80 protein-coding genes, 2 tRNA genes, 1 other RNA gene and 1 pseudogene (2 of these 84 running past the window's edge) are annotated in these 86,250 nt (G+C 59.8%); 34 read left to right on the top strand and 50 right to left on the bottom strand.

Annotation, left to right across the window (positions count from 1 at the left end; genetic code table 11):
- Together KZ772_RS15925 and KZ772_RS15920 are read left to right on the top strand one after the other, a co-directional pair.
- On the top strand, positions 1-1,254 hold the 3' portion of the coding sequence (locus KZ772_RS15925) for a peptidoglycan DD-metalloendopeptidase family protein (protein WP_290537476.1). The gene continues 63 nt to the left of window position 1, outside the view; only the last 1,254 of its 1,317 coding nucleotides appear in the window; its start codon lies off the left edge, out of view; the stop codon is at positions 1,252-1,254.
- The gene (locus KZ772_RS15920) at positions 1,244-2,344 is read left to right on the top strand and encodes an anhydro-N-acetylmuramic acid kinase (RefSeq protein ID WP_290537475.1); all 1,101 of its coding nucleotides are present in this window, start codon (positions 1,244-1,246) and stop codon (positions 2,342-2,344) included. Before KZ772_RS15925 ends, KZ772_RS15920 begins: the two co-directional genes overlap by 11 nt.
- A gap of 174 nt (positions 2,345-2,518) precedes the next feature.
- Here KZ772_RS15920 and KZ772_RS15915 read toward each other — a convergent pair whose 3' ends face one another.
- From KZ772_RS15915 to KZ772_RS15890, 6 genes are all read right to left on the bottom strand, one after another.
- On the bottom strand, positions 2,519-3,052 hold the full coding sequence (locus KZ772_RS15915) for a phosphatase PAP2 family protein (RefSeq protein WP_290537474.1): 534 nt from the start codon (positions 3,050-3,052) through the stop codon (positions 2,519-2,521).
- 163 nt (positions 3,053-3,215) lie between these two features.
- Positions 3,216-3,554, bottom strand: coding sequence for an iron-sulfur cluster insertion protein ErpA (erpA, locus tag KZ772_RS15910; protein WP_062817040.1), 339 nt, complete (start codon positions 3,552-3,554; stop codon positions 3,216-3,218).
- Between the two features lie 91 nt (positions 3,555-3,645).
- On the bottom strand, positions 3,646-4,110 hold the full coding sequence (locus KZ772_RS15905) for a polymer-forming cytoskeletal protein (protein WP_290537473.1): 465 nt from the start codon (positions 4,108-4,110) through the stop codon (positions 3,646-3,648).
- A gap of 9 nt (positions 4,111-4,119) precedes the next feature.
- On the bottom strand, positions 4,120-4,845 hold the full coding sequence (locus KZ772_RS15900) for a DUF6776 family protein (RefSeq protein ID WP_290537472.1): 726 nt from the start codon (positions 4,843-4,845) through the stop codon (positions 4,120-4,122).
- Position 4,846: 1 nt separating this feature from the next.
- On the bottom strand, positions 4,847-5,896 hold the full coding sequence (argC, locus tag KZ772_RS15895; RefSeq protein WP_290537471.1) for an N-acetyl-gamma-glutamyl-phosphate reductase: 1,050 nt from the start codon (positions 5,894-5,896) through the stop codon (positions 4,847-4,849).
- A 260-nt stretch (positions 5,897-6,156) separates the two neighbouring features.
- Complete coding sequence (locus KZ772_RS15890) at positions 6,157-7,575, bottom strand: chloride channel protein (RefSeq protein WP_290537470.1); 1,419 nt, start codon at positions 7,573-7,575, stop codon at positions 6,157-6,159.
- A gap of 115 nt (positions 7,576-7,690) precedes the next feature.
- Here KZ772_RS15890 and hemJ point away from each other — a divergent pair, with 115 nt between their 5' ends.
- The 6 genes from hemJ to hemL all read left to right on the top strand — a co-directional run bounded on the left by hemJ (position 7,691) and on the right by hemL (position 14,483).
- Positions 7,691-8,134 (top strand): protoporphyrinogen oxidase HemJ, encoded by a 444-nt coding sequence (gene hemJ, locus KZ772_RS15885; RefSeq protein ID WP_290539493.1) that lies wholly within the window; start codon positions 7,691-7,693, stop codon positions 8,132-8,134.
- Between the two features lie 72 nt (positions 8,135-8,206).
- Entirely contained in the window at positions 8,207-8,965 is a 759-nt protein-coding gene (locus KZ772_RS15880; RefSeq protein WP_290537469.1) for a hydroxymethylpyrimidine/phosphomethylpyrimidine kinase, read from the top strand.
- Positions 8,962-9,603 carry a thiamine phosphate synthase gene (gene thiE / locus KZ772_RS15875; protein WP_290537468.1) on the top strand — a complete coding sequence of 214 codons (642 nt, stop codon included), beginning with the start codon at positions 8,962-8,964 and terminating at the stop codon, positions 9,601-9,603. Before KZ772_RS15880 ends, thiE begins: the two co-directional genes overlap by 4 nt.
- Before the next feature lie 152 nt (positions 9,604-9,755).
- Positions 9,756-12,548, top strand: coding sequence for a M12 family metallo-peptidase (locus KZ772_RS15870; RefSeq protein WP_290537467.1), 2,793 nt, complete (start codon positions 9,756-9,758; stop codon positions 12,546-12,548).
- Positions 12,542-12,991: a DUF6174 domain-containing protein gene (locus KZ772_RS15865; RefSeq protein WP_290537466.1), complete on the top strand. Its 450-nt coding sequence runs from the start codon at positions 12,542-12,544 to the stop codon at positions 12,989-12,991. The genes KZ772_RS15870 and KZ772_RS15865 overlap by 7 nt, the downstream gene beginning before the upstream one ends.
- Positions 12,992-13,202: 211 nt before the next feature.
- Positions 13,203-14,483: a glutamate-1-semialdehyde 2,1-aminomutase gene (gene hemL / locus KZ772_RS15860; RefSeq protein ID WP_290537465.1), complete on the top strand. Its 1,281-nt coding sequence runs from the start codon at positions 13,203-13,205 to the stop codon at positions 14,481-14,483.
- Positions 14,484-14,687: 204 nt separating this feature from the next.
- On the opposite strand, the gene ybaK is transcribed toward hemL, so the two are convergent.
- The 4 genes and pseudogenes from ybaK to KZ772_RS15840 all read right to left on the bottom strand — a co-directional run bounded on the left by ybaK (position 14,688) and on the right by KZ772_RS15840 (position 18,153).
- A complete protein-coding gene (ybaK, locus tag KZ772_RS15855; RefSeq protein ID WP_290537464.1) occupies positions 14,688-15,155 on the bottom strand; it encodes a Cys-tRNA(Pro) deacylase in 468 nt (155 codons plus the stop codon).
- Complete coding sequence (locus KZ772_RS15850; protein WP_290537463.1) at positions 15,152-15,613, bottom strand: tetratricopeptide repeat protein; 462 nt, start codon at positions 15,611-15,613, stop codon at positions 15,152-15,154. Before KZ772_RS15850 ends, ybaK begins: the two co-directional genes overlap by 4 nt.
- A gap of 92 nt (positions 15,614-15,705) precedes the next feature.
- A pseudogene (mrcB, locus tag KZ772_RS15845) lies at positions 15,706-17,724 on the bottom strand (penicillin-binding protein 1B); the annotation flags it as partial.
- 81 nt (positions 17,725-17,805) lie between these two features.
- Entirely contained in the window at positions 17,806-18,153 is a 348-nt protein-coding gene (locus KZ772_RS15840) for a hypothetical protein (RefSeq protein WP_290537462.1), read from the bottom strand.
- 44 nt (positions 18,154-18,197) lie between these two features.
- Between KZ772_RS15840 and KZ772_RS15835 the strand changes: the two genes are divergently transcribed.
- Genes KZ772_RS15835 through KZ772_RS15825 form a run of 3 tightly spaced genes read left to right on the top strand, consistent with a single transcriptional unit; the run spans position 18,198 to position 20,506 of the window.
- On the top strand, positions 18,198-19,202 hold the full coding sequence (locus tag KZ772_RS15835) for an adenosine kinase (RefSeq protein WP_290537461.1): 1,005 nt from the start codon (positions 18,198-18,200) through the stop codon (positions 19,200-19,202).
- A 4-nt stretch (positions 19,203-19,206) separates the two neighbouring features.
- Positions 19,207-19,539: a Rieske 2Fe-2S domain-containing protein gene (locus tag KZ772_RS15830; protein WP_290537460.1), complete on the top strand. Its 333-nt coding sequence runs from the start codon at positions 19,207-19,209 to the stop codon at positions 19,537-19,539.
- Between the two features lie 7 nt (positions 19,540-19,546).
- The gene (locus KZ772_RS15825; protein ID WP_290537459.1) at positions 19,547-20,506 is read left to right on the top strand and encodes a serine/threonine protein kinase; all 960 of its coding nucleotides are present in this window, start codon (positions 19,547-19,549) and stop codon (positions 20,504-20,506) included.
- Positions 20,507-20,742: 236 nt separating this feature from the next.
- Here the strand turns inward: KZ772_RS15825 and sfsA are convergent, their stop codons facing one another.
- From sfsA to KZ772_RS15810, 3 genes are all read right to left on the bottom strand, one after another.
- Positions 20,743-21,462 (bottom strand): DNA/RNA nuclease SfsA, encoded by a 720-nt coding sequence (gene sfsA / locus KZ772_RS15820; protein ID WP_290537458.1) that lies wholly within the window; start codon positions 21,460-21,462, stop codon positions 20,743-20,745.
- Positions 21,459-22,625: an aminotransferase class I/II-fold pyridoxal phosphate-dependent enzyme gene (locus tag KZ772_RS15815; protein WP_290537457.1), complete on the bottom strand. Its 1,167-nt coding sequence runs from the start codon at positions 22,623-22,625 to the stop codon at positions 21,459-21,461. The genes sfsA and KZ772_RS15815 overlap by 4 nt, the downstream gene beginning before the upstream one ends.
- A 121-nt stretch (positions 22,626-22,746) precedes the next feature.
- Positions 22,747-23,523, bottom strand: a complete 777-nt coding sequence (locus KZ772_RS15810) for a hypothetical protein (RefSeq protein ID WP_290537456.1) — start codon at positions 23,521-23,523, stop codon at positions 22,747-22,749.
- Positions 23,524-23,587: 64 nt separating this feature from the next.
- On the opposite strand from KZ772_RS15810, the gene dksA reads away from it, so the two are divergent.
- From dksA to KZ772_RS15740, 15 genes are all read left to right on the top strand, one after another.
- Complete coding sequence (gene dksA / locus KZ772_RS15805) at positions 23,588-23,995, top strand: RNA polymerase-binding protein DksA (RefSeq protein WP_052042879.1); 408 nt, start codon at positions 23,588-23,590, stop codon at positions 23,993-23,995.
- A gap of 156 nt (positions 23,996-24,151) precedes the next feature.
- Complete coding sequence (gene gluQRS / locus KZ772_RS15800) at positions 24,152-25,039, top strand: tRNA glutamyl-Q(34) synthetase GluQRS (protein ID WP_290537455.1); 888 nt, start codon at positions 24,152-24,154, stop codon at positions 25,037-25,039.
- 199 nt (positions 25,040-25,238) lie between these two features.
- Positions 25,239-25,415, top strand: a complete 177-nt coding sequence (locus tag KZ772_RS15795; protein ID WP_007149317.1) for a hypothetical protein — start codon at positions 25,239-25,241, stop codon at positions 25,413-25,415.
- Complete coding sequence (locus KZ772_RS18645) at positions 25,399-25,956, top strand: hypothetical protein (RefSeq protein WP_365870422.1); 558 nt, start codon at positions 25,399-25,401, stop codon at positions 25,954-25,956. Before KZ772_RS15795 ends, KZ772_RS18645 begins: the two co-directional genes overlap by 17 nt.
- A complete protein-coding gene (locus KZ772_RS15790) occupies positions 25,956-28,361 on the top strand; it encodes an ATP-binding protein (RefSeq protein ID WP_365870420.1) in 2,406 nt (801 codons plus the stop codon). Before KZ772_RS18645 ends, KZ772_RS15790 begins: the two co-directional genes overlap by 1 nt.
- Positions 28,362-28,399: 38 nt before the next feature.
- On the top strand, positions 28,400-29,728 hold the full coding sequence (locus KZ772_RS15785; RefSeq protein WP_290537454.1) for a sigma-54 dependent transcriptional regulator: 1,329 nt from the start codon (positions 28,400-28,402) through the stop codon (positions 29,726-29,728).
- A gap of 360 nt (positions 29,729-30,088) precedes the next feature.
- On the top strand, positions 30,089-30,283 hold the full coding sequence (locus KZ772_RS15780; RefSeq protein WP_290537453.1) for a hypothetical protein: 195 nt from the start codon (positions 30,089-30,091) through the stop codon (positions 30,281-30,283).
- A 39-nt stretch (positions 30,284-30,322) separates the two neighbouring features.
- Positions 30,323-31,678 (top strand): polynucleotide adenylyltransferase PcnB, encoded by a 1,356-nt coding sequence (gene pcnB / locus KZ772_RS15775; RefSeq protein ID WP_290537452.1) that lies wholly within the window; start codon positions 30,323-30,325, stop codon positions 31,676-31,678.
- A gap of 101 nt (positions 31,679-31,779) precedes the next feature.
- Positions 31,780-32,283, top strand: a complete 504-nt coding sequence (gene folK / locus KZ772_RS15770) for a 2-amino-4-hydroxy-6-hydroxymethyldihydropteridine diphosphokinase (RefSeq protein ID WP_290537451.1) — start codon at positions 31,780-31,782, stop codon at positions 32,281-32,283.
- On the top strand, positions 32,267-32,968 hold the full coding sequence (locus KZ772_RS15765; RefSeq protein WP_290537450.1) for a deoxynucleoside kinase: 702 nt from the start codon (positions 32,267-32,269) through the stop codon (positions 32,966-32,968). Before folK ends, KZ772_RS15765 begins: the two co-directional genes overlap by 17 nt.
- A 193-nt stretch (positions 32,969-33,161) precedes the next feature.
- A complete protein-coding gene (gene panB, locus KZ772_RS15760) occupies positions 33,162-33,950 on the top strand; it encodes a 3-methyl-2-oxobutanoate hydroxymethyltransferase (RefSeq protein ID WP_290537449.1) in 789 nt (262 codons plus the stop codon).
- Between the two features lie 194 nt (positions 33,951-34,144).
- Positions 34,145-35,002, top strand: coding sequence for a pantoate--beta-alanine ligase (gene panC, locus KZ772_RS15755; RefSeq protein WP_290537448.1), 858 nt, complete (start codon positions 34,145-34,147; stop codon positions 35,000-35,002).
- An 88-nt stretch (positions 35,003-35,090) separates the two neighbouring features.
- Positions 35,091-35,471 (top strand): aspartate 1-decarboxylase, encoded by a 381-nt coding sequence (gene panD / locus KZ772_RS15750; RefSeq protein ID WP_035248421.1) that lies wholly within the window; start codon positions 35,091-35,093, stop codon positions 35,469-35,471.
- A 362-nt stretch (positions 35,472-35,833) separates the two neighbouring features.
- A complete protein-coding gene (gene acs / locus KZ772_RS15745) occupies positions 35,834-37,771 on the top strand; it encodes an acetate--CoA ligase (protein WP_290537447.1) in 1,938 nt (645 codons plus the stop codon).
- 231 nt (positions 37,772-38,002) lie between these two features.
- On the top strand, positions 38,003-38,314 hold the full coding sequence (locus KZ772_RS15740) for a TRL-like family protein (protein WP_290537446.1): 312 nt from the start codon (positions 38,003-38,005) through the stop codon (positions 38,312-38,314).
- An 84-nt stretch (positions 38,315-38,398) separates the two neighbouring features.
- On the opposite strand, the gene pnp is transcribed toward KZ772_RS15740, so the two are convergent.
- The 15 genes from pnp to rlmE form a co-directional block, all read right to left on the bottom strand.
- Positions 38,399-40,492, bottom strand: a complete 2,094-nt coding sequence (pnp, locus tag KZ772_RS15735) for a polyribonucleotide nucleotidyltransferase (protein WP_290537445.1) — start codon at positions 40,490-40,492, stop codon at positions 38,399-38,401.
- Between the two features lie 245 nt (positions 40,493-40,737).
- The gene (gene rpsO, locus KZ772_RS15730; protein ID WP_062817070.1) at positions 40,738-41,007 is read right to left on the bottom strand and encodes a 30S ribosomal protein S15; all 270 of its coding nucleotides are present in this window, start codon (positions 41,005-41,007) and stop codon (positions 40,738-40,740) included.
- A 71-nt stretch (positions 41,008-41,078) separates the two neighbouring features.
- Positions 41,079-41,996, bottom strand: coding sequence for a tRNA pseudouridine(55) synthase TruB (gene truB, locus KZ772_RS15725; RefSeq protein WP_290537444.1), 918 nt, complete (start codon positions 41,994-41,996; stop codon positions 41,079-41,081).
- A gap of 17 nt (positions 41,997-42,013) precedes the next feature.
- Positions 42,014-42,424, bottom strand: coding sequence for a 30S ribosome-binding factor RbfA (rbfA, locus tag KZ772_RS15720; protein WP_290509610.1), 411 nt, complete (start codon positions 42,422-42,424; stop codon positions 42,014-42,016).
- Positions 42,425-42,443: 19 nt separating this feature from the next.
- Positions 42,444-45,134, bottom strand: coding sequence for a translation initiation factor IF-2 (gene infB / locus KZ772_RS15715; RefSeq protein ID WP_290537443.1), 2,691 nt, complete (start codon positions 45,132-45,134; stop codon positions 42,444-42,446).
- Between the two features lie 218 nt (positions 45,135-45,352).
- Positions 45,353-46,861, bottom strand: a complete 1,509-nt coding sequence (nusA, locus tag KZ772_RS15710) for a transcription termination factor NusA (protein WP_290537442.1) — start codon at positions 46,859-46,861, stop codon at positions 45,353-45,355.
- A 39-nt stretch (positions 46,862-46,900) separates the two neighbouring features.
- The gene (rimP, locus tag KZ772_RS15705; RefSeq protein WP_290509607.1) at positions 46,901-47,356 is read right to left on the bottom strand and encodes a ribosome maturation factor RimP; all 456 of its coding nucleotides are present in this window, start codon (positions 47,354-47,356) and stop codon (positions 46,901-46,903) included.
- A gap of 173 nt (positions 47,357-47,529) precedes the next feature.
- Positions 47,530-47,606 (bottom strand) — tRNA-Met (locus KZ772_RS15700).
- 427 nt (positions 47,607-48,033) lie between these two features.
- Positions 48,034-48,119: transfer RNA gene (locus tag KZ772_RS15695), tRNA-Leu, on the bottom strand.
- 14 nt (positions 48,120-48,133) lie between these two features.
- A complete protein-coding gene (gene secG / locus KZ772_RS15690) occupies positions 48,134-48,580 on the bottom strand; it encodes a preprotein translocase subunit SecG (RefSeq protein ID WP_290537441.1) in 447 nt (148 codons plus the stop codon).
- A gap of 10 nt (positions 48,581-48,590) precedes the next feature.
- The gene (tpiA, locus tag KZ772_RS15685; protein ID WP_290537440.1) at positions 48,591-49,337 is read right to left on the bottom strand and encodes a triose-phosphate isomerase; all 747 of its coding nucleotides are present in this window, start codon (positions 49,335-49,337) and stop codon (positions 48,591-48,593) included.
- Between the two features lie 42 nt (positions 49,338-49,379).
- Positions 49,380-50,714, bottom strand: a complete 1,335-nt coding sequence (gene glmM, locus KZ772_RS15680) for a phosphoglucosamine mutase (RefSeq protein ID WP_290537439.1) — start codon at positions 50,712-50,714, stop codon at positions 49,380-49,382.
- A gap of 17 nt (positions 50,715-50,731) precedes the next feature.
- A complete protein-coding gene (folP, locus tag KZ772_RS15675) occupies positions 50,732-51,586 on the bottom strand; it encodes a dihydropteroate synthase (RefSeq protein WP_290537438.1) in 855 nt (284 codons plus the stop codon).
- A gap of 12 nt (positions 51,587-51,598) precedes the next feature.
- The gene (gene ftsH / locus KZ772_RS15670; RefSeq protein WP_290537437.1) at positions 51,599-53,506 is read right to left on the bottom strand and encodes an ATP-dependent zinc metalloprotease FtsH; all 1,908 of its coding nucleotides are present in this window, start codon (positions 53,504-53,506) and stop codon (positions 51,599-51,601) included.
- A gap of 136 nt (positions 53,507-53,642) precedes the next feature.
- Positions 53,643-54,269 carry a 23S rRNA (uridine(2552)-2'-O)-methyltransferase RlmE gene (gene rlmE / locus KZ772_RS15665; RefSeq protein ID WP_290537436.1) on the bottom strand — a complete coding sequence of 209 codons (627 nt, stop codon included), beginning with the start codon at positions 54,267-54,269 and terminating at the stop codon, positions 53,643-53,645.
- Between the two features lie 159 nt (positions 54,270-54,428).
- On the opposite strand from rlmE, the gene KZ772_RS15660 reads away from it, so the two are divergent.
- Entirely contained in the window at positions 54,429-54,743 is a 315-nt protein-coding gene (locus tag KZ772_RS15660; protein ID WP_290539492.1) for a YhbY family RNA-binding protein, read from the top strand.
- A 91-nt stretch (positions 54,744-54,834) separates the two neighbouring features.
- On the opposite strand, the gene greA is transcribed toward KZ772_RS15660, so the two are convergent.
- The 18 genes from greA to hrcA form a co-directional block, all read right to left on the bottom strand.
- On the bottom strand, positions 54,835-55,311 hold the full coding sequence (greA, locus tag KZ772_RS15655; protein WP_082810870.1) for a transcription elongation factor GreA: 477 nt from the start codon (positions 55,309-55,311) through the stop codon (positions 54,835-54,837).
- Between the two features lie 65 nt (positions 55,312-55,376).
- Positions 55,377-58,595, bottom strand: coding sequence for a carbamoyl-phosphate synthase large subunit (carB, locus tag KZ772_RS15650; RefSeq protein ID WP_290537435.1), 3,219 nt, complete (start codon positions 58,593-58,595; stop codon positions 55,377-55,379).
- 66 nt (positions 58,596-58,661) lie between these two features.
- Positions 58,662-59,795: a glutamine-hydrolyzing carbamoyl-phosphate synthase small subunit gene (gene carA / locus KZ772_RS15645; RefSeq protein ID WP_290537434.1), complete on the bottom strand. Its 1,134-nt coding sequence runs from the start codon at positions 59,793-59,795 to the stop codon at positions 58,662-58,664.
- Positions 59,796-60,036: 241 nt separating this feature from the next.
- On the bottom strand, positions 60,037-60,864 hold the full coding sequence (gene dapB, locus KZ772_RS15640) for a 4-hydroxy-tetrahydrodipicolinate reductase (RefSeq protein WP_290537433.1): 828 nt from the start codon (positions 60,862-60,864) through the stop codon (positions 60,037-60,039).
- 71 nt (positions 60,865-60,935) lie between these two features.
- Positions 60,936-62,096, bottom strand: a complete 1,161-nt coding sequence (locus tag KZ772_RS15635; RefSeq protein WP_290537432.1) for a hypothetical protein — start codon at positions 62,094-62,096, stop codon at positions 60,936-60,938.
- A gap of 136 nt (positions 62,097-62,232) precedes the next feature.
- On the bottom strand, positions 62,233-63,246 hold the full coding sequence (locus KZ772_RS15630; RefSeq protein WP_290537431.1) for a hypothetical protein: 1,014 nt from the start codon (positions 63,244-63,246) through the stop codon (positions 62,233-62,235).
- Positions 63,246-63,683: a hypothetical protein gene (locus tag KZ772_RS15625; RefSeq protein WP_290537430.1), complete on the bottom strand. Its 438-nt coding sequence runs from the start codon at positions 63,681-63,683 to the stop codon at positions 63,246-63,248. The genes KZ772_RS15630 and KZ772_RS15625 overlap by 1 nt, the downstream gene beginning before the upstream one ends.
- Before the next feature lie 55 nt (positions 63,684-63,738).
- Positions 63,739-64,725, bottom strand: a complete 987-nt coding sequence (locus KZ772_RS15620) for a hypothetical protein (RefSeq protein WP_290537429.1) — start codon at positions 64,723-64,725, stop codon at positions 63,739-63,741.
- Positions 64,725-67,766, bottom strand: a complete 3,042-nt coding sequence (locus tag KZ772_RS15615) for a toxin VasX (protein ID WP_290537428.1) — start codon at positions 67,764-67,766, stop codon at positions 64,725-64,727. The genes KZ772_RS15620 and KZ772_RS15615 overlap by 1 nt, the downstream gene beginning before the upstream one ends.
- A complete protein-coding gene (locus tag KZ772_RS15610; RefSeq protein ID WP_290537427.1) occupies positions 67,763-68,287 on the bottom strand; it encodes a DUF4150 domain-containing protein in 525 nt (174 codons plus the stop codon). The genes KZ772_RS15615 and KZ772_RS15610 overlap by 4 nt, the downstream gene beginning before the upstream one ends.
- Positions 68,280-69,365: a hypothetical protein gene (locus KZ772_RS15605; protein WP_290537426.1), complete on the bottom strand. Its 1,086-nt coding sequence runs from the start codon at positions 69,363-69,365 to the stop codon at positions 68,280-68,282. The genes KZ772_RS15610 and KZ772_RS15605 overlap by 8 nt, the downstream gene beginning before the upstream one ends.
- Positions 69,362-70,399: a DUF2169 domain-containing protein gene (locus KZ772_RS15600; protein ID WP_290537425.1), complete on the bottom strand. Its 1,038-nt coding sequence runs from the start codon at positions 70,397-70,399 to the stop codon at positions 69,362-69,364. The genes KZ772_RS15605 and KZ772_RS15600 overlap by 4 nt, the downstream gene beginning before the upstream one ends.
- Positions 70,392-71,462: a hypothetical protein gene (locus tag KZ772_RS15595; RefSeq protein ID WP_290537424.1), complete on the bottom strand. Its 1,071-nt coding sequence runs from the start codon at positions 71,460-71,462 to the stop codon at positions 70,392-70,394. The genes KZ772_RS15600 and KZ772_RS15595 overlap by 8 nt, the downstream gene beginning before the upstream one ends.
- Positions 71,462-71,890, bottom strand: a complete 429-nt coding sequence (locus KZ772_RS15590; protein ID WP_290537423.1) for a hypothetical protein — start codon at positions 71,888-71,890, stop codon at positions 71,462-71,464. Before KZ772_RS15590 ends, KZ772_RS15595 begins: the two co-directional genes overlap by 1 nt.
- A 207-nt stretch (positions 71,891-72,097) precedes the next feature.
- Positions 72,098-73,225 carry a molecular chaperone DnaJ gene (gene dnaJ / locus KZ772_RS15585; RefSeq protein ID WP_290537422.1) on the bottom strand — a complete coding sequence of 376 codons (1,128 nt, stop codon included), beginning with the start codon at positions 73,223-73,225 and terminating at the stop codon, positions 72,098-72,100.
- Positions 73,226-73,344: 119 nt separating this feature from the next.
- The gene (gene dnaK / locus KZ772_RS15580; protein WP_290537421.1) at positions 73,345-75,276 is read right to left on the bottom strand and encodes a molecular chaperone DnaK; all 1,932 of its coding nucleotides are present in this window, start codon (positions 75,274-75,276) and stop codon (positions 73,345-73,347) included.
- Positions 75,277-75,401: 125 nt separating this feature from the next.
- A complete protein-coding gene (gene grpE / locus KZ772_RS15575; protein WP_290537420.1) occupies positions 75,402-76,004 on the bottom strand; it encodes a nucleotide exchange factor GrpE in 603 nt (200 codons plus the stop codon).
- Positions 76,005-76,263: 259 nt separating this feature from the next.
- Positions 76,264-77,313, bottom strand: coding sequence for a heat-inducible transcriptional repressor HrcA (gene hrcA, locus KZ772_RS15570; RefSeq protein ID WP_290510596.1), 1,050 nt, complete (start codon positions 77,311-77,313; stop codon positions 76,264-76,266).
- Between the two features lie 142 nt (positions 77,314-77,455).
- Between hrcA and KZ772_RS15565 the strand changes: the two genes are divergently transcribed.
- Together KZ772_RS15565 and recN are read left to right on the top strand one after the other, a co-directional pair.
- Positions 77,456-77,974, top strand: a complete 519-nt coding sequence (locus KZ772_RS15565) for an RDD family protein (protein ID WP_290537419.1) — start codon at positions 77,456-77,458, stop codon at positions 77,972-77,974.
- Positions 77,975-78,008: 34 nt separating this feature from the next.
- A complete protein-coding gene (gene recN / locus KZ772_RS15560; RefSeq protein ID WP_290537418.1) occupies positions 78,009-79,676 on the top strand; it encodes a DNA repair protein RecN in 1,668 nt (555 codons plus the stop codon).
- A 284-nt stretch (positions 79,677-79,960) separates the two neighbouring features.
- Here recN and fur read toward each other — a convergent pair whose 3' ends face one another.
- Entirely contained in the window at positions 79,961-80,362 is a 402-nt protein-coding gene (fur, locus tag KZ772_RS15555) for a ferric iron uptake transcriptional regulator (protein WP_062817094.1), read from the bottom strand.
- A 176-nt stretch (positions 80,363-80,538) separates the two neighbouring features.
- Here fur and bamE point away from each other — a divergent pair, with 176 nt between their 5' ends.
- Positions 80,539-81,036 (top strand): outer membrane protein assembly factor BamE, encoded by a 498-nt coding sequence (bamE, locus tag KZ772_RS15550; RefSeq protein ID WP_290537417.1) that lies wholly within the window; start codon positions 80,539-80,541, stop codon positions 81,034-81,036.
- A gap of 9 nt (positions 81,037-81,045) precedes the next feature.
- Here bamE and KZ772_RS15545 read toward each other — a convergent pair whose 3' ends face one another.
- Together KZ772_RS15545 and KZ772_RS15540 are read right to left on the bottom strand one after the other, a co-directional pair.
- On the bottom strand, positions 81,046-81,345 hold the full coding sequence (locus KZ772_RS15545; protein WP_290537416.1) for an RnfH family protein: 300 nt from the start codon (positions 81,343-81,345) through the stop codon (positions 81,046-81,048).
- On the bottom strand, positions 81,345-82,883 hold the full coding sequence (locus KZ772_RS15540; protein WP_290537415.1) for a sodium-dependent transporter: 1,539 nt from the start codon (positions 82,881-82,883) through the stop codon (positions 81,345-81,347). The genes KZ772_RS15545 and KZ772_RS15540 overlap by 1 nt, the downstream gene beginning before the upstream one ends.
- Positions 82,884-83,024: 141 nt before the next feature.
- Here KZ772_RS15540 and smpB point away from each other — a divergent pair, with 141 nt between their 5' ends.
- On the top strand, positions 83,025-83,507 hold the full coding sequence (gene smpB / locus KZ772_RS15535; RefSeq protein ID WP_290539491.1) for an SsrA-binding protein SmpB: 483 nt from the start codon (positions 83,025-83,027) through the stop codon (positions 83,505-83,507).
- A gap of 61 nt (positions 83,508-83,568) precedes the next feature.
- On the opposite strand, the gene KZ772_RS15530 is transcribed toward smpB, so the two are convergent.
- Positions 83,569-83,850: a hypothetical protein gene (locus tag KZ772_RS15530; RefSeq protein ID WP_290537414.1), complete on the bottom strand. Its 282-nt coding sequence runs from the start codon at positions 83,848-83,850 to the stop codon at positions 83,569-83,571.
- Positions 83,851-84,251: 401 nt separating this feature from the next.
- Between KZ772_RS15530 and ssrA the strand changes: the two genes are divergently transcribed.
- The 3 genes from ssrA to KZ772_RS15515 form a co-directional block, all read left to right on the top strand.
- Positions 84,252-84,608, top strand: a transfer-messenger RNA (tmRNA) gene (gene ssrA, locus KZ772_RS15525).
- A 233-nt stretch (positions 84,609-84,841) separates the two neighbouring features.
- A complete protein-coding gene (locus tag KZ772_RS15520) occupies positions 84,842-85,810 on the top strand; it encodes a calcium/sodium antiporter (RefSeq protein WP_290537413.1) in 969 nt (322 codons plus the stop codon).
- Positions 85,811-85,980: 170 nt separating this feature from the next.
- Positions 85,981-86,250, top strand: the 5' portion of a protein-coding gene (locus tag KZ772_RS15515) for a roadblock/LC7 domain-containing protein (RefSeq protein WP_290537412.1). Its footprint extends 87 nt past the window's final position; the window shows 270 of its 357 coding nt (coding positions 1-270); it begins with the start codon at positions 85,981-85,983; its stop codon lies off the right edge, out of view.

Below are 86,250 nucleotides of genomic sequence, written 5' to 3'. Positions count from 1 at the left end.
CTGAGCATGGCCTTGCTGGGCGGCGTCATCCTTATCGCTCTTCGTCCAGACAGCCCCACGGAACAGCCCCGCCAACAGGCCAAAACCATTAACCTGCCCGCCAAGCCAGCGCGCAAACCCGAACCGCAACCGCAAGCCCCTGAAGCTCCCCAATGGCAAACCCTCACCGTAGAATCCGGTGACAGCCTGTCGTCGCTTCTACAGCCGCTGGGAGTGGGAGCAGGCCAGGTATTTGCCTTGATCAACAGCGATGACAAGCTCAAACGGCTGACCAAGATCCGCCCCGGCGAAACCCTGGAAGTCATTGTGGAAGACGACAGACTGACCCAGGTGCAATACCACCCCTCAAAGGTGGAAACCCTCACCGCCCGACTGAGGGGCGGTGGCTGGGAAACCCGCCTTAGCCAGCGGGAATACCAGAAACAGACACGCTTCGCCGAAGCCGACATCACCGACTCCCTGTTCCTGGCCGGCGCCGCGGCGGGAATCAGCGACAAACTCACCATGCAACTGGCCAATCTGTTCGCCTGGGACGTGGACTTCGTACTCGATATCCGCCGCGGCGACCGTTTCCGCATTATCTATGAAGAGCTCTACCTGGACGGCGAGAAAGTGGGTGAGGGAGACATCCTGATGGCCGAGTTCTGGAATCAGGACCGCCACCTGACCGCCTTTCGCTACGAAACCCGCTCCGGCGATGTGGAATACCTGGATATCAAGGGGGACTCCATGCGCAAGGAATTCATCCGCACCCCGGTGGCCTTCTCCCGAATCAGCTCACGCTTCAACTTGAGCCGCAAACACCCTGTTCTCAACCGTATTCGTGCCCACAAAGGCATCGACTATGCAGCCCCGTCCGGCACCCCAATCAAGGCCGCCGGTGACGGCAAGGTGATTTTTGCCGGGGTAAAGGGCGGCTACGGCAATGTGATCATTCTCAAACACGGCCAGATCTACACCACCCTCTACGCACACATGCGCGGCTTCGCCAAGGGCATCCGCGTAGGCAAACGGGTCAAACAGAGCCAGACCATTGGCTATGTGGGCGCCTCCGGACTCGCCACCGGGCCGCATCTCCATTACGAATTCCGCATCAATGGCGCTCACCGCAATCCTTTGACCGTGCCACTGCCCAAGGCGCGGGGCATCAACGACAATGAGCGCTCGGAGTTCCTGATTGCCGCCAATCGCCTCAAGGCTCAGATGACCCTGTTCGCCGAGGCCTCAACCCTGGCCAGCAGCGATGTCCTCTGACATCCACAGCGATTACCTGATTGGTCTGATGACCGGCACCAGCGTGGATGGCATCGACGCGGTGTTGACCCGGATCGGTGACGGGCATTTCTCCCTGCAGGCCACTCTCAATGAGCCCCTGCCCGGGACTCTGCAGCAATCTGTGCTGGATCTGTGCCAGCCCGGCGACAACGAGATAGACCGGGCCGGGACCGTCAGTCGGCAACTGGCCCTTTGCTATGCACAGACCTGCCAGACACTGCTGCAGCAAACTGGGCTGGCACCCCGGCAGATACGCGCCATTGGCTGCCACGGACAGACCGTGCGCCACCGGCCCGGTGAAAGCGGCTTCAGCCTGCAACTGGGCTGCCCGGACACCCTGGCCGTGGAAACCGGCATCCCTGTGGTCAGCAACTTCCGCAACAAGGATATGGCACTGGGTGGCCAAGGCGCGCCCCTGGTGCCACCTTTCCACCAGCAACTGTTTGCCCGCCCCGGCCAGCGCCGCGCCATTGCCAACATCGGCGGCATGGCCAACGTGACCCTGCTGGACGGCGACAAACTGCAGGGCGGTTTCGATACCGGCCCGGGCAATGTGTTGATGGACCTGTGGATCCGGCAGTACCGCCAGCAACCCTTCGATCGCAATGGTGACTGGGCCGCCGGTGGCACGCCGGATAGCACACTGCTGGAGCAACTGCTGGATGATCCCTACTTCCGGCTGCCGCCCCCCAAGAGCACCGGTCGCGAACTTTTCCACGGGGACTGGCTGAACCAACGGCTGCCCGATCACTATGACGCCCAGCAGGTTCAGGCCACTCTGGCCGAACTGACCGCTCGAAGCATCAGCGACGCGCTGGCGGATTTCGCCCCGCAACAACTGCTGGTCTGCGGCGGCGGCGCTCATAATCGACACCTGCTGGCACGGCTGCAGCATCATCTAGGCGTCCCGGTAACCAGCACGGAAAGCGAAGGCCTGCACCCGGATTGGGTGGAAGCCGCCGCCTTCGCCTGGCTGGCATGGGCACGGCTGGAAGGACAGTGCGGGAATGCACCGGCGGTCACCGGGGCGTCCAGAGAAGCGATTCTGGGCCAGGTCACCTTGCCCTGAAAGGCGACGAGCAACCTCTTCATTACCTCGCTACCCCCGTAGGAGTGGCGCTTGAGCCGCGAACCATTCGCCCTTTATCGCAAGTAAATTCGCGGCTCAAGCGCCGCTCCTACGGGGGTTTAGAAAAAGTGCGGCCGTATGGCCAGGGCGGGAGAGGATCGTCGAGGAGGAGGGCTAAACCAGCCAGAGCGCCAGCATGGCACAGCTGACGCCCAGCGTGGCGCCAGCGAGGATATCGCTGGGGTAGTGCACACCCAGCAGCACCCGGGACAGCCCCACCATTACCGCCAGCCCCAGGGCCAGCAACATCACCGGCGGGTAAAACACGCAGAGCAGGGATGCCATGACAAAGGCAGCGGCAGTGTGGCCGGAGGGAAAACTGAAACGGTCCGCCGGCTGGATAAAGGCGGACAGGCTTTCCAAGGCATCCGCCGGCCGTGGCCGCTTGATCATATGCTTAAGCAGCACAAACAGCGGCACCTCCAGAGCATAAGCCGCCATGGCGGTGAGTGCGAATTCACTGCCCCCCTGGCGATCCATCCACCAGATCAGCAGCGTCAGGGCCACATAGAAGGGGCCATCACCGAGCCGCGATACCATGCGGGCCATACGGGCACGACGGGCAGCCTGGGGCTGTTGAAGCAACCAGCACATGGCCCGGGTATCCGCGGCAGTCATTCGTTGAAATGTAGGTTTTGTCGTCATCATGGGGCTAGTGTCACCCGCAAAAACGACGATAAGTTGATCAAACGGTGAAGGTTTTGTGACAGTCAGGAGCTCTTGCCATATGAACACCCACCCCACCACACCTGTGCGGAGGGAGTTTCGCGGGCATCATGTCCACAGGATAGAAACGTTGACGCGAGCAGGTTCAGACTGAGAAAGAAGAACCACAACCACAGGTGGTGGCAGCGTTAGGGTTGCTGACCACAAAGCGTGAGCCCATCAACCCCTTTTCGTAATCCACCTGGGAACCGTCCAGATACTGGATGCTCATGGCATCGACCAGCAGGGTCACACCATCCTTTTCAACAATGGTGTCGTCATCGTTGACCGCTTCGTCAAAGGTGAAGCCGTAGGAAAACCCGGCACAGCCACCGCCCGTGATATACACGCGTAGTTTGAGTTGCGGATTGCCTTCGTCGTCACGCAGTTCCTTGACCTTGGCGGCGGCGGCATCGGTGAATGAGATCGGGGCGTTTTCGGTCATACTCTCGCTTGCAACGGGTGACGGATTGGCCCGTGGCCGGGAAGGCCAACGGGCTGATTATGTTCCAGTACCCGACTAAAACAGTCAAGAATTATTCGGCCACCGCTTCCTTGCCAGAAGCCTTGCCGGCGTTCTTGCCGGAGGCATCCGGTGCCGGCAGGTTACGGCGTTCATCGTCCAGGCGGACCAGCTTGCCATTGACCCGCGCGCCCATGACCATCTCGATCATCAGGTAATAGACATTGCCTTCCACGGAGGCCTTTTCGGCCAACTCCAGATTCTCAGTGGCGTGCACATCCCCTTCCACACGGCCATTGATGATGACTTGGGGTACCTGAATTTCCCCTTTGACCACACCGCTTTCGCCGATGATCAGACGGCCACCATCCTTGCCCACATTGATATTGCCTTCCACGGTACCCTGAACATGCAACCCGCCGGTGAATTCAATATCACCTCGGACCGTGGCACTGGGCGCAATCAGGGTGTGGTTACGGTAATCCTGGGACGAACCGGATGTACTGCTTGTTGCGGATTTCTTGTCTCGGCCAAGCACGGGTCTCTCCTACTGCCATTTTACGGTTTTTTGTGTCTGGTAACGGTTTCTGCCGCCGCTCTCAGCTTCTACATCTATGGCGTCCAGCTCCACCCCTTCCGGCACCTGAAAGCGGCCATTCAGCTCCTGGAAGTAACGAAACCGGAAGCGCGTCTCACTGCCATCTTCCAGCCAATCGGTTCCACTCAGGGAAAAGGGCTCCCCATCGCGGCTGCCACGCAGGGTCAAACTGATGTCCCCGGACAGATAATTGCGGTTATCCCCTGCCTGCACCAGTACCAACCGGTAGCGGTAAACGCCGCTTTCATCCTCGGGCTGGAGCACCATTTTTTCAATCTGCAGCCCCTCGCTGGCACCCGGCGCCATCACGCTCTTGTAAAACACCACCGCTTCTTCCAGCTCAGCAGCCTGATCGCGCAGGGACTTGATCTCCTGGCGCAGGGTCTCCCGGGCCTCCCGGGTCACTTCGGTATCGGTGCGATACAGGGCAAGCTCGTTACGGGCCGCTTCCAGCTCTCGCTTGGCGGTCTTCAGGTCGCTGCGCAGGCGTTGATTGGCCGCGGACGTATCCAGGGCACCACTGCTGCCGGTCCAGAAACCGCCGGCAAACAGCAGCACGGCGAATATCAGCAAGCTCACTATCCAAAGCCGGCGGCGCTTTTTCTGCCGGGAAGGACTCACCGGCATCAGCATCACATCATCAATGCCCGCCCGGCTTTTCGGTTTGCGTGCCATATCAGGGCATCAACGGAACGACTGCCAGCCCCGCCCCTTCGTCCAGCCCAAACATGATATTCATCGCCTGCACCGCCTGCCCGGAGGCCCCCTTGACCAGGTTATCGATCACCGACAGTACCACAATTACGTTCTCACCCCGTGGTTGGTGCAAGGCAATCCGGCAGGTGTTGGCGCCTTTTACGAAACGGGTCTCTGGGTGGCTGCCCAGGGGCATCACGTCCACGAAGGGCTCGTTGGCATAACGGGCTTCATAGGCTGCCTGGATCTCTTCCAGGGACGGAGATTGCGGGGTCAGCTGACCATAGAGGGTAGCGTGAATACCGCGAATCATGGGAATCAGATGCGGCACAAAGGTGGCCTTTACCGGCCCACCGGCAATATCCCCCAGGCCCTGCTCGATTTCCGGCAGGTGGCGATGGCCGCTGGCGCCATAGGCCTTGTAGCTCTCGCCGGCCTCCGCCAACAGCATGGGCACCTTGGCCCCCTTGCCGGCACCGCTGGCACCACTGGCCGCGTTGGCAATCAGCTGGTCCGGATGGATCCAGCCGTTTTCCAGCAATGGCAGGTACCCCAGCTGGATGGCCGTGGGATAACAGCCGGCACAGGCTACCAGCCGCGCATCACGCAGCTTTTCCCGGTTCACTTCCGGCAACCCGTAGACGGCGTCCGCCAGCAACTCCGGGCAGGCATGGGGCTCACCGTACCAGTCGCTCCACAACTCATGGTCACGGAGCCGGAAATCCGCAGACAGATCCACCACCCGCACACCAGCATCCATCAGCTCGGGCATCATGCGCATAGCCACATTGTGGGGAGTAGCAAAAAACACCACATCACAGGCGGCCAGCCGTTTCACGTCCGGCTCGCTGAAGACCAGATCGGTACGCCCGCGCAGGGAAGGAAACAGGTCTGCCACAGCAATACCCGCCTCGCCCCGGGAGGTAATCACATCCAAAGCCACATGGGGGTGGTTGACCAGCAGGCGCAACAATTCCACCCCGGTGTATCCGGTGCCACCAACTACGCCAACCTTCAGGGGCTCTGCCATATCATTCTCCACCCTGCTAACCAGGGAACTGCATTAACCTAAATGCCACGACTTCATCGCGGCGCCTGACACAGGCTTTGCCGCCACAGGGACTGTTGTTTCCCAAAGAAAGTCTTCAGTCGATCAGATTCCCTGATACGACACCTCTTCAGAAACTCCCCTGTGCCAACAAATTCTTGCGCCATGCATCCACCCTGAAGCCGTAGCTCCAGGTTCACAAATGACCCCGCATGATAGGGGCGCCACCATGGGCCGGCAACTTATCCGGGCAATTGCCGTTCGGATTCCTTGCCTGCAGCCGGCTCCGTGCCCCCCTCATCACCCTTTTCCCGGGGTTTCTCCAGGGCCATGCCGCGCCCGTCCGCCAGCCGCTCGGCCAGGGAATCATAAAGCGGGCGGGTCCAGACGAGCTTGGCCACCGCCGTTGCCAGGAAAGCCCCGGCCATCAGCGGCAGCAGGATGTCGTGGCGGTTACCGGTCAGTTCCATGACGATCACGAAAGAGGTAATGGGGCGCTGGATTACGCCAGCCAGGAAAGCAGCCATGGCCACCAGGGTAATCCCGACCAGTGAAGACTCCGGGAAAAAGCCACCGATCACATTACCGAATCCGGCCCCCGCCGCCAGGCTAGGCGAGAACAAGCCTCCGGGGATGCCGGTGAAATACGAGACCAGCGTGGCGGACATCTTGGCCAGGGCAAAACTCCAGTTCCCGGGATGCTCCCCGTCCAGCAGGGTGCTGGCCTGTTCATAGCCACTGCCATAGGTGGCGCCCCCGGTAAGCAGCCCCAGCAACACCAGCACCAGCGCACACATCAGCACCACCCGATAGGGATGCGCCCGGGCATGGGGGGAAAGAAACTGGCTACCCTTGATCAGCAGGCGACTGAACAAGCCACCGAACAGACCACACACCAGACCAGTGACACCAATGGCCGCCCAGTCCCGGGTAATATCCAGCCCCCCCACCGGGTGACCGAAAAAACTGTAGTGCCCCATGATCATCAGCACCACTACCCCGGACAGGATAATCGCCAGAATAAGGGTCCCGCTGGTGCGCTGCTCGAAGGAGCCCGACAGCTCTTCAATGGCGAATACAATCCCGGCCAGCGGCGCATTGAACGCCGCCGACACCCCGGCAGCCCCTCCGGCCACGATCAGGGAATTATCCACATATTTCTGATTCAGACGCCCCAGACGGCCCACTGAATACATCATCGCCGCGCCCATATGCACACTGGGCCCCTCTCGGCCGATACTGGCACCGCACAGCAACCCCAGGCAGGTCAGGATGAACTTGCCGAAGATGACTCGCAAAGAAAGAAAGGTGGGCCGCAGCCAGTGGTAACGTTGCTTGAGTACTACCAGCACCTGGGGAATACCACTGCCCTGGGACTCGGTGCCCAGCTGCCGCATCAGCCAGACAATGATCAGCATACCCAGCGGCGTGATCAGCACCGGCAACAGCGGTGATTGCTCGTGTATCTGAATGAAGGTGTGCGACGCCAACTCCGCCACCCAGGCGAACGCCACCACCAACAGCCCCACCAGCACAGCGCCGATCCAGAACACCGCGCGCAGCTTCCAGTCCTCCCAGGACCCCAGCTGACGACGACTCACGCGGCGAGTGCGAAACAGGTAGTAACGCATCAGACGACGGTGACGTGGCCGCTTATTCACGGGACTCCTTGGCAATCAGTGCAGGTTGACGAAACAATGGCAGGAAGTCGGTATAGTCTACGCCCTGACTTCCAATCCCTCCACTCACAACACCCCGGAGACTTGCCACATCATGATGCAGTTCGCCCTTGACCACCTGCTCTGGATCAAAGCGTTCCACCTGATCGCCATGATCTGCTGGTTTGCCGCCATTTTTTACCTGCCGCGCCTGTTCGTTTATCACGCCATGGCGGAAGACACGGTCAGCCGGGAACGCTTCAAGGTCATGGAGCGCAAACTGTATCGGGGCATCATGAACCCCAGCATGATTGTCACCGTGCTGCTGGGCCTGTGGATGCTGACGGCCAACTGGGACGCCTACAAAGGCTTCGGCTGGATGCATGCAAAACTGACTCTGGTGTTCCTGCTTATCGGCTATCACCACGTCTGCCTGGCCTACCTGAAAAAATTCGCCGCCGACGCCAACACCAAGAGCGACAAGTTTTACCGTATCTTCAACGAGATCCCCGTGTTTCTGCTGGTGGCCATTGTTATATTGGCGGTAGTGAGACCATTCTGAAAAACGCTTAAGCCCTGACGCCGGACGGAAAGGCCGTCCGCACGTCAGGAGTACAGCGGCAGGCATTCTTTTATGAAACCCAATATTCTCGTCATCGCTGGCCATGATCCTTCCGGGGGCGCCGGCATCCATGCGGACATTGAAGCCATTCGCGCCCTGGGCGGCTTTGCCTCCACCCTGATCACCGGGTTGACCGTGCAGAACAGCCAGAACGTGCGCGGCTTCCGCCTCACCGACGTGAATCTGCTACGCCAACAGGCCACCGCCCTGTTGGAGGATTACCAGTTCCAGGCGGTGAAAATCGGCATGACCGGTTCCGTGGCCATCATCGACTTTATCGCCGAGCTGTTGCCGCAATTGTCCGGCGTGCCTGTGATACTGGACCCGGTGTTGGCCGCCGAAGCCGGCGGCAGCCTGGCCAGCGAATCCCTGGCGGACGCCATGCTGGAAAAGCTGGCGCCCTTTTGCGACGTGATGACCCCCAACCTGCCCGAAGCCCAGGCACTCACCGGCCGCCAATCCGTGGCCGACTGCGGTACCGAGCTGGTTGAACGCACCGGCCGCGCCGCCCTGATCACCGGCACCCACGACGACACCGACCAGGTCACCAACCATCTGTTCAGCGCCGACGGCGAGCAACAGTGGAGCTGGGAGCGTCTGCCTCACAGCTATCATGGCTCCGGCTGCACCCTGGCGTCGTCCATTGCCTGCCTGCGCGGCCACGGGGAATCCCTTGCCAATGCGGTGGCAGACGGCCAGGCCCATGTGGATCGCTTCCTGCGTAACGCCTTCCGCCCGGGCCAGGGCCAGCACGTCCCCGACCGGCGATGACAGACCCTCGCATTCACGGCTTGTACGCCATCACCGATCCGACCCTGATCCCCGACCGGCGGCTACTGCCGGCGGCGGAGGCCGCCCTGCGCGGTGGCGCCCACCTGCTGCAATATCGGGACAAAACCGCCAGCTCCGCACAACGCCGTCAGCGCGCCAGCCAGCTTCAGGCCCTGTGTCGAAAACACGGCGCCCTCTTCCTGGTCAACGATGACCCAACCCTGGCCGCAGACATTGATGCCGACGGCGTCCACATCGGCCAGAGCGACGGCGGCATCGCCCGGGCCCGGCAGCTACTTGGCCCCGACAAAATCATCGGGGTTACCTGTCACAGCAACCTGATCCTGGCAGAACAGGCCGCAGACGCTGGCGCTGACTATGTGGCCTTCGGCCGCTTCTTCCCTTCCCGTACCAAGCCACAGGCACCGCCTGCTGATCCGCTCATCCTCGACCAGGCCCGTCAACGGCTGACGATTCCTCTGGTCGCCATCGGCGGGGTTGATGCCGACAATGGTTGCCAGCTACTGGCGCAGGGGGCCGACGCCCTGGCCGTGATCCACGCCCTTTTTTCCCACCAGTCACCCGAGCAGATAGAACAGGCGGCGCGCCGACTGGCTGCCCTGTTCAGCCCCGCCTGAGGCCAAATAACGCGGCACGCTCGTTCAGATAGCCAGGAATGGGATCCGTCGCACAACATACCGGCCCGCAGGTACGCAAAATCCCCCGCAACGCCTACACCGAAATAGCCAGATCAAAAATACGAAAAACCCAGTAAGGGGGAGAACCACCCATGGCAATGCGTTTCCGTCGGCCACTGGCATCCTGGCGCGGCCTGCTGCTGGCTGCCCTGCTTTTCCCTGGCAACCAGGTAATCGCTGAAGCCTCTCAAGCCAGCACCGAACTGTTTATTGATGGCAGCCGTTACCGGGCCGTTCTGGAACCGAGCACCGCCCGGATCGGCATGTCCGACGCGGACCGACAACTGATCAGGGGCAATCACTACAGCGGCACACTGGAACAGGTTCCGCAAAGCTGGGTACGCCTGTCCCGGCTTGACGACAACTGGTCCGGTGTAGTGTCACTGAATGGCGAAATGCACATTATCGATAGCAACGCGTTCAGCCAGCACAACAATCTCCCCGTTGCCCGTTCCCTGCAAAGCCTGCAGGAACCTGGCACCTGCGGTGTGGGCGATGGCACCCACAGCTCTCTGGAACTGCCGACCCGGGAAGGCGCCAGCCCCCGTTCAGGCGGCTACGAAATCGCCGCCGCCACCCTGGAAGACATGTGTACCGAGCAAGTGGACGGCGTCTGCCTGCTGCCGGAGAAATACCTGATCGTCGACCACCTGTTCCAGCAGAAGCATCCGGATACCTACCAGGACAAGGTAGTGGAACTGCTCAATATCATCGACGGTTTCTACCGCAACGACCTGAACATAGTGTTCGACAACCTGCACGTTGAATTTCCCAGCGAAGAACTGTTGCTGGCATCCACCAGCGCCAATGAACTACTGGTAGATCTGCGCGAGAAGTACCACGGCTTTGCCTTCGCCGACACCAGCACCGCCAGCCCACTAATGGAACTGCTCTCCGGCCGTGAATTCGACGGCTCCACCGTGGGCCTTGCCTATGTGGGGACCCTTTGCAATACCAATGGCTATGCCACCGGCGTCACCCAGGAGTACATCAACATTCCCCTGACGGCCATCGTCATGGCCCATGAAATCGGCCACAACTTCGGCGCCAACCACGACAATGTGGAATCCGACCAGGTCGACCACCCGGAGCGTTACTGCGGCAACGGCTACATCATGTCCAGCTGGGCCGACGGCAGTGCCACCGGCTTTTCCAGCTGCTCGGTGAACCAGATGACCGCCAAGATCGACAGCCTCGTCAACCACGATGCCTGCTTCAACTACCCGGTGGATGCGGGACTGAGCGCCGACAGTGGCAACCCGGACACCTTCAATAACAGCACAGGCACCACCCTGACGCTGGCCTATAGCGTGGACTACCAGCAAGCCTCCCGGGCGCCTGACCTGATCCAGTTGCAGGGAGATCTGAGCAACGCCAGGATCGACCAACTAACCCTGCCGGAAGGGGACTGCACCATCGCCACCGACCAGCGTAGCTATAGCTGTTCGCTGACCCCACCCTTCTCCCCTGCCAGCCTGACACTGACCATCACCAGCACCACCCCGGCGCAGGCACTGCTGACACAGACGGCCGCTATCAACGGCAGCGAGGTGAAAGACATCCTCCCCGACAACGACCAGCTGACAACACCCTTGTCCTATAACATCGTGTCCAGCCAACCCGACGACCTGCAGGCGCAGGCCCAGCAGGAACCACCGCAGGTGACCCTGACCTGGACCGACCGGGCCTACACCGAAACCGGCTACCGGGTCGAGCGCTACAGCGATCTCAGCGGCTGGGAACCGCTGGCAAACCTGTCCGCGGACAGCGACAGCCATATCGACAGCGGCGTCGCCACTGACATCAGCTATCAATACCGGGTGATTGCCGAAGGCAGCGACATCACTGGCGACAGCTCAAACACCGTCAGCATCATCATCGAAGGCACCCCGGCCACCCCCGCCAACCTGGCAGCAGCCATGGCGCAAGACGGCATCCAGTTGACCTGGAACGACCAGGCAGACAACGAGCAACGCTATGAAATCCAGCGCCGCCGGGAGAACAATGGCAGCTGGACAGTGTGGGCCAGCCTGGCCAAGGGTCTGGCCACCGACAGTGAACAATATCTGGACAGCACCGCCGTGCTCGGGGAACGCTATCAGTACCGGGTGATTGCTCATAACGCCACCCTTAGTTCAGCCCCGTCAAACCTGGCGGAAATCCAGTTTGGTTCGCGGCCCGACGCACCGTCCAATCTGACCAGCCGCCTGCTGCAAGACGCCATTCGCCTGATCTGGCAGGACAATGCCGACAACGAAACCGGCTTGCGGATCCTGCGCCAGCAATTCAACGGGGAAACCTGGAGTGAATGGCAACGTCTCACCGAGCTGGGCAGCAACCAGACCCGCCATGATGACAGCACTGTCATGGCAGGCACGCGCTACCGTTACCAGGTGCAGGCCTTCAATGCCGTAGGCCCTTCTCCGCTCAGCAACCGCGCGGAGCAGCTTTTCGAGCGCGTGCCTGCAACACCGGGCAATCTGCAAGCCCAACGTCAGAACACCGCCGTAATACTGCAATGGCAGGATAATGCCGAGAACGAATTCGGTTTTCGTATCGAACGCCAGCGTCTTGACGGTGACACCTGGCTGGCCTGGCAGGCCATCGCCGAACTGAATGCCAACAGCACCCGCTACACCGACAGCCGGGTCACCGTGGGCAACCGCTATCGCTACCGGGTTAGCAGCCTCAACAGTGCCGGCAGTTCCACTCCTTCCGCTGCAGTCGCTGTCTCCATGAACGACGAAAGCACCCCGACCGGCGATGACGATTCCTCCGATAACAATGCATCCGGCAGCTTCGGCAATGCTGGCGGCAGCGCCGGTGTTGCTACCGGCCTGCTGGCCCTGCTGTTGCTGCGTCGCAGAGGCAGCCACTCATGCTGAGCCCGCGCCTGCTGCTGAGCGTACTGCTTGCCTCCCTGTTGCCCGCCTGCCAGGCGGGTAATCAGGGCGTCACAACCAACCCGCTCGCCGAAGCACGACAACGCTGGGCCGATCAGGGTCTCGAGCACTACCGCTACCAGGCACGCCAGCAATGCTACTGCGGGCCCAAGGCCCTGCAGCCCGCCAGCATCCTGGTCAACGGCCAGCAGGCCCGGCTGGAAGCCCCGGACGCCCAGGAGCTGACTCCCCTGGCACGCTCGGTGGAGGCCTGGTTTGCCCTGATTGAGGAAAAACAGCGCAAGGGCTGGCATCAGGTGGACGTGGACTACCACCCTCAATGGGGTTACCCCCGCCATATCCGTCTGGATTTCGACCCGCGCATGGCCGATGACGAGCAACAGTACTGGATCAAGGATCTCACCCCGATACCTGCCAACCGCTAACCTCCGCCAGCCTCACTGGCCAAGCCGCCACTCACCCCTCATAATGCCGCCACTTTCCTGTGGCGGCCCCCGGGCTCGCCCGTGTCATGGGGCCTTCATGCCCCAGCGACACCATCAATCGTAATTTCCCGTGTGCGCTCTAGCGCACACCCGCCGCCCGCGCGGCCTGCGATGCCTGGCATCGCCAACAGCTACAGCAAGAGGACACACCATGAGCCGCAAGCACTCCGAACAGCTTTTCCGTCAAGCCCAGAAACATATTCCCGGCGGCGTTAACTCTCCCGTGCGTGCCTTCAAGGGCGTTGGCGGCACCCCGGTGTTTTTCCATTCTGCCAGTGGCGCCTACCTGTACGATGAAGATGACAATCGCTACATCGACTACGTGGGCTCCTGGGGCCCGATGATCCTAGGCCACAACCATCCCCAGGTGATTGCTGCCGTGCAGGCCGCCGTACAGAACGGCCTCAGCTTCGGCGCCCCCACCGCCACCGAAGTAGCCATGGCGGACAAGGTCTGCGAACTGGTGCCCTCCATGGACATGGTGCGCATGGTCAATTCCGGCACCGAAGCCACCATGAGCGCTATCCGCCTGGCCCGGGGCTACACCGGCCGCGACAAGATCATCAAGTTCGAGGGTTGCTACCACGGCCATGTGGACAGCCTGCTGGTAAAAGCCGGCTCCGGTGCCATGGGCATCCCCGGCTCACCGGGTGTGCCCGCCGCTGTGACCGGCGACACCCTGGTGCTGGACTACAACGACGCCGCCAGCGTCGAAACCGCCTTTAACGAATACGGCGACCAGATTGCCGCCGTCATCGTGGAGCCAGTGGCCGGCAACATGAACTGCGTCCCGCCCACCAAGGCATTCCTGCAGGCCCTGCGCCAATACTGTGATGACCACGGCAGCGTGCTGATCTTCGACGAGGTGATGACCGGCTTCCGGGTAGCCCTGGGCGGCGCCCAGGCGCTCTACGAGGTGACCCCGGACATGACCACCCTGGGCAAGATCATCGGTGGCGGTATGCCGGTGGGCGCCTTTGGCGGCAAGAGAGCCATCATGGAACACCTCTCGCCGCTGGGCCCGGTCTACCAGGCCGGCACCCTGTCCGGTAACCCGGTGGCCATGGCGGCTGGACTGACCACCCTTAACCTGCTTAGTGAACCCGGATTCCACGACGCCCTGGCCGAAAAGACCACCCGCCTGCTGGACGGCCTGACCGCAGCCGCCCACGCGGAAGGCGTGGCTTTCACCACCGCACAGGCTGGCGCCATGTTCGGGTTGTTCTTCACCGACCAGAGCCGCATCAGCAGCTTCGCGGAAGTGATGGCCTGCGACAGCGAACGTTTCAACCGCTTCTTCCACGCCATGCTGGACCAGGGCATCTACCTGGCCCCCAGTGCCTTTGAAGCGGGCTTCGTGTCAGCAGCGCACAGTGATGAGGATATCGACGCCACCATTGCGGCGGCCCGCAAGGCGTTTGCGAAGGTGTAGGAGCGACGCCCAAAACCACCTTGTAGGAGCGGCGCTTGAGCCGCGAATCCGAGCCTTGGCGAGGAAAATCGGTTGCGGTTTACTCGCGGCCTCCTCTAGAGAGGCCTGTCGAGCTCGGAAGCTCCTGATCGCCTTTCAGGCGATTTCCGCGCTGGCGCGCGGTTCGCGGCTCAAACGCCGCTCCTACAGTGGCTTCGTAGTGAGTCAGTGGCGAGCCAACGGCACCATTTTCCCGCCAGTCAGCCCCAACAGATCCTGCGGCGCCATGGCGATTTCCAGTCCGCGCCGGCCGGCGCTCATGTAGATAGGGTTGTGTGGTTGTGCACTGTGATCCAGATACAATGGCAACCGTTTCTTCTGCCCCAGCGGGCTGATGCCACCGAGTACATAACCGGTCAACCGTTGCGCCTTGTCCGCCGGACACATGGCCGCTTTCTTGCCGCCATGGGCCCTGGCGAGAAACTTAAGATCCAGTTGATGGGCCACCGGCACCATAGCCACTACCGGCTGCTCATCCACCAGCGCGAGCAGCGTCTTGAAGACTTTCTCGGCGGGCAGCTGCAAGGCCTCTGCCGCTTCCAGCCCGTAGCTTTCTGCCTTGGGGTCATGCTCGTAACTGTGCAACTGAAAAGAAACGCCGGCCTTTTTCGCGGCCTGCACCGCCGGTGTCATACCGGCCGGGCCTTTGGGCTACGTAACTCCGCCGCCTTGCTGCGAGCCTGGCGGGCACCGGCCTTGTCACCCTGACGATCACGGGCGGTGGCCACCAGGTCCCACAGGCCCGCCCGGTAATCATCGTGGTCCGGCGCCAGCCGCAACGCCTTCAGGGCGAAGCCTTCTGCTCCGTGGGGGTCCCCCTCGGAAAGCCGCAAACCCGCCAGCTCCTTGTACAGCCAGGAGGAATCCGGGGCGATATTCAGGGCTCGCTCCAGATAACGCTCTGCAGCCGATGTCCGCCCCTGCTGACGGGCCTGTTCGGCCCGACTCAACAGACCCAGTGCCGGCGAGCCTTCCAGTTCCTGACTGGCAGTCATCGGTTCTGCCGGTTCCTCCACGGGCGGGCGCACCGCACACCCCGCCAGCACCGCACTGATCAGCATCAGTCGAACAAGCCTTTGAACACTCAACATCCTTACTATCCTTGAACAACGCTCCGGCAAGCCCCATCTCAACGGCAGGAGCTTGCCTCGCTGGGCTCTGTGGTGAAAGTTGATCTGTGACCCTAGTCAAACAGCCCCTTGAACCAACCCTTGATGCCTTTCCCCGCCTCTTTGATCGAGCCACAACCGTCACTCTCCTGGGGAATCGAGGCTTCCAGCATCGGGTAACGACGGGCATCACTACACCCTTCGGCACTGACGCGCCGACCGTCCGGGTTCATCCAGACCCATTCCACGCCAGCAGGCGGCGTCTGCGACAGGCTACGCTGGGGCAGTTTGCCCATCAGCTGGGCCCATACCGGCAAGGCACCGCTGGAGCCGGTGATACCGGCATTACGGTTATCATCACGGCCCACCCAGACTACCGCCAGGTGGTTGGCGGAGAAACCGGCAAACCAGGCGTCCCGGAAATCATTACTGGTGCCGGTCTTGCCTGCCACCTTCAGGTTCTGAGGCAATGACGCGCGCGCAGCACGGCCGGTACCTTTCTCTACCACTTGCTGCATGGCCCACTGGGTCAGGAAAGCCGGGCCGGCGTCCACCACCTCGTCGGTATTGACCGGATAACGGGCCAGCGGCCTGGCTTCCTTGTCGAGCACATCGGTAATGGACCGCAGGCGGGTACTGAAACCGCCCGTTGAAAGAGGCTGATACATCATCGCCACTTCAAACGGGGTCAGCTCCAGGCTACCCAGAAGAATACTGGGGTAGAGCGGAATATCGCGGGTCACCCCCAGGGTCTTCATGGTGCCGGCTACCTTGCCCAGCCCCACATCCAACCCTAGGCGAGCGGTACCCTGGTTGCGTGAATAGGTCAGCACATCCACCACCGGCATGGCTCCATGGGACTGGTTGTCGAAGTTCTGCGGCGACCAGGTAGTGCCATTGGGCAGCGTCACCTCCACAGGCCCGTCTTCCACCAGGGTAGCCAGGGACCATTGCTTGGGCTGGCTCACCGCCGACAGCACCACCGCCGGCTTGGCCAGCGAGCCGATCGGGCGCTGGGCATCCAGGGCCCGGTTGAAGCCAGCCTCCCGGGAGCTGCGATTGCTGACCAGCGCCAGCACATCGCCCTGAGCCGGCGCGACCACTACCACGGCACCATTGAGCTTTTTGCTTTCGTCAGGGTCGCGGCGGTCCAGATGATCGCGCAGGGCCCCTTCAGCAGCGAGCTGGGCCAGCACATCCAGGGTGGAGTGAATACGCAGCCCCTCATCACTGAGCACCTCCGGGGGGTAATCCCGAGCCAGCTGGCGCCTTACCAGATCAATAAAGGCAGGGAAGGCATAAAGCGCGGAGGCCCCACGCGGCACCACTTCCAGGGAGCGGTTGCTGTATTTGTCGTAATCCGCTTTCGACAGAGCCCCCTCATCCATCGCCACCTTCAATACCGTGTTGCGACGCTCCAGGGAACGCTCGGGGTGACGGCGCGGGTCATACCAGCTGGGCCCCTTCAGCAACGCCACCAGGGTGGCCAGATGGTGGGGTTCCAGCTCTTCCAGCGGGCGCCCGAACAGGAACTGGGCTCCCAGGCCCATGCCATGAATGGCCCGGGCGCCATCCTGGCCCAGGTACACCTCGTTGAGGTAAGCCTCGAGAATCTGCTCCTTGCTGTAGTGCAATTCCAGCAACATGGCCATGGGCATTTCCAGCAGCTTGCGCGACAGGGTGCGCTCGGAGGTGAGCCAGAAATTTTTCACCAGCTGCTGAGTCAGGGTGCTGCCGCCCTGCACCAGGCGCCCGGCCTTGATGTTGGCCAGCATGGCCCGGGCCAGACCGCGCAGGGAAATGCCATGGTGGTCATAGAAAGCCTGATCCTCGGTGGCAATCAGCATCTCCACCAGCAGTGGCGGCACCTTGTCCAGGGGCACCAGCACCCTGTCTTCCGCATGCTGGGGATGAATACTGCCGATCTGCAATGGCTCGAGACGGGCCAGGCGATCACCACCGGCCTCCAGGGAACGTATCTGGCCGCCAGACAGGCTCAACCGGATACGCTCCGCCTTTTCCCCCCCATCACTGTCGCTGAAACCACGGGTATGCAGCAGCAGGCTGTTGCCCTGCACCGCATAGCTGCCTGGGGTGGTAGCCCCCGCGAGTCGCGACGGTAGCGCATCAAATCCAGCAACTTGAGCATATCCTCGCGGGACAGCACGCGGCCTTCATAAAGCTCTACTGGTCGGGCATACACCCGCCGGCAATTGCCAGACATGGGCGTCAAAACGCTCGCGGACCAGCGCATCCAGGTAGGCCAGTCCTGCCGCTCCCAGCACCAGGCACACCAACGCTGCCTTGCCCACAAAGGACCAGCTGAACCAGCGACGTTGTTGTCCGCTGCTGCGTTTTTTTCGATTCGGTTGCCGCCGCGATCGTGCGGGGGACTTTTTCGCTTTTTTTGCCATGGGCCGGAGTATAGAGAAAAGTGTGAGTGTTTTATGAGTCTCTATGGACGTATCCGTTCCCTTCACGGGAATTTGAGTAAATTTTGCAACCAGACTCGGGGCGCCCATAATAGCCGCCTTGCCTCTTGCCTGAACCAGAACACGGAGTCTCCATGACGAAAAAATACGACGTTTATGCCCTCGGCAACGCCCTGGTGGATACGGAAATCGAGGTCAGCGACGCCTTTCTCCAGCGCATGGATGTGGGCAAGGGCCTGATGACACTGGTGGACGAAGCCCGCCAGGCGGAACTGATTGCCGCCCTGGCCGACGAAGCCGAGCCCCACAAGCAGACCAGTGGCGGCTCCGCCTGCAACACTGTGGTGGCCACCCGCTACTTCGGCGGCAACAGCTACTACGCCTGCAAGGTAGCCGACGACGCCACCGGCGACATCTTCGTCAACGACCTGACTGCCGCCGGCGTGGACACCAATATGAACGGCAACCGCGAGAGTGGTATCTCCGGCAAGTGCCTGGTGATGCTGACCCCGGACGCAGAGCGCACCATGAACACCTTTCTGGGCATTTCCAGCCAGGTGTCCGAGGCGGAGCTGGACGAAGCCGCCATCGCCGCCAGCCACTATGTGTATCTGGAAGGGTACTTGGTCAGCGGCGACAGCTCCCGGGCGGCGGCCATTAAACTGCGCCAACTGGCCGAGAAGCATGGTGTCAAAACCTCACTGACGTTCTCCGATCCGGCCATGGTGCAGTTCTTCCGGGACGGCCTCACCGACATGCTCGGCGACGGTGTGGACCTGCTGTTCTGCAACGACGCGGAAGCCACCAGCTACACGGATACCGACAGCCCCGAGGCCGCTCTGGAAAAACTCAAGAGCGTATGCCGCTCTGCAGTCATCACCCTGGGCGCCGAAGGCGCGCTGGTATGGGATGGTGAGCAGACCCACAGCATTGCCCCCTTGCCGGTCAAAGCCATCGACAGCAATGGTGCCGGCGACATGTTTGCCGGGGCCTTCCTGTATGCCATCACCCATGGCCATGATTTTGCCGCTGCCGGCAAGCTCGCTGCCGCTGCCGCCGCCCGCCTGGTCACCGAATTCGGGCCGCGCCTGAGCGCCGACACCCACCAGCAGATTCGCCAAGACATTTTAGGTAATTGATTTCATGGAACACGTTTGCAACCTGACCGACATCCCTGACGACAGCGCCCGGGAATTCGAGAAAGACGGCCAGCCGGTAGTCGTGGTCAAACACGACGGCCTGGTCCGCGCCTTCATCAACTGGTGCCCGCACCTGGGCATCGAACTGAACTTCATGCCCGACCAGTTCATGGACAGCGACAACCAGTTCATCATGTGCGCCAACCACGGCGCCCTGTTCGAGATTGATAGCGGCGACTGCCTGTCCGGCCCCTGTAGTGGCGACAAGCTGATCCCGGTACCACTGGAAGTACGTGGTGACGAAGTGTGGCTGGGTCACGTCGAGGTGCCGGCCTGAGCCGCTTATGAGCCATCCCTTTGATGACCTCACCCCGGATTACATGCTCGACGCCGTGGACGCCGCCGGCTTCCTCAGCGACGGCCGCCTGCTGCAACTGAACAGCTTCGAGAACCGGGTATACCAGGTGGGCCAGGAAGACGGCCCACCGGTGATCGTCAAGTTCTACCGCCCACAGCGCTGGAGCGACGAACAGATCCTGGAAGAGCACGCCTTCAGCCTTTTTCTGGTGGAACGGGACCTGCCGGTGGTGGCCCCCATCGAAAAGAACGGCACCACCCTGTTCCACTGCGACGGCTTCGCCTTTGCGGTGTTCCGCAGAGCCGGCGGCCATGCGCCGGAACTGGATAACGACAACCACCTGGAACAGCTGGGCCGCACCCTGGCCCGCTGGCATGCCTGCGGCAGTGACCGGCCCTATCAGCTCCGCCACACCATGGACCCGGTGGCTGACATTCGTGCCGCCAGCACCTTCCTGATCAATGAGGTGGTGGACCTGAATTATCGCAGCCAGTACCGCGATGCCTGCGGCCAACTGCTGGAGCAGATTGAACAGCGGCTTGCCGAGGTGGAATTCCCGCTGCTCAACGTCCATGGCGACTGCCATACCGGCAACATCCTGTGGCGCGACAACGGCCCACATTTCGTGGATCTGGACGACAGCTTGCGCGCCCCGGCCATGCAGGACATCTGGATGTTGCTGTCCGGTGAACAGGATGAGCAACAACACCAGCTGCGAGTGCTGGCCCGCGGCTACGACACCTTCCTGCCCTTTCCCTGGCAACAGACCGCCCTGATCGAGCCGCTACGCACCCGGCGCATCATCTGCTACGACGCCTGGCTGGCCAGACGCTGGGACGATCCGGCCTTCCCGCCAGCGTTCCCCTGGTTTGAATCCATGAGCTACTGGCGCGACCAGACGGAACTGTTGCAGCAGCAACTGCGCAATTTGCAAACCCTGCTGTAGAGGAAAACGCGTTTCCGTAGGAGCGTCGCTCGCGGCGCGATAGGGTTGGCACCGTGTTGTCTAAAGCCGCTGCTGTAGGAGTTCCTCTCGAGGGACGACCCCGAGCCCCGGCGAGGGAAAAGGCGAGGCAGGGGCTGCCAGGTCACTCTAGAGACGCCCTGGTTCACAGAAACGACGTTGCTGGCCTTGCAGGTGCTTTCCACGCTGACGCGTGGTTCGTCCCTCGAGAGGAACGCCTACAACTGAATCGGCAAGGGGTGTTCCAGCCGAAAGCCGTCTGGCGATAACGCCACCTTCCACGCCAGCACTTCCACCCCCTTTTCCACCGCTTCGCGTAACAGCTCCCCATAGCGGGCATCAATTTCGTCCGCCGGCCGGGCGGCCAGTGCACCACTGTGCTGCACACAGAAAAACAGCACCGCCCGCTTGCCGGACGCCACCACCTCCATCAGTGTCAACAGATGCTTCTGGCCCCGCTCGGTGACGGAATCCGGGAAGGCAATGACACCGTCATCAGGATCATTCGGGCCGGGGCCCAGGGTGACGTTTTTCACTTCCACAAAGGCATGCGGATCGCTGCGCTCGCCCAGGGCCAGATCAAAGCGGCTGTCGCCGTATTTCACTTCCCGCTGCACCCCGCTGCCGGGGCCCAGCTCGGCAACCTCACCGGCACGAATGGCTTCTTCCACCAGCGCATTGGGCCGGCTGGTATTCACCCCCGCCCAATGGCCATGACCCACCTGCAGGGCTTCCAGGGTATGGCGATATTTGCGTTTGGGATTACCGCTGTCGGAAATCAGCGCCTGCTGGGGCTCGCCCAGCACGCAGTTTTTCATGGACCCGGTATTGGGGCAGTGCACGGTAATTTCGCTGCCATCAGCGCGCACCACATCGGCCATGAAACGCTTGTAGCGACGCAGCAGGGTGACCCTTTCCAGGGGAGGATCAAACTTCACAGGGACTCCAGGTAGTGGCCCAACCGGTGCAGGGCATCAACAAGACGGGACTCGGCACAGGTATAGGCCAGGCGAACATAGCGATGGTGATCATGGCCATCACCGAAATCCAGCCCCGGCGTCATGGCCACCTTTTCCTTTTCCAGCAGGTCCGCACAGAAAGCGAAGCTGTCATCGGTCCAGGCACTCACATCCACATACACATAAAAGGCACCATCCGCATTGGAGACTACCGGCAGTTTCAAATGAGCCAGGCCATTGAGCAGGCATTGACGACGGCGGGCAAACAGCTGATGACGCTGCTCCAGGATGGTCAGCGCCGGTTCCTGCAGCGCAGCCAGCGCACAGTATTGTGCCGGCGTGGAGGGCGCCAGAAACAGGTTCTGTGCCAGCCGCTCGATGGCCGGCACCAGCGGTTCCGGCGCCACCAGCCAGCCCAGCCGCCAGCCGGTCATACAGAAATATTTACTGAAGCTGTTGATCACCATCACCTGATCGGTACGCGACAGCACGGATTCCGCCGGCCCCCGGTAACAAAGCCCCTGATAGATTTCATCCACCAGTAGCAGGCCGCCTTTCTGCACGGCGCCCTCGGCCATGGCCTGCAGGCTATTCAGCGACAGCATGTTGCCGGTGGGATTATCCGGGCTGGCCACCATGGCCAGACGGGTATCCGGCTGCCAGGCCTCCAGCAGCTCGTTGGCAGTCAGAGTGAAATGATTGTCCGCCTTTAATACCACCGGCTGCGGCTTACCCCCCACCAGATTCACGAACTGGCGATTACAGGGATAGCCCGGATCGCACAGCAGGACACCGTCCCCTGGATTGATCAGGGCCGCCAGCGCCAGCTGCAGGGCCCCGGAAGCGCCCGGCGTCACCACGATCCGTGCCGGTGATACGGTAGCGCCAAAACGCTCCTGGTAATCATCCGCAATGGCCTGGCGCAAAGCGGGCAGCCCGGCAGCCGGCGTGTAACCGGTTCCCCGATCACGGGTTGCCCCGGCAATGGCCTCCAGCACCGGCGTCGGAGTTTCAAAATCCGGCTCGCCCACTTCCAGATGGATCACATCGTGGCCCTGGGCTGCCAGTTGTTGGGCTCGCTCCAGCAGTGCCATAACGTGAAAAGGCGGGATCTGTTGGGCGAAATGCGACAGCGTTATCACAAGATTCCTCTTTCCTATAAGGGTGGCATGGCTATAATCGGCCAGATTTTCACCAACTGGTGACAAGACTTACCCGGAAGGGGTAAGGTCAAAGATTACATTACGCCCGTACCTGGTTATATCAAGCGGGCCCCAGGGATAGTGGGACAGGATAGAGAGTCGAGAAGATGCTAAGGGAGTTAATAAAAATGGCCACCGGCAAAAAGAAAGCCCCGAAAAAGGCGGCTAAAAAACAAACCTCCGGGTCTGCTTCCAGCAGCAAGAAAGCCACCTCATCCACTGCTGCCCGCAAAGCGCCAGCCAAGAAGGCTGCTGCAAAAAAGGCCCCGGCAAAAAAAGCCGCAGTGAAAAAGGTGGCTGCAAAGCCTGCGGCCAAAAAGGCCCCAGCCAAAACCGCAGCAAAAAAAGCTGCCGTAAAGAAACCCGCTACCAAGCCTGCCGCTAAAAAGGCGCCGGCCAAGAAGGCCTCTGTGAAGAAAGCCACTCCCAAGAAAGCCGTCGCCAAGAAACCGGCACCGGCCAAAAAAGCAGCCACAACCAAAACGGCTGCAAAGCCTGCTGCAAAGCAAGCGGCCGTAAAAAAAGCGCCGGCCAAAAAAGCCGCTGCGAAGGCACCGGCCAGCAAGCCTGCCACCAAAAAGGCAGCCAGCAAGCCAGCGGCAAAGCCGGCCGCAGGCAAAACCCAGTCAACCGCTGCCAGCGCCAAACCGGCGAAGGCCAGCAAGCCCGCTGCCAGAAAACCGGCAGCCAAAAAAGCAGCACCGGCTGCACCCAGAACAAAACTGCCCACCTCCGGGAAGGCATCCGCAGCGGCCCGTGCCGCTGCCAGAGACGCATCGAACACCGGTAACGCACGGACCGCGACTGCCGGCAAAGGGACTTCGCCGAGCCGATCCACTACTTCTGCTCAGGTAAAAGCAAACGTGAAAAAGAAAACCGCCTCATCCTCTTCCCAGGCCCAAATGCATGGCTTCAAGCCCTACATGCCGGCCAAGAACGAGGAATACATGAACGAGAAGCAACGCGAGCACTTCCGCCAGATCCTGCTGGCCTGGCGCCAGGAGTTGATGGAAGAAGCGGATCGCACCATGCACCACCTGCAGGACGAACAGGCCAACCTGCCCGACCCCGCTGACCGCGCCACCCAGGAAGAAGAGTTTGCCCTGGAGCTGCGTACCCGCGACCGCGAGCGCAAGCTGCTGAAGAAGATCGAGAAGACCCTGGATCTGGTGGACAAGGACGATTACGGCTTCTGCGAAGCCTGCGGCATCGAAATCGGCATCCGCCGACTGGAAGCTCGCCCCACCGCCGACCTGTGCATCGACTGCAAGGAACTGGCGGAGATCAAGGAAAAGCAGCTGGCCGGATAAACCAGTGAAGAGTTAACAGCTCGCGATAGCGGACTGTTGTTCCTGAAACGCCTGAAGCCGCGCCCAGCCCTTGTGCGCGGCTTCTTGCGTTTAAACTCCTCACACAGGCATGGCGCGCCGCTGTTAACTGTTCACTATTCACTGTTCACTGCCTTTATGACCTATCGCGGACGTTTCGCCCCCACCCCCTCCGGCCCCCTGCATTTCGGGTCATTGGTGGCTGCGTTGGCCAGTTGGCTGGAAGCGCGCCATGCGGGCGGTGAATGGCTGGTGCGGGTGGATGATCTGGATCCGCCCCGGGAAGTGCCCGGCGCCGCCGATACCATCCTGCGTCAGCTGGAAACCTTCGGGCTGTATTGGGATGGCCCGGTGCGTTACCAAAGCCAACGGCATAGTGCCTATCAGCATGCCGTGGAGACCCTGCTCAACAGCGGCCATGCCTTCCACTGCCGCCTGACCCGCAAACAGCTGGCCACCCTCAATCATAACCATCCCGGCATCAGCGCCGCTGTGTCCACCGCCGACGATACCGCCATCCGCCTGCAGGTTCCCGATCGGGCGCTGACCTACCAGGACGGCATTCAGGGGACCATCAGCAACAACCTGCACCACGACGGTGGCGCCTTTGTCATTCGACGTCGCGACGGCCTGTTCGGCTACCAGCTCGCCTGTGCCCTGGACGATGCAGATGATGGTATTACCCATGTGCTGCGTGGCGCCGACCTGCTTGATTCCACCCTTCGCCAGCGCTGGCTGCTGGAATGCCTGGGCAGACCGGCGCCAGACTATGCGCATTTGCCGGTGGTCACCGACGGGCGGGATTTGAAGCTGTCCAAATCCGCAGGCAGTCAAGCTCTGGACCCCGCTCTTGCCAGCCAGCTACTCACAGCGGCCCTTCGCTGCATGGGCCTGCAGCCACCCTCAGACTTGCAGGGCGCAAGCCCGGCAGCGCTACTGGCATGGGGCACGGCACACTACCCCGATCACCAGTGGCCAGCGGGACGCCAGCAGCCATTGCCAGACGAGTTGCAAGTTACAAGCTGAAAGTTGCAACGCGAATCAGCAAAGACCCACAGCAAATGCTGTGCCCGCGTTTAACGGTATAAGCGCGGAGACAGCCGACCGGAACACAAATACACATCCCGCGCCTTGCAGCTTGAAACTTGTAACTTGCCGCTGTCCTCGCTTTTACACGCCCCACCCCCTGGCGTATGCTCATCGGCCCGGAGGGGTTAAACCACCTATGTATACCGACCGACTGCTGATCATCTTTATTCTCGGCACCTACCTGCTTTCCCCCGCCATCATCGACTGGTGGAGTGAGGGCGGGCGCGCCTGGTATCGCCCCTATCTGATCTGGCTGGGCCTGATCGCCCTGAGCTACTGGATTGCCAAGAGCAAGGATGTCGATGGTCTATAGTGTCAGCGATCTGATCCTGATTGCCGGTTGCTACCTGCTGTTTCTGTTTGCGGTGGCCTGGATCACCGAGCGTGGCTGGTTGCCCGCCCACTGGGTGCGCCACCCTGCGGTCTACGTTCTGTCACTGGGGGTCTATGCCAGCGCCTGGGCGGTATACGGGTCGGTGGGCTACGCCTACCAGTATGGCTACAACTTCCTGTCCTATTTCCTGGGTATTTCCGGGGTCTTCCTGCTTGCTCCCATTCTTCTGGCACCGATCCTCAGACTGACCACCACCTATCAGCTCAGCTCCCTGGCTGACCTGTTTGCCTTCCGCTACCGCAGCCGGCTGGCCGGGGCCATGACCACCATCATCATGCTGATCGGCGTACTGCCTCTGCTGGCCCTGCAACTGAAGGCCGTGGCCGAGTCGATACAGATCCTCAGCGGTACCGCTGACCCCCGCGACCTGGCCGCCGGTTTCTGCCTGATGATGGTGATCTTCGCCATTCTGTTCGGCGCCCGCCATACCACCGCCCGGAAAAACACGAAGGGTTGGTGATGGCCATCGCCATGGAATCGCTGATCAAATTGCTGGCGTTCGGCGCGGTGGCCTTGCTCGGCCTTTATGGCGTGTTCGATGGCCCTGCCAGTCTGAATGCCTGGCTGGATGACCATCCAGAAATGCTGGCGAGGCTCTACTACCCCCTGCAGGACGGCACCTGGCACTCCATGATCATGGCGTTCTTTGTCTCCGCCGTGGTACTGCCGCACATGTTCTACATGGCCTTTACCGAGAACATGAACCCGCGCGCCCTGGTCACTGCCAGCTGGGCGTTGCCGCTGATGTTCCTGCTGATGGCACTGTGTGTGCCGGTGATCCTGTGGGCTGCTGCCGCCGGCAATGCCCCCACCCCGCCAGATTATTACGCCCTCGGCATCGGCATGATCACCGGTGGCCACGGCGCGGTGCTTGGCTATATCGCCGGGCTTGCCGGCGCCAGCGGCATGCTGATTGTGGCCACCCTGGCCCTGTCCGGCATGTGCCTGAATCATCTGGTACTGCCCGCCAGCCCGCTGCAGGGCCAAAACCTGTATCGCAATCTGCTCTGGACCCGGCGCATTCTGATCGCCGCCATTCTCGCTCTGGCTTACCTCTTCTACCGCTTCACCGGCACGGATCACACCCTGGTGGAGCTGGGCGTTCTCACCTTTGTGGCGACCCTGCAGTTTGTCCCCGGGCTGATCGGCGCCCTGTTCTGGCCCTCCGGCAATCGTAATGGCCTGTTCGCCGGTCTGCTGGTCGGCTTTATCCTCTGGGTCATGCTGCTGCTGGTACCCATCGCCTACCCCAACTGGCAATTCCAGCCACTGATGGAACTGCTTGGCATGCGTTTCCAGACCGGCGCCAGCCAGTGGCACCATGTGGCCATCGCCTCGGTCACGGCCAATGCGCTGATCTACGCCATCGTATCCATCGTCACGCCCATGTCCCGATCGGAAAAAAACGCCGCCGAAGCGTGCGCCGTGGACAGCCTGCGCCGACCCTATCGCTGGGAGCTGGAAGCGAAGAGCGTGGACGATTTCATTGATGCCATGAGCCAGCCGCTGGGGCCGATCACCGCCACCCGGGAAGTGGAAATGTCGCTGCGGGATCTGCACCTGCCGCGCACGGAAACCCGCCCCTACGCCCTGCGGCGGCTGCGTGATCAGTTGGAAACCAATCTGTCGGGCCTGCTCGGCCCCTCGGTGTCCCACCAACTCATCGACGATCACCTGCCCTACCTGCCGGAGGAGGAGCAACACTCCAGCGAAGACATCCAGTTCATTGAATCCCGTCTCGAACAGTACCGGGATCGTCTGTCCGGGCTGGCGGCGGAACTGGATGGCCTGCGTCGCTTCCACCGTCAGACCCTGCTGGAACTGCCCATGGGGGTCATTTCCCTGGGCGCCGACCGGGAAATCATCGGCTGGAACCGGGCCATGGAAAGCCTCACCGGCATTACCGCCGAAGACACCATCGGTTCGCGGCTGGCAGACCTGGACCCACCCTGGGGCGAGTTCTTTACCCGCTTCAGCCACGACGACAATGCCCATCAGCCCCAGCAATCCCTGGAAGTGGAAAACCAGACGCGCTGGCTGAGTCTGCACAAATCCGAGGTGATGGGCGCCGGCACCGCCGAGCAAGCCGGCGGTCAGGTACTGGTGATCGAGGACATTACCGAACTGCGCCACATGGAAGCGCACCTGGCTCATAACGAACGCCTGGCCTCCATCGGCCGACTGGCCGCCGGGGTGGCCCACGAAATCGGCAACCCGGTCACCGCCATTGCCTGTCTGACCCAGAATCTGGATGAAGACAGCGACCCGGAGGAACAACAGGAAGCCTGCGACCAGATACTGGAACAGACCCGTCGTATCACGCGTATCGTGGAATCCCTGGTAACCTTCAGTCATTCCGGTGGTATCAAGCTCAGTGAGCAGGTACCGGTGAATCTGTGCGATACCGTGGACGAAGCCATCTCATTGCTGCTACTGGACCCGGATCACCGCCAGCAACCGTTCGAGAATCACTGCCCGGCAAGCTACTGGATCAAGGGCGACCCGCAACGCTTGCTCCAGGTGTTCATCAACCTGCTCGGCAATGCTGCAGACGCCAGCGAAAACCTGCAGCCCGTCACCGTGCACTGTGAGCCCCGCGGCGACTTCCTCGATATTTTGCTGGAAGACCAGGGCCACGGCATTCCGGATACACTGCGCGATGCCCTGTTCGAACCCTTCGTCACCAGCAAGCCACCAGGCCGCGGCACCGGCCTGGGCCTGGCGCTGGTGTACAGTATTATCGAAGAACATCAGGGCAACATCCGGGTAGAAAGCCCGCTCAGCGAAAAAGGCGGCACCCGTTTTGTGGTCAGCCTGCCGGTGCACAGGCAACAAGCAGCAGCCCCCGGACAGCCGGAAACGTAGTATCCTGCTCAACCAGATAAGTAAGGACCCAGCGATACATGAGCCACATCCTGATTGTTGAAGATGAACCGGTGATTCGCGGCGCCCTGCGCAAACTGCTGGTACGCCACGAACACTCCGTGGCGGAAGCCGACTCCGTGGAGCAAGCCCGGGAGCAGCACCTCAATCAGTTTGATCTCATCATCAGCGACCTGCGCCTCCCCGGCGAGCCAGGCACCGCCCTGATAGACAGTGCCGGCACCACCCCGGTGCTGATCATGACCAGCTATGCCAGCCTGCGTTCCGCGGTGGACGCCATGCGCCAGGGTGCGGTGGACTATATCCCCAAACCGTTCGATCACGATGAAATGCTGCTGGCCGTTGAGCGGGTGCTCAAGGAAGGTCGGCTGAACCGGGGCAATCGCGCCTTGCGCCGGGATATGGAGCGCAGCTACCCGGTACACAACATGATCGGCGACAGTGATGCCATGCAGGAGCTCAAGCATCGCATCCACCGGGTGGGCCCCACCAATACACCGGTCTTGATCATGGGCGAATCCGGTACCGGCAAGGAACTCACCGCCCGGGCCCTGCACGAACAAAGTGAACGGGCCGGCGGCCCGCTGATCTCGGTGCAGTGCGCCGCCCTGCCGAAAAACCTGCAGCTGACAGAACTGTTCGGCGATGAAGACAGCGCCGGGCGTATCGAGGAAGCCGATGGTGGCACCCTGTTTCTCGACGAAGTGGGCGAGCTGAACAGCGATGTGCAGAGCCGTCTGCTGACCCTGCTCACCCACCACGAAATCCACCGCCAAGGCTCCCTGTCGCCGCGCAAGGTGGACGTGCGCATTCTTGCCAGCAGCCAGCTGGATTTACCCGGGCGAGTGGCAGAGGGGCATTTCCGCCAGGACCTGTACTACCGGCTCAATGTCATGGAGCTGACCCTGCCTCCCCTGCGCGACCGTCAGGACGATCTACAGAGTCTGGCCAACGCCTTGCTTGCCCGCGGCTGCGAGAAGCTCAACCGCCACGACCTCTATTTCACCGATGCCGCCAGGCAGGCCATGGTCGGCTATAGCTGGCCCGGCAATGTGCGCGAACTGGAAAACGTGATTGAGCGAGCCATTATTCTCACTGAGGAGGACGGCATCGGCCCATCACAGCTGGGCCTGAATCCCAACCGCACCCCCCAGCGGGTAAGCCGCGCCAGCCTGGACCCCAGCGAAGATCTGTCCCTGGAGGATTATTTCACCCGCTTCGTGATGGAAAACCAGGACAGCATGACCGAGACCGAACTGGCCCAGAAGCTGGGTATCAGCCGAAAAAGCCTGTGGGAGCGACGCCAACGCTTGGGGATTCCCCGCAAAAAAGCCGGTGGTCGTCGCTAGCGCACCATCTGTCTGGGCAGCATGACCGACCAGGCCGCTTTTGGTCCGGACTATGTAAAAATCTTTTGTGCATGGACAAAGGAAAGCAGAACGCACTCCTCGCCAAATGACCGCAGACGGGAACAAGTGTTACCACGCTACACAGACAGGTAACACCAAGGTTACAAATTCCGGCAAGTTATTTACACTTATTTTAAGTATTGCTCGCAACCCTTTGTTTTTTAAGCGTTTCACTCTTTGTTGCATTGCCCCGGTGGGACGGGCACTATGAATCCCACGCCAGCTAACAAAAAAAACACCGGCGTACAGGCTCAACAATAACAACAAGAAAGAAGAAGAATAATTTCACGAGCCGATGCAATGCTGCTGCAACTGATGATTGCAGCGACAAGGCAGAAAACAACACAAACAATAATAACAACAGAATCAGCGCAAAATATGGGAGTCACAACTTCGGTTGTGGCTCCTTTTTACTTTCTGGGCCACGCCCAAGTCGGCCAGTATCTCAATAGACGAGAAAAAGTGCTACTATCGCCGCTTTATTGCACACCTTGAGGCTAATACTGACGCATGCCCTGCAAGTTCCTGGAACGTATGACTGGCTGGTTTAAGAAGGGTTCCCTAAAAAACCGCAGAACGTTCGAACCGCGAGTCATTCCCCGCGACCAACATCCCATTTCTCGCAAACAGGTGTCCCGCGCCGCGCTGGATGTGCTTTATGGCCTACACAAAGCCGGCTTTGAAGCCTATCTGGTCGGTGGTTGCCTGCGGGATATTCTCTGTGGTCGCGAGCCCAAGGATTTCGACGTTTCCACCAATGCCACGCCAGAGCAGGTCAACCGCCTGTTCAAGCGAAGCCGCATTATTGGTCGCCGCTTCCAGATCGTGCACGTGCGATTTGGCCGCGAGGTCATCGAAGTCTCTACCTTTCGCGCCATGAATCGTGAAGACAACCCGGACCGGGACCAACACCACGCCCACGAAGAAACCGGCCTGGTATTGCGCGACAACACCTGGGGCAGTATCGAGGAAGACGCCCTGCGCCGGGATTTCACCATCAACGCGCTGTACTACAACATTGCCGACTTCACGCTGCATGACTTTGTGGGCAGCCTGGATGATATCGACAAGCAGGTCATCCACCTGATTGGCGACCCGGAAACCCGCTTCCGCGAAGACCCGGTGCGCATGCTGCGCGCCGCCCGCTTTGCCGCCAAACTGGGCTTCCATATCGACCCGGCCACCGGCGATCCGATTCCCGACCTGGCGGAATTGCTGCTGCAAGTGCCGGCCGCGCGCCTGTTTGATGAAGTGCTCAAGCTGTTTCTCAGCGGCCATGCCCGGGATTCTTATGAACAGTTGCAGGCCCTGGGCTTGTTCCGCTTCCTGTTCCCGGAGACACAGCAGGCTCTGGAGGGCGAAAAAGGCGCCATCTGGGAGGCCATGCTGCTGGCCGCCATGGACAATACCGACAAGCGTCTGACCGACAACAAGCCGGTCACCCCCGCCTTTATCTATGCGGTTCTGCTGTGGCCGGTGATCCAGCAACGCATGGGCCACTATCTGGCCAGCGGCCTACCGCCGGCACAGGCCCTGCACAAGAGCGCCACCCGCGCGCTCAACCAGCAGATCAAGCACACTGCCATCCCGCGCCGCTTTTCCACGGTGATGCGCGAAATGTGGGAACTACAGCTGCGCCTGGATAAACGCGCCGGCAAGCGTGCCGACGCCATGATGGAACACCCCCGTTTCCGCGCCGCCTATGATTTTCTGTTGCTGCGCGAGCAAGCGGAAGAGATCGAGTCCGGGCTGGGCGACTGGTGGACCCGCTACCAGGAACAGGATGAACAGGGCCGCCGGCAGATGATCAGCCAACTGGGCAACCAGCCCGGCAGCGGCGGCAACAAGCGCCGTCGCCGCCGGCGCAAGAAACCGGCAACCGACAACTAAACGCTTTTTTCCACAGAGGGCACAGAGATAAGGCGTTTTCCCGGCGCTCTCAGTGCCCTCTGTGGTAAAACTGGCCTTTTCGCAGAACCATAGGCGTATTGATGCAGGCACTGATCGGCCTTGGCAGCAATCTGGACCACCCCGCGCAACGGCTGATCTCGGCCCTGCGGGCGCTGCAACGCCTGCCCGGCCTGACCCTGCGCCATCACTCCCGACTTTATGCCAGCGCCCCCGTCGGCCCTCAGGACCAGCCAGACTACGTTAATGCCGTGGCCGCCGTGGACACCACCCTTTCCCCCCACGCACTGCTCCATACCCTGCAAGCCCTGGAACTGGCGGCGGGTCGACAACGGCTACGTCACTGGGGCGAACGCACTCTGGATCTGGATATCCTGCTGCTCGATAACCGTGTCATCGACAGTGATGATTTACGGGTCCCCCACCCGCAGATGACCCGGCGGGCCTTTGTACTGGAACCGCTACTGGAAATTTGCCCCCATGCCCTCTTGCCGGATGGCACCGCACTGAGTAGTTTTCTCGGTCAGGTAGCCGAACAACCGATTTCACCGTTGGCAGAGCTGGATCGCGATGCACTCATCGAATGAGAAAACGTTAACCGAACGAATTGAACAACGACGCCAGGCCCGCACATTGCCGCGGTTTATCGCCGTAGAAGGCCCCATTGGTGCCGGCAAGACCAGTCTGGCGAAGCGTCTCGCCATGACATTCGGCTACGATCTGTTGCTGGAACAGGCCAGTGAAAACCCCTTTCTCACCCGCTTTTATCAAGACCCAGCCCGTTATGCCCTGCAAACCGAGCTGTTTTTCCTGTTTCAACGTGCCGACCAGCTCCGCCAGATCCAGCAACAGGATCTGTTCGCCGGCCCTCGTATCGCCGACTTTCTAATCGACAAGAACCGGCTGTTTGCCCAGGTCACCCTGGACGAGGATGAATTCGAGCTATACCGCAACGTGGATGACCATCTGACACTGGACGCACCACAACCGGATCTGGTGATTTATCTGCAGGCGCCCTCTCAGGTGCTGCGCCAGCGTATCGGTCGTCGCGGCAATGATTTCGAGCAGGGCATCCAGAGCGATTACCTGGACCGACTCAGCAATGCCTACACGGAATTCTTTCATTTCTACGACCGGGCACCGCTGCTGATCGTCAATGCAGCGGAAATCGATCTGGTCAACCACGACCGGGACTACCAGCAACTGGTGAGCGAGTTGCTGGACATCCGTTCCGGGCGCCACTATTTTAACCCCCGGCCGCTGGTCGGCTGAAAACTAGCTACGAGCTTCAAGCCCCAAGCTTCAAGCTACAACGCGACATGGCCCTGTGCGCTCTGAAAGCCAGGAAGCCGCGACCAAGTCGGTGCGCGGGCACAAATGCTCCAAAACCTGACAGCCTTGACCGTGTTGTAGCTTGAAGCTTGTAGCTCGAATCTCGCCCCTGAATTTCCCCGGGAGACCTCCCATGTCAGTAACCATCCGCACCCTGCAAAAACGCAAACAGGACGGTGAGAAGTTTTCCGTGCTCACCGCCTACGATGCCTGTTTTTCCCGGCTGATCTCGGAAGCCGGCGTAGAGGCCATTCTGGTGGGTGACTCCCTGGGGAACGTGATCCAGGGGCAGACCAGCACCGTGCCGGTGACCCTGGAACAAATGGCCTACCACACCGAATGCGTGGCCAGGGGCAACCAGGGCAGCCTGATTATTGCCGACGTGCCCTTCATGGGCGCCGCCACCGTTGAGCGTGCACTGGAGACCTCCACCGCGCTGATGCAGGCCGGCGCCAATATGGTCAAGCTGGAAGGCAGCGCCTGGCTGGCAGACAGTATCGAGATTCTCAATCGAAATGGTATCCCGGTCTGCGCTCATCTGGGCCTCACCCCCCAGGCAGTCAATGCGCTGGGCGGCTACCGGGTCCAGGGCAAGGATGATGCCGGCGCCAGTGAATTGCTTGAAGCAGCCAAAGCGCTGGATGCGGCCGGCGCCGCCATGCTGCTGCTGGAATGCGTACCCCGGGAACTCAGTGCCCGTATTACCCGGGAAGTGAGCGTGCCGGTTATCGGCATCGGCGCGGCCCCGGAGTGCGACGCCCAGGTGCTGGTAATGCACGACATGCTCGGCATCAGCCCCGGCAAACCGGCCCGCTTCGTGAAAGACTTCATGGCGGAAACCGGCGACATCCGCGCTGCTTTCAAGGCCTATGACCAGGCGGTAAAAGACGGTAGCTTTCCTGCCGAAGAACACTGCTTTTGAGTTGCAAGTTACAAGTTTCAAGTTGCAAAGCGCGGGTTGATGGCTGAGCGACACGACAACGCCCAGCCGCGCGACAACGGTTTTTCAGATGGCGGCGCGGCTCCAGCGTGTTTCGATTGGCAATACCCCCCCGTTCGCGCCTTGAAACTTTCAACTTGTCACTTGAAACTTGGCCTCCAACCCGAGGATTCCCGATGCAAACCGTCCATACCGTCTCCCAGGTCCGAGAATACGTACGTGGCTGGCACCAGAAAGGCCATTCCGTCGGTTTCGTGCCCACCATGGGCAACCTCCATGACGGCCATATCAGCCTGATCAAGGAAGCGAGAGCCCGTTGCGATGTGGTGGTGGTGTCCATTTTCGTCAACCCTACCCAGTTCGGCCCCAACGAGGATTTCGATCGCTACCCGCGCACTCTGGACGCGGATGCCGCCGCCCTGGTGGATGCGGGCACCGACCTGCTCTTCGCCCCCTCCGTGGATGAGATGTATCCGTTGGGCCAGAACCAGACCTGGGTGGATGTTGATGGCCTTGGCGACCATTTGTGCGGTGCCAGCCGGGAAGGCCACTTCCGTGGCGTCACCACAGTGGTGTCCAAACTGTTTAACATCGTCCAGCCGGATGTGGCCGTGTTCGGCGAAAAGGACTTCCAGCAGCTAGCCATCCTCCGCCGCATGAGCGAGGAGCTGCTGTTCCCGATCAAGATCGTTGGCGCCCCTACCAGCCGTGAGGATGACGGCCTGGCGCGCAGTTCACGCAACGGTTTTTTGACTGAAAGTGAGCGCACACTTGCGCCCCGGCTCTATCAGGCACTGCAACAGCTAAAAACGGATATTGAAGGCGGAGAGCAGAACTATCGTGACCTGGAAAGCCGCTACCGGGACAGCCTCAACCAGGCCGGTTTCCAGGTCGACTACCTGACCGTGGCCAACGCCCGCAGTCTGGCCCCCGCCAGTGCTGATGACTCCGATCTGGTGGTCGCTGTAGCCGCCAAACTGGGCAATACACGATTGATAGACAATGTCAGTCTGGCCGTTGTGCGTGACCGGTGATTCATGCATACTTCCGGCCCCTTGAAGCGCCTGCTTGGTAGTAACACCGTGTATCCGCAGGCTTCGGGTAGCGCAAGAGGTAACCAAGATGCAGTGCACCATGCTGAAAGCAAAACTCCATCAGGCTCGAGTGACCCACGCGGAGCTTGAGTACGAAGGGTCCTGTGCCATTGACGGTGACCTGATGGACATGGCGGGTATCCTGGAATACGAACAGATCCAGATCTATAACATCGATAACGGTGAGCGCTTTGAAACCTACGCCATTCGTGGCGAAGCCGGTTCCAAGATCATCTCCGTCAACGGTGCCGCTGCGCATAAAGCCCAGCCTGGTCACCGGGTGATTATCTGCGCCTACGCCAGCTATTCCAGCGCCGAACTGGTCAACTTCAAGCCCAGCCTGATCTATATGGCCGAAGGCAACGAAGTCAAAGGCACCAGCAACGCGATTCCGGTACAGGTTGCCTGATACCGAAATCCGAAAAGGAATTCCTGAAACGCCGGCTTTTGCCGGCGTTTTTTTATCCGCTCTGCGGCTAGCCCTATCGCTTGCAGGCCAGCTTTCACAGCCGCACCACTCCACCCATTCGCGTCCATCTGTCCATCAATAACCACAAACCTTATCCGCGCAACTATTCACTGTTAACTATTCACTATTAACTACCTCCTCCCTTGGCCATTCACCAACACATTGTTTACTCTTGATACCAACAAAACCGTTTCCCCTTCGACCATGGTTGAATAGCCAACCGGGGAGCGTCACACAATAATGAAGGGAAAGCCGGGAGCCCCACGGGCGCTCCCTACTGGCAGTATCCCAAGGAGGCCCCGATGTCCAAGACCCACATTCATCCTGTTCCCGCAGACTTCAAAGCCCAGACCCTGATGGACCGCGATACCTACGAAAAATGGTACGCGCAATCCATCAATGACCCGGACAATTTCTGGGCCGACCGGGCCCGGGAATTCCTGGACTGGAAAACCCCCTGGGACACCGTCAGCGACTGGGATTTCAATGAAGGCCGTGCCGCCTGGTTCCAGGGCGCGACCCTGAATGCCTGTTACAACTGTGTGGACCGCCACCTGCCCGAACGCGCCAACCAGACCGCCATTATCTGGGAAGGCGACGAGCCGGATCAGGACAAACACATTTCCTATCAGCAGCTGTTCGAGGAAGTCAGCAAGTTCGGCAATGTGCTAAAAAGCCGTGGCGTGAAGAAAGGCGATCGCGTGGTCATCTATATGCCGATGATCCCGGAGGCTGCCTACGCCATGCTGGCCTGCGCCCGTGTTGGCGCCATTCACTCCGTGGTGTTTGGTGGCTTCTCGCCGGAGGCCCTGAAAGACCGTATTCAGGATGCCGGCGCCTGTGCTGTGATCACCGCCGATGAAGGCGTACGCGGCGGCAAGACCGTGCCCCTGAAAGTGAATGCGGACAAGGCCATGGCCGGTATCGAGAGCGTGCACACCTGCCTGACGGTCAAACGCACCGGCGGCAATGTGGACTGGCAGGCCGATCGGGATGTCTGGTACCACGAGGCCATGGCGCAAGCGTCCAGCGACTGTGAACCGGAATGGGTCGACGCGGAAGACCCGCTGTTCACCCTCTACACCTCCGGCTCCACCGGTAAGCCAAAGGGCGTGGTACACACCACCGCTGGCTATCTGCTCAACACCGCACTTACCCATAAATACGTGTTCGACTACCACGAGGGTGACATCTACTGGTGCACCGCCGACGTGGGCTGGATCACCGGGCACAGCTACATTGTCTATGGACCACTGGCCAACGGCGCCACCACCCTGATGTTCGAGGGCGTGCCCACCTACCCGGATGCCTCTCGCTGCTGGCAGGTGGTAGACAAGCACAAGGTCAACATCTTCTACACTGCCCCCACCGCCATCCGTGCCCTCATGGGCCTGGGCGACGCGCCGGTCACCAAAACCTCACGGGCCAGCCTGAAGCTACTGGGCACCGTGGGCGAACCGATCAACCCGGAAGCCTGGGAGTGGTATTACAAGGTGGTGGGCGAGTCCCGCTGCCCCATCGTCGATACCTGGTGGCAGACCGAAACCGGCGCCATCATGATCGCGCCGCTGCCGGGTGCTGTGGATTTGAAAGCCGGCTCTGCCACCCTCCCCATGTTCGGCGTACAGCCAGTACTCATGGACCCGGACGGCAACGAACTGGAGGGTGCCACCTCTGGCAACCTGGCCATCAAGGCCAGCTGGCCCAGTCAGATCCGTACCGTCTATGGCGACCACCAACGGCTGATTGATACCTATTTCAGCGCCTACAAGGGCTACTACTTCACCGGTGACGGCGCCCGGCGCGACGAGGATGGCTACTACTGGATCACTGGTCGGGTGGACGACGTCCTCAACGTCTCCGGCCACCGCCTGGGCACCGCCGAGATCGAATCCGCCCTGGTACTGCACCCGAGCATTTCCGAAGCGGCCGTGGTGGGCTACCAGCACGACGTGAAGGGCCAGGGTATCTATGCCTATGTGTCCCTCATGGCTGGCAAGGAAGGCAGTGACGAGCTGGTGCAGGAACTGCGCGACATGGTGACACAGGAAATCGGCCCCATCGCCAAGCCAGATCTGATCCATTTCGCCCCCGGTCTGCCCAAGACCCGCTCCGGCAAGATCATGCGACGCATCCTGCGCAAGATCGCCGCCAACGAGCTGGACAGCCTGGGCGACACCTCCACCTTGGCCGATCCGGCGGTGGTGGATCAGCTGATCGACACCCGGCTGAATCAGTAAGCACAACCCAGCTTCATCGCAAGCAACAACAAAAAGGCAGCCATGTGGCTGCCTTTTTGTTGTGGATCGGCAGACACGCTACCTGCCCCAGTCACACCTACCCTCCGCATTTCTCTCACAGTCTCAATAGTCAACTTCTTACATATATCAGATCGCCTGACCGACAGACATTTTTCTGTCATAAGGCATCCTTGCGCACGAAAACAACATGTTGAAAACCAAGGAGAAAATATGAAGAAGCTGTTTGCGCTTGCCGCCGTTTCCGGCAGTCTGTTCCTGACCGGCTGTCAGACCCCCTACTCCCCCGGCCTGATCTACAGTGACATGGCCGCCCCGGTTGACGTGCGTGACAACGCTGTTGCCTGCACCAAGGAAGGCAGCGCCACCATGAAAAACTATCTGGGCTTCCTGGCCACTGGCGACGCCTCCACCGCCAAGGCCAAGCAGAACGCCGGGATCGCTCGCGTTGGCACCGTGGATGTGCATTTCACCAACATCCTCGGCCTGTACGGCGAAACCACCACCACCGTATGCGGTGACTAAGTCTGCCCTTGCCGGCAACCCCGGCATGCAGACACAAAAAAAGGCCGGCAAATGCCGGCCTTTTCTATGGAGCGAAGAAAGGGTTTAGTCTTCCTTGGCTTCCTTCATGGACAGCTTGATACGGCCACGCTGGTCCACGTCGAGCACCTTCACCTTGATCAGGTCGCCCTCGTTAACGTAGTCAGACACCTTCTCCACCCGCTCTTCAGCGATCTGGGAAATGTGCAGCAGACCTTCGGTACCGGGCATGATCGCCACGAAAGCACCGAAATCCACCACCTTGGTGACCTTGCCTTCGTAGATGGCACCCACTTCCGCTTCGGCGGTGATTTCTTCCACACGACGCACGGCTTCTTCCGCCTTCTCGCGGGTTTCGCCGTAGATCTTCACGCTGCCATCGTCTTCCAGATCGATGGTACAACCGGTTTCGTCGGTCAGCGCACGGATGGTGGCGCCGCCTTTACCGATCACGTCACGGATCTTGTCCGGGTTGATCTTCAGAGTCAGCAGGGTCGGCGCGTTGTCAGACACCTGGGTACGGGACTCGCCAATCGCCTTGGCCATCTCACCGAGAATGTGGATACGGCCAGCATTGGCCTGCTCCAGGGCCTTCTCCATGATCTCTTCGGTGATGCCTTCGATCTTGATGTCCATCTGCAGGGCGGTCACACCACGGGCGGTACCGGCCACCTTGAAGTCCATGTCGCCCAGATGATCTTCGTCACCGAGGATATCGGACAGTACCGCGAAGCGGCCGTCTTCTTCCTTCACCAGGCCCATGGCAATACCGGCCACCGGCGCGGTCAGGGGCACACCGGCATCCATCAGCGCCATGGAGGTGCCGCACACGGACGCCATGGAGGAGGAACCGTTGGATTCAGTGATCTCGGACACCACACGGATGGAGTACGGGAAATCTTTTTCGTTAGGCACCACCGCTTCCACACCGCGACGGGCCAGACGGCCGTGACCGATCTCGCGACGCTTGGGAGAGCCGATCATGCCGGTTTCACCCACACAGTAGGGAGGGAAGTTGTACTGCAGCATGAAGTGATCCTGACGGGACCCTTCGAGCGCATCGATGAACTGGGCATCGCGCATGCCGCCCAGGGTGGCGGTGACGATAGCCTGGGTTTCACCACGGGTGAACAGCGCAGAACCGTGGGTTTTTGCCAGCACACCCACTTCACATTCGATGGCACGGACCGCATCCAGGGCACGACCGTCAATACGGGGTTTCCCGGACACTACCGCTTCACGAACCACGGATTTCTCGACCTTGCCAAACAGCTCTTTCACTTCGCCGGCTTCCGGGGCACCTTCTTCACCGGTAGCAAAGGCCTCTACGCAGGCATCACGCAGCTCGCCCACTTTGGCGTAGCGGGCCATCTTTTCGGTGATGGTGTAGGCTTCGGCCAGGGCACCTTCGAATTTTTCCTTGATGGCGTTTTTCAGCTCGGTGTTCTCGGCAGGTGCCTGCCAGTCCCACTTCGGGGTGCCCACTTCAGCGGCAAATTCCTTGATGCCCTGGATCACCGGCTGCATTTCCATGTGACCAAACAGGACAGCACCCAGCATCTGGTCTTCGGACAGCTCCTTGGCTTCGGATTCCACCATCAATACGGCAGGCTCGGTGCCGGCAACCACCAGGTCCAGCGCCGATTCTTCCAGTTCACTGCGGCTGGGGTTGAGGATGTACATGCCATCCTTGAAGCCCACGCGGGCGGCGCCGATAGGGCCACCGAAAGGAATACCGGAAATGGACAGGGCGGCGGAGGTGCCGATCAGGGCGGCGATATCGGGATCCTGGTCCTTGTCGGCAGACATCACCGTGGCCACTACCTGTACTTCATTCATAAAGCCGTTGGGGAACAGCGGACGGATCGGACGGTCGATCAGGCGGCAGGTGAGGGTTTCTTTCTCGCTGGGACGACCTTCACGCTTGAAAAAGCCACCGGGAATACGGCCGGCTGCGTAGGTCTTTTCCTGGTAATTCACGGTCAGGGGGAAGAAATTCTTGCTGGGATCCGCTTCTTTCTTGCCTACCACGGTAACCAGCACTTCGGTGGCACCGATACGTACCATGACAGCGGCGGTAGCCTGGCGGGCAATCTGCCCGGTTTCCAGGATTACCGTGTCACGGCCGAACTGAATCTGTTTAGTGATTTTATTGAACATATCTCGTCTCTTCTCTCTTCACGACAATCTTCGAGGCCCATGCCTCTGATAACAATTCATCTTTTGCCCGGGCATCATAGCCCGCCAGGGCGCCTGGCCCAACCGTAAATTAGCGTGGCGACAGGCCCGGGACCGTATAGCGACGGCACCCGGGGCACTATTTCCAACCGCATTTTCACAGGCCAGAAACAACAGAAGCCCGGCGGCTGCCGAGCTTCTGTTGGTGTTACCCGATCCGTACCGCCTTAGCGACGCAGACCCAGCTTCTCGATCAGCTGCAGGTAACGGGTGCGGTCTTTCTTGGCCAGGTAGTCCAGCAGCTTACGACGCTGGTTTACCATGCGGATCAGGCCGCGACGGCTGTGGTGATCCTTCTTGTGACCCTTGAAGTGATCCTGCAGGCCGTTGATGTTGGCGCTCAGCAGAGCAATCTGCACTTCCGGGGACCCGGTATCGCCTTCTTTCTGGCCGTGCTCTTTCAGGATTTCCGCTTTCTGTTCAGTGGTTAACGCCATGGTATTTCTCCAATATGCTCAATAAAAAGACGCGGTCAGCCATGCATATTTATAGCTGCCGTCGTTTGGGCTCAGCCCGATACCAGTCGACGGGGCGCAATCCGCCCATCTTCCAGCACTTCACCGACACCCAGAAATTCCTCACTGGATGCCTGGTAAATACTTACCCAACCGTCCGCAGGACGGTCCGAGCTCATTACTGGCTGACCTTGCTGCAGGTAGTAGGCAGCGTTGTCACCCAGTTCAATGCGCGGCCAGTCTGCCACGCTGGTGGATAAAGGCAAGAGCAGCTCGTCGATTGCCTCAAAGCCACCGGCTTCCTTGATCTTGCCCAGTTGTTCCAGGGTCAGCATGCGCTCCGCCGGATAGGGCCCGGCAGACAAGCGGCGCAGGGCGGTTACATGACCGCCACAGCCCAGTTTCTCGCCGGTATCTTCCACCAGCGAGCGTACATAGGTGCCCTTGGAGCAATCCACCTCAAATTCCAGCTCATCACCGTCGATGCGCAGGATGCGGATATCGTAAATCGTCACCGGGCGCGGTTTGCGCTCCACGGTCTTGCCTTCGCGAGCCAGCTTGTAGAGCGGCACACCCTCATATTTGATGGCCGAGTACATGCTCGGTACCTGCTCGATATCCCCCATAAAGGACATCAACGCCTCTTCGATCTGCGCCGGGCTGGCGGTCACTGCCGTGGTGCTGACCACATCACCGTCCGCATCACCGGTTTCCGTGATCACGCCCAGCTTGGCGGTGACACGGTAGCTCTTGTCCGATTCCAGCAGGAACTGGCTGAACTTGGTGGCCTCGCCAAAACAGATCGGCAACATGCCGGTGGCCAGCGGATCCAGGCTGCCGGTGTGGCCGGCCTTGGCCGCCGCAAACATTTTCTTGGCCATCTGCAGGGCACCATTACTACTGACGCCACTGACTTTATCCAACAACAGGATGCCGTTGACGTTACGGCCACGGGGACGACGTTTTGCCACCTGACAGCTCCGCTACACTAATCGTTTTCGGTTTCGTCGTTGTCCGGACGCAATTCCCGGTCTTCGGCACGGGCATCATCAATCAGCTGTGAAAGATGCGCCGCCCGTTCCGGGGTCATGTCGTAATGGAAACGCAATTTGGGGGTGGTGCGGGTGTTGAGGCTCTGAGCCAGGCTGCTGCGCAGGAAGCCACTGGCTTTCACCAGCACTTCCTCCGCCTCGGCGCCCTCTTCCTCGCCCTTGCCCAGCAGCGTGAAATACACGTCGGCAAAGGACAGATCCCGGGACACCGTTACATCCTGAATGGTGGCCAGGTTTACCCGCGGGTCTTTCATTTCAAATTGCAGTAACCGCGACAGCTCGCGCTGTATCTGATCGGCAATCCGATCGGTGCGATTAAAGCCCTGCGGGCGACGATGACGGCTCATGGCTAACGGGGCACGCTCCTTACAGGAAGCGCGCCACCTCCTTCACTTCAAAGACTTCGATCTTGTCGCCGGCTTTCACGTCGTTGTAGCTCTTCACGGCGATACCACACTCCATACCGTTGCGCACTTCCTGGACATCGTCCTTGAAGCGACGCAGCGATTCGAGCTCGCCTTCGAAGACCACCACATCGTCGCGGAGTACGCGGATCGGGCGATTGCGGTACAGCGTGCCCTCGATAACCATACAACCGGCCACGGCACCGAACTTGGAAGAACGGAACACGTCGCGAACCTGGGCGGTACCGAGAATCTCTTCGCGCTTCTCCGGCGCCAGCAGACCACTCATGGCCGACTTGACGTCGTCGATCAGTTCGTAGATCACGCTGTAGTAGCGCAAATCCAGACCTTCCTGCTCGCACAGTTTCTTGGCCTTGGAATCAGCACGAACGTTAAAGCCCAGCAGTACGCCTTCACTGGTCATGGCCAGGTTAACGTCGGATTCGTTGATCGCACCCACGCCGGCAGACACCAGGTTCACCTTCACTTCGTCGGTACCCAGATCATGCAAGGCGCCGGTGAGCGCTTCCAGGGACCCACGCACATCGGTCTTGAGGACGATGTTGACGGTCTTGGTTTCTTCGCTGCCCATGTTGGCAAACAGGTTTTCCAGCTTGGAGGCCTGCTGGCGCTTGAGCTTCAGGTCACGATCACGCTCCTGACGGAATTCAGCCACTTCACGGGCCTTCTTCTCGTCGGGCACGACCTGCACCTGCTCACCGGCTTCCGGCGCACCATCCAGACCCAGCACTTCCACCGGAATGGAAGGCCCGGCAGCAGTGATGGGCTTGCCGTTCTCGTCAGCCATGGCTCGTACGCGGCCAAAGTGAGCGCCCGCCAGCAGCATGTCACCGATATTCAGCTGACCCGCCTGAACCAGGATGGAGGCAACAGTACCGCGACCTTTTTCGATGCGCGATTCAATTACCACACCGGTAGCAGAACCCGTGGTCGGAGCTTTCAGTTCCAGCAGTTCGGACTGCAGCAGGATCGCATCAAGCAGGTCATCCACACCCTGACCAGAGTGCGCAGAAACGTTGATGAACTGGTATTCGCCGCCCCACTCTTCCGGGATCACGTCTTTGGTAGCCAGCTCGTTGCGCACCCGATCCGGGTCCGCCTGCTCTTTATCAATCTTGTTCACGGCGATGATGATCGGCACACCGGACGCCTTGGCATGGTCAATCGCCTCAGCAGTTTGCGGCATCACACCATCGTCTGCGGCAACCACGATCACCACGATATCGGTAGCCTTGGCACCACGGGCGCGCATGGCCGTAAAGGCGGCGTGGCCAGGAGTATCCAGGAAGGTGATCATGCCCTTCTCGTGCTCTACATGGTAGGCACCGATATGCTGGGTGATACCACCAGCCTCACCGTCGGCCACCTTGGCCTTGCGGATGTAATCCAGCAGAGAGGTCTTGCCGTGGTCCACGTGACCCATGATGGTGACCACGGGGGCGCGGTCGCCCAGATCCCCATCATCACGGGTAACCATGTCGGCCAGATGATCCTCGAGGACCTCTTCCTGCCCTTTGCTGGCAACGGCCTTGTGGCCCATTTCTTCTACCAGCAGGAACGCGGTTTCCTGATCAATAAACTGATTGACCGTCGCCATTTCACCCATCTTCATCATGGCCTTGATCAATTCCTTGGCCTTGATGTTCATGCGCTGGGCCAGATCGCCCAGGGTAATGGTTTCCGGTACTTCGACTTCGTAGATTTTCTTCTCCGTCGGGGTTTTAAAGCCGTGCTGCTTGTTCATGGAGCTCTTCATCTGGCCGTGAGCAACGCCGGCTGATTTCGGCTTGCGACGACGACGACGAGATTGACGCTCTTCACGCTGATAGCTGGCTTCCTGCGCGGCAACGACAATGGAAGACCCTTTGTCTTCCTCTTCGTCAGGCTTTTTCTCTTCCTGATCGCCACGTTTTTCCAGCTCAGCAGCAATGCGCGCCGCTTCTTCAGCGGTACGACGGGCAGCTTCCTCTTCCGCTTTCTTGCGGGCTTCGGCTTCCTGTTTGCGCTTGGCTTCATCGGCTTCACGCTGCTTGCGTTCGGCTTCTTCGCGCTTGGCTTTTTCTTCCGCAGTTTCTGTCTTGGCAGGCTTTTTGGCGGCTGCCGTCTTGGGCACAGAGACGCGCTTGCTCTTCTCTTCCGCAGCCTTTTCACCTGCAGCCTTGCGCTCCGCTTCCGCGCGGGCCTTGGCTTCTTCCTCTTTCTTGCTGGCCGCTTCTTCCTCGGCCTGACGCTTGGCGGCTTCTTCTGCCTGGCGCTTCTCTTCTTCCGCCAGACGCGCTGCCTCTTCGGCCGCTTTGCGCTCGGCTTCCTCGCGTTCCTGCTCCTCAAGAGCTTCGCGCTTCACGTAGGTGCGCTTCTTGCGCACTTCCACGTTGACGGTCTTGGATTTGCCCGCCGCACCGGTGGTCTTGATGGTGCTGGTGGATTTGCGCTTGAGGGTAATCTTCTTGGCTTCGGTATCCGCGGCACCATGGGACTTGCGCAGATGAGCCAGAAGCTGCTGCTTCTGCTCATCGGAGACCACTTCGCTGGCATCGCCATGGGGTAGCCCGGCGTCTTTCATCTGCGAAAGCAGCTTCTCGACGGGGGTCCCTACGATGTCGGCCAGTTTCTTTACGGTCGTTTCTGCCATGTCAGCAACACTCTCCTGTCCGTCTCTAGCAGGCTATTGAAAATAGCCTGGGCCATTGCCCTCGGGGCGAATGACCGCACTGCCCGGCACATTCCGGTCAGCGCATTGTGTGCTTATCTTTGCGGACCGTACCGCGAAGATAGCTTGAAAAGCACCTTATGGCCTTTTCAACACCCTGCTGTTGGTGCCCGCGTCTAATCCGCCAGGATCAAAGGCCGTTACGCCCCGGCTTCGTCTTCACCTGCGAACCAGGGAGCCCGGGCTGTCATGATCAACTCGGCAGCACGCTCTTCGCTCATGCCACTGATTTCCATCAGATCATCCACTGCCTGCTCGGCCAGATCTTCCATGGTGGGGATACCGCGGGATGCCAGCTCCACAGCCAGGTCACGGTCCATCCCTTCCATGTTGAGAAGGTCTTCAGCCGGCTCGGCCAGCTCGAATTTCTCTTCGGATACCAGGGCCTTGGTCAGCAGGACATCCTTGGCGCGCTGGCGCAGGGCATCGACGATATCTTCATCGAACCCATCGATAGCGAGCATCTCTTCTTCAGGCACATAGGCCACTTCTTCCAGGGTGGTAAAACCTTCGTCCACCAGAATGCCGGCCACGTCCTCATCCACGTCCAGTTCCTTCATGAACGTTTCCAGAGCCTGGGCGGCTTCCTCTTCCTGCTTGTTCTGGGCATCGTCAAGGGTCATGACGTTGAGTTCCCAGCCAGTCAGCTCAGAAGCCAAACGGATATTCTGACCGCTGCGGCCAATGGCCTGGGCCAGGGCGGACTCGTCTTCCACCGCAATATCCATGGAGTGGCTTTCTTCATCCATGACGATGGAGGCCACTTCCGCCGGCTGCATGGCATTAATCACCAGTTGCGCCGGATTGTCGTCCCACAGGACGATATCAATACGTTCGCCGGCCAGCTCGTTGGAGACGGCCTGCACACGAGCACCGCGCATTCCCACACAGGCACCCACCGGGTCGATGCGCTGATCGTTGCTTTTCACGGCAATCTTGGCGCGGGAGCCGGGGTCACGGGCGGCACCCTTGATTTCGATCAGCTCTTCACCAATTTCCGGCACTTCGATTTTGAACAGCTCGACCAGCATTTCCGGGCAGGCACGGCTGGCAAACAGCTGCGGACCACGGTTTTCTTCGTTGACACCCATCAAGTAGGCACGAATGCGATCGTTCTGACGAACCGCCTCACGAGGAATCATATGCTCACGGGTAATCAACGCTTCTGCGTTGCCACCCAGATCCAGCACAATGGAATCCCGGCTGGCTTTCTTTACGGTGCCGCTGATTAGCTCACCAATGCGATCACGATATTCTTCGATGATCTGGCGACGCTCTGCTTCGCGCACCTTCTGCACGATAACCTGCTTGGCTGTCTGGGCACCAATACGACCGAAGGCTTCGGATTCGATTTCCTCTTCCCAGGTGTCGCCAATCTGCAGAGACGCATCCTGCTCATGGGCTTCATCCAGAGTCAGCTGCTTGCCGAATTCATAAAGCTCTTCATCGGGCACCACGTGCCATACGCGGAAGGTGCGAGAATCGCCGGATACCCGGTCAATATCCACGCGGATTTCCACGTCTTCTTCCTTAAAGCGTTTCTTGGTAGCGGCCGCCAGAGCCAACTCGATGGCCTCGAAAATCACGTCACGACTGACGCCTTTTTCGTTTGATACGGTTTCCGCTACCAGCAGGATCTCTTTGTTCATGGCCAGGCCTTTACAAAGACAAAGTTCTTCAGGGCGTGCTCAGTCGAAGCGAGGCTGCAACCGGGCACGATCTACCTGACTGTAAGGAATACGCAGGGTGTCGCCATCAAGCTCCACCACCAGCGTTTCGCCATCCACGGCCACAATGGCCGCCGTCATTTTACGCTTGCCAGATACCGGCGCCAGCAACTTCAGCTGAACGTCTTCACCGATATAGTCGGCATATTGCGCAATATCAAACATGGGTCGATCCATGCCCGGCGAGGACACCTCAAGGTTGTATTCGCCAGGTATCGGATCTTCCACATCCAGCACGCCGCTGATTTCGTGACTCACCGCCGCGCAGTTGTCTACTGTAATACCGTCTTCATGGTCGATATAGACACGCAAAACGGCCCCGCGCCCCTGGATATGTTCAATACCCCAAAGCACGAAGCCCAAGTCTTCAACGACCGGAGCCAGAAGCTCCGTCAATTGTTCTACGCGTTTCGACATGTCCTTTCCGACAGTACAAACAAAAAATGGGCTTGGGGACATTACAGCGACTGCAAGGAAGCCATGCAATCGACCGCACATCCACCGCCCATTCCACTGCTGCGGATAACAAAAGGCCCCTGCTAGAGGGGCCTTTTGTCCGCTTTGAACCAGCCGAAGCTGGTTCCTCTAAGTGGTAGCGGGGGCAGGATTTGAACCTACGACCTTCGGGTTATGAGCCCGACGAGCTACCAGACTGCTCCACCCCGCAATAAACCGTTGAACCTTTAGCGCCCCTCGGCACTCGATCTGTATTCTGGTGAGTACAGATCTTTTCGGTTCTGGCTGATTGAATCCTGCTAATCCAAGCGTTCAACCCGCCTCAAATATCGAGCGCAAATAGTACTTAGAGGCGCTCACCCTGTCAAGGCAGATGCGAAAAAAACATTTATTTTTCGCTGCCTTAGCACAACAAGAAGCGATCGCCTCGCTGCACCCGTAAACGCCGCAGCGCTTACTCTATCGGAACGCATATCTGCCGCCTGTCGCCGCACACATCGCCCCGAGGGCTGGCACAAAAACCATCACTTCATGCCATACTGCGATGACAAAACATTTTCATCGCACCCGATCGGCAATTAGTCGCACTGCCAGGATCGGTTTGAGCCGAGATCCACCCACGGATCTCTTTTCCAAATTGGTGCCGAAGGCCGGACTTGAACCGGCACGAGCGAAGCTCACTACCCCCTCAAGATAGCGTGTCTACCAATTCCACCACTTCGGCAAAGAACGCTTTGATCACTGTTCCGACTGAGGCACTTCAGTCGGGGCCGGGGATTCTACCCCAGCTTGCGGCACATCTGAAACCTCTTTTTGCGCCTGCGCATCATCCGATGCCACTGGCACTTCAGACATGGTAGCCGGCACCTCGGAATCCGCCGGAGCAGCCGGCACATCCTCTTCCTGCTGCTCAAGGGTTTCCAGTTCCGGCAGGTAGCTGCGCACACCCTCAGCTTCCTGGCGAGCCATCCAGGCCAGGCCCATGCTGGTGACGAAGAACACCACCGCCAGCAACGCTGTGGCACGAGTCAGGAAGTTGGCCGACCCGGCACTGCCAAATACAGTCTGGGAGCCACCGCCACCAAAAGAGGCACCGGCGTCGGCACCTTTACCGTGCTGAATCAGCACCAGCCCGATCAGGCCAAGGGCCGCCAGCACGTGCACTACATGAACAACAATATCCATAATGACTCTATTATTCCGCCGCCTGACAGATAGCTATAAAACTGTCGGCTGTTAACGATGCCCCGCCTATCAGACCCCCATCGATGTCTGACTGGGCAAACAGAAGGGCGGCATTATCCGCCTTTACACTGCCGCCGTAAAGCAAGCACAGCGATTCAGCGATATCCGGATCGTTTTTCGCCAATGAGGCGCGCAGTGAGGCGTGCACCTCCTGGGCCTGCTCCGGGCTGGCCGTTCTACCGGTACCGATGGCCCACACAGGCTCGTAGGCCACCACGGCGCTGCCGAAAGCGGCAATACCTACCGCATCCACTACTGCCTGCAACTGCCCGCAAACCACGGCTTCGGTATTACCGGCCTCACGCTCTTCCAGGGTTTCGCCCACACAGAGGATCGGCACAAGACCGGCAGCCTGGGCACGGGAAAACTTGTCGGCGATCACCGCGTCGGTTTCTCCGTACAACGCACGACGCTCGGAATGGCCAACAATCACATGGCCACAGCCTACCTCGGCAAGCATGGGTGCAGACACTTCACCGGTGAAGGCGCCATCTTCCTGGTCACTCAGGTTCTGACCTCCCACCCCAATGGCTGCCGGCATCACAGATCTGGCCGCAGCCAGGTAAGGGTAAGGCGGACAGATCACCACCTTCGCCACGCCATTGTAGCCAGCCAGGGCCTCTGCCATTTCGGCAAGCAGCCCCTGGCGCCCGTTCATTTTCCAGTTACCGGCAACCAGCGGTGTTCTTGATGTCATCTGTTATTCCTTGGATATAAAAATGCCGGAGGCCCAGCGTTATCATGCAATCGCCTTTTCCACCACATCCGCCAGATCGCGGCACAGGGCGGCCACCTGATCCGGATCTTTGCCCTCGATCATCACTCGCACCAGCGGCTCGGTACCAGAGGGGCGCAGCAGAATTCGGCCATTACCGCCGAGCTTTTGTTCCACCTCTGCCATGGCGGCCTTCACTTCAGCCTTTTCCATAAAGCCATCACGGTTCGGACCACGCACATTGATCATGGTCTGGGGCATCAGCACCACATCTGCCACCGCCTCCGCCAGGCTCTGGTCACGGCGGGACAGTGCCGCCAGCACCTGCAGGGCAGAAACCGTACCATCGCCGGTGGAAGTACAATCCAGACAAACCAGATGGCCGGAGGATTCACCACCGATCAACCAGCCACGCTGGTCAAGCTGTTCCATCACGTAACGGTCACCCACCTTGGCGCGCACGAACTCGATATCCAGCGCCTGCAGCGCCAACTCAAGACCAAAGTTGGACATCAGGGTGCCAACCACGCCGGGCAGATCTGCACCGCTCTCCTTGCGGTCCCGGGCCACTACAAACAGCAACTGATCGCCATCAACCAACTTGCCTGTGTGGTCAACCATGATCAGCCGGTCTGCGTCGCCATCCAGAGCCACACCCAGGTCGGCTTTTTCGTCCAGCACCCGCTGCTGCAGCTGCTCCGGATGGGTGGAGCCACAATCACGGTTGATATTGAAACCGTCCGGGGTATTGGCCATGGCCACCACCTCGGCGCCTAGCTCCTCGAACACATCCGGAGCAATGTGGTATGCCGCACCATTGGCAGTGTCGACCACGATCTTCATTCCACTCAGATTCAGACCCGGCACGGTACTCTTGCAGAATTCGATATAACGACCACGGGCATCATCAATCCGACGCACCTTACCAATCTGATCAGTCGCCACCACCGACATGTCTTCATCCAGCAGACGCTCGATCTCAAGCTCAATCTCATCATTGAGCTTGCGCCCATCCGCCCCAAAGAACTTGATGCCATTGTCGGTATAGGCATTGTGGGATGCAGAAATAACAATGCCGGCCTGTGCCGACAGGGTGCGGGTCAGGTAGGCGATGCCCGGGGTCGGCAAGGGGCCAAGCAGACGCACATCGACGCCCGCAGCAGAAATGCCGGCCTCCAGCGCTGACTCGAACATGTACCCGGAAATGCGGGTGTCCTTGCCAATCAGGATTTTGCTGCCACCGTGTGCCGCCAGCACCTTGCCGGCCGCCCAGCCCAGCTTGAGCACGAAATCCGGGGTAATAGGGAACTGCCCTACCGTGCCTCGCACGCCATCCGTCCCGAAATACTTACGCGCCATGACTACTCCTTGTGCGATTAGATTATGCGATCACTGTCGCCTGATTGCCTGACGGCGTGGGCGAAGCGCACCACATCCACGGTTTCCTGCACATCATGGGCACGGACAATCATGGCCCCGCGCTCAATACAGATGACAGCCGCGGCCAGACTGGCCGGCAATCGCTCATTCACTTCCCGGCCCAGCAGTTTACCAAACAGGGACTTGCGCGAAACGCCGATCAGGATTGGCAACGCCAGCGCCTGCAGCGCGGCCATCTCATTCATCAGGGTAAGATTGTGCGTCACGGTCTTGGCAAAGCCAAAACCCGGATCGATCAGGAGCCGCTCCCGGGGAATGCCAGCCTGCTCACAGGCGGCGATGCGCTGACGCAGAAAATCGACCACCTCGGCAGTGACATCCTGATAACGGGGATCATCCTGCATGTTGCCGGGCTCGCCAAGCATGTGCATCAGACACACTGGCAATCCGCTGGCCGCGGCCGCCTCCAGCGCGCCGGGGCGGCGCAGGGCGCGCACATCATTGATCATGCCCGCGCCAACAGCGGCAGCATCACGGATCACCGCCGCTGTGCTGGTATCCACGGACACCAGGGCGCCGAGCTCGCCAGCCAGGGCCTCGACCACCGGCACCACCCTATCCAGTTCCTGCTGTTCGGACACCGGCGCAGCACCGGGGCGGGTGGACTCCCCCCCCACATCAATAATGGCTGCGCCGTCCGCCAGCATTCGCTCAGCCTGACGCAGGGCAGCATCCCGCTCGGTAAAGCGCCCACCATCAGAAAAGGAATCCGGGGTTACGTTCAGTATCCCCATAACGACAGGCGCGGACAGGTCTAGTGTCCGCGCCCCACAGGTCAGCGTTTCAATCATGGATCAGAGGAATCAATGGGTATTGGCAGGTCCACCGATGGCATCGTCGCCCGGCTCCTTGTCACCGCTGGCGGCGGTGCCATTACCCGGCCCCTGATCACGCCAGTCTTTCGGCGGGCGCGGCTTGTGACCGGTCATGATGTCCTCAATCTGGTTGGCATCGATGGTTTCGTACTGCATCAACGCTTCCGCCATCAGATCCAGCTTGTCGCGGTTGTCTTCAAGAATTTGCTTGGCACGGCCGTAACAGCTGTCGATGATCGCCCGCACTTCGCGGTCAATTTCTTCGGCGGTCTGCTCGGACATGTGCTTGCGCTGGGACATCTGTTTACCCAGGAAGACCTCACCCTCTTCTTCCTCGTAGGCCAGCGGGCCCAGCTTCTCGCTCAGGCCCCACTTGGTGACCATGGCACGGGCCAGCTTGGTGGCACGCTCAATATCATTGGACGCCCCGGTGGTAACGCCATCAAATCCCAGCGTCATCTCCTCCGCCAGACGCCCGCCATAGAGCGAACAGATGGAGGATTCCAACCCACGCTTTGACTGGGAGTATCGATCTTCTTCCGGCAGGTACATGGTCACACCCAGGGCACGGCCACGGGGAATGATGCTTACCTTGTAGACCGGATCATGCTCAGGCACCAAACGGCCAACAATGGCGTGACCCGCCTCGTGATAAGCCGTATTCAGCTTCTCTTTCTCGCTCATCACCATGGAACGACGTTCCGCGCCCATCAGGATCTTGTCCTTGGCTTTCTCGAACTCTTCCATGGAAACCATGCGCTTGTTGGCTCGGGCCGCGAACAGGGCAGCCTCATTGACCAGGTTCGCCAGGTCAGCGCCGGAGAAACCCGGCGTACCGCGGGCAATCACACCGGGATCCACATCTTCAGAGATCGGCACCTGACGCATATGCACCTTGAGCACATGCTCCCGACCACGGATATCCGGCAATGGAACGGTCACCTGACGGTCAAAACGGCCCGGGCGCAACAGCGCCGGATCCAGCACGTCAGGACGGTTGGTCGCGGCGATAACGATGATGCCCTCATTCCCGTCAAAGCCATCCATTTCCACAAGCAACTGGTTGAGAGTCTGCTCACGCTCGTCGTGGCCACCGCCGACCCCGGCACCCCGGGAGCGGCCCACCGCATCAATCTCGTCAATGAAGATGATGCAGGGAGAATGTTTCTTGGCCTGCTCGAACATGTCACGCACACGGCTGGCGCCCACACCCACGAACATTTCCACAAAGTCGGAACCGGAAATGCTGAAGAACGGCACCTTGGCTTCGCCGGCAATGGCCTTGGCCAGCAGAGTCTTACCGGTACCCGGCGAGCCCACCATCAGTACGCCGCGGGGAATCTTGCCACCCAGGCGCTGGAATTTGGCCGGGTCACGCAGGAACTCGACAAGCTCCTGGACCTCTTCTTTGGCTTCTTCCACGCCCGCCACATCAGCAAAAGTGGTCTTGATCTGGTCTTCTCCGAGCAACTTGGCTTTGGATTTACCGAACGTCATGGGGCCACCGCCCCCTTTACCACCGCCCTGCATCTGACGCATGAAGAAGATAAAGATGGCGAGAATAATCAGGATCGGCAGTACTGACAGGAACAACTGCATCAGGAAGCCCTGACGCTCCGGCTCCACACCCACCACATTCACCTTGTTCTGGATCAGCGTGGGCATCAGGTTGGTATCCAGTGTCGGCGGTTTCACCGTCTTGAACTGGCTGCCATCCTTGTAGGTGCCGGTAATCGCGCTTTCGCCGATCTTGGCTTCCTGCACGTCACCACTCTCTACCCGCGAGATAAAGTCCGAGTAGGGAATACTGGTTGTTGCAGGCTGGGTGCTGATGCTGGATGCCACCACGTAAAGTACGCCGGCAATTACCAGCCACAGCACAATATTCTTGGTCATGTCGTTCAAGGGAGACCTCGATCAATTCCGGGCGCTTCACGCGCACAATAACGAACTTACACCTTACACCATTTGCCGAACCCTGCGTAATGCCGGTTCGGACAGCAAAACAGCCATTTTACGGCATTTTCACGGCCTATTTCAGACCACTGGCCAGTTGGTACACCTCGGTGGAACGGGCCCGGCTGGCTGCCGGCTTGCGGCTGACGACCCGGTGAAACCGCTGCAACAGCATCTGCCGGTACTCCTCGAAACCTTCGCCCTGGAATACCTTGACCAGAAACTGGCCATCCGGTTCCAGTACCCGCTCGGCCATATCCAGTGCCAGTTCCGCCAGATACATGGCCCGCGGCTGATCCACGCCCTTGTTACCACTCATATTGGGGGCCATATCGGACATTACAAGGTCTGCCTTGCGATCCCCGAGCGCCGCAAGAATTTGCTCATACACTGCATCCTCGCGAAAATCCCCTTCGATGAAGGTCACATCCGGCAGAGCATCCATGGGCAGAATATCGCTGGCGATAACAGTGCCGTGTGAACCCATCAGCCGGCCCGCCACCTGGGACCAGCCACCCGGCGCCGCCCCCAGATCCAGCACCGTCATGCCAGGCCGGAACAGGCGGTCTTTCTCGTTCATCTCCAGCAGCTTGAAGCTGGCGCGGGAGCGATAGCCCTCCGCCTGGGCCTTCGCCACCCACTGGTCGCTGAAATGCTCCTTGAGCCAGGCCTTGCTGGTTTTGGAACGGCTTGATTTCGCCATCAGAGATTACCTCGCCCACCCGGTTTGCCGTTCCCATGCGTAACGGCTGCTTTTCACTTTGCTAACCCGTAGAATACGCCCACTGTCGGGGCAACCCGGACATTCCCTTATTTCCTGTGTCGCCCCGCTGGCGACACCTTGCAGCTCTGGAGCCTCACCGTGCCGCTATCGCAACAGGACATCAAACGGCTGCGCCGTATTGGCCACCATCTCAAACCCGTGCTCATCTTCGGCGGCAAAGGCCTTACCGAAACCTTCGTTGAGGAGCTGAACCTGCGCCTGGAAGATCACGAACTGATCAAGGTGAAGGTCAATGCGGAGACCCGCGACGACCGGGCCGCCATTGTCCAGGCCCTGAGCGAAAAAGGCAGCGCGGAGCTGATCCAGCGCATCGGCAACATCGCCCTGCTCTACCGGCCAGCACAGAAGCCCAACCCGAAACTATCCAACATCCTGCGCTATCAGGACGCGTAACTGCCGCCTGGCGGTTTCACGCTGGAACTTATGAAAAAGGCGACGTTAAACGTCGCCTTTTTCTTTTGCCTTACACATTGAGACTGCCACCTCAGATGTGCTCGACCTTGTCGACCTCATACTCGCGAGTGCCCCCGGGAGTATCGATTTGCACCACATCCCCTTCTTCCCGGCCAATCAGGCCACGGGCGATGGGGGAATTGACGCTCAGCTTGCCCTGCTTGATGTTGGCCTCGTCGTCACCAACGATCTGGTAGACCTTCTCTTCGTCGGTATCCACATCAATGATGGTCACGGTGACGCCGAAGATGACCTTGCCAGTGTTTTCCAGTTCGGTGATATCAATGATCTGGGCAGCGCCCAGCTTCGACTCGATCTCGTTGATGCGCCCCTCGCAGAACCCCTGCTGCTCACGGGCCGCATGGTATTCCGCATTTTCTTTCAGATCACCGTGCTCACGGGCCTCGGCAATGGCCGCAGTAATGCGCGGGCGATCTTCCCGCTTCAGCTTCTCCAGCTCCGCACGCAGGGCATCTGCGCCCTTGGCGGTCATTGGTATGCGTTGCATAGTTGTCCTCGTCTTTTTATGGAAACCGCCCGGAGCACTCAGCTCCGAGCGCTCCCAGGGACGATTTACTGCATTTGTGCGTGCAAGTCCTGCAGGCGGCGAACTGTGGGTTCACCACTGATACCCAGCGCCTGACACACCGCATGGGCCGCGGTAATGGTGGTGGTGTAGAACACCCGGTGCTGCAGGGCGGAGCGACGGATAGCGAAGGAATCGCGGATCGCCTGCTTGCCCTCGGTGGTGTTCACGATCAGGGCAATCTCGTCATTCTTGATCATGTCGACGATATGCGGACGCCCTTCCAGCACCTTGTTGACCACTTTCACTTCCAGACCGGCGTCGCTGATCACCTTGGCGGTACCACGGGTGGCCACCAGGTTGAAACCACGCTCGATCAGCATACGCGCCACATCAATGGCCGCTGGCTTGTCCACTTCCCGCACCGAAATAAAGGCGGTGCCTTTTTCCGGGAGCTTTTCGCCGGCTCCCAGCGACGCCTTGCCAAAGGCCTCCGCAAAGGTGGCACCAACGCCCATCACTTCCCCGGTGGATTTCATTTCCGGGCCGAGAATGGGGTCCACCTTCGGGAACTTGGCAAACGGGAATACCGCTTCCTTCACGAAGTAATGCTGTGGTTTGACCTCTTCGGTGAAGCCCTGCTCCTTGAGGCTGGTACCGGCCATACAACGGGCCGCCACCTTGGCCAGGGACACGCCGATGCACTTGGACACGTAGGGCACGGTCCGCGACGCACGGGGATTCACTTCCAGAACATACACCTCACCGCTCTTGACCGCGAACTGCACATTCATCAAACCGATCACGCCCAGCTCCAGCGCCATGTCGGCGGCCTGCTGGCGCATCACGTTCTGTACCTCTTCGTCCAGGGAGTACGGCGGCAGGGAACAGGCGGAGTCACCGGAGTGCACGCCGGCCTGCTCGATATGCTGCATGATGCCGCCGATCACCACATCGGTGCCGTCGCAGACCGCATCCACGTCCACTTCAATGGCGTCGTCCAGGAAGCGATCCAGCAGCACTGGCGAATCGTTGGACACGGATACCGCGTTCATCATGTAGTTGCGCAGCTCGGCTTCGCTGTAAACGATTTCCATGGCGCGACCGCCCAATACATAGGAGGGACGCACCACCAGCGGATAACCGATTTCCTCCGCCAGGCGAACGCCATCCTCCATGGAGCGGGCAGTACGGTTGGGCGGCTGCTTGAGGCCAAGCTTGTTGACCATCTGCTGGAACCGCTCCCGGTCTTCTGCCTCATCAATGGCATCCGGCGGGGTACCGATAATGGGCACACCGGCGGCCTGCAGGGCACGGGCCAGCTTCAGCGGCGTCTGGCCGCCGTACTGTACGATCACACCCTTGGGCTTTTCCTTGGCGACGATGGCCAGCACATCTTCCAGGGTCACCGGCTCGAAATACAGGCGGTCGGAGGTGTCGTAATCGGTGGACACGGTTTCCGGGTTACAGTTGACCATGATGGTCTCGTAACCGTCATCCTTCATGGCAAAGGCAGCGTGCACACAGCAGTAATCGAACTCGATACCCTGACCGATACGGTTGGGGCCGCCGCCGATCACCATGATCTTGTCGCGGTCGGACGGGTTCGCCTCGCACTCTTCGTCATAGCTCGAGTACATGTAGGCGGTGTCAGTGGAAAACTCCGCCGCGCAGGTATCCACCCGCTTGTAGATAGGCTGCACGCCCAGCTCGTCGCGCTTGCCGCGAACGTCCGCTTCCTTCACACCCAGCAGCTGTGCCAGGCGGGCATCAGAGAAGCCCTTGCGCTTGAGCGCATACAGGCTGTCGCGGTTCAGGTCGCTGAATGTGGTAGCTGCCAACTGCTGCTCGGCACGCACCAGATCCTCGATCTGCACCAGGTACCAGCGGTCGATCTTGGTGATGTTGAACACATCATCCACGGTCATGCCGACCCGGAAGGCATCACCGACAATCCAGATCCGTTCCGGCCCCGGCGTGGCCAGCAACTGGGCCACCTGCTCGCGGGCATCCGGCGCGGACGGGTCCACACTGGGATCAAAGCCCACGGACTCGGTTTCCAGACCGCGCAGAGCTTTCTGCACCGATTCCTGGAAGTTACGACCGATGGCCATCACTTCGCCTACGGACTTCATCTGGGTAGTCAGTACCGCGTCCGCTTCGGCAAATTTCTCGAAGTTGAAGCGCGGAATCTTGGTAACCACGTAATCGATGGACGGCTCGAAGGAGGCCGGGGTCTTGCCACCAGTGATCTCGTTCTGCAGCTCGTCCAGGGTGTAACCCACCGCCAGCTTGGCGGCCACCTTGGCAATCGGGAAACCGGTGGCCTTGGAGGCCAGTGCCGAAGAACGGCTCACCCGCGGATTCATTTCGATCACCACCATGCGGCCGTTGTCCGGGTTGACCCCGAACTGCACGTTGGAACCGCCGGTTTCCACACCGATCTCGCGCAGCACCGCCAGGGAGGCGTCGCGCATGATCTGGAATTCTTTATCGGTGAGGGTCTGCGCCGGGGCTACGGTGATGGAGTCACCGGTATGCACACCCAAGGGGTCAAAGTTTTCGATGGAGCAAACGATGATGCAGTTGTCCTTTTTGTCGCGGACCACCTCCATCTCGTACTCTTTCCAGCCCAGCAGGGACTCGTCGATCAACAGCTCGTTGGTGGGCGACAGGTCCAGACCACGCTGGCAGATTTCCTCGAACTCTTCCCGGTTATAGGCAACACCACCACCGGAACCACCCATGGTGAAGCTGGGCCGGATAATGCAGGGAAAGCCCAGCTCTTCCAGCGCCGCATTGGCTTCTTCCATGTTGTGAGCCATGGCAGAGCGCGGGCACTCCAGACCGATGGCCTTCATGGCCTGGTCGAAACGGTGCCGGTCTTCCGCCTTGTCGATGGCATCCTGGGTGGCGCCGATCATTTCCACACCGAACTCGGCCAGCACGCCGTGCTTGTCCAGATCCAGCGCGCAATTGAGGGCGGTCTGCCCGCCCATGGTGGGCAGCAGGGCGTCCGGGCGCTCTTTTTCGATGATCTTGGCCACGGTTTGCCAGGTGATCGGCTCGATGTAGGTGGCATCGGCCATGGCCGGGTCGGTCATGATGGTGGCCGGATTGGAGTTCACCAGGATGACCCGGAAACCCTCTTCACGCAGGGCCTTGCAGGCCTGGGCACCGGAATAGTCAAACTCACAGGCCTGGCCGATAACAATCGGGCCAGCACCAATGATGAGAATGCTTTGTATGTCAGTTCTTTTCGGCATAGTTCACTAACCGTCAGACGTAAATGGCTGCATCAGGGACCCGGCGATGCCGGGTCAGGCTCTGGCTTACTCTTGGCTCTTCGCTTCCATCAGTTCGATGAAGTGATCGAACAATGGCGCACAGTCACGCGGACCAGGGCTTGCTTCCGGGTGCCCCTGGAAGCTGAAGGCCGGCACATCAGTGCGGTGAATACCCTGCAAGGTGCCATCGAAGAGGGACACATGCGTCACCTTCAGATTATCGGGCAGGGAGTCCATATCCACGGCAAAACCGTGGTTCTGGCTGGTGATCATCACGGTGTCATCGGCCAAGGTCTTCACCGGGTGGTTAGCGCCGTGGTGGCCAGTGCCCATCTTCATGGTCTTGGCGCCACTGGCCAGGGCCAGCAGCTGATGGCCCAGGCAGATACCGAATACCGGCTTGCCGGTGGCGACGATCTCCTTGATGGCCTCGATGGCATAGTCACAAGGCTCCGGGTCACCGGGGCCGTTGGACAGAAAGATGCCGTCAGGATTCATGGCCAGCACATCGGCGGCCGGAGTCTGCGCCGGCACCACGGTGAGCTTGCAGCCACGCTCGGCCAGCATGCGCAGGATGTTGCGCTTGACGCCGTAATCGTAAGCCACCACATGAAAGCGTGTGTCGGTCTGCTCGGTATGGCCTTTTTCCAGGTCCCAGGTGGACTCGGTCCAGCTATAGGCGTCACTGACGGTGACTTCCTTGGCCAGATCCATGCCCTTCAGGCCCGGGAACCCTTTGGCCGCTTCCAGCGCGACGGATTCATCCAGGTTATCGCCGGCGATAATGCAGCCGTTCTGGGCGCCCTTGTCACGCAGGATGCGGGTCAGGCGGCGGGTGTCGATCTCCGCAATGGCCACGATATTGTTGTCGCGCAGGTAGTCCGGCAGGGACTGCTGGCTACGCCAGTTACTGACCGTCATGGCCAGATCGCGGATCACCAGGCCAGAGGCCCAGATCTGGGCGGACTCTTCGTCCTCGGGCGTCACACCGGTGTTGCCAATATGAGGATAGGTCAGGGTCACAATCTGTTTGGCGTAGGAGGGATCCGTAAGGATTTCCTGGTAGCCGGTCATCGCGGTGTTGAACACCACTTCACCCACGGTCTGACCCGTGGCACCGATAGCAACACCCCGAAAGATGCTTCCGTCTTCAAGAGCGAGAATGGCGGGAACCGTCAACGCAACCTCCAGGCTGGTAAGAATATAGGGAGATATGCGGCAGGGCACATTCGCAAAAAAGCGAGATGGATTGCTCCACCTCGCTTTTTCATGAAATTCGTCATCAGTGCCCCGCACGCCCATCACGGGCTGCGCGTATTTTAGGGCCTCGGGAGACAAATGTCACGCTCAAGGACCGCAAGCCCACGGCACGCGCCACGCAATGGGCAGGCCCAGCCCCTGCGGCATGGCGTATGGGGCCTTATTTCTTGCCCCAGCCGGCGCTCTCGCCCGTCAGGCCGAGCACGTCCTGCATGTCGAACAATCCCTTGTCGTGCCCGCCCAGCCAGGCGGCAGCCCGGACAGCACCACGGCCAAAGGCCATGCGGCTGGAGGCCTTGTGGGTGATTTCCACCCGCTCGCCGTCGGCGGCGAACATGACGGTGTGATCCCCGACAATGTCCCCGGCACGAATGGTCTCGAAACCGATGGTCTGGCGATCGCGCTCACCGGTACGACCCTCACGCCCATAGACGGCGCATTCGTTCAGGTCACGCCCGAGGGTCTGGGCCACCACTTCCCCCATACGCAGGGCGGTGCCGGATGGCGCATCGATCTTGTGACGATGATGGGCCTCAATCACCTCGATATCCGCCTCTTCTGCCATCACACGGGCGGCGGTTTCCAGCAACTTGAAGCACAGATTCACGCCGATGGAGTAGTTGGGCGCAAAACAGATAGCGATGTCCTCACTGGCAGTGCGCAAGGCAGCCTTCTGGTCGTCATCCAGCCCGGTGGTACCGATCACCAGCTTGGTTCCCGCCGCACGGCAGACCTCTACATTGCGGGCGGTGGCTTCCGGCACGGTGAAATCGATAAATACATCGGCATCCTTGACCACCTTATTCAGGTCATCCGCCAGCATCACGCCGCTGGCGCCCTGCCCTACCAGCTCGCCGGCATCGGCACCGATCAGGCTGGAACCGGGCACGTCCACCGCCGCCGCCAGGGTAGTATCCGGGTTGGCCAGGGTGGCCTCGATCAGAATCCGGCCCATGCGACCGGCCGCGCCGATAATGCCTACTTTCATGCTGTATTCCTTGGAAATCACACCGTGGGAGCGGCCACTCGACCGCTCCCACAACAAAATGACAAAGACGGCTAGTCTACCAGAAAGGGCGAGCGGGTCACCGCGTAGAGGTTGTGGTTTTCCTTGCGCATGAACTTGCGCCGCTTACGGTCAAAGCGCTTGAAACTCATGCCGCTGTCACGCCAGGCCTGCACTTCCTGCAGCCGCTTGCGGGCATAGGCCCGGTCCAGCCACTCCATGGAAAACCGCGCCGGCATCTCGGCGGCCTTCTGCAATTGCGCCAGCGCCTGCTCCGCTGCGTCGCCCTGGTAGGTATAAAGCAGGCTGTTGGCATACTCATAACGCACAATCGCCAGATCCGGCACCGCCTGCAGCGACAACTCAAAGGGACGGGTGGCATCCTTGCTGTCCGCCGCCAGAGTCAGCCTGCCCGCCGCCTTGCCCACCCGGCGCAGCACATTGGCCTCGAACGCCGCGCTCAGCGACAGTGCCAGCGGATGCCGTGGCTCCACCGCCAGAATCTCGGTGGCCGCATTGATCACCATGGCCGCGTAATTGCGCTGCAGCGTGGCCGGCACCGACTCATCCTCCGCCAGCCGCGCCACCGCATAGCCAAAACCGAGACGCAGCATGCAGTAATCCGCCGTCAGCCCTTCCTCCCCCGGCAGAATGGCCACCTGCTCACCAAACCAGGCCATCTCGTTAATGGCCTCCTGCAACAGCTGCTGCTTCTGGGTATGTGAAGGCGCCAGATAGGTGGCGTAGATAATCTGCGATACCAGCCCCGGCACCCGGGCATAGCCGCCATAACGCTTGCCAAGCTCACGGGCATGGCGGAAGTCCCCACGGAAAAACGCCTGCCAGACCTCCAGCACATTGCGGCTGTGCTGCTCCCAGTTGTCATCCTGATAATGCAGATCGCGATAAAGGGAAGGGAAACGTTGATAGCGCGCTTTCAGATAGTCCGGCGACGGAAACGGGATCCGCAGCCCCCGCATAAAACCGGGCCACTGCTGGCGAATTTCATCGTAGGTGTAGGTATAGGAAGAAGAATCAAACGGTACTGATACCCAGGGCGTCTCCAGCACCTGCACATCCAGTTCCAGCGGCGCCTTCTGGGCAAAGGTTGCCCGTGCCCGCTCATGAGCCTGATCAACAGGCGCCGAATATAAAGAAAGGGGAAGACAACACAACATACCCCCCAGCATCCCTGCCAGCAGCCGCGCAGCCATGATTACCTCTGTTATTGTTGTTTTTATGCACAATATCGCAGGCGGGGTTAAAGCGGCAACGACAGTGGTTAAATTTCAGACTATTGACCTACCATGGCTGCAATGACATCGCAGAGGCCGTCCATGGCCTCTGCCATCAAGAGGCGCGACGCTCGGCTCTCCGTTTTCGATGGGGCTCCTCGAAAAGGGCTTCCGCCTGCTCCAGGGTCAAAGACTCCCAAGCCGGCCCGGGAATGTGGGCTTCCCGTTCATGCTTTTTCAGTTTCTTCCACTTGCCGTCAGAGGCGATTACATGGCTTGGGGCTGTGGGAAGTTTAGTCATATCCAGGTGTTTCCAGTCCTTTCCATAGGTAAAAGGCCTCTCAAAGTTTCCCGCCCCAAGACCCAATACTTTGGTTTTCGTACCAATAAAGTACTGCATGGCCGTCATATCTCCATTAAAGCAGGCATCACAGTTTTCTTGTCGAATCCCCAGCATCTTGGTCATATTCTTATGATGTGCAGGGCCGTAGCACATAAAATGCACAGCCAGCCACCATTGCTCGTCCGGCTCATATCCAGGACAAATCATTTGCTTACGAAAGATATACGACAACAACAGAGATTTTGGAGCATAAAACGGGGGGGGAAGGAAATAAAAAGCATCCTCATCTGTTTTCCCGACTTTCCATATATTTGGAATATGCCAGCGAATCTTCATAAAGTGGGCATTCTTCCAGGGAACACTGATATAGCTCCCCAAAAGAGGCCGAGAAAAATGCACCAATCCTCGCCGCCGATCAAAGGCCAGAAAACGGCGGCTTGTAGAAAAAAGGCCGTAGTAAACCATCGATGCGCCTACAACCAACGTGATGATAAAAAACCAGAACCAGAAAAGATCACCACTGCCGATAAAAAAAGGAAGCATCCAGGATATAGCATTAACAATGACGATTGCCCCGCTCACGCAAACAAACAAACCATAGGGTCGATACCCGAAAACCAGGACATCCTTTGCACCCCAGACAAAGGGAGGCAGCATACTCATTTCCTTTCTCTGCCTTTTTACCTCTGGGAAAGGGCGAAGGTCGGCATTGTCCGACCATGCCTCCGGTTTGTTGATCATTCTGGCTAAATGCCAGATACGCCCTTCCATTTTTAATATCGGCATTAGTCGATTTTCTCCGGCTTCGCTGTTGGTGGATTACCCGTTCTTTCAATATGCTGCCAGGCGTGATCAGCGATGGCCTTGTCTTCCCACCGCCAACTCCAGTGAGTCGCTGCCCCCTCTACCGGAGCGATAAGCGAGCCATCGCCGAACAGGTCCAGGCTGGCTTCAATTTCTGCCCGGCCAAAGCCGTGACTGGCGACCTCTTTCGGCAGTCTCAGATAACCCTCCAATGCAACCAGGTCCTCGCCATCCAAAATCTCTTTGGTATGCAGGGCCTGGCTGAGGTAGCGCATGCCGGACTCACCCGGAATCCAGCCCGGCTCATGGAAGAGCGAAACCACCAGATTCAGTTTGCTCTGACCCACCTGGTAGCCGCTCATATCCACTCGGGCCTTGATGATGACATGGTCGCTGCTCGGGGCAGGGGTGTTATCCATCGGCAACAAGCTGGGCTTGCTCTCCCGCTGATCAGGATGCTGGGCGTTTCGCTTTCTATTTTCGATGGGGTTCCTCGAAAAGGGCTTCCGCCTGCTCCGGGGTCAAAGATTCCCACGCCGGCCCGGGAATGTGGGCTTCCCGTTCATGCTTTTTCAGCTTCTTCCATTTGCCATCAGGGCCGATTACATGGCTTGGGGCTGTGGGGAGCTTAGACATATCCAGGTGTTTCCAGTCCTTTCCATAGTCAAAGTGAAGCTCAGTACTTCCGATACCAGGATAAACCTTTGTCTTATCTCCTATATGATATTGCATAGCGGCCATATCTCCCCCAAAGCAGGCATCACAATCTTCTTTCCGCTCATCCAGCATCTTGGCCATATTCTTATGATGCGCCGGGCCGTAGCACATAAAATGTACGGCCAGCCACCATATTTTGTCCGGCTTACACCCAAAAGCGATCATTTGCTGACGGAAGACATACGACAGCAAGGAGGATTGTGGGGCGCGAAATGGAGGGGGCAAGAAATAAAAAGCATCCTCATCTGTTTTCCCGGCTTTCCATATATTTGGGAAATGCCAGCGAATCTTCATGAAATGGGCATTCTTCCAAGGCACACTGATATAGCGCCCCGAAATGGGCCGCGAAAAATGCACCAGGCCTCGCTGCCGATCAAACGCCAGAAATCGGCGACTTGTAGAAAAAAGGCCGTAGTAAACCATCGACACGCCGACAACCAGTGTGATGAAAAAAAACCAGAACCAGAAAGCACCTCCGGTACTGATTAACCGAAGAACAATCCACGATATAGCATTACCAATGACGAGCGCGCCGCTTACACATACAAACAACCCATAGGGCCGATAACCGAAAACCAGGATATCCTCTGCGACCCAGGCCGAAGGGGTCAGCATATCCATGCCCTTTCTCATTTTTTTTACTTCCGGGAAAGGGCGAAGATCGGCATTGTCCTCCCAGCTTTCAGGCTTGTTAAGTTTTCTGGCCAGATGCCAGATACGGCCCTCTACTTTCAGAATGGGCATCAGCTAATCTCCTCCGGCTTCGCTGTGGGTGGATGGCTGCTTCTTTCAATATGCTGCCAAGTGTGGTCGGCGATGGCCGTGTCTTCCTCTACCCAGCTCGAGAGAGTAATCGGTCCATCGATCGGCGCTATCAGAGAACCATCACCGAGTAGATCCAGGCTGGCTTCGAGTTCGGCACCGGCGATAACCGCCCTTCTGGGCAGCCGCACATAGCCTTCTAAAGCCACCAGGTCATCCCCATCCAGCACTTCCTTGGTGTACAAGGCCTGGCGGGGATAGCGCATACCTGACTTCCCCGAGAACCAGCCCGGCTCATGGAAGAGCGAAACCGCCAGGTTCAGTTTGCTCTGGCCCACCTGGTAGCCGCTCATATCCACTCGGGCCTTGATGATGACATGGTCGCTGGTAGGGGCAGGGGTGTTATCCATGGGCAACAGGCTGGGCTTGCTCTCCCGATGGATGCCGATATGGGCCTGGACCTGGCAGAACAGCTTGCGGAAATGGTTGATCTCGTCACTCAGATCCGGCAAAGACCGGGATTGCTCGACGAGGCCGCTTTCGGGTTCCAGCCTAGCCGGGTCTTCGGGTTCGTCAAAGGGCCCGCCAATCAGGGGGTAGGCATCCTGGCCGAAGTAACCCAGCCGCAGGGCATCTTCCAGCTTGCTACGTTCGCCAAACAACACAACAAGACCGCCGGCCAGCGCCAGCACTACGCCGAGCGGCGCCGCCACTACCGAACTACTGGCCAATGAACCCCATACAATCATGGCGCCACCTACCACCCCTAGGCCGCCGCCTGCGGCCACCTGCGTATTCCCGGTTGCCACCCCCTTGGTGACATTCCAGCCGCCAAAAACCACTTCCGCCAGACCGCCTGCGGCACCGAAGACTTGCTTGGCAGCTTTTCCTGCAAGCTTCGTGGTATCGAAGACCTTCCCTTTCTTCTCAAGGCTCTTGCGCAACAGCTTATTTGTATCCCTTCGGCGCAACGCTCGCGCCTGGCTTCTTGCTGAATGTCGACGAGGGTGTTTCAGGATTTTTTCACTCTTCTTGATCAGCCGTTTTGCCTCTTCATCCTTTATCCTCACTACGTCCAGGTTCTTCTTCGCCCATTTTTCCGCTTCGCCGCCGAAGAATGACAGGGCTGACATTGATGCGGAAAATGCCGCCACATCGGATTCAAAATTTTTATTCTTCAATGCGCCGTTAATGGAAAGCGACGCATTGATAATATGCAACGGCGCCAATACCCGCGTCGCATAGCGTTGGAAATCCGGGTTGTCACTCAACGATTCTAGATAAGCGGATACGCTTTTTCCTTCCGGCAGAAGCTGAAAGACGCGGCTTTCACTAATAGTTTTTATGGAACGAGAAAAGCTGGCGGGCTGGAAGCGATACTCGCCGGGCTTCAAGGGGGCGGCCTGCCCCAGCGGTACCGCCCTTCCCAGCGGCATTTGAAAGGCCTGCATGACGATACCGGTTAAGTGAACGATATCATCGGCTACCTTGCCGAGTGTGTCCGAGGTCAGGTTAACGAGTTTGTCAGTGTGCAAGCGGGTATAGCCTTCGATCAACTGGCTGATGACACCCGTTACCGCTGTTGTGATGGGTACACTGGCTTCCGGGCCCAGCGTATTCGCCAGGTTATACTTGGCAGCGCTGAACTCGGGGTTACGCATGGAGGTGATGCGGCGCATTTGCTCGACTACCGGGAAGGGCAGTTTTTGCAAACTTTCCAGCCATTCTTCATCGCCACGCAAGACTCGCTGTTGGTAGCTGGCCATTTCTGTGGTCTGGCATTCCCCGGTGAGGATAGTCCAGTGGATGACGCCCAACGCGTGGCAGTAATCATTGCCGGACTGAAAATAATCCGCCAATGCAGCGCGCACCTGCGGTTGCTGGAGCTTGCCGGCTAGCTCGGTATCGGCCTGGTCCCGGAGAGAGACCAGTTTTTTGGTAAGCGCCTCCCAGCTTTCAATGGTATTTTCGACCTCGTCCATGCGCACATGTTCGCGCAGTTTCTGGCTGTGGTAGGACTTGTCGTCCTCTTCAATCAGTTCCTTGATGAGCATCGCCAACGGGAATTCGCCGGAGGAATCCGCCTGTTCCGCCAGGACCTCTTCCAGCTCAATCAGGCCATGGTATTCATCGGCCAGTTCGCGCGCGCTGGCTAGCGGGTCTTTCACTGCCAAATAGGCGACCCTGCCAGTGATATCTTCTTCCGACAGGGAAGAAAGCTCTTTGCCAGCCTCTGTGCTCCTGTGTGCTTCAATAGCATTAGCAGGACAAAGATAATGCGTTTTCAGTTTCTCGATATCCCAGCCATCACTGTAAGCGGATAAATCCAGTGTCTGGAACCGGCTTTCCCGGAAGCCCTCATCCCCCTGAATGTCCCGATAGGGCTCATGCACTGCCAGATCCGGGAGAAACCGCTTGTCATCAGCCGACATGCCTCCCATTTTGCAAAGGTATTGCCAACTCCACTGAATTTCAGAGAATGCCACCTGCACTGTCGGGCTTTGGCCATTGAGTCGATAAGGCAAGGTCAGCACATCATAGTCAAAGCCCATGCCTGCACTTGGCCTGACATTCTTACCCTGGTATTTGGCCAGGTTCACATCCTGAAAAACCGCGTCGTCGGATATTTTTACTTCCCGCCATAAATGGCCATCTATAAAAACATAGAGCCACCCCTGACGCAGATTCTGGAGTTGTATTTCCTCTTCATCCAGCAGTCGAACCAAGCGAGCGGGCATCAACCCCACATCCGGGGTTTTGTCTTCGTCTTTTGAGGCTGTCTCCGACTCACCAAGGGGAATCAGGTAATAGCCGAAATCACCCTCGCCCTCAGGGAAATAGCCGTTTTCCTTCAGTCCTTCCAGTACATCCGGCGAGTAATCAGCACCACCATCAAGGTAGGACAGGCTCAGTCTTTGCTTCCCGGTTTCAGCAGGAAACAATGCAAGCTCTCGCTGAGAAGATCCGGATAGTAGTGCCGAAACCTGCTTCGACATGGAGAGTGGTGCACTGGCTGCCATCATGCCTTGTCACTCCTTACCACGACCTTCCGCATGACATGCGCGGAGACTGTTTCCTCAACAACCACAGCCTGTTCCTGCTGACCGATTCCCTGCTCCTCCGTCTCCCCCGCGGTAAGATCCGAAGGAATGCCCGCCCCCGGTTGCTGCAAGGGCGCAGGCGGGGTGTTGCCGTTGTTGGAGATCATCTGGTCGGCCATGCGGACGGCGGGTTGGCCTTCGATCATGACGTTGGCGGACGAGGTGATGAACTGGGCCTGGCCCTTGATGGAGCCGGACATGACGCCGCCGCAGACGCCACCCTCATCGCCGCCGCTGACGGCGAAAGTGGAGCTGATATGGCAGGCGGGTTGGCCGTTGATCATCACCGAGCTCGCCGTGCCGGTGGCATCTTTGGACAAGGCAGTATTGGTGTAGGGGATCGGCTGACAGAACGGTGGTGTCTTGCAAACATCCATGGCGACAAAAACACCGCCCGACCCTGCATGAACGGCGGTCCTGCCGTTGATGACCACATTACTCATTGTTCGCTCCCTGTGCGTTGTGCACTCTTGTTCTGCTTCGGTCTTGCGCTTCCCGGCAATGGCCGATGAGCGCGGCAAACCGTTCACCGTTGTCGCCACGATCGACTACCAGTGCCTGCTCTGCCGGCTGCAAGGGCCAGCCCAGTCGCTCACAGGCCAGAGCGATGGCTGCCGGCAAGGCGGCAGCGCCAAGCTCACCCACCTGCAGGGCCGGCTTGAGCTGTTGCTGGTATGGCTGCGGCTCCGGTTGGGGCGCGTCCAGCTCCCCTTTGCGCATGGCCAGATTGACTCTTGGCGCCAATCGCTGCGGCCACAAACGCTGGCGGGTATGGTGCCATTCCAGATCGTCTTTGGGCGTTTGCGCCCTGCTGTGAACGATTAACGAGGGGCGCGGCAATGGCGCTTCAGCCCCCAAAGACGCCAGAGTGTCTGCCAGCCCCGCAAGCGCTATCGGCGTAATCGCCGCATGGTTGGGCTCTACTCCCCGGCTTTCGTTTTGCCAACGAAAGGGCCCGGCTTCCCGGGTAAAACGGCACCAGGCCAGGCCCTCCCCCAACGCTACCCCGTCTGCCGACTTGTCTGTGCGCAACGTGCCGGCCGCAGCGTACTGCTGCAGGGTGACCGGGTGGACCAGCGAGTCCACCCCGAGCAACGCGAACGATGCCACGTCTCCGCCACGCAATGCAGCCAACAGGTCCGCAAACGGCTCATGACAAGCACCCTGCCGATGGATCACCAACTTCTCTTTGATCTTCTCGCTCAGCGAGACGGACTCCATCAATTCAAGTAGCCGGTGATGGCGCTCCTGTTCAACGTCCGGCAATGCCAGCAGAATCTGCTCGCAGTTTTCGGCCAATGCCTCCAGCCGCGCTTCCAGTTGCTCCTGCAAATCCATCTCTTCGGGCAGCACCGCCAGGCAAGGATGATGGGCGCGTGTGTCATCGCCCACGGCCAACGCCAGAGTCTTTTCCACGTTTACTGCCGGCACGCCGGCCAGGGTGGCGCAAAGCAGCACTCTGGCACTGTCTCCCGTTGGCAGCCACACACCATAATCTTGAACGAACACCGCCTGGCTCATGCCGCCACCTCATTCTCAAGGTATGAAGCCGCCAGCAAACGCAGCCAGGCGGGCTGGCCGCCGAGGGTGGCCGGGTCGATCCGGGTTCGGGCGATCAGGGTCAAGGTGCGCTGTTCGGTATCAATGATCAGGGTGTCGCATTCGGTGTGCAGACGTTGCGGCGAATGGCCACGGCGAATCAGTAGCGCGGCGGGCTGCCAGCTCGGCAGTGTCAGCGTGACCGGTTCCGGGTGGTCCGCAAAGAAGCCCTGCAATGTCAGTGTTTCACCCCCGGTAAAGGCATGGGCCAGCCACTGATCCTGAGGCGCGCAGTGATGCAATGATGGCTGGGCATCGCTGCCCCAGGGACACCCCTGCCCGTCCAGCGGCATTTCAGAAGGCGTGCCGAAACGGGCCTGACGAGGCATCCAGAACACCGGCAAGGGGCCGAACCCGGCCACCGGACAGGGGCGCGAAGGAGACAGGGCTGACTGCCCCACATATTCAATTTGCGGCGCGCGCGGATCCACGATTTTCCAGCCGGAAGGATTGAAGCCACGCCCCACCGGGTTATGTTTTTCCCGCTGGCCACTTTTGTCGTGACTGCCGCCGTAGGCGTTTTCATAACGCAGTGGCAGCGCGGCGAAGGGCGCGGGCTCTCCCCGCCGGGCGCCGATCAGCCCCTTTTCCCAGCCATGCTCTCCCAGTACCACCAGTTGCTTGCGCCGACTGATGTCCCGCTGGCAAATTTCGACACTGACACGGGCGCGATTCTCCGCGCCGGTGCGGGTGTAGGCCTTGCCGTGCAGGTAATACTCGGCACCTTGCTTGAACGCGCCGATTTCATTCGCGTCTTTCAGACTGGTTTCCATGGGCTTGCCGTAATGGCTATCCGCCAACAATGGCGAAGGCTGCTCCTCCGCCACAGCGATATTCCCCTGCAGATCAAAATCCAGCGTCAAACGGGCCACCAGAACAGCTCGATAATTGCCGGCCAGATCCCAACCGGGAACCACCACAGCGCCGGCGCCGGTTTCATTGACCAACTCAAGCATCGGCGACTCCCTCACTCAGGGAGTGGAACTGCCAACCTTCTGCGGCCAGCACGCGCCGCCCGGCCAACCAGCTTTGTTGCGCCGCTATCAACGGGGCAATCCTGCCAGTCCATTGCTGGCCAAGTGCATTCAGAGACGACGGCGTCACGGGTTCGCCAAAGAAATAGCGCGTATCGCTCTGCCACTGTTTGGCTTGCCAACGGCTGGCAGCCGCCCGGGCATCGGGCAACGTTTGTTGCGACTCTCGCGACGACTCATCGCTCGCCCCCACCGCCTGCAGACGCGGCTTGCGAGGTGCCGATTCACCACAGAGCCAGAACCAGGCCTGCCCCGCGTCTTCGCAACGTTCCACCTGCCCCATGGCATCCAGCAGCTGACGCGCCGCTGACACCGCGCCATCGAAAGCCAACCCCAAAAGGTTGTCCGGCGGGTGACCGCTCAACGCCAGCAGCAGCGCCAAGAGGGTGTCGTCCTGGCAATCCCCAGAAGCCTGAACAGCCTGCGGATCCCTTCGCACCAACCCGGCCTGCAAGGCACAACGACGGGAGCGGGGGAAATCAGGGTTCTGGTACCAGGGCTGAAAACGGGAAATATCCACACCGGCCACATCCTGAAAAAGCAGCCATTTGGCCAGTACCGCATCGTGCTCAGCGGCCTCATCCTCACCCATGGCCATGGCCGCCTGCTCCGACATCAGCGCGGCACGCAGCTCAGGATGCTGCGCCTCACCACTAGACGACGACAGCGTCATCGCCTCAATGACGGCGCCCTGTTGCTCAGGCTTCAGTTCAGGAAAAATCTCGTCGAGGCTTTCCAGACAATGGACGCTGTCTCGCTGCAAACCCACCCAGGTTTCCACGAACAACGCCGGCGGGCGCAATGACGCCTCGGGATGACCCTCCTGGTGAATCGCCACCGCATCCAGATTGGCCGCCAGTCGCCAGTCCAGTTGTCGCAACGCGTCCAGCGGCGAGGCAGGCGCATTCAACAGACGACCGCGGCGCTGAAACAGCGCTGTGGCTTCGCGATAGAAAGTGTCGACCTGCGGCAACATGACTGACATTAGTTGATCTGCACCAAGCCACCCATGATGCGCTGCAAGCCGCTGGCCAGGGTGTGGATTTCCTTGCCGTCTACGGTGATGCAGCCCGCCGGGGTGATGGCAATGGAGGCGTCGCCCACCTGCAGTTGCAGCCCCTTGTCACAACGCAGGCTCAGGGCGCCGCTTTCGGTGAACTGAAACGGTGAGGCGTCGATACCACCCAACTGGGCGGTGATCACCCAGCCCTGGCGGGTGGGCTGCACCAACACGGTGTCGCCGACCTGTAACGGAGACAGATTGCGAACCGCCTCCACTGGCGTCACCCGTTCGCCGGAATCCTGCAATGCGAGTGTGGGCACGCCCTCTGCGCTAGCCTCAACCCTGGCCAGTTGCGCCATTGCCTCATTGCCCGGAGCCCGGACTGCCCTGGTGGCTTGCTGCTGTTTCATGGTTGCTGTTATCCCCTGACTGGCCCATTCAAAAGCTGGGATGGTCGAGGGTTAGCGTGGGATTGTCATTGCGCTGAGGAGGATTCTGTTGTGCGAGGATGCTTACATCGGCATTTTTGCGGGATGGGTCGCAGCAAAAACCGGCCACAAAAAAGCCCGGGCAATATGCACCGGGCTTTTTTGAATGACGCAGGCTGAGCTCAGGGATTATTTAGCGTCGAAGAAACGCTTCACCCCTTCAAACCAGCTACTCTTGCGCGGGTTGTGCCGGTTGCCGCCACTTTCCAGGGATTCCTGGAATTTACGCAGCAGATCTTTCTGTTCACTGGACAGTTTCACCGGCGTTTCGATCACCACCTTGCAGAGCAGATCACCCGGGCCACCACCGCGTACCGGGGTCACCCCCTTGCCACGCAAGCGGAACAGCTTGCCGCTCTGGGTTTCTGCAGGGACCTTCAGTTTGACCTTGCCATTCAGGGTCGGCACATCGAGCTCGCCGCCCAGGGTGGCATCGACAAAACTGATCGGCACTTCGCAGAACAAATTGGCGCCGTCGCGCTGGAAGATGTCGTGCTCGCGCACCGCCACCTGCACGTACAGATCGCCGGCGGGGGCGCCATGCATGCCCGCTTCGCCTTCGCCAGCCAGACGAATACGGTCACCGGTATCCACGCCAGCGGGGATTTTCACCGACAGGGTCTTGGTGTTTTGCACCCGGCCCTGACCACCACAACTGGTGCAGGGGTCCTTGATGACACGCCCTTCGCCCTTACAGGTGGGACAGGCCTGCTGCACGGTGAAGAAACCCTGCTGCATGCGAACCTGGCCCATGCCGCCACAGGTGTTACAGGCCACCGGCTGAGAGCCTTCCTTGGCACCACTGCCATGGCAGACTTCACAGCTATCCCAGGTGGGGACGCGGATTTTTTCTTCGCAGCCACGCACCGCCTGTTCCAGAGACAGCTCCAGGGTATAACGCAGGTCTGCACCGCGGGCCGGGCCACGACGACCACCGCCACCACCACCAAAGATGTCACCGAAAATATCGCCGAAGATGTCACCAAAACCACCGCCACCGAAGCCACCGGCTCCGCCAGCGCCAGCCTGACCATCCACGCCGGCATGGCCGAACTGGTCATAGGCAGCACGCTTCTGCTCATCGGAGAGCACTTCGTAGGCTTCCTTGGCTTCCTTGAATTTGGCCAGGGCTTCCTGGTCATCCGGGTTGCGATCCGGATGGTATTTCATGGCCAGGCGTCGGTAAGCCTTTTTCAGATCCTGCTGGCTGGCATCTTTTGACGCTCCCAGCACTTCGTAATAATCACGTTTGGACATAGTGGGCCTTTTTGAATCAGTCCCGTCACACAAAAACGCCGGCAGGTTGCCGGCAATAAAGAAGTTGCGCGGATCTCCCGGCTACCGCGCCTGGGCGCGGCGCCGGGATGTCCGACGACTTACTTCTTCTTGTCGTCGTCCACTTCTTCGAACTCGGCGTCGACCACATCATCGCCGGAGGCTTTCTGCTGTTGGCCAGCGGCATCCGCTGCAGCGCCTTCCGCCTGCTGGGCCTGCTCGGCATACAGCTTCTCGGCCAGCGGTGCAGAGACTTCAGACAGCGCCTTGATCTTGGCGTCGATGTCATCCTTGTCGCTGCCTTTGGCGGCTTCTTCCAGCTCGCCCACGGCCTTGGTGATCGCTTCCTTCTCTTCGTCGGTAGCCTTGTCACCGGCTTCCTCGAGAGTCTTGCGGGTCGCGTGCACCAGATGATCGGCCTGGTTACGGGTCTGCACCAGCTCTTCGAACTTCTTGTCTTCCTCAGCGTGAGCTTCGGCGTCCTGCACCATCTTTTCCACTTCCTCGTCGGACAGACCGGAGGAGGCCTTGATCTGGATGGTCTGCTCTTTACCGGTGGCCTTGTCTTTCGCGCCCACGTGCAGAATACCGTTGGCGTCGATGTCGAAGGTCACTTCGATCTGCGGCATACCGCGCGGTGCCGGCGGAATGTCTTCCAGGTTGAACTGACCCAGCGACTTGTTCTGCGCCGCCTGCTTACGCTCACCCTGCAGGACATGCACGGTCACGGCAGTCTGGTTGTCATCCGCAGTGGAGAACACCTGGGACGCATTGGTCGGGATGGTGGTGTTCTTCTCGATCAGCGGGGTCATCACGCCGCCCATGGTTTCAATACCCAGGGTCAGCGGCGTCACGTCCAGCAGCAGCACGTCTTTCACGTCACCGCTCAGTACTGCACCCTGAATGGCAGCGCCCATGGCCACCGCTTCGTCCGGGTTCACGTCCTTGCGCGGCTCTTTGCCAAAGAACTCGGTAACTTTCTTCTGCACCATCGGCATACGGGTCTGACCACCCACCAGAATCACATCGGTGATGTCCGCGGTTTTCACGCCCGCATCGGCCAGTGCAGTCTTGCATGGCTCCAGGGAGCGGCTAACCAGATCACCCACCAGGGATTCCAGCTTGGCGCGGGTCACTTTCACCACCAGGTGCTTGGGACCGGTGCTGTCTGCGGTAATGTACGGCAGGTTCACTTCGGTCTGCTCGGCGGAGGACAGCTCGATCTTGGCTTTCTCGGCCGCTTCTTTCAGGCGCTGCATGGCCAGCGGGTCACCGCCCAGGTCGATGCCGGAATCCGCCTTGAACTGATCGGCCAGGAAGTTGATCAGTGCCAGGTCGAAATCCTCACCACCCAGGAAGGTGTCACCGTTGGTGGCCAGCACTTCAAACTGGTGCTCGCCGTCCACTTCGGCGATCTCGATGATGGAGATGTCGAAGGTACCGCCACCCAGGTCATACACGGCGATGGTGCGGTCACCACCTTTCTTGTCCAGGCCATAGGCCAGGGCCGCTGCGGTGGGCTCGTTGATGATGCGTTTCACGTCCAGACCGGCGATGCGACCGGCATCCTTGGTGGCCTGGCGCTGGGAATCGTTGAAGTACGCGGGCACGGTGATGACGGCCTCGGTAACGGCCTCACCCAGGTAATCTTCCGCGGTCTTCTTCATTTTCTTCAGCACCTGCGCAGAAATCTGCGGCGGCGCCATTTTCTCGCCCTTCACTTCCACCCAGGCATCGCCATTGTCGGCCTTGGTGATCTTGTAGGGGACCATCTTGATGTCTTTCTGAACGACGCTGTCTTCAAAACGACGGCCGATCAGACGCTTCACCGCGTACAGGGTGTTTTCCGGGTTGGTCACCGCCTGACGCTTGGCGGACTGACCGACCAGGGTTTCCTTGTCGTCGGTGTAGGCGATGATGGACGGCGTAGTACGCGCGCCTTCAGCGTTTTCAATAACCTTGGCTTTATCACCTTCCAGCACGGCCACACAGCTGTTGGTCGTACCCAGGTCGATACCGATAATCTTACCCATATCTCTCGTTCTCCTTCACACCAGCCGGTTCCCTGACGGCAAACCGGGCAGTTGAATTGTTAATTCGTCTGGCATCTATATGGCGGTGCTTTGCGCCGTTTCAAGGGGCCAGAACGGCTTTTTGCTTACTCGGCGGCCTTGCTGACCACCACCCGGGCCGGACGGATCAGGCGACCATTGAGCTGGTAGCCTTTTTCCAGCACATCAATCACGGTGTTGGGCTCCACATTGGGCACCGGCACCATGGTCATGGCCTCGTGCAGTTCCGGATTGAACGGTTCATCCGACGGGTTGATCTGCTCCAGGTTATACTTGGCAAAGGCATCCAGCAGCGACTTGAGGGTCAGCTCGATACCTTCACGGGCACCTTGCAGGGCATCGTCGTTGTCATCCAGGGCTGCCAGGCCGCGCTCCAGGTTGTCCGCCACGCTCAGCAGATCGCCGGCAAACTTCTCCAGGGCGAACTTGCGGGCGTGCTGCACATCCCGTTCCGCGCGTTTACGCACATTCTGGATTTCCGCCTGGGCACGGATATCCGCCTCACCCAGGGCTTTTTTCACCTTGGCCAGCTCGGCTTCCGCCTCAGCCAGTTGTTCCTCAGCAGTGGGCTGCTCTGGCTCGGACGACTCTGCATCCGCCCCGGCTGCCTCGGCCTGAGCCGCCTGCTGCTCTTCGGCAGTCTCTACCTGCGGCTCGGCGTTTTTCGGGTCTTTTTCCTGCTCACTCATTCTCAACTCCACATCCCAATCCGGGCTTTTCCAGGAAAGCGGGCAAAGATATGGGAACAGATGGGCAGGATTCAAGGGGGTGGGAGGGCAGTTAACAGTTAATAGTGAATAGTTAATAGCGGCGCGGGATGACTGAGAGTGGCGCTGAAACCCTGATGGCCGCGCACAAACGCTCGGGAGAATGAGCTGGCGAACCGCTTAAAACGCAAAGAATCCCCAGGAGCTTGCCTGCAGGCGATTATCGCCAGCAGGCTGGCTCCTAAAGCTGAGTTAGGGCCGCGGAGAGGATTTTGGCGGTGATATCCACGGTGGGGATGACCTTTTCGTAGTCCATACGGGTGGGGCCGACCACGGCGAGGACGCCCACCGGGCCGTTGTCTGCCTTGTAGGGGGCGGAGATCAGCGAGTAGTCCTCGAACGGCTGGAAGCCGGATTCCCGGCCGATGAAGATCTGCACCCCGTCCGCCTTCATGGAGCGCTCCAGCAGGTGCAGGATATCGCGCTTGTGGTTGAAGGCGTCGAACAGGTCGCGCAGCTGATGCAGGTTATCCGCCTCAGCGGACTTGAGCAGGTTGGACTCGCCGGAGACCACATAATCCGAGCTCTCCGGCTCACTACGCAACGCCTTGTCGGCCACCTCCATGGCGGTACGCATCAGCGCATCCATCTGCGCCCGGTCCGCATTCATGGTGTTCAGCAGCCCATCGCAGATGCTGTTCAGATCGCAGCCACCATAGGTGTGATTGATATAGTTGGCCGCCTGGCGCAGCTCCGCCTCGTCGTAGTCCCGGTCGGTATGGATGATGCGGTTTTGAACCTCAGACCGGTTGACCACCAGCACCACCAGCACCCGCTTGCCCGATAACGGCAAGAACTCTACTTGCCGAAGGGTTGTCACCTCCCGGCGCGGCACCGCCACCAGCCCGGCCATGCGGGTCAGCTCTGCCAGGGTCCGTGAGGCCTGGGCAATCAGCTCCTGGGGAGATTGCTCCGGGGCCAGCAGCTGACGCAGCTCCTTTTTCAGCGACCGGTGATCCGGGCGCTCCATGACACTGGACGCCAGCAGGGAATCCACATACAAGCGGTAACCCAGCTCCGTGGGCACGCGCCCAGCTGAAGTATGGGGGCTGGCAAGCACGCCCAGGTCTTCCAGCTCCGCCATGATGTTGCGAACAGTGGCCGGGCTGACCGTCAGGCCACTTCCGGACGCCAGGGTTTTCGACCCCACCGGTTGCCCATCGCGGATATGGCGCTCCACCAGCGCCATCAGCAGTCGTTGTTTGCGTTCGTTGAGATCCAGCTTCGTCATAGCGGTATATGTACCAGAAATTCAGTACGACATTATATAGCCTTCTCGTTCGGAGTTTATCAGGGGCTTACACTGACGACCGGAATCCCCTAAGATTAGAACCACTGACCAAAAGAACAGTTATCGTAACAAGGGCGTCACCATGACCGACAACGGCAACCCCTACCAGAGCCCCACTGCCGACGCGCAAAATCACCCATCCCGAGGCAATCCGGTGCTTGCCAGTCGCTGGCATCGTTTTTTCGGCGCCATGATCGACGGCCTGATCCAGGGAGCCATTATCGCCCCCATCGTGTTCTTTTCCGGCAGCTGGGCCGACATGATGGCCAATAACGGGGTCCTCGACCTGACCACCACCCTGGTCTGGTTTATCGTCGGAGAAGTGATCTTCCTGGCTCTGCAGGGCTGGCTGCTGTTCAACCGCCAGCAGACCATCGGCAAGTGGCTGCTGGGCATGAAAATCATCGGCATGGAGCAAGCCGAAGTGCCCGCCGGCAAGCTCTATGGCCTGCGCTACCTGCTGTTCCATGTGCTTGCCCAGGTGCCCGGGGTCAACCTGATCATGCTTGTCGACCCGCTGCTGATCTTCCGCGCTGACCGCCGCTGCCTGCACGATCTGCTGGCCGGCACCCAGGTGATACAGGCTCCGGCCAACCGCTAACCGCCAAACAGCTCGCCCGTTTCGGAGAGATACCATGCTGACCCATTTGAGCGTTCGTCACTTTGCCACCGTGGACCAGTTGGAACTGGAGCCGGAAAACGGCCTCACCGTGATCAGCGGGGAAACCGGGGCGGGCAAGTCCGTGATCATCGATGCCCTGGGCCTGACCCTGGGCGATCGGGCCGATTCCAGCATTGTCCGCCACGGCCACGACCGGGCGGAAGTGCTCGCCACCTTTGATGTCAGCGACAACCCGACCGCCCGCCAGTGGCTGGCCGATCGGGAGCTGGATGACGATGACCAGTGCCTGCTGCGCCGCACCGTCCGTGCCGATGGTCGCTCCCGGGCCTATGTAAACGGCACCCCCACCCCACTGGCGGAAGTACGTGAACTGGGTGAGCGGCTGATCAGCATCCACAGCCAGCACGAGCACCAGGCCCTGATGAAGAAAGACGCGCACCGGCAGCTGCTGGACAACTTCGCCGACGCCCGCGATCTGGCCAACACCGTGCGCGAACACTGGCGCCACTGGCAAAAGGCCCGCCGCGCCCACGACGACGCCCTGAATCAGGCCCGCGAGCAGAACGAAAAGGAAGAGCTGCTGCGTTTCCAGCTGGAAGAGCTGGACGCCCTGGCCCTGCAAGACGGCGAACTGGAACAGCTGGAGCAGGAACAACAGCGGCTGGGCAACGCGGAAAGCCTGATTCGCACCTGCCAGCAGTCTCTCAACGCCCTTTACGAAGGCGAAGACGGTACCTGCAACGATCATCTTAGCCAGGTCAGCCACTGGCTGGACGACGCCCGCAATCAGGATGAAGGCCTGGCCACCATCGCCGACACGGTGGAGTCCGCCCGTCTCCAGGTGGAAGCCGCCGCCGATGATCTGCGCCATTACCTGGAACGGCTGGACCTGGACCCGGAGCGCCTGGCCCAGGTGGAAGAACGCCTCAGCCAGAGCTACACCCTGGCCCGCAAACATCGCATCCGCCCGGAAGAACTGGTGGAGCACCACCGGCAACTACTGGCGGAGTCCGACGCCCTGGGCAATGTGGATGCCCACCTGCACGCCCTCTCCGAGCAGGAAGCCGCCGCCCAGCAGCAGTACATGGACTGTGCCCGCCAGCTCAGCAAGGCCCGCCGCAGTGCCGCCAAGACCCTCACCCAGCAGGTACAGAAACAGCTCACCGCCCTGGGCATGAAAGCCGCCAAACTGGAGGCCCAGTTGGGCGAATGCGCCCCCGGTGGCGATGGCCTGGAAGAGGTGGAATTCCTGTTCTCTGCCAACCCGGGCCAGCCCCTCAAGCCCCTGGGCAAGGTAGCTTCCGGGGGTGAACTGTCACGGGTGAGCCTGGCGATCCAGGTAATCTGCGCCCGCAACCTGACGGTGCCAAGCCTGGTATTCGATGAAGTGGACGTGGGCGTCGGTGGTGGCGTGGCCGAGATCGTCGGCCGGTTGCTGCGTGAACTGGGCAGCCACGCCCAGGTGCTGTGCATCACTCACCAGCCGCAGGTGGCCAGCCAGGGCCACCAGCACTGGCAGGTACACAAGATTCAGGGCGACGACACCACCCATACCCGTATTCAGGGGCTGGATGACAACGCGAGAATCGAGGAACTGGCGCGCATGCTGGGCGGCGTGGAAATCACCGAATCCACCCGCAACCATGCCAAAGAGATGCTGAGCAAGGCCCAGGCAGCGTAGAAAGGCAGTGAACAGTTAATAGTGAAGAGTTAACAGCGACGCGGGCAGGGCAAACGCGCTCAGACAGGCCGGTGGCCGCGCACTGATACCGAAAGCAGCGCCCTTAACGCCGTTGGAGCTTTGCTTGCAAAGCGAAGACCCCCGATCACCGTGCCGTGCCCGCCGAGAGGCTTTCGCCATGGCAAGCATGGCTCCAACGGCGTTAAGGGCGCTTACAAGGGAGAGGGGCAGCCTCGTGTCACACGCAGGCACTCACCCGCGTGCGATATAAAGCGGACTTCTCGCTACTTCTTCGGCTTGACGTACAGTACCAGCGAGTGGTCCATGATTTCGTAGCCGTGTTCCTCGGCGATGGCGTGCTGGCGCTTCTCGATCACCTCATCCATGAACTCGATCACCTGGCCGGTTTCCATGCACACCATGTGGTCGTGGTGGTCTTCGTCCGCCAACTCGAACACGGCGGAGCCGCCCTCAAAGTTGTGACGCAGCACCATCCCCGCCTGCTCGAACTGGGTCAGCACCCGGTAGACGGTGGCCAGCCCCACATCCTCGCCGGCGTCCATCAGCGACTTGTAGATGTCTTCCGCGCTCAGATGGCGCTCTTCGGACTTCTCCAGTTGCTGCAGGATTTTCACCCGCGGCAGGGTCACTTTAAGGCCCGCTTTTCTGAGATCCTGATTATCCAATGCGTATGCTCCAATTTGCCAAAAGGTGGCGATGCCCCTGAATCCATGACTTTACCGCCGCACCTGACGCAAGTCAGTGCCGCCTCAGATTCAGGGGCGATGAAAAAAAGCGGGAAACTTGTACCGCTACTGCAAGTCTGTATTATCGCCCGAACACTTTGTGAAGTCGAAAAACCATGCCACGAATTCCAGTTGCCCTCATTCTGACAGCCCTGCTGGCCACCACTGGCTGCAGCACCCTGCGCTTTCCCGGCGTCTATCGGATCGATATTCCGCAGGGCAACTTCGTCACCGAGGAAATGCTCGACGAGCTCGAACCCGGCATGAGCCCGGAGCAGGTGCGATATGTGCTCGGCGCCCCCACCCTGGTGGACCCGTTCACGCCTGACAAATGGTTTTATCTGATGACCTACCGCCCCGGCAAGGGCGACAAGGTGAGTCAGCAGATTGTGCTGCACTTCGAAAATGGCAGCTACAACCACCATGAGGGCGAAGTCATTGAAGACTTCCGCAAGAAAACCAGCTCGCAACAGGACCGGGAGTTGCAGCGCAAACTGGAAGAGCGCAAGCGGGAAGACGTCAGCCCGGAGCCGGCCCCTGCCACCCAGCAACAGGCCCCGGATCCGGAAACCCAACCCCAGGAACCCAGCGACCCGGGCCAGCCTGCAGCCTGACAGCCTGGATCAGCGGGCCTTTTCTGCCGCCCGCTTCTTGCGATTGAGCTTCGGGTCTGCCAGCAGCGGGCGGTAAATCTCTACCCGTTCACCTGGCTTGAGCACCTGCCCGGCCGGATTAGCAATCACCTTGCCGAAAATCCCCATGGGCGCCTTGTCCAGCACCAACCCTTCGAATTGTTCCTCAATACCGGACAGCTTTGCGGCCTCCAGCATGGTGGTACCCTCCGGCACATCCAGGCCGATCAGACGCTGCTTGTCTGGCAGGGCATAGGCCACCTCCACATGAATACGCGCATCCTCTGCCATCAGGGCGACTCCTGCTCCACCGGCACCTCAACGGCATCCTGTTGCGGCAGTGGCGCCGGCTTATCCTCCGCCGGCGCCTCGCTGCTGACCGAATCCAGCTGTTCCTGAGCCGGCGCATCTGCAGCCTGCGCCTCCTCTTCCGGCGTAAAGGTCGCCCAGATGGAATAGACAAACAGCACAATCACCGCCGCCGGGGAGAAAATCCGCACCAGCGCCCGCCATACCAAATAGAGCTTGAAGTTCTGCATGGCCAGCTCTTTGCGCGCCTGGGTTTCCTTCATCACCCAGCCAGCAAAGATGGCGATCAGCAGACCACCCAGCGGCAGCATCACCGTGGTGGACAGGAACTCCATATTGTCGAAGAAGGTACCGACCAGGAAGGTGTGGTCTTTCCACACATTAAAGGACAGCACCGAACCTACACCCAGCAGCCAGGCCCCCAGGCCCACTACCAGTGCCGCCATCGAGCGCTTGAGCCCCCGCTCTACCAACCAGGCCACGACAGGCTCGCCAAGACTGATGGATGAGCTCCAGGCGGCACACACCACCAGCACAAAGAACAGGGAACCGAATAGCAGACCGCCCGGCATCTGGCCGAAGGCCAGCGGCAGGGTCACGAACATCATGCCCGGGCCCTGGCTCACTTCCAGCCCATTGGAGAACAACAGCGGGAACATGGCCACACCAGCGCCCAGCGCCACCAGGGTGTCCAGCAGCGCAATGATCGCCACGGTAGACATGATCGACACCGGCCGGCTACGACCGGTCTTCTTGTCCTTCACCTCTTTGGGCATATACGCCCCATAGGCCATGATCGCGCCCATGCCCAGACTCAGGGTAAAGAAGGCCTGGCCGACGGCCACAATGATTGCCTTGCCGGTCAACTTGGAGAAGTCAAAGGCAAACAGGAAACTCACCCCTTCCTTGAAACCCGGCGTAGTCGCCGCATAGCCCACCAACACCACCAGCAGCACGAACAACAGCGGCATCAAAATCTGCACCGCCTTTTCCAGGCCACCTTTCACCCCACGGGCCACCACCACCATGGTCAGCACCATAAAGAGCGTGTGATAACCCAGCAGCAACCCGGGATTGGCGAGCATATCGTTGAAATGGGCCTCCGACTGGGTAGCGGTGACCCCTTCAAAAACGCCGCGTGCGGCTTCCCAGGCGTAATACAGCGCCCAGCTCGCCACTGCGGAATAGAATGACAGAATCAGGAACGCCGACAGCGCACCCAGGTAACCGATGCTCGCCCAGCGCTGGGTCACCTTGCTGTCCGCCGCCACCTTGCGCATGGAGTTGATCGGGCTTAGTCCGCCCTTACGGCCCAGCATGACCTCCGCCGCCATGATGGGAATGCCCACCACCGCAATACACAGCAGGTACAGCAACACAAAGGCACCACCACCGTTCTCGCCGGTGATGTACGGGAAACGCCAGATATTCCCCAGCCCCACGGCCGACCCGGTCGCCGCCAGAATAAACACCCAACGGCTGGCCCACATGCCATGGACCGGCTTGATCTCTTGCTTCATAACAGGATTACCCTCGATAGCGTGGCGCTATTGTCTTTTTTTTAACTGGACGGCTCAAGTAAGGGTACGTCACAACTCTCGCTCGCCTGGGCAGACAAAGCCCTGTCAGCCGCCAAACGCATGCTCTATAATCGCTCGCCTATGGGAAACGCCAAGAAAAAAGCCAAAGCGCCGTCGGCCACCATTGCGCAAAACCGCAAGGCACGCCACGAATATCATCTGGAAGAGCACTTCGAAGCCGGCCTGGTACTGGAAGGCTGGGAGGTGAAGTCACTCCGTGCCGGCAAAGGCAACCTGACCGAGGCCTACGTTCTGCTCAAGGACGGGGAAGCTTTCCTGTTCGGCGCCCGCTTCGAGCCCCTGATCACTGCCAGCACCCACGTCAATCCGGATCCGGTGCGCAGCCGCAAACTGCTACTGCACCGTCGCGAACTGGGGCGCATTTTTGGTGGCGTAAAGAAAGAGGGCTACACCTGCGTACCGGTGAGCCTGTACTGGAAGAAAGGGTTCGCCAAGTGCGATATCGCCCTGGCCAAGGGTAAGCAGAAGTTTGACAAACGCGCCACCGAGAAGGAGCGCGACTGGAACCGTCAGAAGCAGCGTCTGATGCGGCAGGGCAGCTGACCCGGGTTAACGGGCCGCCCCCTGCACGCGTGACACTGTCTTCAGACTATACCGGTTGGCGTTACACCGACTGATGGGTGTTCACGTCCTGAGCCCGGCTGTCGCCGCGCAGCTGCCAGTAAAACTGCAGCCAGGCGCGCAGCACCGCAGGCAGGAAGTAAACGGCGAACAGTACTACCGGAAGACGTGCTTCCGGCGTCGCCAGTTCCACCAGGTACACACCACCTGCATAAGCAGCCAGCGCGAACACCAGTTGCAACGCTCTGTAGAGCAGCGGCTGAGCCTTCAAAGGCGACAGTGCCTTCTCGGAAACTTGCCCTGCTGACCGAAAGATCGTGTTCATCGGCTTTCTCCTTTAATGAACGACAATGCTTTGATCAGCGGCCTTCATATAACGTCTATTTCAAGGCTCGCTGTAAAGCCATTGTGTGGTACACAATTTCGAGCAGGATGTTTCATGGTGGCTTGTGGCTACCTGAGCATCGCTTGCTCAACCTCACCATCGGACAATGACACAATGCCGCGGTGACACTCGTATAGTGCGCCTGAAAAATGACAAAACAAGTATTCCGAGTCTGATTGTCAGACAAGACATGTGTATTCAGGTAACACTTTTCACAGTTTGATTACATTTAGAACGTCATTCATGCCGTTTACCCCCACAATATGGTCGATCCGGAACTGCCCCACCCCCACTTGTTAATCGACTTCCCCGCCCCCATCACCTACAATGAACCCATCACAGGGGCCGACCTGGATTCGACGCCGGTACTGAATTCTGTGGTGCATGCCGAGAAGGTCACGAGTCTCGTAAAACATTTGTGGCACACTAAAGTAATCGCAAACGACGATTCTTACGCACTAGCAGCTTAAACCCTGCTTATCGCCAATCGACCCTGCCTGTGGGGAAGAGCGGCGAGCATCGCAACACAGGCTCGCAGCAAAGTCCGCCCCGGATGGCGCTGTTAAAACCCTTAGGGGCTCGGCTTTCACGTCCTGCCAGTTGGGCTGTGAAGGCTTAAATCAATAAACATGGCTAAGCATGTAGATCTGCAGATGGATTGCTGACGGACGCGGGTTCGATTCCCGCCGGCTCCACCAAACAAAGAAAAGGGCTATCCCGCGAGGGGTAGCCCTTTTTCTTTGTGGACCCATCTGCTGATACCGCAACCTTCCTCGCCCATAAGATCGCGAATCACATTGAAAGGCTTGGCACTCTCAAGTAATAAAGGATGTGAGTATCAAAACGTCCCCTGCCAGACCATTGGCCTTCTATCACTCGCAAAAGCCCGACCAACCACCAACGTTTAACGGTAAAGGAGCACTTGATTCCCATGATTCTGGCCGCTGCCGCTATCGCATTTGGTTTATTGCTTCTGGTATGGAGCGCCAACCGCTTTGTGGAGGGCTCCGCCTCCACAGCGTCCCACTTCGGTATGCCGCCGTTGTTGATCGGCATGGTGGTCGTCGGTTTCGGTACTTCCGCGCCAGAGATGGTGGTGTCCGCGCTGGCCGCCTCCCAGGGGAATCCGGGCATCGCGCTGGGTAACGCCTATGGCTCGAACATCACCAACATTGCCCTGATCCTGGGGATTACCGCCCTGATCAGCCCCATCGCCGTGCATTCACAGGTATTGCGCAAGGAGCTTCCCATCCTTGCGCTGGTCACCGGCCTGGCCGCATGGCAACTACTGGACGGCGAAATCACACGGTTTGATGCGCTGGTGCTGCTCGGCGTATTCGGCGCCTTGATGGGCTGGACGATCTGGCAGGGCATGCGCAAGAAAGAAGATGCCCTGGCCAACGAGATTGAGCAAGAACTGGACGTGCGCGCCATGCCCCTGCGCCGGGCCATCTTCTGGCTGGTGGCCGGGCTGCTACTGTTGATTGTTAGCTCCCGGGTGCTGGTCTGGGGCGCGGTGGAGATTGCCCAGGGGTTCGGTGTCAGCGACATGATCATAGGCCTGACCATCATCGCGGTGGGCACCTCGCTACCGGAGCTGGCGTCGTCGATCATTGCCGCCAGAAAGGGCGAGCACGATATCGCCCTTGGTAACATCCTGGGCTCCAACCTGTTCAACACCCTTGCCGTGGTGGGGATCGCCGGCACCATTCATCCACTGGCGGTGGGGCCGGAGGTGTTCAACCGGGACATGCTGGTCATGGCGGCGCTGACGCTGTCGCTATTCGTCATTGGCTACGGGTTCCGGGGGCAAGGCCGTATCAACCGCATTGAGGCCGCATTGCTGCTGGCGGCTTACGTGGGGTACACGGCCTACCTGATCAGTACCGTTTTTGGGTAGCCGGACATTCTGGATGCAATCCCGTTTTCGGGCCGATCCGGCACCTGGAAACGGGATGCGGAGGGCATACCCATCGTTCTGCCGGGCCTGGCGAAATCGCCAAACCACCTTGATTCCAGACCCTCCATCGCTAAGCTGATCCTTAGAGCCGTCACGGATGGATAACAATAATGAAACTCAGCACCCTCACACCGCCCCTGCAGGCACTCCACGATTCCTCCGATGACATCCTGCTGGTATCGCTGATCAGCCATGATGGTCTGCCGGTGGTGCATATTGGGGAGGGGCTGGATTATGACGAGCAGAGTGCGTTGTTCTTCGAGATGAAGAAAGCCTGTGACCGGGTACTCGACGGGTTACGGCTGGGGCATAGCGAGGAAATATTCATCCGTTGCCGGGAAGGGTGTATCTGCATCTGGCCGGTGGGCGACATGGTGTTT

It is taken from the genome of Alcanivorax sp. (assembly GCF_019431375.1).
Taxonomy (GTDB): Bacteria; Pseudomonadota; Gammaproteobacteria; order Pseudomonadales; family Alcanivoracaceae; genus Alcanivorax; species Alcanivorax jadensis_A.
The sequence above is the reverse complement of the archived record's forward strand: the minus strand, read 5'-3'. Positions and strand labels throughout refer to the sequence as shown.

Excerpts from the sequence above, each read along its gene's own strand:
- KZ772_RS15850 (WP_290537463.1), bottom strand. The coding sequence starts at position 15,613 with ATGTTGAGTGTTCAAAGGCTTGTTCGACTGATGCTGATCAGTGCGGTG.
- glmM (WP_290537439.1), bottom strand. The coding sequence starts at position 50,714 with ATGGCGCGTAAGTATTTCGGGACGGATGGCGTGCGAGGCACGGTAGGG.
- hrcA (WP_290510596.1), bottom strand. The coding sequence starts at position 77,313 with ATGACGAAGCTGGATCTCAACGAACGCAAACAACGACTGCTGATGGCG.
- KZ772_RS15635 (WP_290537432.1), bottom strand. The coding sequence starts at position 62,096 with ATGGCTGCGCGGCTGCTGGCAGGGATGCTGGGGGGTATGTTGTGTTGT.
- KZ772_RS15620 (WP_290537429.1), bottom strand. The coding sequence starts at position 64,725 with ATGCCCATTCTGAAAGTAGAGGGCCGTATCTGGCATCTGGCCAGAAAA.
- KZ772_RS15865 (WP_290537466.1), top strand. The coding sequence starts at position 12,542 with ATGCTGAGCCCGCGCCTGCTGCTGAGCGTACTGCTTGCCTCCCTGTTG.
- panD (WP_035248421.1), top strand. The coding sequence starts at position 35,091 with ATGCAGTGCACCATGCTGAAAGCAAAACTCCATCAGGCTCGAGTGACC.
- dapB (WP_290537433.1), bottom strand. The coding sequence starts at position 60,864 with ATGAAAGTAGGCATTATCGGCGCGGCCGGTCGCATGGGCCGGATTCTG.
- KZ772_RS15785 (WP_290537454.1), top strand. The coding sequence starts at position 28,400 with ATGAGCCACATCCTGATTGTTGAAGATGAACCGGTGATTCGCGGCGCC.
- greA (WP_082810870.1), bottom strand. The coding sequence starts at position 55,311 with ATGCAACGCATACCAATGACCGCCAAGGGCGCAGATGCCCTGCGTGCG.
- KZ772_RS15825 (WP_290537459.1), top strand. The coding sequence starts at position 19,547 with ATGAGCCATCCCTTTGATGACCTCACCCCGGATTACATGCTCGACGCC.
- KZ772_RS15835 (WP_290537461.1), top strand. The coding sequence starts at position 18,198 with ATGACGAAAAAATACGACGTTTATGCCCTCGGCAACGCCCTGGTGGAT.
- gluQRS (WP_290537455.1), top strand. The coding sequence starts at position 24,152 with ATGACCTATCGCGGACGTTTCGCCCCCACCCCCTCCGGCCCCCTGCAT.
- KZ772_RS18645 (WP_365870422.1), top strand. The coding sequence starts at position 25,399 with ATGTCGATGGTCTATAGTGTCAGCGATCTGATCCTGATTGCCGGTTGC.
- KZ772_RS15610 (WP_290537427.1), bottom strand. The coding sequence starts at position 68,287 with ATGAGTAATGTGGTCATCAACGGCAGGACCGCCGTTCATGCAGGGTCG.
- argC (WP_290537471.1), bottom strand. The coding sequence starts at position 5,896 with ATGGCAGAGCCCCTGAAGGTTGGCGTAGTTGGTGGCACCGGATACACC.
- dksA (WP_052042879.1), top strand. The coding sequence starts at position 23,588 with ATGCATGGCTTCAAGCCCTACATGCCGGCCAAGAACGAGGAATACATG.
- KZ772_RS15540 (WP_290537415.1), bottom strand. The coding sequence starts at position 82,883 with ATGAAGCAAGAGATCAAGCCGGTCCATGGCATGTGGGCCAGCCGTTGG.
- acs (WP_290537447.1), top strand. The coding sequence starts at position 35,834 with ATGTCCAAGACCCACATTCATCCTGTTCCCGCAGACTTCAAAGCCCAG.
- panB (WP_290537449.1), top strand. The coding sequence starts at position 33,162 with ATGTCAGTAACCATCCGCACCCTGCAAAAACGCAAACAGGACGGTGAG.
- KZ772_RS15600 (WP_290537425.1), bottom strand. The coding sequence starts at position 70,399 with ATGCTTGAGTTGGTCAATGAAACCGGCGCCGGCGCTGTGGTGGTTCCC.
- rpsO (WP_062817070.1), bottom strand. The coding sequence starts at position 41,007 with ATGGCGTTAACCACTGAACAGAAAGCGGAAATCCTGAAAGAGCACGGC.
- KZ772_RS15920 (WP_290537475.1), top strand. The coding sequence starts at position 1,244 with ATGTCCTCTGACATCCACAGCGATTACCTGATTGGTCTGATGACCGGC.
- KZ772_RS15530 (WP_290537414.1), bottom strand. The coding sequence starts at position 83,850 with ATGAACACGATCTTTCGGTCAGCAGGGCAAGTTTCCGAGAAGGCACTG.
- folK (WP_290537451.1), top strand. The coding sequence starts at position 31,780 with ATGCAGGCACTGATCGGCCTTGGCAGCAATCTGGACCACCCCGCGCAA.
- KZ772_RS15915 (WP_290537474.1), bottom strand. The coding sequence starts at position 3,052 with ATGATGACGACAAAACCTACATTTCAACGAATGACTGCCGCGGATACC.
- thiE (WP_290537468.1), top strand. The coding sequence starts at position 8,962 with ATGACAGACCCTCGCATTCACGGCTTGTACGCCATCACCGATCCGACC.
- KZ772_RS15565 (WP_290537419.1), top strand. The coding sequence starts at position 77,456 with ATGACCGACAACGGCAACCCCTACCAGAGCCCCACTGCCGACGCGCAA.
- KZ772_RS15740 (WP_290537446.1), top strand. The coding sequence starts at position 38,003 with ATGAAGAAGCTGTTTGCGCTTGCCGCCGTTTCCGGCAGTCTGTTCCTG.
- KZ772_RS15590 (WP_290537423.1), bottom strand. The coding sequence starts at position 71,890 with ATGAAACAGCAGCAAGCCACCAGGGCAGTCCGGGCTCCGGGCAATGAG.
- infB (WP_290537443.1), bottom strand. The coding sequence starts at position 45,134 with ATGGCAGAAACGACCGTAAAGAAACTGGCCGACATCGTAGGGACCCCC.
- nusA (WP_290537442.1), bottom strand. The coding sequence starts at position 46,861 with ATGAACAAAGAGATCCTGCTGGTAGCGGAAACCGTATCAAACGAAAAA.
- panC (WP_290537448.1), top strand. The coding sequence starts at position 34,145 with ATGCAAACCGTCCATACCGTCTCCCAGGTCCGAGAATACGTACGTGGC.
- pnp (WP_290537445.1), bottom strand. The coding sequence starts at position 40,492 with ATGTTCAATAAAATCACTAAACAGATTCAGTTCGGCCGTGACACGGTA.
- KZ772_RS15595 (WP_290537424.1), bottom strand. The coding sequence starts at position 71,462 with ATGTCAGTCATGTTGCCGCAGGTCGACACTTTCTATCGCGAAGCCACA.
- KZ772_RS15870 (WP_290537467.1), top strand. The coding sequence starts at position 9,756 with ATGGCAATGCGTTTCCGTCGGCCACTGGCATCCTGGCGCGGCCTGCTG.
- pcnB (WP_290537452.1), top strand. The coding sequence starts at position 30,323 with ATGACTGGCTGGTTTAAGAAGGGTTCCCTAAAAAACCGCAGAACGTTC.
- KZ772_RS15880 (WP_290537469.1), top strand. The coding sequence starts at position 8,207 with ATGAAACCCAATATTCTCGTCATCGCTGGCCATGATCCTTCCGGGGGC.
- carB (WP_290537435.1), bottom strand. The coding sequence starts at position 58,595 with ATGCCGAAAAGAACTGACATACAAAGCATTCTCATCATTGGTGCTGGC.
- KZ772_RS15790 (WP_365870420.1), top strand. The coding sequence starts at position 25,956 with ATGGCCATCGCCATGGAATCGCTGATCAAATTGCTGGCGTTCGGCGCG.
- dnaJ (WP_290537422.1), bottom strand. The coding sequence starts at position 73,225 with ATGTCCAAACGTGATTATTACGAAGTGCTGGGAGCGTCAAAAGATGCC.
- erpA (WP_062817040.1), bottom strand. The coding sequence starts at position 3,554 with ATGACCGAAAACGCCCCGATCTCATTCACCGATGCCGCCGCCGCCAAG.
- KZ772_RS15840 (WP_290537462.1), bottom strand. The coding sequence starts at position 18,153 with ATGGGCGCCCCGAGTCTGGTTGCAAAATTTACTCAAATTCCCGTGAAG.
- KZ772_RS15795 (WP_007149317.1), top strand. The coding sequence starts at position 25,239 with ATGTATACCGACCGACTGCTGATCATCTTTATTCTCGGCACCTACCTG.
- KZ772_RS15625 (WP_290537430.1), bottom strand. The coding sequence starts at position 63,683 with ATGGATAACACCCCTGCCCCGAGCAGCGACCATGTCATCATCAAGGCC.
- dnaK (WP_290537421.1), bottom strand. The coding sequence starts at position 75,276 with ATGGGTAAGATTATCGGTATCGACCTGGGTACGACCAACAGCTGTGTG.
- KZ772_RS15545 (WP_290537416.1), bottom strand. The coding sequence starts at position 81,345 with ATGGCAGAGGATGCGCGTATTCATGTGGAGGTGGCCTATGCCCTGCCA.
- ftsH (WP_290537437.1), bottom strand. The coding sequence starts at position 53,506 with ATGACCAAGAATATTGTGCTGTGGCTGGTAATTGCCGGCGTACTTTAC.
- grpE (WP_290537420.1), bottom strand. The coding sequence starts at position 76,004 with ATGAGTGAGCAGGAAAAAGACCCGAAAAACGCCGAGCCGCAGGTAGAG.
- KZ772_RS15630 (WP_290537431.1), bottom strand. The coding sequence starts at position 63,246 with ATGCCGATATTAAAAATGGAAGGGCGTATCTGGCATTTAGCCAGAATG.
- secG (WP_290537441.1), bottom strand. The coding sequence starts at position 48,580 with ATGGATATTGTTGTTCATGTAGTGCACGTGCTGGCGGCCCTTGGCCTG.
- KZ772_RS15900 (WP_290537472.1), bottom strand. The coding sequence starts at position 4,845 with ATGGCACGCAAACCGAAAAGCCGGGCGGGCATTGATGATGTGATGCTG.
- folP (WP_290537438.1), bottom strand. The coding sequence starts at position 51,586 with ATGATTGAAACGCTGACCTGTGGGGCGCGGACACTAGACCTGTCCGCG.
- rlmE (WP_290537436.1), bottom strand. The coding sequence starts at position 54,269 with ATGGCGAAATCAAGCCGTTCCAAAACCAGCAAGGCCTGGCTCAAGGAG.
- hemL (WP_290537465.1), top strand. The coding sequence starts at position 13,203 with ATGAGCCGCAAGCACTCCGAACAGCTTTTCCGTCAAGCCCAGAAACAT.
- KZ772_RS15780 (WP_290537453.1), top strand. The coding sequence starts at position 30,089 with ATGCTGCTGCAACTGATGATTGCAGCGACAAGGCAGAAAACAACACAA.
- bamE (WP_290537417.1), top strand. The coding sequence starts at position 80,539 with ATGCCACGAATTCCAGTTGCCCTCATTCTGACAGCCCTGCTGGCCACC.
- KZ772_RS15605 (WP_290537426.1), bottom strand. The coding sequence starts at position 69,365 with ATGAGCCAGGCGGTGTTCGTTCAAGATTATGGTGTGTGGCTGCCAACG.
- recN (WP_290537418.1), top strand. The coding sequence starts at position 78,009 with ATGCTGACCCATTTGAGCGTTCGTCACTTTGCCACCGTGGACCAGTTG.
- KZ772_RS15520 (WP_290537413.1), top strand. The coding sequence starts at position 84,842 with ATGATTCTGGCCGCTGCCGCTATCGCATTTGGTTTATTGCTTCTGGTA.
- hemJ (WP_290539493.1), top strand. The coding sequence starts at position 7,691 with ATGCAGTTCGCCCTTGACCACCTGCTCTGGATCAAAGCGTTCCACCTG.
- smpB (WP_290539491.1), top strand. The coding sequence starts at position 83,025 with ATGGGAAACGCCAAGAAAAAAGCCAAAGCGCCGTCGGCCACCATTGCG.
- KZ772_RS15765 (WP_290537450.1), top strand. The coding sequence starts at position 32,267 with ATGCACTCATCGAATGAGAAAACGTTAACCGAACGAATTGAACAACGA.
- KZ772_RS15830 (WP_290537460.1), top strand. The coding sequence starts at position 19,207 with ATGGAACACGTTTGCAACCTGACCGACATCCCTGACGACAGCGCCCGG.
- ybaK (WP_290537464.1), bottom strand. The coding sequence starts at position 15,155 with ATGACACCGGCGGTGCAGGCCGCGAAAAAGGCCGGCGTTTCTTTTCAG.
- KZ772_RS15615 (WP_290537428.1), bottom strand. The coding sequence starts at position 67,766 with ATGATGGCAGCCAGTGCACCACTCTCCATGTCGAAGCAGGTTTCGGCA.
- tpiA (WP_290537440.1), bottom strand. The coding sequence starts at position 49,337 with ATGACATCAAGAACACCGCTGGTTGCCGGTAACTGGAAAATGAACGGG.
- rbfA (WP_290509610.1), bottom strand. The coding sequence starts at position 42,424 with ATGAGCCGTCATCGTCGCCCGCAGGGCTTTAATCGCACCGATCGGATT.
- rimP (WP_290509607.1), bottom strand. The coding sequence starts at position 47,356 with ATGTCGAAACGCGTAGAACAATTGACGGAGCTTCTGGCTCCGGTCGTT.